The organism is Aquimarina amphilecti (assembly GCF_900109375.1).
Lineage (GTDB): Bacteria > Bacteroidota > Bacteroidia > Flavobacteriales > Flavobacteriaceae > Aquimarina > Aquimarina amphilecti.
In genome coordinates, this window is record NZ_FOAB01000002.1 from 1 (window position 1) to 115,343 (window position 115,343).

Here is a 115,343-nt window from a genome sequence, read left to right on the forward strand (position 1 = left end):
CTAGTACAACAGGATTAGTAATTGATCCATCTTCAGGAATAATAAATATCGCTGATAGCGATGCAGGAGATTATGTAGTAACATATACTACCAATGGAACTTGTCCGAACTCTAGCCAAGTAAATGTAAATATAACTGAACTTGATGATCCTAGTTTCAACTATGATCAAGCAATCTATTGCGCCAATCAACCAAATACAACTCCAGCAATAACAGGTCTAGCAGGTGGAGTATTTGCTAGTACAACAGGATTAGTAATTGATCCATCTTCAGGAATAATAAATATCGCTGATAGTGATGCAGGAGATTATATAGTAACTTATACTACCAATGGAACTTGTCCAAACTCATCTAATTTTGATATCACTATTAATGATCTAGATAACGCGTCATTTTTATATACAAAATCTTCTTATTCTACTACCGAATCAGATCCAGCACCAACAGTGACTGGCATAACCGGTGGTGTTTTCACATCTACACCAATAGGGTTGGTTATTAATAGTAATACCGGAGAAATCGATATATCTAATTCAATACCAAATACATATACTATTACATATACTATAGCGAGAACTTGTGTTAATTCATCTAGTGTAAATATATCACTTACAGATATTACACCTCCAACGGCAAACATAACCACTTCGGAATCTAATCCAACAGGTAACTCTTCATTTGAAATTAATATTACGTTTAATGAGGATATCACTGGTTTCGATTTAAATGATATCATTGTAGAAAATGGAGTTGTAAATAATCTTTCTGGTGGAGGATTATCTTATCGTGCTACAGTCACTACAACTTTGCCAGGAACAGTTACTATTGACATTTATGGCGGTAGTTTTACAGATCTATACGGGAATGGAAATATCGCTGCAACTCAATTTAGGATTGATTTTGACAACACTTTAGGAATTGACGATGAAAATCTCTTAAATGATATTATCATCTATCCAATACCTTCAAAGAATACAATTAATATTTCAGGAGAAATTAATTTAAATTTAGAGCGTGCAGAATTTTTTGATATTCAAGGTAAATTAATACTTTCTACAGAACTAGATCGAAATAGCGTCATTAATAGTATCGATATATCCTCAATTCATTCTGGATTATATCTAATGAAAGTATATTCTGAAAAAGAATCTTTAACTAAAAAAATACTGAAAGAATAAAGTTGTTTTTTAGGTGTAATTTTATCAAATAAATAGAAGAATTAAAATACAAGAGACTTCTCTCCGGATAACATCCAAATAGCGAAAAAGAATGTATTTCGTATACCTTCAACTTAGATTATGTTTTATTCTTAAATTTTCTAATTCCCCACGCCACTTTATAGGTTCTATACAACAGATCATAAAGAACCATTTCATGTAAACGATTTTTAGATCTAAATAATCTATTCATAAGCATATGGATATAACTACTCATCATATCATCCAAAACAGTTTTATCTACTACAGACTGTATCTCTTTAACTAATGACTTGCTGTTTTTACTTTTCTCTTCTAAAACATCAATAATTGGAGCGTAATCAGGATCTGTATCTCTTTCAAAACTTAAGAAATTTTTAATTTTATCATGTTCATTTCGGAATTTTTTGTCCATCTGCTTTTTAAGCCCTTTATTCATTCCAAATTCAGAACCAAACCCTATCTTTAATCGTTCTAATAAAATTAACTTATCATCTTCAGTATAACCAAAATCCTGAAGTAGTTGATCAATAGCTCTAACTCCAAACAACCATCTCAACTCTTCTCCTTCATCTCCATCGATCATATCCAAAAAATCTACAATCATTTTACTATCCAAAAAGAACAATTTTTCTGACAAATCCATTGTTTTTACGCCATAGCGCTCTACTTCTCTTTGATACGTATCTAATTGTATTTTCCAAACCAGATCTTCATCAGAATACTCTTTAAGCAAACTATATAACGAATTGATAACCTCAGCAATATTTTCAGGTTTATTATAATGAAATCTTACCCTAATATGATGTTTTGGATCATTATATCTTATAAAAAACCATTTATCTATAATTCCTTTTTCTAAAAGGTGCGTAGCTATTGGTTTAATAATATCTGTGAGAATAAGGTCAGAGGTTTTAGGTCCTGTATATATTTTATAATACAACCATTCACTACCTATAATAAAGGATCTTTGTACATCACCCATTACTTCTGTATATTTTTCAGCTTCTTTTCATTGTAAAAAGACACTACAATTTGATTTGTAAACGCATTTTCTCCTTCTTTTACTACACTATCTTCTGAATGCAAAAACTCCTTTAGTTTAAATGTGCTTCTTTTCTTTACCGTATTAAGCAACATTTTCATTGATGTTGTATTCCTCGTATTGATTAACAGTTCATTATCCCCATCTGCAAGAAGCACAAATCGAGATAATTTTTTAGTCTCAATAAGTTTATTTAGTTCTTGGATGAACTTATCACCATCTTTCTGAACATTTAACAAAGGTTTGATTTCAGATAATGAAACATTCCAAGTTGCACTAGAAAGTATAACATCTTTATACTCAACTCTTGGCAAAAAATCATATTCTTCTGAAAATGGACCCCAATCAAAACCAATTCCACTTCGTACATTTTGAGTTTGCATGTTTGCTAAAAACTGATAAATAGGCAACGCATTACTAGAAAAATTATGCGCATTGGTTAAATGAGGCACTACTTCTTTATCAAATTTTTTAGACCGTAATTTCACCTTGCCATTTGGACTTGCAGAAATCATTAAATCATCTAACAAAAGTTGATCTTCATCAACGATAATAGATTTTGCTAAATAAGGGATTTCATACTTTCTAAAACTAGGTCTCATCAAAATATTACCAACTCTTGATTCTGGCAAATGAACTATCTCTGCTAAAATTTTGTTTGGATTTAACTTAGTTTCTAAGTCAACTATTTCTTGTGTATATTTATTTAAATCTTCATCACCGTGACAAAAACGCCCCAATAAATTAGCAGCACTAGAGCCTCCGCAACTAGACATTACTATTTTCTGTGATCCATCTATTTCTACCAATTCTATCATAGAAGAAATCGTATCTGGTAAATCTTCCCAATTCTCTTCTAAATCTTCAAAATCCTTATCAATTAACTCCAAGGAATGATTTCCTTCTTTAATACACGAAACTAGTTTTTTATGAAGAATTGATTGTATCGAAGACCATTTAACCTCTTTTACAGATACTTTTTGTTGTCTATAAGGTAGTACAAGATCATCAATGATCTGACTTACGTCTCCAGAATCTTTATCTTGTAAGAATCCAATTCCAAGCTCCACATCAAGAGCTTTTGATAAAGAAACTTCCCTACTTTCATATCGCTCGTAAAAAGCTGATTTAAATCTAGAAACAAACGTTTCTTTTGGGGGTAATGTTAATTTATTAAGCAACGATAACCCTTTCCTTATTTTCTTAACTGTATCATAACTAAGTGTGTTCTTCTCCACGGACAAATTCATATCCGTTTGGAACATATATTTTAATTCAAAACCTGTTTCTAATTTCTTAAGAGATTCACTAAGATTGATATACTCCTCTGCAGAATTTCCTATGTTTTCATCAATTTGTCTTAATGTTTGTTGAACACTTTCTAATTCAGAAATGATATGATCCGTCCCAGATAACTTTTTGAGAACCGGCATTATTTGCTCTAAAAACTCCGGTCCAGAAACCGATGGTTCTAATTCACTTATTAACAATTGACTTTCTACTAATTGATCAATAAACCCAGATGCATCTTCATAGCCTATTTCATCATCTACTAATACCTCGGTTAAATCATTAAGTAATGCTCCTTTTTTTACTTTAGCAAGTACTTTTTGTAGATATTCTGAATCCTCTACAGCAACAATATGATGTACTCTTCTACTATTTACATAAGAATATTCTACATATCTAAGTTGACTACCTGCTTTATATATACTCGTATTAGAATAAAATAGAAGTTGATTACGGATTTTCTTATCCTTTACAATATCCTGAGATAATGCCACAAGATAATTCATGTCCAATCTTGTATGACGATTATTCTTTGATTTACCAGAAAGTTCTATTGATGTTGTTGCTGAAAAATCTCCTACCGCAGTTCCTGCAAAAAGACCAAATGGAGTACATCTAGAAGACATCCTACTAAGATATTTTAAAACAGAGTACATCATCCGTTCCGATGCAGATTTCTCCTTTATTTCTCCATTTAACCACTTTTCAAACTCTTGATATAATGAAGGAGACGCAAGAAAAATTGCTTCTTTAACAATTTTATCACCACATACTTTCTTTAATTCTTCTTGGTCTAGTATTTCATTTTTAGTTAACTCCTTATAAAACGAAAAAGAAAACAATGGTGTTCTTAAAACGTATTTAGGAAAGTTTTTATAGCTCATAATGTTGCTATTTCAAATTAGCTGATTAATAAACATTCATCCCATTTTGTTTCAAATGGTGCTAAATAAGAGATGATACTCAGTCCTATTCCTGCCACACCTTCTAATAAATTCATTTCTTTTCTCCACCCTTCATCTGTGCCCCCAGACCACTGTTTATATCCCACATACCCATCTTCATGTATAGCCATATTAAGCCCCTGTTCCATCCAATAATCGGCTGTTTCTTTGAATATTGCTTTTTGTGTTTCGTTATACATATGATTATAAATCTGTACCATACCAAAGGTACCATGGCATAAACCATTATCCTTTACTTTAGTCTCTATAAGGTCTCTTCTTTTGCAAGAGTTTTCTACAGTGATTAGTCCTTTTTGAGCAATCATATCATTTCCTAAAACGTTTCCGACTCTCCATAAAGTCAAGCCTATTCCCAAATCTCCATAACACCAAGCCAATCGTTCATTATTCTTTTCCTTACCTTCATAAATCCAACTCGGAAAAAACGAAGAACAAGATACATCTTTGTTCTCATTACTTAGAATAAACTGTGTAGCTTTCTCTAGGATTGGCAATACTACATCGCGAAAATCATCATAGACAGTTAAACGAGATAAAAAGTTTATAATACTTGCCATTCCATGAGATAGGCTTAGATTAAACCCTTTAATTTCATCTTCTTCACTAAGGTAACTTTCCCATTTCATCATACCATTTTCCTCAATGGAAGCTCTTTTAAGAGAAGCAACAATTTCTAGAAGTTTTACTTTATAGGATTTTTTTAAATCTAAAGACTTTGTACTTTGATATCTCTTAAAAAAATAGAACCCAATCCCTATTGCTCCGTGAAGAAAATCATAAAATTTATCTTTCTCGCCCATCTGTACAATTGCCCTACTTAAGTAATCGTCTAAATCTGAGAGAAGGTCATCACTATCTATATCAATAAAGCCTTCTTCATCTAACAGTTCTATAGCCCAACCTGCTCCGGCAATTCCGGTACAAAAAGTAGGGAAACTATATCCTTCATTAATTCTTTCAATCACAGAAGATATAATCTCTACACCAACATCTGCATGTGATTCTTTTTCGGTAAACTTAGAATAATAAAACTGAAACAATGCGATTCCAGAAATACCTGATAAAACACCGACGTGCTCATTATTCTTATAATTCTCGGAAAGGATAGTACTTATACTTTCTAACTTATCTAACAAAATAGGTTTGAGATTATTCATTTTTTCTTCTTAAATAACACTATAAAAAAACTGCCTAAAATTAAGGCAGTTTTCGTCTTCAAAATATTAAAAAAACTTGTATTAAGATGTATACTATGGCATCATTTTTTAAAAATGTTTCAAAGTATGTCTCTTCAGTTTTTTTAGAAACAATATCTTCCAGGAGGAGGACAGCTATTAAGAGCATCTAGAGTAGGACAACAATGTGTTGGATCAATACCACCCTTTATTTTATTAAGGTTTAAGTCACTAATCGTTTGTTTTTTAAGCTCCAATTTTTTCAATGATTTTTTCATGATATTGTATAATATTTAAAATTACCTACTCTGTTTATGGTTTTCGGCTTCCCCATTTTTTTAAAATTACCTTTAACTCAATACGCAGTTTGGCAATTCTAATCAAGAATTTTTCTACTTTAAAATTATTGACAAAATAGGGGCATATAAAATTTAACATACGTATTTTGAACAAAATAAGGCATAAAAAAAACTCCATCACTGAAGTTTTTTTTATGTTCTTTTTTTATGGGATCTTAAAAACGATGTTGAGTTGGTTCACAATCAACATGAGAATTGCCTTCGTGTTCTGTAGGTAGGCAATCCCCTCCTTTTACTTTCCTCATAGTATTCAAGTTGATCCTAGCTACAGTAAGCTTTTTTAACGTAATTGCGTTTCTTTGTTTATTCTTCATGAGTATATGTTTTGTGCTTTATTTATTCCTTTAAAAAGATTACTAATAAATAAAAGTTAAGATATAAGAAATATACTTTTTATAACAATTAAATCATAATTAACAAACCGCATTTTGAACAAAATGCGGCGCTTACAATCGCATTTTAAATGTCTTTAATTTCATAAGGTAGTTTATCTATATTCTTTATATAATAAGACGGATTAAGTCCTGTTTTGGCTTTAAAATGTTTCGTAAAAGAGTTATCACTCTTGTACCCTATTTCTGAGGCTATTGAACTAATAGAAAATGATCTAAATTTTTTATCATTCTTTAATCTTTTTAGAGCATAGTCAATTCTTAAATCATTGATGTAATCATTGAAACTCTTTCCTTTATAAGTATTAATAATTTTAGAAAGATAAGTAGCGTTTGTTTTTACCTTTTTTGCAATTGATCTCAAGTTACAATCTAAACTTAAGAAATACTCTTGCTGTTCAATTTTATGCAATCCTTTGAGAACTTCACTGATTTTTCCATCATCAATTACAACCTCTTTCGTTACATCTTTTGTTACAGATGATTCTATTTTCTCTCTAGTTTCTAAATCTGATATTTTTTTAACAAGCTCATTAAATACAATTTTATTTGACTTTTGTTTTCTGAAATACGTAATTAATACTGCAATCATTATCAAAAAAACCAATACTAAACTCCCTAAAATATACTTCTTATATTTTTGTTCTTTTACTTGTTTACTTTCTAATGTTTTGATTTTATCCCCTAATTGTTGGGTATTTTGATCATATAATTTATTCACAGTCTTATCTTTATTTTTCTGGAACTGATCTTGTAATTCCTGATGCCTTGTAAACCAATGAATAGATGCATCTCCGTCTCCCATTTCTTTATAACTTTTAGCGAGAAGTACATGAGCATCAATAACTCTATTTTTTCTTAAATCACCATCCTTTAAAGCATTGATTGTTTCTAACAAATAATTAATTGCTTTGTCATAGGATTTAATCTCATAAAAATAACTAGCCAAAAAATAATTAACGTTGATTGATTGATTTGATCTTTTGCTAATTTTCAGATTCTCTAAAATATCCTCTGCCTTATACAAAAAATCTAACGCTTGGTCGAAATCCTTACTTTGATAAAAAACAATCCCTTTTTTAATATATAAATCGGCAATAGCTATTTGATAATCCAAAAGTTTACTCATTTTTATACCCTTGTCAGCATACTTTATAACAGAGTCGAACTTCTCTAAATCCAGATAAACTTCACTAATAATAGTTAATACGTTTACGTGGTTTCTACCATTTTTAAAAGATGTTTCATCAATAAAACTGAGCAATTCATTACACTCACGTAATGCCCTGTCTAACTGATTCATTCGTCTTAGAACAATTACTATATTGGATTTAGCCACAATCTCATTTTTAAGATCTGCTTTTTCATGCGACATTTCCAAAACCTTCTGATAAGCATCCAGTGCTTCTTGATTTTTCCAATCTTGTAAATAAGAATTCCCTTGTTTTTTATAAGCCTCACAAAGAATCTCATTATCGCCATTTGTAGATGCTATTTTTATAGCTTTATCTAGGTATGAAACACTTCTCTCGGAGTTTTCCTCCTTATAAAAATAATATCCAATTTCAGAATATATACGAGCTAGGTTTGTATTTGGAGTCTTATATTCATTTAGTGCTACTTCGTATATAAGACTTTTATCGGTTGAAGAATTTTTAATTAGATTTATTAATTCTGGAATAGTTTTATCTTTTAAACTATCTACCACAATTACACGGTGCTCTTGGGCGTTCATTTTTATCGCCAAAACACTGAATATAAAGATGCAATAAAGTAAATACTTTGAGGTATATCTATTAATCAAAAAAAACATTTAGAGTGATATTGTGTGATCATCCAAATGTAATGATTCTATTTAATCTAGAATTTAAGAGGATATTAGACGAATAAAATTTATCTAAAATTAATAGTACAACTCTGTGATTGTCCAAACCATTTTACTCTATTGCGAGATGCAAGTTTATAAATACTATCACGTAACATTCTTGGGATAAAGGCCAATAATGCAGCCACTCGTTTCCATTTTGGAATTTTAGAAATGATTCTTAAAAAACCGTCGGAATGCGTATGAGACCCGTTCTCATCGATAAGAATTACAGTATCCAATTGTTCCGTTGGATATCCATGCTTTTTTAGTAAATCTTGACCTTTTGGAGATTGGAATGGAGTAAAATGAAAAAGATCTTCTGGAGCAAACTGCATTAACCAACCGACAACACCATTACATAAATTACATTCTCCATCGAATATAATAACACTTTTGTTTAAAGAAGTTTCCATTTTATTGATTTTTAAGTTTTTACACGGTTATAGTCGTATAGAACCATCAATCATTTCAATACTACGGTTAGAATTATGATAAATTTTAGGATTATGTGTTGCAATTACCACTGCTTTATTTCTAGATCCAGTAATTTCCTTTAATAGTTCGAATATTAATTCAGAATTTTTTTGATCCAAATTTCCTGTTGGTTCATCAGCTACTATCAAGGAAGGATCATTAATTAATGCTCTAGCAATAGCTACTCGTTGTTGTTGACCACCAGAAAGTTGATATGACGGACGCTTTGCAAAACCTTTCATACCAACTTCACTCAATAGATTCAGTGCATCTTTTCTAATGTCATCTTTATTTTTTTTCGATAATTTCATTGCAGGCAGCATAACGTTCTGCAACACATTAAACTCTGGAAGCAAATAATGAAATTGATATACAAATCCTATATGTTTATTCCTGAAATCTGTGAGCGAACTAGCATTAAGGTCTTTAACTTCTTGATTATGTATTTTCAAGTTTCCTTCAAAATCCATATCGAGTGTTGATAAAATATAAAGTAAGGTAGATTTTCCGCTTCCAGATTCTCCATATACTGAAACGAGTTCTCCCTCAGGAACTGATAAAGAAACCTCTTTTAACACCTGATGTTTTTCGGGATCAAGAAAATATTTATTAATACATTGTGCTTCTAGAATCATATTCCTCTAATTATTGTTACAGGATCTACTTTACTTGCTTTTCTGGAAGGAAAATATCCAGCAATAATAGTTGTCAAAATACCAAATAGAAGCCCTAGAACATAATATGATATTTTAAAGTTTATTGGATATGTATCCACAATAATGAAATCCGAAGTATCCAAAGGCGTTGTCGAGATCATATAACTAATTATATACCCAAAAAATGCTCCGAAAAATGCTCCTAGAATTCCAATAATCAATGATTGTACGAGAAAAATAAAAACAATGTCTTTACTAGAGTATCCGATAGTTTTTAATACTGCAATATCTTTTCTCTTTTGAATAACAGTAATATTCAGAATATTATAAATCCCAAATCCTGCCACTAAAAGTAATGCGAAAGATACCGACCAAGTAAGAATATCCCGAACCTTATTCCCTATTACAATGGTCTTATTACTATCTTTCCAATCTTCTGTTGTAATATCATTGATATTCTGGATCAGATAATCTTTTAATCGAACGTTATCTCTGTTCCTTAGTTTTATATGGATATTAGAAATACTATTTTGGCCCAACAAATTCTGCAAAGTAGCTGCTGAAACATACGTTCTTACATTATCAATCGTAGTAATTCCAAAACTAAATATGCCAGAAACTTTTAGAACTATATTCTTCCCATTAGGAAGTATCATCTTAATTTGATCTCCAGCAGAAACTTGTAATCGTTTGGCAAGACTAATACCTAACAAAATAGTGTTCTCAGATGATAAACTTTGGAAACCTTCTCCTTCTATCAATCGTCTTTCCAGATCTACCATTTCATCTTCTTGATCAGGAAAAATCCCATTAATACTACCAGGGAATTGTTTAGCATCACTAATTAAAATCGCAGGTGAAATTATTTGGTGGGCAAATGATTCTACATTTTGATCTTTTTCCAAAAACTCATCAACCTTGTCACTGTTCTCTATATAATTTGTAGTAATGCCAGGTTTTTTTTTAGAATTCCTTTTTGTAGTGGCACTTATAATAATATCAGGACTACCATTAAAAACTGCATCATCCAAAAAATCATTAACACCTGTCATAAAATTAATCATAACAATAAATGTAGTTACGCCAAGCAATACACCTATTGTTGCTAAAAAACTTTGCTTTTTTCTAGCTGCTAAGTATTGTAACGCAATGAATATGTTGGTTTTATTAAAGACTTGTTCGGACATAGTTTATAGGTCGATAAAGCAAGATAAGCATTACAATGACAAAATAAGTCCAATAAAAATCCCTTTTTTATTAGACTTATTTTCTTTTTTTACTGCTTTTGGCCATTGGATTAAAATCTAAACATAACTGTATCCAATACTCTAAATCCTCATCAAAGTCAAATCCATCCGCTGTAACAAAAACATATCCTTTCATAGCTCTTCCTGTAAAATCCATAGGGTAACAGCCTTCTTTATGAATTGCTTTTTCATATGCCAATTCTCCTATGCGCGCCATCAAAAGATCAGTTTCCCGTTTTTTATCGTAATGAATACCACAACACATCTTATCATCGACCATAAAACATAGACCTCCCATCATTTTTTTTGCATAAAAGTTCACTCTTTTCTCATGGAAAATCTGATGAATTCGATCAGCTATATATTCACTGTATGCCATTATTGAATAGCTTCGATTAAATACTCATTTACTGGACGCATCACTTTCCAATAATTCATAAGTTCATTAATAAGAGAATCACTGGTTATAATAGATGGGGACACTTCTCCGACAAAATAAAATTGTTTATTCGCAATCAAAGGTTCTTTCTCATAAGCTTCCTTCCATTCTTTAGGTATTCGCTTTAACGCTCTTCCTTTAATCTCTCCAAATTTTTGAACAAAATCCTTATTTTCTATCAATTTTCTAAATTGTGAAGAATCTTGATCAATTTTAGTTCTTATACTATGTAATTGTTCCTTAGAAATCCCAAAACATCCACCCATAACTCCCACCATTTCGGGAGAAAAACGCAAAAACATACCAGGAACACTTTTGTCTTTTCGTCCACCTCCAGATACGAATGCAGTATAATATAGATTATATGGTGATTTATCTTTAGAAAAACGAATATCCTTATTGATACGAAGTATACAATCCTTAGGCTCAATATCTAACATGGGATCATATTTTTGTATCTCTTGAATCAATTTACCTAAAAAGATCTCAAAAGGCTTTTTTACACTCTCTTCATATCTTTTTTTATTCGCATGAAACCATTCTCTATGATTATTCGTGGATAGTTCTTCAAAAAAACCAACAAAATCATTTGTAAAATATTGCATAAATGAAATTAGTAACATTAAATATAATAAAACTATCTATTAGAGTGAAATCAAAACTTATACTCTACTGTATATATCTGATTATAAAAAATCATAAACCTTTAACCTCACTCTAGACAACAGAAAACAACATCTTAGGACATAGAATGAAATGCAACTCTATTTCCTTCAGTATCCAAAAATATTGCCATAAAACCATTTTCTCCAATAGAAGTTTTTGGCATAAGAATTTTACCTCCTGCCTTTTCCACACGTGCTAAAGGCACCGACAAATCTTCTCCTCCATTTAAGTAAGCGAATGTCCCTTGCTGAGAAGGCGTATTTCCATTACCGTGTGTTACACAACCTCCTACTCCTCCATCCATGTATGGGAAAAAAGCCATTTTAAACTCCAGTTCCATAGGCTGTAATTCCGCATTTAAAAGTTCATTGTAAAACTTTACTGCTCTTTCAAAATTCGTGCTTGGTATTTCAAACCAACTAATTGCATTTGACATAGTACTATATTGTATTAATTAAGAATAGATCAAAGGTATATGATCAAGGTCATTTAGAAAAACCTTATTTTTGAATAAACATAGGTTTCTAAAATGAAAAAAAACGAAGAGCTATTTTATTTGATTAAGTCATTAAGCAAAAGTGAAAAGCGTTACTTTAGACTAAGCTCAAAAGGAGGAGAAGATTCAGAATATCTACTACTTTTCAATGCAATAGAAGAACAAAAAAAATACAACGAAGCATTAATCAAAGCAACTTTTACCAACAAACCTTTTACAAACCAATTAACCACCATAAAAAACTATTTAAAACAACGTATTTTACAGTCTTTACGTAATTATCACTCTCGGATTTCCATACAAGCAGAGCTAACTGATATCATGCGAAATGTAGAAATTTTATTCCACAAAGGTTTATATACTATTTGTAATAGTGAACTGAATCGTGCAGAAAAAAAAGCAATCAACTTTCAACAAAATATATTATTATTTCAAATTAAAGATTGGAAGAGAAAAGTACACCAAGCTACACACCCTCAAGATTTTGACACCTTAAAAAACATTATTACCGAACAAAAGAACTCGCTAAATGCAACTACAGATTATATTCATCTTTTATTAGCCAACATCGACCCTATTAGCTCTTCATTATCACATAAAAAAACGAATCATTTACACAATAAAACACTAAAAACCCTTCATTTATACAGAAAACAACTTGCAGCAAAGAACTACAATAAAGCAAAATCTACCATAGAAAAAATACTAAAAGAATGGGAACAAAAGCCAGAATTACTTAAGGAATATTTTACAACTTATTTTTCTGTATACAACAACTACCTGGGATATCTTGTGTTTGAAAAACTATACAAAGAAGCTTTTGTAAGAATCCTCGTTCTAAAACAAAAGACACAAGAAATTAGCATCAATTCTGCTTCATTAATAAAAGAAACATTACGTCTATATAATATTGAACTCGAAATTCACAGGTATTTAAAGGATCTCCATAATACACAAGAAGTTATCGAAAACATTCAAGAGTTCATCACGAAGAATAAAAAAGTTATTCCTAGTAATTACTGGTTGTCTTTCCGTTTTCAGTTTGCTAATATTTATTTTCAAAAAAAAGATTATAACAACGCATTATTTTGGATTAACGACATACTTAATAATCAAACAAAAAAGGATCGAAAAGACTTAATTACATATATTTATTGGCTTAATCTCTTAACTCATTACGAGCTCAGAAATGGTTTTTCATTGCGATACTTAATTAATGCTATCAAAAAGCATATAAAAAAGCAAAAAAACATAGATTCCTATGAAAAAATATTATTGAAATTTTTGACCAAAACAGTTGAGTATTCTGAGAAAGACAAAAAAAATGCTTTTAAGCAATTATCAATTGAGTTGAAAAAAGATCCTATCCCAAAATTTACAAATGGATATATCGATTTTAATGAATGGATCGAACACAGATGTTAATCACCCTAATCATCTGAATAAAATTTTTAGATAATACTTTAAAAAAAATCCATGACAGATCATCTTAAACATAACTGTTCAGAATTAAAAAATATAAAAGCCCATAGTTTAACTACAAGCTTACTAAATTAATCATATCTAGATTTTATTAATCAGAATAATCTGGTTTAGAATTACCATATAGCGGTAATCCTTCTATAGGATACAATTTATCTTTATTAAATCCATCAAACTTATAATTATCTAGAGTAAAATAATAAACATAGCTGCCCTCTTTTTTCGGTGAAAGTAATTGTATACTTATCTTACTTGGTAAATGCGCACCAATACTGGTCTCCTTTCTATCAAATCTAACTGTACCATGCTGTAATCCTTTTGGCATTGTAATAAAAAAGTCATTAATTGTAACTTCTGTAAGATCTATAAAACCAGTTTCTTTGTTGATATAAATTAACCAACGATCATATTTATTATTTGGCTCTTCGGATCCCCAAGTGGCATACACCAAATCATATTGTTTATTTTCAAATTCCTTTTCTCCAGCGTATCTTATAATTGTAGCATCCAACATTCTAAATGGAGATTCTAATATATAATGATATGTAGCTAACCCCCAGATATATCGATCATGTTCATGTTTTTTTATTTTGCTATTTTCATATTTAATTTTATATCCTTGCCAAGATTGTAATCCCTGTATAGTTCCTTTTTTTCTACCTTCAAGGTATTGTAATTGTCCATCAAAAGTATTGGTAGCAAACCGAAATTGAAGATCATTTTTATTATTTCCTGGAAAAGCATTCATAGGCATAACTAGCCAACCTTTCTTCCAGTTAAATTGTGCCGTTACTTCATATACATCCGTTTTGGAAAGTTGATTGTACCCCATTTTTTCCATAGAGGTTTGTAAAAGTTCTCTTCCCTTTGTTTCTGTTTGATCGGGGTTACTTATTAAATAGTCACTTCGTAAATCAACCGATGAGCAGGACTGAATGATCAAAACAACAGTGATAATAGTTATCAATTTGATTAATGATTTCATGATTCTTTAGATTAAAATTAAACGCTGGTTTTCTTTTGTAAATTTTTTAAAGCTTTCTTCATTACTGATGGTAACATGACATTTTTAGCCATCCATTTCTTTATAATATTTCCATTAGGGTCATAGTACTGAGTCCAAACAACTTCTGTTCCTTCCATTTTTTCAATAAGCTTAAAATATCCCAAATGATTCTTAACAATGTGCATATCCGAAATCATATATGCATATCCATATGGTGGATCCCAATGCACTATTTTTTCTTCCAATAAATCAGGACCAAATTGACAATTACGCTCACACCCCTCTTCCCAGGTACCTTTTGAATCTGCTTTGATAAGATCCACATCTTTAATCATTGGCATCCAAGATGTCATTGCCTTGTGATCAGAAATTACATCCCAAACTCTATCAATTGGTGCATTTATAAATCTCCGTATTTCAAGTTGCTTAGGAGCATTGGTAAATTGATTTACATTTAATATTATCATATTATATATTTTAATTAGACCATTCTACTTTTTTTATTTTAAAAAAATATTAAGCTTTTATAAACTTAAAAGTCATTTCTAACCAAGTATCCATATCCTTTCTAGATCTTTCCACTTTCATCTTGAAAAATGTTCCATAAAATCCAGAATGTAAATAATTAGCTATTTCTTTAGGAGTAAAACTACTTGTAATTTCTTTTACTTCTTGACCTTTCCTTGCTACCTCAGCTATTATATCTAGCCATTGATCAAATTGTTCTTTTGTTTCCTCTGCTAACGAATCATACAGCCTTCCTGTCTCATTCCCCAAATTATTGATCAGACATCCACTGCAGAAATTATCTTCTTCATTATATCCAATTAATAACTTATAAAATGACTTTAAAGTATTAATTGGTGTTTCTTCTGATTTCTGGAATATATCCTGAAGCCATTTTCTATTTCCTTCTCCATAATATTGAATTACCTGTCTGGCAAAATCTTCTTTCGATTCAAAAAAATTATAAAAAGAACCTTTAGGAATACCTGCCTCTTTAAGGATCTGATTAATACCAACGTGATGATACCCATTCTTACGGATCACTTGATAACCAACCTCTAAAATATCTTCTTTATTATGTTTATATCCCATTCTGCGGTAAATATATAAAAATTATTCTAAACTAGACCAATTGGTTTATTTTTCTAAAATTTAACTAAAAGGTTTAAGCAACCTTAAACCTTTTAGCTCTTACCATAACCGAACCACCTTATCCTTTTACCACTTTTACATTAGGGTATCTCTTCTTAATTTCTTTATACTTACCATTAACTGCATTTACCTTTTCACCTGTTTCTACATAATGCTTTAATCCTATTAAAGTCCCTTTTAATGTATTCTTAAAATTTCCTTTAGCAATCGCTCCAATAAATGCAGGTTTAGTTCTAAATTGAAACTCATATGAAGCTGTAGAGGTTCCATTTCCATTATCTTTTACTCGGTAATAAGCTTGTGAGTTGTCTAAATCTAACGGGAACTTTTCTGCATCTATTACAATATTACGCATTATCATATTTTGCATATCAATTTCTTCAATACGCTCATGAGTCCAACGTGTCCCTTTTTCATTAAAGCTACATTTCCGTTTAGCTCCTTGTTCTCCTTTTAGGGATCCGCTTATATAATTAGAACTATATATATATGGTGAGAAATTAGAAATTTCACCATAATCAAGTACCATAGCTTCCCAAACTCTATCAGCTGACGCATTAATTTCGACCTCTACTTTTATTGTTCGGTATTTTTTTGACATGCTTTGCGCAAACGACACAGTAGAGTTTATTATAAATACTACTGTTAATGCTAACATGGATCTAGTTGTAATTTTCATATTGTTTTTTAAGGTTATGCTGCTTTTATTGGATTTTTTTTAAAATACTTTTGGTCTGATTTGATTTTTGCATCAGTCTGTTTACCCGTCTCAATAAAATACCTAAGATCTTCCAAAGTCTGAATTATATCTTTTTTCATTTTAGGTATAATCATCCAGCCCATAATAATCCTGGGTATAGTAGCAAATTCAATTTCCAAATCAATTGAAACTTCAGATGTATTAATACTTTTAGAAGTTACTTTCCAAGTATTAACAGCACTTTTCATCATAGATGGTAATCCATCAGCATAGTAGCGATACATCATATTTTTTTCATCTACTTCTTCTACAATTTCACTTATCTCACCCCAAGTAGACACACAAGTTCGTCCACCATCTGGACTTCCAGGTACTTTTCTAGTTTCTGATGTATTTACGGTACTGGCCCATTGACAGACTTCTCCATAATCATCCCATAATACTTCCCAAACCTTACTTGCCGGGGCAGCAACCTGAATTGTTTTTTGAAATTTCATAATGTTCTATTTTTCGTTTCTACTTAGATGCACCTCATTAGTTTGTGTGACAAATTTGTATAATAAAGCCCGAACAAAATGTTCGGGCTTTATTTACTAATTAATGAGTGGTTTTTAATTAAGGTTCATTAATTTTTTTACATGTTCATCGTTTACAACATCTTCCAAAAATGTTCTTTTATCAAAATCTTTCTTATAAGGAAGTTCCTGATACAATTGAGCATATTTATCATCCACGTAGTCCAACATTGTATCTGCTTTTGGCTTTACTAGGTTTCTAAACGCTGAATACTCTGACCGATTGAATAATAAATTTTTACTATCTATCGCTTTCCCTTTAATTGCATAGGTAACTTTTTTATGACAACGACAAGGATTACTTTTATTAACTAATCCACATTTATTATTCATAAAATTAAAGAGATCTGCTCTAGCTCTTGATAATCGTTTTCTAAAATTATCTTTTGATATTCCTAAAATCTCAGAACCTACTGTATGATCTGCATTAAACATCTCTCCGAGTATAAAAGTTATACGTTGCTCTTTTGTTAAACATAATAACATCCCACTCATACACATATAATTCATTTCACGAATCACTTTTTTATTTTCTTCTCGCTCTAAAGTAGTAAGTGGAACATCTGGTGTATTATCAAGCGCCAGCTCCATTGCATCAAAACTATCTAAAACAGTCTCGGTAGTCTTTCGTTTAGACATCAAGAAATGATTTGCCACAATTCTATAGAGCCAAGTTCTAAAAGAACTCTCTCCCTTAAATTGAGAGAGTTTGGTAATTACTTTGATATTTACTTCTTGGGTTAAATCCTCTGCATCCATTGGGTTTCTTACCATTTTCCAAGCAATGTTATATATGTATGGTTGATGCTTCAGAATTAATACCTCTAGAGATTTTTTATTCCCTGATCTAGCCTCATTGACTAATTGAATATCTGCGGTGTCTCCAATATATTCTTTCAAAAATGGATTATTCATGGGTTCTTTTTCTTAGTTAGATGCACAAATCCTAAATGTGTGACAACTAATAAAGATACTAATTTGAATAACCTATTTATAAAGAGTTTATCATTCGATTAACAGTATTTACATAGTCTATATAGTATCTTTAATTACATAATAGCAAACCACTTAAAACCAAAACCATGAAAACTATTCAATTTATCAAGTTTGGAATCCTAAGTCTTCTATTAATATTCTTAAGTTGTGATCAAAAAAAGGAGAAAGATAGTTCGGAAAACACAGTTGCTGAAGTTGCAAAAAAAGAAACACCTAAAAAGAAAGAGATTACTTATAATGTGAACGCTCCAGAGACGATTATTAGAGCAATTGCTGAGGCATCAGGAGGATGGAATAACTTATGGAACTTAAAAGATGTAGAATACACATATACATATGAGCAAGCAGATGGTAAAAAAGACGTATCTATAGAACGTTATCTTTTTGATGGTGAGTATTCTTGGGGTAAATACTCTACTCATCAGGTTAATGTACTTCCTGAAGGAACAAAGCCCATTGTACAAAGCTTTGTTAAAGGAAAATCTTCTGTGAGTATGGATGGCAAAAAAATGACGGACGAAAAAATGATTGCAACTACGGATTTTCTCCGTCAGGTAAACTATTACTGGTTTATGATGAACTTTAAAATTGGTGATCCAGGTACTACCTACCAATATATTGGACAAGATACTGTAGATGAAAAGGTATATGATAAAGTATCTATAGCTTATGATCCTCAAAAAACAGGTAAGGAAGCTAATGACGCTTATATTTTATATGTTAATCCCGAAACCAAGTTAATTGATCAATTTTATTTTTCATTACCTGCTTGGGGAATTAATGATACCGTGTTGTTAATGAAAGTTAAGTATACTAAAATTGACGGTATACAGGTATCTACACATCGACACGTCTATATTCCAAATGAAAAAGGAGAATATCCAGAAGAGCCTTCTTTATCAGAGGTTTCTACAGATATAAAATTCAATAACGGATTCACTGTTGAAGATTTTAAGATTTAAAAACCTTCTAAATATTTTTAAAAGTTGTCACAGGTTCATATTTAATGAATCTAAAAAATGTAATAACTTTTAAAAATAATACGATGAAACTTACAAGAATTTTATGCTTAGTAATGCTTGCAGGATTGGGGTCAATACAACTTAATGCTCAAAAATCAAATGCTAATGTTACACTAACAAAATTAGTAGACACTTCTGCTGATAATGTTTGGAATAAACTAAGACAACTAGATGATATTGATAAATACTCTTCTGTAATCGCAAAAGTGAAATGGACCGGTGAAAAAGGAATTGGTGGCCAAAGAATATGTACATCTGCTGATGGACAAGGATATTTTAAAGAAAGTATCATTGGATTTGATGATCAAAATCGTACCTATACGTATGCATTGATCGAAGGCGTTCCTGCAAAAGGAATGGTCAATAATTTTAAGGTAATAGATTTAGGGTATCAAAAATCAATGATTGTTTGGACCAGTAGTTATGAGAAGTTCATGAAAAATCCACAAATGAACGAAGAACAATTCTTAGGTTTTTTAAACCAATCAGCTGGAGAAATGATCAACAATGTAGCAATTGCTGCAGCAAAATAATCAGAAAAATATATCGTAGGGATGTTTGGAGTGTATTATTTCAAACATCTCTACTAAAATCATTTGCTGATGGAATCGAAATCCTTCCTTATTTATACCATATGTCTATTTATTTACAGTGTAACAATTGGTCAGGAACAAACCATTATAATAAGCAGTAAACACCTCTCTAAAAAAGTGAAAATTACTACCTATAATACTTATAAAAAAAATAAAATAAAGCATTTAATATATGTTACAGATGGTCAAAAACTCATAAATCACGGTGGACTCCAAAAAATCAAATCTTTGACTAAAAATGAAAAAATTCCCTATGCTTATTATGTTTTTATAAGTACTATAAATCCCGAAACTAATCAAGATCTCAGGAACTTCTATTTCTTTAACAATTCAAAATATCTCGACTTCTTTGAGTCCGAGTTAATTCCTAAAATTGAAACATCACTTACAAATAGCCGTTTTCAACCTGAAGATCGTTCTTTAATTGGAATATCTTTTGGGGGATTAAATGCAGCATATTTTTCTTCAAAATCTGAAAAGTTCAAAAACTTTGGATTACTATCTCCGGTAACGTATCCCAAAAAAGAAGAACTAATTCAAAACATTATTTTTTCAAAAAACAAAAACCTTAAGATCTTCCTTTCTACAGGAACCAATGACGCAGAAAGTTATGTGAAAGACCTGAAAGCAATATATACTTCAAAAGGTTATAAAATCAAGACATTAAAAACCGCTGGAAATCATGATTTCAAAAACTGGAACAAGCAATTAGAAACAATAATTAAGTATTTACTAATCAAATAGTTATTTCGGTTAAACAAAATTTTAACACAATAAAATTTTGTTTAATAGACGAGTGGTCATACTTTTGCTTACTTAAAATTGAAGATAATGCCAAAGACCTTAAGACATGAAATCAAAGCAGACCAACTTTTAGAAAAAGGGTTGGAAATCATTTGGTCTAAAGGATATAATGGTACCAGTGTTAATGATATCGTTAAAGCAGCAGATGTTCCCAAAGGTTCTTTTTATTTTTATTTTGATAGTAAAGAAGACTTTGCCATCAAAGCATTAGATAAATATTTTACAATGCAATTTACTCCGGCTTTAGAGGTTTTAAAGAATAGTCTAGGATCTCCTAAGCAACGCTTATTGAATTTCTATGAGTTTCGTGTTAAGGTGTTAAAAGAGCAATTAAATTGTAAAATGGGTTGCTTGGGATGTAACTTAAGCAATGAAATGTCTGAGCATAATGAAAAAATTAGAAATGCAGTTTTAGACAGACATAATCTAATTAAAAAAGAAATTATTACCGTAGCTAAAGAAGCACAAGAATTGGGCGAAATAAACGCTTCTATTGACATAGAAGATCTGATAGGCTTTATTGAAGATGCCGGAAAAGGGGCAATGACTACGATGAAAGAAATGAAAGATGCATATCCTGTAGATAATCACATGAACATCGTAAAAAGTGTATTACTTAAGTAGTATTTTTTTGATTTACATATAGACGACTGGTCAATTATTATAATAATTAATAAAACTTGTCCTAAAAAATTAAATAGAAACGTTATAGCACATACAAATTAACAACAAGCACTAAGTCAATCATATATTACATATAATCGACTGGTCAACTAACAACTCAAAACATGAATGCAATTAAAAAACCAAGGAAGATAACCAACACATTTGCAAAACGATGGGCAGAATTCGTTATAAAATTTAAATGGCCCGTTTTAATTACTACTTTGGCACTAGCGATAGGGCTAGGATCGAATGGTAACATGGAATTTGATGGTGATTATCACGTGTTTTTCAGCAAATCCAATCCAGAATTGGAAGCATTTGACGCCTTACAAGAAAAATACACTAAAGATGATAATGTAGTAATAGTATTAACCCCTTCTAATGGAGACATTTTCACCAAAGAGAACCTATCTGCTATCGAAGAACTCACAGCAGAAGCTTGGAACACTCCATACTCCTCTCGCGTCGATGCTCTAACGAATTTTCAGCATACCAGCGCACAAGGAGACGATCTATACGTAGATGACTTATCTTATGAATCTTCTACTAAAACTGACGCTGAGATCGCCATAATTAAACAGAAAGCGCTAAAAGAACCTCTTTTAGTGGATAGAATTCTTAATAAAAGCGGAACGGTTACAGCAATAAATGTTACCGTCAGACTGCCGGGAAAGGATAGCGCTAAGGAAATTCCAGAAGTTACCGCCTTTATACGAAACGCAATTTCAGATTTCAAAACAAAGTACCCTAACTTCGAAATACATTCATCAGGATTAGTACCATTAAACACAGCATTTTTCGAATCATCCATGAATGATTTGATGTTAACGATGATTATGTTAATCATTGTAATCATCACCACATTTATTCTTACTAGAAACATATATAGTACCGTTGCCACATTTATAGTAGTGATGTTTTCCATTATGAGTGCAGTAGGTTTTGTTGGATTAATGGGCATAAAACTTACTCCACCATCTTCAGTATTTCCTACAATGATACTAACACTCGCAGTAGCAGATAGTATTCATATTTTGATAACAATGCTTCAAAAAATGAGAAAAGATGGATACAATAAAAAAGAAGCATTAGTGGAATCCATAAGGCTTAATTTTATGCCTGTTTTTATTACTAGTTTGACAACAGTTATTGGGTTTTTAACAATGAATTTTGGCGATGTTCCCCCATTCTGGGATTTAGGTAATATTACCGCTTTTGGTATGACGATGGCATTTTTATATTCTACTACTGCCTTACCAGCTCTTATGGCAATTCTTCCGGTAAAAGTAAAAGTTAAAAAAGAAACCTCTGGACCAGAAAAAATAAGCTGGTATAAATCTTTAGGACATATGGTTGTCAAACAACCTGTACGACTGACAATTATATCTATTATAGTTATTGGGCTTTTAACTTTTTTAGCTACTAAAAACAGATTTAATGATGAGTTTATCAATTACTTCGACGAAACCGTAACTTTTAGAACCGACACGGATTATATAAGTGAAAATCTAACGGGTATTTATAATGTTGAATTTTCAATAGGTAGTGGAGAAAGTGGAGGAATTAACAACCCAGAATATCTAAGAAAACTGAATGCTTTTGAAGACTGGTTGAACCAGCAACCAGAAGTAGTACACGTAAACGCCTTTAGTGAAGTAGCAAGACGAGTGAATCGCTCTATGCACGGAGATGATGAGAATTATTATAAAGTTCCTGATAGTCGAGAAGAAGCTGCTCAGTACTTATTACTCTACGAACTCTCGCTTCCTTTTGGATTAGATTTAAACAATCAAATTAACGTAGATAAATCCGAAACACGTGTCACCGTAACCATAGAAAACATCAAAAGTGCTGACATGATTGCCTTTTCTGATCGAGCAGAAGCGTGGCTACAAAACAACACTCCTAAGCCCATGCACTCTATTGGTGTAAGTCCAACACTCATGTTTTCCACCTTAGGTTTTAGACAAGCTGACAGCATGTTCACCGGAAACATTATCGCCTTGATTCTAATTTCTATAGTACTCATGTTTGCGCTTAGAAACTTTAAACTTGGACTGCTAAGTATCATTCCTAATGTTACACCAGTATTAGTTGGATTTGGATTCTGGGCATTGTATAAAGCACAGATCAACACAGGAATGGTAATCGTATTCGGAATGACATTAGGAATCATAGTAGATGATACGGTCCATTTTATGAGTAAGTTTTTACGAGCACGTAGAGAATTGGGTTATGATGCTAAAGAAGCAGTCATTTACGCCTTCGAAACAGTAGGTAAAGCATTAGTTACGACAACGATTGTTTTACTAGCTGGATTTGCAGTCCTATCAACTTCTTCATTTGCATTGAACAGTTATATGGCTAGAATCACACTGATCATTATTTTTTCAGCCTTAGTAATTGATTTTATACTACTTCCGTCATTACTGATCTTAACGAGTAAGAAGAATACATCAAAAGAAACCATAAAAGAGTTAAATCCACAAGTACAACTAGATAAATAATTTTAAAACATACTATAATGAAAAAACTAATTTTAATAGGAATTGCATTATTAAGCATTACTGCAATAACTGCGCAAAGTGCAGAAGAACGCGGACTACAAATCGCTAATGAAGCCGACAAAGCAGATCAAGGATTCAAAAGCTCTATAGTAAACCTAAAAATGACCTTAAAAAACAAAAATGGTCAAACTAGTGAACGTTTATTAATTACAAGAACACTAGAACAGTCTGATGATGGTGATAAGTCTATGATTGTATTTAATAGCCCTAAAGATGTAAAAGGGACTTCGACATTAACTTTTACCCATAAAATTGGATCCGATGATCAGTGGCTATTTTTACCTTCCATAAAACGGGTAAAAAGAATTTCTTCTAATAATAAATCTGGTCCTTTTGTAGGTAGCGAATTCGCTTATGAAGATCTTTCTTCTCAGGAAGTAGAAAAATACGGATATAAATTCCTAAAAGAAAATGGAAACCTTCTTATAGTAGAACAAGATCCTGTCGATCCAAAATCTGGTTACACAAGACGTTTGGTAACCTACAATAAAGAAAAAGCATATCGATTAGAAAAAATAGAGTTTTATGATCGTAAAAATTCTTTATTAAAAACCCTTACATACAGTGATTATAAATTATATAAAGGAAAATTCTGGAGAGCGTTAACTATGAATATGATAAATCACCAAAGTAATAAAGAAACACAACTAAAATTTAGTGATTATAACTTCGAATCTGAATTATCGGAAGATGATTTTACACAAGTAGCTCTTAAGAGAGCTGGAAAATAATCTCTAAATCTAAAGCACATAAAAGGTAGGTTTTTAATTATTGATCTTGCTCTTTACAAAATGTCCTTTCTTCTAATAATAGAAATCACCTTTTTGTGCTTAATAATACATACAATCAAAAAATGAAATTTAAATTCAGTTTGCTTCTTGCCATTTTGTTATCTATTCTAAATATCACAGCCCAAAAAGAAGAAAAAAAAGTAACTCATGATTTTGAATTAGAATTAGAAGCAGAATACCGTTATTTTTATAATAGCGCTCTTTTTGAAGGCCAAAAAGATCATTTTCCTTCATTAGGTATCTCACCAGAATATTCTTTAGCATGGAATAAAGGATATGAAAGTATTAACTTCAAAGGCTTTTTTAGACTTGATGTTGATGATGAAAGAACACATTGGGATATTCGAGAATTATATTACCAAAAGGCTAATAACAATTGGGAATTAAGCTTAGGACTAAAAAAAGTGTATTGGGGTGTTACAGAAAGTAACCATCTGGTTGATATAATAAATCAAACAGACGCTGTAGAAACTTTTGATGGCGAAGAAAAACTGGGACAACCAATGGCTCAATTTACCTGGACTACAGATAAATATGGCTCTTTTGATTTTTTCTATCTCCCATATCATCGAAAACGAACTTTTTCAGGGAAAAAAGGAAGGCTTCGTTTTCCTGTGGTTATTGACAAAGATGATTTAAATTATGAAAGTGGTGCAGAAGAATGGCGACAAGATTTTGCATTTCGTTGGAAGCATTACTTCAGTATTTTTGATATTGGTCTCTCTCACTTTTATGGAACAGGAAGAGAACCTCTATTTACATTTGATGATATTGGAAATATCAACGCCTTTTATCCCGTAATAAATCAAACAGGTTTGGATTTACAAATAACTCACGACGCTTTTTTATGGAAATTAGAATCCATATATCGCAATGCAGAAGCACAAGATTTTTTTGCTTTAGTAGCTGGTTTAGAATATACATTTTCTAACATCGATGGAAATGGCTTAGACATAGGAATTCTAGTCGAATACTTATACGACGAGCGTGATGAACTTGCATTAAATGCTTTACAAAACGATGTTTTCTTCGGAAGTCGTATTGCATTTAATGACACACAGGATACCTCTATATTAATTGGTGGAATCGTTGATCTAGAATCCAGTAGTAGAATTTTCAGTTTAGAAGCTTCTCGTCGTTTTGGAAATACATGGACTGCAGCAATAGAGGCTAGAATATTTAACAACATAGACACTAACGAGTTTATATTATCGAACTTTAGAGAAGATAGTTTTTTCAAAGTTTCAATAGCGAAATACTTCTAAGCTGGATTCCAATAAATTCAATTTAACACTTCTTTGGTTTTCCACTGCTTAAACGTTAATTTCTCGTAAAAAAGTAATATTTAATGTTCATTTGGGTTTAAAATACTGTTAATAATTTAAACACAAACTCAAATGAGAATCAACAAATCAATTTTATTGATGAGTATGGCGTTGGCTATACTCTCATGTTCGGAAAATGAACCGATCTCGGAACTAGAAAATTTAGAGCCCGACAATCAAGTCTTTGATGGAGCAGAAAGAGCCAACTTTTCTAAAACTGGAACTACCGAAGATGGGTTTTATGCAGGATTACCAATCAGTTACGAATTAGTAGATGGAAAACGAATTTTTGAAGGTGACATTATTCTTCCAAAAGACGAAATCTATACGGAGGATTCTAATTTTGTATTAGAAAACGGACAAGATCCTTCTCTAAGCAGAAGTGTCGGACGAACTTCTGGTAGATGGCCTAATAATACAGTTTATTATACCATAGCAAATGATCTTCCTAATCAATCAAGAGTTACCAATGCGATCGCAAGTTGGGAAAATAACACCAACCTTACTTTTATAGAAAGAACTAGCGAATCCAACTATATATATTTTAGACCTGGTAGTGGATGTTCATCTAGTGTAGGAATGGTTGGCGGAAGACAAAACATCAACCTTGCCAGCGGATGTAGTACAGGAAATACAATTCACGAAATTGGTCATGCTGTTGGCTTATGGCACGAACAAAGTAGAGCTGATAGAGATCAATATGTTACCATCAATTTTCAGAATATACAATCTGGTAGAGATTTCAACTTTAAAACATATGTAGAACAAGGATATGATGGAGATGAATATACCAGTTCTTTAGATTTTGGATCCATAATGATGTATGGAGCATATTCTTTTTCTAAAAATGGACAACCAACAATTACCAAAAAAGATGGAAGCACATACTCTGTTCAGAGAAACGCATTATCGTCAGAAGACTTAGAAGGAATAGATAAAATGTATCCTGATGGTGGTGATGGTGGTGGCGAACCGACTTATGAAAACGGGCAATACTATACAGTTTATGGACTAAGAGTATACAGATACAATGATAAATGGTACTACTACAGTTCTCAAGGATGGAGAGAAGTAGTTTATGTCAATGGCGCTTGGTACTATGCGTAATATATAATAGATATAATTGATTAATTGTTTTAAGCCTTAGGTTCATAATACCTAAGGCTTTTAATTTTTAGTTGCAACGATATTCCCTATTTTTGGTCTGTTATTGAAAATTTAATGATGAGATCATTTTTATATACAGTACTTACTCTTACAATCATCGTTGTTGGTTGTAAAAACGAAAATACCTCTACTATACAAGAAGAAGATGAAATTGTTAAACTCGATAGTTTATCTAAAGAAAAAGCTGAAATAGATGTATTAAAACTATCTCCACAAGCTTCAAAAGACATGGAAAGTTTTGAAGACTTTCAAAATCTCAAGAATTTGATTGTGTCGATGAGCAAATCAAATCCTTTTCATGTCAAAAAATATGCGGATAGCATTAACACATTAGTACAAAGTTTTGAAGAAAATTTATCAGAAGATTTAAAGATTAATACTATAAGTTCTAGAATTGCAGTAATAGCTACAGAGTCTGGATTATTATTGCAACTTACGGAAACCAGAAATCAAGATTCACAGAGACTTATGGATGCGAACATAAGATTGCTGACTGCATATAACAGCCTTATTATTCAGCTAAATGAACTATCATTAGCAATTCCCGAAAATATTGAAAAAGAACTACTTAGAGAACGGGATATTCTAAGAGATTCTATTTTAGATCCAAAGAAAAAGAATATTAAAATTGAAGAATAGCATATTATGAGAAATATAGTTGTTTTTATATATCTAGCAATTACAATCACTTGCTCTGCTCAAACAAAGAAAATTTCCATTGATAAAACAAAAACTGAAATCAATACGGTTTTAGAACAATGGCACAAAGCTGCAGCCGATGCTTCATTTGACTCTTATTTTGGGTTAATGACCAACGATGCCGTATTTATAGGAACTGATGCTACAGAAAATTGGGATTTAGCCTCTTTTAAGGCATTCTCTAAACCTTATTTTGACAAAGGAAAAGCTTGGAGTTTTAGCACGCTAGAAAGAAATATATTTACACCAAATGATAGTAAATTAGCCTGGTTCGATGAATTACTGGATACACAAATGGGAATTTGTAGAGGAAGTGGTGTACTAGAAAAAACAACTGAAGGTTGGAAAATAAAACATTATGTGCTGTCAATTGCTATACCCAATCAAAATGTAAAAGAGATTACTGCTCTTAAAAATAACTTTGACAGTGATTTAATGAAGAAATTAAGAAGTAAACAAGATTAGAATATAGTTTTACTAAATTCTTCGATATTTGAATAACATTTGGTCGCACCGCTTTGTATTAGCTTTTCTTTATTCTTATCCCCTATTCCAACAAAATCTAAGGATAAGTTCTGAGCTGTTTTCAGATCCCAAAGTCCATCTCCTATTGAGACAATATTGGTAAACTCTGGTTTATTATAAAAAGCTTTTGCTCTTTCTAAAGCATCCATTACGAATCCTTCTCGAGATTCGTGAGTCATAGAAGTAGCTAATAATAACTTATCATACCATATATTACATTGCTCTAATTTTAGCATTGCGGGCTTGGGCAAAGCTCCCGTGGCAAAACAAAATGGAATTGAATTATCTCTAAAAAGTTGTATTAAAGATTGGGCCCCTTTGATCTCTTTAACAGGATCAAATTCTAACATTTGTGTTACTAGATTATTTTCGAAATCTTCTAACAAATTATCTGAAAAATCCTTCTTAAAATTACGCTCATAATTATATCTCAAGGCGTAACTATCTGTATGATGTTTATAATTATTATAATCTGTATCGATATCCTTAATTCCCAAACTCATCATAGCTTTGGTAACTGAAATTAAGTACATAGGAACACTATCTGTTAATGTCCCATCAATATCAAATATGTATAGTGTGTCTTTCAGAGGTGTCATTTTTGTTTTACAAAGAATACTTTAAGGAAAGAATGAAATTTCTTCCTGCTCCAGCAATACCCGAAGAATATGGCCTATAACGTTGATCAGTAATGTTCTCAACAGTTAAAGTAGCCTGTAAGCTTTTAGTAAATTGATATCTTGATCTAACATTAAGCGTATACCAAGAAGGAGAATATGGATTTCCATTTTCATCCAACGCGTATAAAAAATCGTTGTTTTGTTGAGAAGGAGCTAATTCTTCAAAATCAAATTGTCCATTATAAATTGCCGAAAAATCAATCATCCATTTATTATTGGTATAATTAAGATTTGTGCTACCAAACTGAGGAGCCACATGTCTAGATGGCGAAACCGATCCATCATCAAGCTCTTCCTCTCCACCAGTAAACGTATATTTTGAAGAGAGATTAAAGTTTTTAGCAAAATCATATCTAAATCCAGCTTCGAAACCATAAATCTGAGCATTAGCGGCATTCTGAATAGCTTGTACATTACTTAACTCTCCCCCAAAAAGAATCTCAGTTTCTCCATTAAGAGAAAAATCTCTTCGAACTAAAGCGTTATCTAATTGTGTATAATATGTTGCTAAATCAATCTTAAAATTCTTCCCTACATTAGCAGTCAAGCCAATTTCACCATTATAAGCATATTCTGGTTCTAAATCTGGATTTGGAACAACTACCGATCCCGGTTCAGAATCAAAAATTTTACCAACATCATCAATATTTGGTGCTCTAAATGCCGTAGAAAAATTTAATTTCCATTGTAAAATATCATTCGGCAACCAGCTAATTCCTGCGGTACCTGTAAAAGCCTCCGTATCGATATTTGCTTCTGTAAACGGAAAATCAAAAAACACATCATCAAATTCAGAATACAAAATAATTCTATTGTATCGCAAACCTCCTTGAAATCTTAATTTTTCGCTCAACTTACTTTTTAAACTAACGTATGCGGCAATAGATTGCCAAGTAGAGCCATCTGGGTATCGTGATGGAGCCGCTGTAACCTCACTATTAGAAACATTAAACTCTGAACCTTCTGACGATACTTGATTCAGAATATATTCTAACCCATAATACACTGTAGTTTTATCATCAAATTTCTTCTCAAAATCAAGGTTAGCAGAATATGCATCAACATCTTCTTTCGTTCTTGTTAATATATCATCTCCAAAATCACGATCATTTCTGCTTTCTTGAAAATTTTGATACGCGGCTGTAAATTTTACTTTATCATACAATCGGTTTTTCCATTTATTGGTTAATTGAATATTCCCCATTAACCATTTTTGAGGTCCATAGTACCATTCAGCAGATCTCAAATTTCCATCTCTACGACGAATCAAACGATCGTATCTAGGATAATCAGAAGTTTTTGTGTAAATAAATCCAGCATTAATATCCCATCGTTCATTAGGAATAAAATGTATTTTTTGTAAAAAATTGAATTGATCATAACCAGTAAAAACTTGGCTTTCTGGATCATCATTTTCAATTACAGTATCTACACCGTCAATTATCTCTACATATTCATTTCGCAAATAATCATCAGGACCATGACTTCCCATAGTAAGGTCATCAAAATCTGTATAACTAACACTAGTTAGAAACGCCCATTTTTCTAAACCTATATTAAAATCAATATGACCTGTTTTCTCATTACTTGCACTAGCATATCTAGCAATTGCATTTCCACTAAATTTATTTTTACCTCGTATAGCAATCTTAGGCTGCGCCGTATAAAAATTCATCACACCTCCTACCGCATCACTTCCATATACTACAGAACCAGGCCCTAATATTACTTCTGTTCTATCAATAGTAAATGGATCTACAGATATCACATTTTGTACATTTCCGCCTCTAAAAATTGCATTATTCATTCGAACTCCATCTACAGTAAGTAATAATCGGTTAGTCGAAAAACCTCTAATTATTGGACTACCACCTCCTAATTGACTCTTCTGTATAAACACTTGTCCACTACTTTGCAAAAGATCGGCAGAAGTTTGTGGTGTAGAAAAGGAAATTTCATCAGATGTAATACTTACAATCTTTTGGGTAACATCTTTTTTATCCTGTTCCCATTTAGAAACTGAAATTACCACTTCCGACAATTGATTTTCATCTACCTCCAGATATACTTTATTTGCAGAAGTTAGAACTTCAGATTTAGTAGATGTTAATGTTATATGAGAAATATGAACAAAATATAGTTTTTCTGTTTCCGAAAAATCGGAAATATCCGCTACACCATCAAAATCCGTTATTGTGGTTTTTGATTTAGTTTTATTATGAATTGTAACACTAGGAATGGGCTGATTATTCGACCTACTTAGTACGGTGATACTTTGGGCAGCATTATCTGTTACAAAAAATAAAGTGAATACAACAATTAAAAATAAGCGCATTACTTAACTAAAAATTTCATTCAAAATTGAAAGTGACTTTGGTTTTTTAAAACCGTGCAAATGTAGCTCAAAATATACTAATAACGTATTAAGAATCTCATTTCTTACTATTCTGGACATTTTAATATTCATACTTTCCTCAAATGTCGTGCCCAAAAACTTCTTGAGTACAAAAACGTTATTCCCTTCGATACAATTGATATTCGAAGCGTCCTCCTGAAAACAACCATCTTGCATATTAAAAACTGACGAAGAAATATTAGAGGTATCTGGATAAAAGCCCAAATATTGCGTGAGTTTTATTAAAAATGCAATATGGAAGTTACCAATATTATCATGAGAATCTAACCATAATAATGTAGTTTCTAAATAGTGAAAAAGCTCCTCATTTATTTCCTGTTCCTGTATTGTACTTTTTAAAATTTCTGAGAGAAAAAACACTAATGAACTTTTAACAAAATCAGTGTGTAATGATTGATACGGAACTAAAACTTTTGCTTCTTTAATTCTTTCTAAAGTACCTTTGTCTTTATGATTGGCTTCAACCTCCAATAAAGTCAACGGTTGGAATAAAGAAGATCTTAATTTTCCTCTTTTAGATTTTAATATTCCTTTTAGTAGATAAGAACGTAGACCGCTAGTTTTTGTTAATAAGGAAACAATTAAATCACTTTCTCCATAACGCAAAGAATGAATTACTATGGCTGGAGTATGTACAATCATTATCTAACTATCAAAAGCTTAGAAACTGTTGTTTCCGCTTGATCCTCTCCCGTCACCAAAATAAGATAAACTCCCGAAGCAACTCGATGTCTTCCAAAAGCAGTAGTATCCCATTGAATACTTCCTCCTTCACTAATTTCTTCATATACTAGATTACCTTCAATATCAGTAATTTTTACATTCGATCTACTTGTCAAACCCTTTATTGTAACACGCCCACTAAATCCCGGTCTTACTGGATTAGGAAACGCAACTACATTATCCAAATTATCTTCAGGTCCAGTAGCAGTTCCTTTAAACTCCAATAAACCTTTCTCGGTTGCAAAATAGACAGAACCTGTCGAATCATCTATGGAAATATCCAAAACATTATTTGTTGGCAACGGAGAATTATCTACTGTAAAATGAGCTAATGTTTCTTGTCCATCAGAAGAGAAATAAAACACTCCAGATGATGCAGTTGCCACCCACTTATTATTAGATCCATCGGCTTCAATATCAGTAATCGTCTGATCGAACAATAATTCTTGAGGAACACCTTCTTCATCTAAAATAATAATCTGACTTGCTTTAGGATTACTCTGCTGAAATACACCAGAAGTATTAAATAAAACTCTTATTCCTCTAAAAGTTCCAATCCATAGTTGATTGTTTCTATCAATCTCTAAAGCTAATACATAATCACTAGGAAGGTTAGATCCTTCTGTTTCACCAGATAATTGGATCTGATTTTCTGTACTCACATTATAACCAACTACACCAGAATTAAAGCCACCGACAAATAGATTCCCTTCGCGATCAATTACTGTATCAGTAAAACCCAAATTACCAATAGCATTAGGTATCGATTCACTTAAGTTAACATTAAATGTTTGCGTTGCTCCTGGAGAAAATCTTTTCAAACCGTTATTAACTCTAGCGTTATTAACCCATAGGTTCCCATCATTATCAAAAACGGAACCATTAAGAAACACAAAAATTGGATCGTTAGTTACAAATGTTTCAAAACCACTATTAAGATTATTATACAAATTCGTTACCACATTATCATTGATCTCTAACAAACCACTACTTAAACTACTAATAAAAACTTGATCCTCATTATTAGGGTTAATAGAAATATGAGATAAGGACGTAGCACCTAAAACTTCATCTTTAGAAATATTCAACCATCCATCAGATGTAAGCTTACTTACACCTCTTTGTTGTAAAGGAAATGGGTTGAAATTCACATCATATTGTCCAAATACTACCCATAGTGTATTGTTTAAAGCTTCTATTCCAAAAGTAAAATTACTTAATGGTCCTGCTGGAGAGATCGAAGTTTTGGTATTAAGATTATTAAAATCAATCTCTAACAATCCTCTACTATCGGTCCCTAGATATAGCGTATTATTAAAAGACAACGCTGTGTTTAGCAAAAAAGAATCTCCCGTAGTACTAATTGCCGATATAACTTCGTCAAAATTTGTATCAAATACTGAAGCCCTATCACTATTAATAACTGTTAAATTATTGGAATCTATAGACACATCTATCACATCACTAGTAGCGGTTATTACTGTTGTTAACACCGTTCCTTCAAGACGCCTTACCAAGTTGTTATTTTCCCAAACCAAAATCTGATCATTAAACAATGTAATTCCTCTATATTGACCTGGAACTAATGTTGCCCATTGATTAAAATCAACCAAGTTAGGGTTGGTAACATTTGCATTCAAAACACCATTACCAGAAGTAGTAGCATATATTACATTGTCTGAAACTGTAGTTCCTGTTATATTTATTTGTGATCCAGCTGGACCAACGAAAAACGTATCACCAAACTCAATTCTTTCTAAATTAAATTCTACGATTCCAAACTCAGTAGAAATATATAATGTGTTATCATTTTCAAAAAAGTGGTTAATCCTTTTTTGAGTTGGAGGAATCGTTGGTTTTTCTAAAATGTCTATAAATGTTATTACTTCATCATCGACTATAAGCTCTAATAATCCATTATCATAACCTATAACAGTAATATCAAATATGGAACTATGATAGATCGTAGATACTGTTTCTCCGGACAAACCATTAACCGTAGAAAAAGTTTCTGAAGTTCGTGTATCAGTATCGTATATAAAAACTGCATTCTCAGAAGCAACGTAAATTTTATTTTCTGCTGCATACGAGTCGTTAATCTGAAAGTATGAATAATGCCCCGTCCATTGATTACTAAAATCCTGGGAAAAAAGAAATACTGGGAAAATTAGAAGTATTAACTGTCTGAAGTATCGCATAATTATGGAGTGATATTAACGCTGCCTTGATAACACGCTAAAATACTAATTATTGCTTTCAAATAATGAAAAAAGCCGTTCTTTATAGCAAGAACGGCTTTCATTATAAATACTTATTATTATTTATATAACTCCCTGAGCTAACATAGCATCAGCAACTTTTACAAAACCTGCAATATTGGCTCCTTTCACATAATCAATATAACCATCCTCATCAGTTCCGTATTGAACACATTTTTCATGAATATCATTCATAATCTGTTTTAGCTTCTCATCAACTTCTTTTCTGGTCCACTTAAAACGTAAAGAGTTTTGGGTCATCTCTAATCCTGAGGTAGCAACACCACCTGCATTAGAAGCTTTACCTGGTGCAAAGAATATCTTTGCTTTATGAAAAGCTAAAACTGCATCAGAATCACAAGGCATATTAGCTCCTTCACTAACACACATACATCCGTTATCAATTAATTTTTGAGCATCATCGCCATTCAATTCATTCTGTGTTGCACAAGGCAACGCGATATCACATTTCTCTTCCCAAGGTGTTTTTCCTTTATGAAACTTTGCAGAGCTATATTTATCAGCATACTCACTTATACGCCCTCTTTTCTCGTTTTTAAGTTCCATAACAAACTTAAGCTTATCATTATCTATTCCTTCTTCGTCATAAATATATCCAGAAGAATCTGATAATGTAACCACTTTAGCACCTAATTGAATTGCTTTTTCTGTAGCATATTGCGCTACGTTTCCTGAACCAGATACTAAAACTGTTTTTCCTTCAAAAGAATTGTCTTTGGTCTTTAGCATATTTTCAGCAAAATATACAGTTCCATAACCTGTTGCTTCCGGTCGAATCTCGGATCCTCCCCAGGTTAATCCCTTTCCTGTTAAAACTCCGGTAAATTCATTACGCATTTTACGATACATCCCAAACAAGAAACCTATTTCACGTGCACCTACTCCAATATCTCCTGCCGGCACATCTGTATTAGGGCCAATATGTCTAAAAAGTTCACTCATAAAACTATGACAAAAACGCATAATTTCATCATCTGATTTTCCTTTTGGATCGAAATCAGAGCCTCCTTTACCACCACCCATGGGAAGTGTTGTTAAACTATTTTTAAACACTTGCTCAAACGCAAGAAATTTAAGAATACTTAAGTTTACAGATGGATGAAAACGCAACCCTCCTTTATATGGACCTATCGCAGAATTCATCTGAATTCTATATCCTCGATTTACATGTATTTCTCCTTTATCATCTACCCACGGCACTCGAAACATTATGGCCCTCTCTGGCTCTACCATTCTTAATAGAATGTTTTTTCCATTATATATTTCTTGTGTAGCGATATACGGTATTACAGTTTCTGCAACTTCTTGTACCGCTTGTAAGAACTCTGGCTCATGTGAATTACGAGCTCTTACTTCTTCCATAAATGCATCTATTTTTGCTTGCATATGTTAATAGGATTAAAAGATTCTTATTTAATGGTTAATTTATTTGGTCAAATATATGATATTATCAAAAAAATATATCTAATTTTTTGAATTTAATAACACTCTATTCTATAGCTTGTTCTAAATCTAATATTAAGTCATCAACATCCTCAATTCCTACACTTAATCTAATTAAAGAATCAACAACACCTGTTTTTTCTCGTTCTTCTTTTGGAATCGATGCATGGGTCATACTTGCTGGATGTCCTGCTAAACTTTCTACTCCACCGAGTGATTCTGCCAATGTAAAAATTTTCAGGTTTTCAACAATTTTTATTGCCTCTTTATAGTCACTATTTTTTGCAACAAATGATAGCATTCCACCAAAACCATTCATTTGCTCTTTAGCAACTTCATAACCTGGATGATCCTCAAACCCTGGCCAGTATACTTTCTCTATTCTAGGGTGTTTTTTTAAATAGTTCGCGATAGCTTCCCCATTTTCGCAATGACGTTGCATCCGAACGTGTAGTGTTTTAATTCCTCTAAGCGCTAAAAAACTATCCTGAGGGCCACATACTGCACCACTTGCATTTTGAATAAAATAAAGTCGATCTGCTATCTCATCATCCTTAACCACCAAAGCGCCCATTATTAAATCACTATGACCTCCAATATATTTAGTAACACTATGCATTACTATATCTGCTCCAAGATCCAATGGCTGTTGTAAATAAGGAGTCGCAAACGTATTATCCACAGCCAATAAAAGATTGTGTTTATTAGAAATCTGAGCAATTGCCTTGATATCAATGATATTCATCATTGGGTTTGTTGGAGTTTCTACCCAAATTAACTTTGTATTGTCAGTAATAAATCTTTCTACATTATCAGCATTATTCATCCCAACAAAACGAAACTTTATTCCAAACCTTTCAAAAATTTTGGTGAATATTCTATACGTACCTCCATAAAGGTCATTTGTCGAAATAACTTCATCCCCGGGTTTTAATAATTTGATTACAGCATCAATTGCCGCCAATCCAGACCCAAAAGCTAAACCATATTTTCCGTTTTCTATACTCGCTAAAGCATTCTCCAAAGCTTTTCTAGTTGGATTATGTGTTCTACTATATTCAAATCCCTTATGCCCTCCTGGTGTCGTCTGAGCATACGTGGAAGTTTGATATATTGGAGGCATTACCGCTCCATAAGCTGGATCAAGTTTTTGCCCTCCATGTATTGTTTTTGTATTAAACTTCACTATTTTTCGATTTTAATCGTAGATTTTAATTTTTTAAATGTTCTTTCCGTCAATTCTTATATTTTACAACTGACAAAAAACAATTTATAAATTATTATGTTAAAAAACTGAACAAATTTATAATTTAATTCGTTCTAATCATATTTCAATGAATACCTTTAGTAGATGATTAACACAAAAACTAACACCAATCTTAAAGCACTTTTTTTAACGGTAATCATTATATGTTTTTATAGTTGTCAGAAGAGTGAATCTTTAGATTTTTATAAGCGAACTATTGTCATTGATGATTATTTTGATTGTCAAAACTCAGATTGCGCTATTACAGAAATATTTCTTTTAGAATCTATCAATGAAAATGAAATTGCTAGAAAAATCAATTCCCAAATCGAAAAAGCCGCCTGTACTAGTTTAAACATAGAAGATGACACCAAAATAAACAACATAGAGAAAGCTCTTAAAAGTTTTAATACTTCTTATCAAGAAATAAAAAAAGAATTCCCTGAAGAAATTATTCCCTACGAGGCAAGTATAAACTGTGACATCAGTTACCGAAATGCATCTATTCTATCAGTGGTAATAGACTCTTATATTTTTACTGGAGGAGCTCATGGAAGTGGCAACACCAACTATTTAAATATCAACCCCAATACAGGCTCCATTATAGATCACAAAAAACTGCTAGAAAATCTTACCGATTTTTCGAAATATGCTGAAAAGATATTTAGAGAAAATCACGCAATTCCTGAAAATCAATCTATAAATAGCACCGGATTCTTCTTTGAGAATAACATGTTCAATCTTTCTGAAAATATTGGGTTTACCGACACCCATGTTATCCTATTTTATAATCAATATGAAATTAGTTCATACGCAGAAGGGCCAATACAATTAAAATTCAAAAAAGAAGAGGTCGCTGATTATTTTTCTATAAATATCTTATAAGGATTTTTTAAGAGCTAAAACGTATCCAAGATGGATTCCTTCATGGAAATTATTAAAACTAATAGCATCTTTTACCGATCTTAATACGAAACCCGTACTTGTTGGATACTCTTGATATTCTTCAAAAACACTACTATCTATATCTTTTTCGGCTTGATCAATGGTTGTAAACAGAAGTTCTTTCACCTGTTCTACATCTTCTTTACTAGCAAATCCTTCCGCCTTAGTTCCTTTTCGATACTTAACAACCATATCATCACCTATCATCATTGGCAATCCACTTAATTTATAAACGAGCAACTGTTGTGTAACCACTACATGGGCAATATTCCAGATCAAATTATTATTAAACCCTTCAGGAACTTTATTAAGATCTTCTAATGAAAAGCTATCCATAATTTTAGCAAGTAATCTTCTATTAGTTCTTGTAATTTCTAATTGATCTTTCATATTTAAGTTGTAAACGTTCTTAATTTTTAGCCAAAAATATGAGTTTTAAAAGAGAAATGAATTTCCTTTGTGTTGATTTTGACATTTTAAATAAAGATCTGTGAAAAAAATATATCACCTATCCACCTGCGATACTTGTAAAAGAATTTTAAACGAGTTAAATCCTTCTTCAGATTTTGTCTTGCAAGACATTAAAGCAGAAGCTATTAAACCTGACCAACTAGAAGAAATGAAATCTTTAGCAGGTTCTTATGAATCTCTCTTTAGTAAAAGAGCAAGACTTTATAAAGAAAGAGATTTAAAAAACAGAAATCTTATAGAAGATGATTACAAAAATTTAATTCTAGAACATTATACATTCTTAAAACGTCCCGTAATGCTATTAGATGACCAAATATTTATTGGTAATAGCAAAAAAGTAGTGGAAGCTGCAAAAACAGCCATTAATGGATAAAAGAACCGTAGCATTACTAGCTGCTTTTGGAGCAAGTCTAATTTATGCCATCAATCACACCTTAGCAAAAGGTGTAATGCCGACCTATATCAAACCTTTTGGTTTTATACTCCTCAGGGTAATTGGTGCTGCAGCTCTTTTTTGGATAGCTTCTATTTGGGCTCCAAAACAAAAAATTGATCGCAGTGATTGGTTACGTATCTTTGGCTGTGCTATTTTTGGTATGGTTATTAATATGTTGATGTTTTTTAAAGGGCTACAGCTATCAACTCCAATCAATAGCTCTGTAATGATTACCATATCCCCTATCTTGGTTTTTGTTTTATCCGCTATTTTTTTAAGTGAGAAAATTACCTGGTTACGAACTGTTGGGATTTTACTTGGTTTCTCTGGAGCGTTAGGGCTTATTCTTTTCGGTGCAGAAACTAGACAAGATGCACCCAATATTCCTTTAGGAAATATTCTTTTTATCATCAATGCTGCTTCTTATGCTATATATCTGGTGTTAGTTAAACCATTAACAGCAAAATATCATTCTTTTACATTAATGAAATGGTTTTTCCTTATTGGTGTTATTATTAATTTTCCAATTACCATTTCAGAATTTAGAGAAGTACAATGGACAACACTTCCTTATGATGTGATATGGAAAATGCTTTTTGTAGTCATTGGCACTACTTTCTTCACCTATTTATTAAATGTATTTGCATTAAAAACCTTAAAAGCTTCAACTATTGGAGCATTTATCTACCTACAGCCACTATTGGCTATTAGTTTTGCCATGGCAATGGGTGCAGACGCTCTAAATCTGGTAAAGATTATATCTGCTTTACTTGTGTTTTTAGGTGTATATTTGGTGACTAAAAAATCAAAAAAACTAGCTTAAATCTACAGGTATTTTTGCAAACTTTCTAGTATCTTCTTTCGTAAGAATCCTAAAGTTATCTGGGCGTTCTACTTTATCCATAAATTGACGCATTTCTTCTGGAAGAGGAATCAATTTTCGAGTATTTAGATCTAGCCAAGCTCCCATCATTTCGCATCTGGCAAAATTTCTTCCTTTGTAATCGTAGAAATTATGCAAAAATTCAAAAAACTTTCCATCTTCACTCATTCCTGATAATTCTAAAGAAACTTTAACTGGTCTTCCATAGAAAACCTCCTTAAAATAGTAAACATGCTCATAAAAAACTACTGGACCGATATTAAATTTACCTAACGATCTTTGATCAAACCCTAACTCAGACAAAAATGTCATTCTAGTATGCGCAGCATATTCTATATACGCTTTGTTTGCCAAATGACGATTTGCGTCAATATCATTCCATCTAATTTCGAATTCTTTTAAGTACATATCTACTAAATTTTAAACAACAAAAATACAAAAGACTTATTATGCCTGCATAATAAACTCCTATTAAAAATTGTACCTCTATTCAACACCTCAAATATTTTGGAGCATAAAAACCTTTAGTAAATCAATATTTCTGAAATCAATAACTTCAAAATAAGACTCTTTAGGTTTTGAAAAACTTTAGGGTCTTCTTATTTTAGAAAAAAAATAACGAATGTACATCAAACGCAATATTGGGTGGGGTCTTATACTTCGCTTTGCATGGAAAAACTTAGTTTTCTTCACAATTTATACGGCAAGTATTTTTTCCTTATATCATTTTTTTGAATTACAATTTATCGACATTCCTTTTCAACCACTTACCGTTATTGGTATTGCGGTAGCATTTTATATTGGGTTTAAAAACAGTCAAAGTTATGATCGCTTTTGGGAAGGAAGGAAAATTTGGGGAGGGATTGTTAATTATAGTAGAACTTGGGCAAATCAAGTTTTATCTCTTGTAAATGATGAACAGGAAACAAAAAAAATACTTATTTATCGCCATATAGCTTGGATAAATGCATTACGTATTCAGCTTAGACAACCTAGTTCTTTTTCTTTAAAAGAAAATGCCTCTGTTGAACGTCTGGTTAAAAAACATGGTGAGCAAAAACCAGCTTGTGATGCTACAAAACAATTTGTTTCTATAGAAGAATATAACGATTTACTAAAAAGAAAAAATGCCGCAACTCATTTGGTGAAAAATCAAGGTATCCATATTAAGGAACTATTAGATACTGGAAAGATTACAGAATTTGACAAACAACTCTTTCACGGAGTACTAGAAGAATTCTACAATCTACAAGGAAAATGCGAACGTATCAAAAACACTCCTTTTCCACGTCAATATGCTTATTTTAGTACTGTTTTTACGTGGATTTTTGTATTACTATTGCCTTTTGGACTGCTTAATGTTTTCGAAAATGAACTTATTGATATGAGTCACGATCTAAAACCTTGGTTCATCTTTTTAATGATACCTTTATCTGTATTAGTATCTTGGATTTTTACAACCATGGAAAAAGTTGGAAGTAATAGCGAAGATCCTTTTGAAGGAAGAATTAATGATGTTCCAATGACCGCATTATGCAAGACCATTGAGATCGATCTAAGAGATATGTTAGATGAAAAAGATCTTCCTGAAAAAGAAAAACCAAAAGATAATATCTTATACTAATGCCATTAGCTAAATCAACGTACATTCCTCCATATTTTTTTAAAAATGGTCACTTCTCCACCATATATCCCAATTTACTTAGGAAAGTGAATGGAATTCAGCAAACAAGAGAACGAGTAGAATTACCCGATGGCGATTTTATTGATATAGATTGGAGTTATCCATCAAATACAGAAGCTACTAAAAAAGTTGCTATTCTGATTCATGGATTAGAAGGTAATGCCCAACGCCAATATATAGCTGGACTTGCTAGACACTTAAACAATAACAGTTGGGATGTAGCTGCAGTCAATCTTAGAAATTGTAGCGGAGAAGTAAATCGATTATATAGGTCCTATAATGCTGGAGTTACCGATGATTTAAACTTAATAGTCAAACATGTAATTGAAAAAAATTATGATTCTATTTCTTTGTGCGGATTCAGTTTAGGCGGTAATATTACCCTTAAATACCTTGGAGAAAAAAAACCTCCTAAACAAATTATATCGGCTGTAGTAGTATCTGTACCTTGCGACCTGTATGATTCTTTAAAAGAAATCAATAAACCTAAAAACTTTATTTATCAGCAACGATTTATTAAAAGTCTAAAAATAAAACTACACGAAAGACAAAAAGTTTTCCCCAATCAAATTAGCAAATCGGATATTAATGATTGTAAATCTCTAATTGATATTGATAATTTATATACCAGCAAAGCACACGGCTATGTTGACGCAATTGACTACTATACAAAATGTAGTAGTAAACAGTTTTTAAAAGACATTCAAGTTCCTACGCTTATTATTAATGCCAAAAATGACAGCTTTCTTGGAAATGCTTGTTATCCTATTGAGGAGGCTAAAGAAAACATTAATTTGTTTTTAGAAACTCCTCGTTTTGGTGGTCACGTAGGATTTTATCTTCGTGGACAAATTTATTATAACGAGCATAAAACCGTAGAATTTCTGAATAAATGGTGATCTAGCCTGACGTTTTTACCGTAAAATGTAATACTTTACCTACACTAATTAATTACTAAAACAAACGTTAACCCAATGTTAAGGTTTTGTGTGGCAATTTTTAATCCCTTCATCGAAAATCTTTTTTTAATTAGGAATATTTTAAGAGTTTTGGTCGTTTCCCTGCAGAATCATCAGGGAAATCAAATTATCGCTAACTCAAACTCAATAAAAATGAAAAAAAGTTACAAAAACCTTACTGGGGAAAGGTTTGGAAAACTACACATGTTAGTTTTCTCTACAATGCTACTTCTTTCGGCTGGAATGTTCGCCCAGAACCCTGCTCAAAGATCCAAAATAATGGGGAATAGCAACCTTTCTAAACTTAATCAATTACAAGTACAGAATGCCGAAAAGGCAGCTATTCAGAAAAAAGAAGCTATACAAGCTGCTAAACAAAATGGATGGCCTATCACAACTAGACTTAAAGATGGAACTTTTTCTGAATTACAGAGAGTTTCTGCAGATGGAAAACCAATTTACTATACCACTTACAATGTTGCTGCTGCTAGATCTACTAGAGCGAATCATTTAAATATTGGTGGATCTCTTGGTCTTAACTTAGACGGTCAAAATATGACTGCTTATGTATGGGATGGTGGTCACGCAAGAGCGTCTCATCAAGAATATGACGGTGCTGGAGGAAACAATCGTGTAACTATTCAAGATACTTCAACAGAAGGTGGTCTACAGCTAAATTTTCACGCAGCTCACGTAACAGGAACTATTATGGCTTCTGGAGTACAAGCTAACGCTAAAGGGATGGCGCCACAAGCTAAAGTAAATGGATATATGTGGAACAATGATGTTGCGGAAGCTACTACAGCAGCTTCAAATGGAATGCTTCTTTCTAACCATTCTTATGGTTTTAGAAGTGACTTAGTTCCTGATCAATATTTTGGAGCTTACATTGATGAATCAGAAGCTTGGGATGAAGTAATGTTTAATGCACCTTACTATCTTATGGTAGTTGCTGCTGGTAATGATGGTAACCAAAATAGTTACAATGGCCAACCTCTTGACGGTAACTCTTCTTACGATAAACTAACAGGGCATTCTACTTCTAAAAATAATATGGTTGTTGCTAATGCACAAGATGCAAGTATCAATGCAGATGGATCATTAAGTAGTGTATCAATTAACTCTTCGAGTAGTGAAGGACCAACTGATGATTTTAGAATCAAACCAGATATTACTGGAAATGGTACAAGTGTTTATTCTACTTATGAAAATAGTGACACGGCATATGCTAGTATAACTGGAACATCAATGGCTTCTCCTAATGTTACAGGATCACTATTGTTATTACAACAACATTACGATAACTTAAACGGAAGTTTTATGAGAGCCGCTACCCTAAAAGGATTAGCGTTACATACTGCTGATGATGCGGGACCTTCTGGACCTGACGCTGTTTACGGATGGGGATTAATGAATGCAAAAGCTGCTGCGGAAGCTATTTCTGCAAATGGAAATGAATCTAAAATCGAAGAACTCACTCTAAATAGTGGTCAAACATATTCAATCACTGTAGATGCTGATGGAGTTAATCCTTTACTAGCTTCTATTTCTTGGACGGATCGCGCAGGAACTGCTACTACTGCTACAAACTCTTCAAATGCAGTTTTAGTTAATGATTTAGACATTAGAGTAACTCAAAACTCTACAACATACAGCCCATACCGATTAACTGGTGTTACTACCAATGGGACTGGAGATAATACAGTAGATCCATACGAAAGAGTGGATATTGCTAATGCTTCTGGAACATATACTATTACAGTTACTAATAAAGGATCTCTAGTAGGAGGAAGTCAAAACTTCTCTCTTGTCGTTACAGGATTAACAGGAACACCTGTTGTTTGTAATGCTACGGTTCCAGCTGGAGTAGGATCTTCTAATATAGGTTCTGATACTGCAACTATTAATTGGACAGCAATTCCTGGAGCATCTTTTGACGTAAGATACCGTCAAACAGGAACTTCGACTTGGACAACACAAACAGCAAACGGAACTTCATCCGTTATTTCTGGTTTAACTGAAACTACTTCATATGAAGTACAAGTAAGAAGTAACTGTTCTGATGGATCAACATCTTCATATAGTGCATCAACTACTTTTACTACTACAGAAATTCAATTAAACTATTGTGCATCTAATGGTAATAGTGTAGCTGATGAATATATTGGTAATGTTCAACTAGGAACGATTAACAATGCTTCTGGAGCTGGAGCTGGAGGTTATTCTGATTTCACTTCTATTTCTACATCTATTTCAAAAGGAAGTGATTATACAATAACAGTAACTCCAACTTGGACAGGAACTACATACAGTGAAGGATATAGTGTGTGGATTGATTATAATCAAAATGGAATATTTACCGATTCTGGTGAGCAAGTGTGGACTCAATCTGCTACGCAAACTACACCAGTAAGCGGAAGCTTTACAGTACCATCGAGCGCTTTAAATGGAGATACAAGAATGCGTGTTTCTATGAAATATAATGGAGTACCTACTTCTTGTGAATCATTTCAATACGGAGAAGTGGAAGATTATACAGTTACAATTGGAGCATCTACTGGTGATACGCAAGCGCCAACTGCACCAACTAATTTAGCTGCATCTGACATTACTGAAGCTACTTTAACATTATCTTGGAGTGCCGCTACTGATAATGTAGGAGTTACTGCTTATGATGTATATCAAGGAAGTACAATTCTAGGTGAAGTTACTGGAACTACTGCAAATGTAACTGGATTAACTGCAAGTACTGCGTATCAATTTAATGTAAAAGCAAAAGATGCCGCTGGAAATGAATCAGGATTTAGTAATACGGTTGACGTTACAACTGCTGCTGCTCCCGATACACAAGCTCCAACTGCACCAAGTGGATTAACTGCTTCGAACGTTGCTGAAACAACCTTAACTCTTTCTTGGAATGCTGCTACTGATAACGTAGGAGTTACTGCATATGATGTATATCAAGGAAGTACCGTTTTAGGTGAAGTTACTGGTACGTCTACAAATGTAACCGGATTAACTGCAGATACTGCATACCAGTTTAGTGTAAAAGCAAAAGATGCTGCTGGAAATGAGTCAGCTTTCAGTAACACAGTAAATGTATCCACTACCGGTGGATCTACAGGAGGCGGTTGTACATCGGGTATTTCTTCTTTCCCATATGATGAAGGATTTGAGAATACTCTTGGAGCATGGACGCAGTCTACTGCAGATGATATTAACTGGACTGTCGATGCTAGTGGAACACCTTCTGGTAGCACAGGACCATCAAGCGCAACACAAGGTAGCTACTACATTTTTGTTGAAGCTTCTGGTAATGGAACTGGATACCCTAATAAACAAGCAATATTAAATTCTCCTTGTTTTGATCTTTCTGGTCTTTCAGAAGCAAGCTTCTCATTTAACTATCACATGTATGGTGCAACAGATATGGGTAGTATAGCAGTAGATGCAAGTACAGATAATGGAACTACTTGGACTAATTTATGGAGTGAAACTGGAAACAAAGGAAATTCTTGGTTAAATGCTAGTATTGATCTTTCTGCTTATGTTGGTGGAGGAGTTCAATTAAGATTTAACAGAATCACAGGGTCTACTTGGCAAGCAGATATCGCAATCGATAATGTATCATTAACCAATACTTCTGGTGGTGGTGGATCTACAGATATTTGTGAAGGAGTTTCTGAATGGAGTAGCTCTCAATCATATCAAACAGGAGATCAAGTTACCTACCAAGGTAACCTATTCGAAAGAACTGCTACTGGATGGACTAATCTTGGAGCTTGTGGAACAACAGCATCATTTGTTACTACTTCTGATGATTTACAAGGACCTCCAACAGAATTATTATCAGTATATCCTAACCCACTAAAAGGATCAATTCTTAATGTGCGTACAGGAAATTCTGGAACACAGAACTATTCAATTTATAATATGTTAGGACAAACAGTTCTTAAAGGAACTTTTTCTAACACTATAAACGTTGAAGGATTAGAAGCTGGAGTATATATGTTGAAGATGGATGTAAGAACGGTTCGTTTTGTGAAAGAATAAAAATTTAAGACAGATAACCTTAATTTTTTTAAATAAAGCCCTGAAACAAAATTGTTTCAGGGCTTTTTGTATACTTGTAATTCATAATTAGCTGATTATACTATGAAATACTATGAAACTGATAGGCTTACATTACGCCCAGCTGCTATTTTAGATGCTTCTTTTTACTTAAAGCTTCTTAATACTCCCAAATGGTTACGAAACATTGGAGACCGTAATGTAAAGTCTATTAAAGATGCTGAAGTTTATATTACAGAAAAAATGATTCCTCAATTAGAACGATTAGGATATTCTAATTATACTGTTATCAGAAAATCTGATAATATAAAAATTGGTTGTTGTGGATTATACGACCGAGAAGGTATTGAGGGCGTTGATATTGGATTTGCTTTCTTACCTGAATTTGAGAAAAAAGGGTACGCTTATGAAAGTGCTTCAAAAATGAAGGAACTTGGTATTAGTGAATTCGGAATTAAAAAAATCAGCGCTATCACAATACCAGAAAACAAATCATCTCAAAAACTATTAGAAAAGTTAGATTTTACTTTCATAAAAATGATGAAAATCCCAAATGATGATGAAGATCTCATGTTATATGAATATCAAACAAATGTTTAATCAGGTTTACTGTATCTAATTATTATGAAAAAAATAATACTTATCCTCTTTATAGTACTCAGCACTGCACTGATGGGTTATGTTACAATCCGTAAATCAAGTGACGTAAATAAATTTTTAAGTCATGAAATAGACTTAAAACATCAACATTTAAGATTTTACTGGAAAAACAAAAATGGAAAAAATTTCAGAAACTTTCAAAATCTAAAAACGGAACTAGAGAAAGAGAATAAAGAACTAGTATTTGCTATGAATGGCGGGATGTATAATAAAGATTTATCTCCTCAAGGACTGTATATTGAAAATGGAATCATAAAATCCAAAATAGATACTATTAAAAAGGGCTACGGGAACTTCTATCTACAACCTAATGGTATATTCTATATCACTAAAAACAACAAACCAATTATACAAACCACTGAACTTTTTAAATACAATAATGAGATAGCTTATGCAACTCAATCTGGTCCAATGTTACTAGTAAATGGGCAAATTCATAATAAATTTAACCAAGGCTCACCTAACATCCACATAAGAAATGGTGTTGGGGTTCTCCCTAATGGAAATTTACTTTTCGTAATGTCAAAAGAGAAAGTAAATTTTTATGACTTTGCCAGTTATTTCAAAAAGAAAGGATGTGAAAATGCTTTATATCTTGATGGTTTCGTTTCTCGAACTTATCTACCATCTGCTAAATGGAAGCAATTGGATGGAAATTTCGGAGTGATACTCGCAGAAGTAAAAAAATAAAAAACCTGTTAAACATTATAGGCTAACAGGTCATTCATCGCGACTTGGGGAGGTTGCGATTAATTAACAACAAAAAATCACATAACAAAAATTATCTTTTTCGTTAAAACAAAAATACTTTCTTTGCTAAGTACATACAGTTAGAAATCAATTCGATTGTAGGTTTAACTGACTTCTGTAAACGATTTATACGCTTTTTCATAATAGGGCAATGTGTGAGGGTTAAAACTTAATTAAAATTTCAAAAAGAGAACAATAAAAACTGTACTTCTTTATAGGGAATGCTAATATGCAAAATATATTTCAAAATAACGTTTAAATGCCATTAAAATCGACAAAAAACACAAAATTTTAACATTTTATAACATTTCTATAGAATTTACGGGTTGAAGCAAAGGTTTAGGTAAGTAAAAACAACACAGATAAAGTAAGTTAAATCTTACAAAAACATTGTTTTAGAGCCTTTATAATGATAACGTATTATTATTTGATTTATTATTCGTTTAAATTTTTATAATAAGCGTTTAACCCTATGTAGTATCTGATTGAATCAATCTAAAATCATTTCTGGTACATTTCCTTCTATTATGAGCTTTCCTTCTGTTGCTTTTTGCACTTCCTCTACACTAACACCTGGTGCTCTTTCTAACAGTTTAAAACCATTATCAGTAACTTCCAGAACAGCCATATTGGTCACAACCTTTTTAACACAATTTACTCCTGTTAATGGTAACGAACATTTACGTAATAATTTAGACTCTCCAGCTCTATTTGTATGCATCATGGCTACTATAATATTTTCTGCACTAGCAACTAAATCCATAGCCCCCCCCATACCTTTAACCATTTTACCAGGAATCTTCCAATTTGCGATATCACCATTCTCAGCAACTTCCATTGCTCCTAAAATCGTCAAATCTACATGCTGACCTCTAATCATGTTAAAACTTGTTGCAGAATCAAAAAACGAAGCACCTGGCATTGTGGTAATAGTCTGCTTACCTGCGTTTATAACGTCTGCATCTTCTTCTCCTTCAAACGGAAATGGTCCCATCCCTAATACCCCATTTTCACTCTGAAACTCAACTTCAATACCTTTAGGTATATAATTGGCTACTAACGTAGGGATTCCAATTCCAAGATTAACAAAATATCCATCTTCTAGTTCTTTAGCTATACGTTTTGCTATTCCATTTTTATCTAGCATAATATGTTCTTCTAATTTTAATTGAAATATATCTAATTTAATGAGGATAAACCTATCTCTTCCTAACGGTAAGTTGTTCTATTCGTTTTTCGTAATTTTTACCTTGGAAAATTTTCTGAACAAAAATTCCTGGAACATGAACCTGATCTGGGTCAAGACTCCCCGCAGGGACTAATTCTTCTACTTCAGCAATTGTAATTTTTGCAGCGCCACACATACACGGATTAAAATTTCTAGCAGTACCTTTAAAAACAAGATTACCCGCTTCATCTCCTTTCCAAGCTTTCACAAAAGCAAAATCCGCTTCAAAGGCCTTTTCCAATATATACATTTTGCCATTAAACTCTCTAGTCTCTTTTCCCTCTGCTACTTCTGTTCCATAACCTGCGGGTGTATAAAATGCAGGAAAACCTCCTTGGGCAGCTTTACATCTTTCTGCTAACGTACCTTGAGGTATTAGTTCCACTTCTAATTCTCCACTTAACATTTGGCGTTCGAATTCATCATTCTCTCCTACATAAGAAGAAACCATTTTTTTTATCTGTTTTTGTTGTAATAAAAGCCCCAAACCAAAATCATCAACACCAGCATTATTAGAAATACAGGTTAACCCTTTAATATTTTTCTTTACTAATTCTGCTATAGAATTTTCAGGTATTCCACAAAGACCAAAACCTCCTAACATGAAAGTCATGTTGTCTTTTACTCCTTCTGTGGCTTCAACAACCCCAGCTACTGTTTTACGAATCATAGTATTCAATTTTTAGCAGATTAAAAGTACCAAAAAAAAACAGTACTAAAACGTTTGAATACTTATACTTTTAGAAATAATTTAGATTTTCAAAAAGGAAGTTAGAATTGAAATTCATCTTGAGACTTATCTATTGTTTCATAGGTTTCGCAATCCAATTCTACTGAAAGGTTTACAGGCTTCTCAAATTCAGAATTAGATATCCGTAAACTTGTATCCGCATAACATTTTTTCATATACAATGCCCATATTGGCAATGCCATAGAAGCTCCACTTCCATAAGTTATAGATTCAAAATGTGTAGACCTATTGTCTCCGCCTACCCATACTCCTGTGCATAGATTAGGAACAATCCCCATGAACCATCCGTCACTATTGTTTTGAGTGGTACCTGTTTTTCCTGCTATCGGATTATCAAACTTATAAGGATGTCCAGTAATTACATTTTTATAAAGATATTGATCTGAAGCATCTGTTCGTAACCCTCTACCGGATCCTGTTTGGGTTACCCCTTCCATCAAATTAAGTGTTATATATGCAGATTCTTTACTAATAACATCTCTACGCTCAGGAAAATTATCATACAATATAGTTCCATTCTTATCTTTGATATGAGAAACAATAAAAGGTTTTACATATATCCCTTCATTTGCAAACGCGCTATATGCCCCTACCATTTCAGAAAGCTTTATGTTTTCTGTTCCTAGCGCAATGGAGGCAACTGGGTTAATTTCTGATTGAATGCCTAATTTATTTGTCAAATTAATCACAGTTTCCGGCCCTATTCTATCCATCAATCTTGCCGAAACAGTATTGATCGATTTTGCTAAACCATTTTTAAGCGTTACTGATCCAACATAGTTACCATCCGTATTTGTCGGTGTCCAATCCTTACCAGATACTCCATGTCTTCCGATTGGTATAGTAATTTTAGCTCTTGGTACTTTATAACAAGGTGAATATTTTAATTGATCTACAGCGGTAGCATATACAAATGGTTTAAAAGTAGAACCTACTTGTCTCGCCCCCTGATCTACATGATCATATTTAAAGTGTTTATTATCAATTCCTCCAACCCATGCTTTTACTTCTCCGGTTTGAGGGTTCATAGACATTAATCCAGTATGCAAAAATCGTTTATAATACAAAATAGAATCCCTTGGTGTCATGATGGTATCTATAACACCATTCCAAGAAAATACTTTCATCTTGGTTTTTACATCAAAAGAATCAAGAATTTCATCTTCACTTTTGCCGTTCTCCTTCATTATCTTTCTCCTGACTGAACCTCTTATAGCCTTATTTATGATTTCATTCTTTTGATCAATAGAAAGACCTCTAAATGGAGAAGTAGTATTAAATCTTTCCTGCTTATCAAATTCTTTTTGAAGATTTGTCATATGCTCTTTAACAGCTTGCTCTGCATACTTTTGCATCCTCGAATCCACAGTTACATAAATTTTAAGGCCATCCTTATATATATTATGAAATTCTAATTGCCCATCTTCATTTTTATTAATTGGGTTATCCTTTATCCACTTCTGAACAAATTGTTTTACCTCTCTTCTAAAATAAGTCGCTCTACCATCTGCATAACCTTCAGGTTTATAGTCAAGTTCTATAGATAACTTTTGCAAACTATCTTTTTCTTTATTTGTCAAATAGCCATATTTAGCCATTTGGCTTATCACAGTATTTCTTCTATTAATGGCATTTTTTAATCTTGATTTCGGATTATATAAAGTAGCGCTTTTAAGCATTCCTATTAATACTGCTGCTTCCTCTATCTTAAGGTCCTTAAGTTCTTTATTGAAATAAATCCTAGATGCTGATCCTATACCTATCGCCTGTCTTGCAAAATCGTATTTATTCAAATACATCACAACAATTTCATCCTTAGTATACTGTCTTTCTAAACGGGCTGCAATCACCCATTCCCTTATTTTTTGAGTATATTTATCTATGTTTTTTGACCTAAGTCCAATGAAAAGTAACCTAGCCAATTGTTGTGTAATTGTACTAGCTCCTCCTTTTCTACCTAGAGATGCAAAAGCTCTAAAAGTCCCTCTTGGATCAACGCCAGAATGTTCATAAAAACGAACATCTTCTGTTGCAATCAAAGCATCGACTAAATGCTTTGGTAAGTCATCATATTTTATTGGTGTTCTGTTTTCATTAGGTTGAAAGATCGTACCTAACTGAATTCCATCCGAAGAAATAATCTGAGAAGCTAAGTCATTTCTAGGATTCTCAAGATCCTCGAACGTTGGCATCTCTCCTAAAACACCCCAGCTAGCTAACAGAAATAAAAAAGGAATTATAATAACGACTATAGAAAAACTAATCCAGAAACATTTTACGTATTTCCTTTTGTTAGAATTCACTTGTCCTTTATTCATTTCTATTTTAGAGTAAGATTTCTTCTTTTTTATTTAATCGATTGTTTATCTAAAGACCAAATTCATCTTCTATTGGATCTTCTATCTTAATATTTTTCCTGAATTCTTTACAATCTACTTCTATAGTTAATTTTTCTGGCTTCTTAAACCCATCTTTGGATACTTTAAGTGTTTTATCTGCATAACATTTTCTCATATATAAGGCCCATATAGGTAGTGCCATTGTAGCTCCCTGCCCATACCTGGTAGAATTAAAATGTGTAGCACGATCATCTGCTCCAACCCAAACACCCGTACACAGATTGGGGACAATACCCATAAACCAACCATCACTCTGATTCTGCGTCGTACCGGTTTTACCAGCAATTGGATTTGTAAATTGATAAGGATATCCTGTTACCACATTTTTATAATCATACCTATTTGATGGCCCAGATCTTAGACGTGCTCCAGATCCAGATTGTGTAACTCCTTCTAATAGATTTAAAGTTACATAAGCCGCTTCTTTGCTAATTACATCTCTAGTTTCTGGTTCAAACTGATACAAAGTTGTACCATTTTTATCTTCGATACTAGTGATCATAACAGGTTTATTGTAAATGCCTTCGTTTGCAAAAGTACCATATGCTCCAACCATCTCTGATAATTTAAGGTCTACAGATCCTAATGCAATAGAAGCAACTTCTATGATCTCAGATTCAACACCCGATTTTTTGGCAAGTCTTACTATAGGTTCTGGCCCAATTCGATCCATTAAACGCGCTGAAATTGTATTTACCGACTTTGCAAGAGCTTCTTTAAGACTGAGATAACCCGTATATTTGGCGTCACTGTTTTTCGGTGTCCAATCTTCCATCACACCATGTGATCCAGCCGGAATTGTAATCTGTGACATTGGTAGTGTATCGCAGGGAGATAATTTAAGTTGATCGATCGCGGTAGCATAAACAAAAGGTTTAAAAGTAGAACCTACCTGACGTGCTCCTTGATAAACGTGATCATACTGAAAATGCTTTATATCTACACCACCAACCCAAGCCTTGACCTGGCCAGTCTGAGGCTCCATAGACATCATACCAGATCTTAAAAACCCTTTATAGTACAAAATCGAATCTCTAGGAGTCATAATAGTATCAATATACCCTTTCCAAGAAAATATTTTCATCTCTGTCTTAACATCAAAAGATTTTAAGATTTCTTCCTCACTTTTATTCTGAGATAACATTTTCTTTCTACGAGCAGAACTACGAATAGCTCTTTTTATAATTCCATTTACTTCTTGTTTAGTAAGATCTCTAAATGGTGATGTTTTATTCTTAAGTTCCTGTTTATCAAACTCTTTTTGCAGGTTAGACATATGCTCCTGAACAGCTTCTTCAGCATATTTTTGCATTCGAGAATCAATTGTTACATTAATTCTTAATCCATCTCTATATATATTATAAAAATCTGTATTACCTTCATCGTCTTCTCCTTTTGGATTCTTTTTAACCCAATTACCCATCCAGCTTCTTACATATTCTCTAAAATAAGTAGCGATTCCATCAGAATGCCCTTCTGGAGCATAATCTAAACTTAATGGTAACTGTTGTAAACTATCTTTTTCCTTGACAGTTATATAATCATATTTTGCCATTTGAGACAAAACTACATCTCTTCTATTTTTAACTAATTCAGGTCTTCTTAGCGGATTAAAAAGCGAAGAATTCTTAAGCATACCTACTAATACTGCAGCTTCTTCTTTTTTAAGTTCCTTGGGAGTTTTATTAAAATAGATACGAGAAGCAGAGCTTACTCCAATTGCTTGATTAAGAAAATCATATTTATTGAGATACATCGCCATGATCTCATCTTTAGTATACTGCCTTTCTAATCTTGTAGCAATTACCCATTCTTTAATTTTTTGTGTATAACGTTGCCAACCCTTGGATCTAGTACCAGTAAAAAGCAATTTTGCTAACTGCTGCGTAATTGTACTTGCACCTCCTTTTTTACCCAAAAAAGCAAAAGCCCTAATTGTTCCTCTAGCATCAATACCTGAATGATCGTAATACCGCACATCCTCTGTGGCTACTAAGGCATTAACTATGTTTATTGATAAATCTTCATAACTAACCGGAGTTCTATTTTCCTTAAAGAAGGTTCCTATTTGTTTTCCATCGGAAGAAATAATCTGAGTTGCTAAATCATTTTGAGGATTTTCTAAATCGTCAAAACCAGGCATTTCTCCAAAATACCCCCAACTTGCAAACAAGAATATTAGCATTACTAAAAATATTCCTGAAGCAAAAGTGATCCAGAACCACTTTATATATTTAAGTACACTAATTTCTGTAGCTTTTGACTTTTTCCTAGTCGTTTTGGGTGTTGCTTTAGCCATTTTATTTAGGATTTTGTGCAAATTCTATTCTAAAACCTATATCTGTAATTCCTTCGAGAGAATTTATACCAAATGTCTCTCCATTTTTTCTCATTGCGTGTTGCAATGTAATTTTATAAACTCCTTTTTCGACGAAATTTACATTCTCTTTATACCACAACTTATTTTCTTTAACATCTGAGAAACCTGTGCCTAACCATTCTCCATTAGACGCTGCCATATCATACTCCAATGTATCAGTAACTATTTTTCCATTAGGAAACTCCATTTCACTAATCAAAAATAAGTTACTATACCTATAGTCATTAGTGTTTCGAAGGTTTATAAACAAATTGTATTGTTCTAATGAATCTAATACTGGTAAATCAAAAGTGATTTTTTCATCTTTTTCCCAAGAACTCGATACGGTTTTATATTCATCAAAAACACGGATGTCATCACAAGAAGACAACACTACAAAAAGAAAAAGCAAAGTTAAGAATCTAAGATTTATCATTATTCTTGCGTTGCTGTGGTTTGCGTTTTTTATTATTACGCTGATTATTCTTTTTTCTATTAGAATTTTTGTTCTCAGTATTACTTGTTTTTGATTTTTGAGGAGTAGGTTTATTCTTTTCCACAGAAACTTTCTTCTTGTTTCTGTTTCGATTTTTATTTCTCCTTCTACTTCTTTTTGGTTGATCAAAACGTGTTAAACTATCTTGTCCTACAACGTTCTCAAAATCTACTTTAGTATCTTCGATTAATTCTGAAGCAAATTCTTCAAGGCTTGCAACCTTTTCTTTCTTTTTATTTGCATCAATAATCTCATTTGCATGATCAGCAGATATTTTATGCCAGTTCATCCACTCCCCCTCATAGGCATACCATAAATAACCTTTGAAAATATCAATCTTCTGGCATACTGCTGTACCTTTTTCTGTTTGCAATTTTATTTCCATTTTAGGAAATTCATTTAATGCATCAATATATGCGTCTAATTCATAATTAAGACAGCACTTTAATTTTCCGCATTGACCAGCTAATTTTTGCGGATTTAAAGATAATTGCTGATATCGCGCAGCACTCGTATTTACTGATCTAAAATCAGTAAGCCAAGTAGAGCAGCACAATTCACGTCCACAAGAACCTATACCACCCAGTCGTGCAGCTTCTTGTCTAAAACCAATTTGACGCATTTCTATTCGTGTACTAAATTCTTGTGCGAATTCTTTGATTAATTGTCTAAAATCTACACGTTCTTCTGCAGTATAATAAAAAGTACATTTAGAACCATCTCCCTGAAACTCAATATCCGAAATCTTCATTTGGAGTTTTAGCCTAATTGCTATTTCTCTTGATCTCACTTGTATAGATTGTTCACGATCTCTAGCCTTTTGCCAAATATCAATATCTTTTTGAGATGCTTTTCGATATATCTTTTTAACGTCTTCACTATCTACATCTACTTTCTTCTTCTTCATCTGAATACGAACTAACTCTCCGGTAAGAGTTACAATACCAACATCATGTCCAGGAGAAGCCTCAGTGGCTACAATATCTCCAATACTCAAAGAAAGGTTTTCTGTATTCTTGAAAAAACTTTTTCGCCCATTCTTAAAACGAACTTCTACACAATGAAAAGGTGCTACGCCACCTGGCAGTGACATATTAGATAACCAATCAAAAACAGTTAACTTATTGCAACCATCTGTACCGCACGTACCATTATTCTTACATCCTTTTGGTTGTCCGTCTTTCCCGGAGGAACAACTACTACACCCCATATACTCTAGCTATATTGAAATTTGTCTGTGATAAATCACACCAAATATGATTCTTACTCAGATCAAACGCTCTACACATCTGACATCTTAATCGATAAAGATACTATGATTTCTTTTAAAACCATAGTATCTAAATCATTTTAGCACTATTGCTTATATTTCAGTACTTCTGAACGCCCTTTTTTAAAGATCTTATTGCTATTACCTTTACCCTTTCTTAAAGCTTTCTGTTCTTCATACGGTAAACTATTTATTTCTTGACATTCTGTAGAACAACAACTATCCATTTTGGATGCACATTCCTCACACTGGATGAACAATAAATGACACGCCTCATTTTCACAATTAACGTGGTTATCACAAGGTTTTCCGCACTGATGACAGTTAGAAATAACATCCTCAGAAATTCGTTCGGATCTTCGGTGATCAAAAACAAAATTCTTGCCTAGATATTTATTTTCTAATCCTTTTTCTTCTACTTGTCTGGCATATTCTATAATTCCACCTTCTAACTGAAATACGTTTTTAAAACCCTTATGTCTATAATATGCACTGGCTTTCTCACATCGAATCCCACCAGTACAATACATTACTAATTTTTTATCTTCTTTATGCTCTTTTAAATCTTCCTCAATAATATCCAAAGAGTCTCTAAAAGTATCAACATCTGGAGTTACCGCCCCTTTAAAATGTCCTATTTCACTTTCATAATGATTTCGCATATCAACTAAAACAGTATCCGGATCATCAATCAATTCATTGAATTTCTTTGCATCTACATGTACTCCTTTATCTGTAACATCAAAAGTTTCATCATCTAACCCATCCGCAACAATCTTTTTACGAATCTTAACCTTCAGTTTAAGAAATGACTTTATGTCTTGCTCACGAGCAATATTTAGTCGTACATTTTCTAAAAAAGAAATACTATCTAAATGTGTTTTAAATGCTTCAAAATTTGGAGCAGGAACAGATAATTGCCCATTGATTCCTTCACTAGCTACATAAATTCTACCAAGAACTTCTAATTCGTCCCAATGTATAAAAAGATGGTTTCTGAAAATATCAGTATTACCAATATGTGCGTATTTATAAAAAGAGAGTGTAAGTCGATCGGTACCTGCTTCATCAATAAGAGCAGCTCTCTCTTTTGCACTTAATTTGTTGTACAGTTGCATGCTATACTAATTTTTAAGTTAAAAAGAATTTATTTTAATTTCTGCAAAAGTACAAATCATAGATTAATATACAAGAATTGTAGTATTGCGTACAAAAAAATGCCTTGAAAACCACTTCAAGGCATTTTTTGGGCTAATTCGTTATTTAATTAATTTACTTAATCTAAAACGACTAAAAATTAAATAACGAAGCTAGCCACCTTCTACTATACAATTACTAATCGAAGTAATCGTACACCCAACAAGGTTATGTCTTACGACTCTTTTAAGAAATTTCATCTACATCCTCCTTCTTCACAGTTTGTTCTAGTTTTGCTTTCTATGTAGATGCAGAAAAATAAAAAGGGTTGCGTTGGCATTCAAAAAAAATAATAAAATCTTCTTTTTCTGAATGAATAATCATTGTTAATAAATTAGTTAGATAAGTACAATTTTTAAAATGGGTATGCAAAAAACTTATAGTATTTTAGCCATTATCAATAACAAAAGAAAGTGAGCGCATGAGTACTGAAAAAGAAAAAGATGCAAAATTAAAAGCGTTAAAACTAACTTTAGACAAGCTAGACAAAGCTTACGGGAAAGGTACCGTAATGAAGATGGGAGACACTGCAGTTCAAGAAGTAGAGGTAATCTCTACAGGATCACTTGGATTGGATTTAGCTCTAGGTGTCGGAGGATATCCTAGAGGAAGAGTTATAGAAATTTTTGGCCCAGAGTCTTCTGGTAAAACAACACTTACAATTCACGCAATTGCACAAGCTCAAAAAGCTGGTGGAATAGCTGCTTTTATAGATGCTGAACACGCATTTGATCGTTTTTATGCAGAAAAATTAGGTGTTGATATAGATAACTTAATTATTTCTCAACCTGATAATGGAGAACAAGCATTAGAAATAGCTGACAATTTAATACGATCTGGAGCAATTGACATCATTGTTATTGATTCGGTGGCTGCATTAACTCCTAAAAGTGAGATTGAAGGAGAAATGGGAGATTCTAAAATGGGTCTTCATGCAAGATTAATGTCTCAAGCATTAAGAAAACTGACAAGTTCTATAAGTAAGACCAATTGTACTGTAATCTTTATCAACCAGCTTCGTGAAAAAATCGGAGTAATGTTCGGAAATCCGGAGACTACTACTGGTGGTAATGCCCTTAAGTTCTATGCTTCGGTTCGATTAGATATACGTAGATCTACCCAAATTAAGGATAGCAATAGTGCCGTACAAGGAAATAAAACTCGTGTAAAAGTCGTAAAGAATAAAGTTGCTCCACCATTTAGAACTGCTGAGTTTGATATTATGTATGGTATGGGAATTTCTAAAACTGGTGAAATTATAGACATCGGTGTTGATTATGAAATTGTTAAAAAGAGTGGTTCGTGGTTTAGTTATCAAGACACAAAACTTGGACAAGGTAGAGATGCAGTAAAAAATCTATTGAATGATAACCCAGAACTTATGGAAGAACTGGAAGAGAAAATCAAAGAAGCTATCAGTATTGTAAATGAATAAGTTACAATAGTATTCTATAAAAAAATCCCGGACATCCGGGATTTTTTTATACCTTATATCGAAGTTTCATCTAATATCAATCCGTCTAAAAATAGTATTCTCGTTAAAAAACTATCATCTAAACGCAACCATATCTATATCTAAACATCTATCTAATAGAATTTGGTATGTAAACCCCAAAATTAGTGGTATGAAAAATATAAAAATAATAGCACTATTCATTTTTACAATTTGTTTATCCAGCTGTTTGAATGATGATGATGCAGGAATCAATTTTTCTTATGAATTAGTTCCAATTGAAGAAGTAAGTATTCCCGACCAATTTGTAAGAGGAGACACCTATGAGATTACAGCATCTTATTTTAGACCTTCGGATTGTCACTCTTTTAGTGGATTTGATTATGATAGAGTTTCTAATGAGCGAACTGTATCCGTAGTAAATGTAGTAGTTAATGATCGTACTTGTGAAAATCTCGAACAAACTGATTTAGTTGATGTATCCTTCAACTTTTTAGTTGGGTTTGAAGATTCATATATTTTTAGATTCTGGCAAGGTAGAAATGACCAAGGAGAGAATCAATTTTTAGTTATGGAAATTCCCGTAGTGGAATAATGATTTCATAAATTCTGTTAATCAAAACAAAAACTGTTAGTGAGTTTAGACCAACTCATAAAAAAGTGTAAAAAACAAGATGCCAAGGCACAAGAACAACTGTATAGATTATACGGCAGTAAATTATTTTCCATCTGTCTAAAATACTCTAACAGTTATGTAAATGCCGAAGACACCTTGCAGGACGCTTTTATTACAATTTTTGACAAAATAGAGCAATATCGTGGCAAAGGTTCATTCGAAGGGTGGATAAAAAGAATCACCGTAAATACTGCTTTGCAAAAATATCGTAAACAAAAAGTTTTTGAAATTATTGGAGAAGAACAGATCGAAGAGGTCGAAGTTGAGATCGATGAAGATGATATTTCGTTAGATTATCTATTAGAAATTATCCAACAATTACCAGATAGGTATAGACTAGTTTTTAATCTATATGTATTAGATGGATATTCTCATAAAGAGATCGCAGAAATGTTAGATATTTCTACAGGTACTTCTAAATCTAATTTGGCAAGAGCCAGAAATATTTTAAAAGAAAAAATAGAAACCAATCAAGAACATCGCGTTCAATCAATTGAAGGATGAAGATGAGTGATAAAAAAAATATAGACAGATTATTTCAGGAGAAGTTCAAAGATTTTGAAGTTTCTCCTAATGATGAGGTGTGGAAAAAAATTCAAGCTCGAAAAAACAAAGATCGTAAACGAGTAATTTTTATACCATTTTGGTATCGTATTGCTGGTGTTGCAGCTATCCTAGCAGTTATTTTATCCGTGGGATCTGTATTTGTTACAGATGACTCAACAAAAGAAACTATTGTAAGTACCGAGGAAGAATTGAATGACATAAAGCCTTTGTCTTCTGAGAAGCAAAATTTAGATTCTAAAAACTCTGATGATGCACTTGTTAATACTTCAGATAATAATCAATTTGACTCCAATGAAGGAACTTCGGAAAGTAATAAAACAAACAACCAGGCCATTACTGAAAACTCTTTAACTAATGACAATAAAGAAGAAGAATCTTCAAAAAAATCAGAAGGTGAAAATACTTTTACCACTAATTCTTTTAAAAACCCTTCAGTAAATAAAAACAATACTGAAGGAATAACAAATATCAACGAAACTAAAAAAGAGATTGATAATGTTAATGATGATTACCTCAGAAAAGATCAGACTATTTCAAAACAAAAAGTAACTAACACCGGTTCAATAACAGATATACAGAAAACAAATACTCCGCAGAAAAATAAAGAAGAAAAACTTTCTGAATTTAAGAAAACAAATATTGAGAATACTATTGCAGATAATACAATATCGTCAGACAATAAAAAACAACTGGTCACTGATAATAAAGACAACACCAACTTTAAAGATTCTGAAGACTTTATAAAAAACACAGAAGAAAGTATTGCAAATAATACGGGGATCAATAAAAATAGAGAAACAGAGAAAACAGTTTCAGATGAAGTAATAGACAAACAAGACCTCGACAATGGCAAAAAATCAATCTTTGACGCTATAAAAGAAAAAGAAGAAAAAGAAGCAGCTGTAGCTAAAGCAGAGGCTAAAACAATCAAAAGATGGAATATAGCTCCTAATATAGCCCCCGTTTACTACGATTCTTTTGGAGGTTCTTCTATAGACTCCCAATTCTCTGACAATAATAAACAAGGGGAAGTAAATCTTAGTTATGGAATACAAGTTGCATATGCCATAAATGAAAAATTAATTTTACGATCAGGTGTTAGCAAGGTTGATGTTGGCTATAATACCGAAGATGTTGGTTTTGGAATTGCCTCATTAGGAAGAGAAAATGGATTAAGCAATACCCAAAGTATAGTTGTCTCTGATTATCAAAATGGATCTGTTAGTTTAGCTCCGCCTCCCGGTGATGTTAATAGTGAAATTTTAGTAAAATCTCAGAACCCAGGATTGCTTAATCACAGTATTGGATATATAGAGGTGCCTATAGAACTTAAATATGCATTAACCAACTCTAAGGTTGGAATTCATATGATAGGAGGAGTTAGTACATTATTTCTGGAAGATGATGAAGTATCTATTATCGCAGGAAGTTTTAGAAATGAAAATGTAGCAAGAGATCAAACTGTTAACGATATTAGTTTTAGCGGTAATATTGGTATAGGATTTGATTATAAGTTATCTGATAAGTTTAAAATTAATATGGAGCCTATCTTTAAATATCAATTTAATGGTTTCAAAGACAGTGCAGACAATTTTAAACCATATTATTTTGGTATTTATACAGGAGTAAGTTTTAGGTTTTAAAAACAATGAAAAAGAAAATAACTAAAATGTGTTTTAGGTTATTTTAGTTGGTTAGGTTGAATTATTGCTCTAGGGAAGCAATGATGACAAAGCTGTTTCTGGGGAGAAGCAGCTTTTGTTTTTTTTATAATTGATTGGATTTTAACTTATCCAAAATAACATTTCGTGCTATCATATTCAATTCTTTCTTACGCTCTTGAGTAAATCCTTCTGTCAAAATCTCTTTATGAACATAAGCTCTCATCTTACCAGGACTTCCGCTAAAGAAGGTGTAGGAAAATCTTCTTTTATTATCCAGAAAAGTTAAAGGAAGTATTGGAATTTGGTGATCGATCGCTAATCTAAAAGCTCCATCTTTAAACTCATCTAATAAAACCGACTCATCCTCAGGCACACCACCTTCTGGAAAAATACAGATACTTGTTCCATCTTGCAGTCTTGCTTGGGCACGATCAAAGACTTCTTTTCTACTTTTTTGACTATTTCTATCTACAAGAATACAAGTCCTCTTGTAGAAAAAACCAAATATTGGGATCTTTGCTAATTCCTTTTTTCCAACAAAAACAAAAGGATTCTTTACGCAATACAACATTAGCATAATATCCGCCATAGATGTATGATTTGCAACAAACATGTAGCTTCTTTGAGGGTTTATTTTTGCTTCTTTTTTTACTCTTGGTATAAAACCACTACCATACAAAACTATTTTAGCCCAAAACCGGGCAACCACAAAAAACTGTGCATACCATTGTTCTCTTGAAGTTAGTATTAATAGAATAGGAAACAGAATAACGATGGGAATTCCCATCATTATATAAAACCAAATACGCCAAAGAAGAATCAATATATTCCTAAGGACAACCATAAGCGCAAAAATACACAATTGGTTTGAGGTATCTGAACAAAAAAATTACCTTTGCCGGAAACTAAAAATTACCATGGCAAGAATTCTAACCGGAGTCCAGAGCACAGGAACGCCTCATTTAGGAAATTTATTAGGAGCAATCATTCCTGCAATTCATATGGGCAATCAACCAGAGAATGATTCTTTCTTATTTATCGCAGATATGCATTCTCTTACTCAGATTAAAGATGCTAAAACGCTAAGAGAAAACACCTACTCTACTGCTGCTACCTGGCTGGCATTTGGTTTAGATATAGAAAAAACTGTTTTTTATCGTCAGAGCGATATACCGCAGGTAACAGAACTATCTTGGTACTTAAGTTGTTTCTTTCCATATCAGAGATTAACCTTAGCACATTCCTTTAAGGACAAAGCGGATCGATTAGAAGATGTCAATGCTGGATTGTTCACCTATCCAATGCTTATGGCTGCGGATATTTTATTATATGATGCAGAGGTTGTGCCGGTGGGAAAAGATCAAGAACAACATATAGAAATGACCCGAAACGTTGCAGAACGCATGCATAATCAGGTTGGAGAACTTTTTGTATTACCAAAAGCACAATTTCAGGAAGAAACAATGTATGTTCCTGGAACAGATGGGTCTAAAATGAGTAAATCCAAAGGTAATACGATCAACCTGTTTTTACCTGATAAAAAGTTACGAAAGGCTATTATGAGCATTCAAACAGACAGTACTCCATTAGAAGAACCTAAAAACCCTGATACTTGTAATGCATTTGCGTTATATAAATTGGTAGCAACAGAAGAGCAATTATCAGAAATGCGTGTCAACTATTTAGGAGGAAATTACGGATACGGCCATGCAAAACAAGCTTTATACGAATTATTAATTGATAAATTCTCTGAAGAGCGTAAACGATATAATTATTATATGGAAAACCAAGAGGAAGTAGATAAAGCTTTAGCAATTGGTGCTAAAAAAGCATCAGAAGTTGCAAACAAAGTGCTTTCTAGAGTACGTGAAAAAGTTGGATATTAAATATCTTTGATTCATTTTAGAATTAATAATTTCTAAAACAAAACTTAAAAAATGCAATCTCTTTATAAGTAGATTGCATTTTCTTTTTATAGTTATTCTTTAGAGTCTCTTCTATATATCTTAATTAAGGTTTCATTTTTTCTTAATACTAGAAAGAATTTGTGTACGATTAGTTGCAGGTTAAAGAACTAACTTAGTAAATAATCCTTTGCCAAAACAATTAGCTATCGCAAAATGTTAGGCAACTTTTTCCTCGTTTTTTTCGTAAGTTCAAGTTCAGGATATTTATTACTTAATTCCAATAAATCAGAGTGTTCATCTAATAAATACAAGTCAAAAAATTGTAATACTATTTTTGTAGTTACCTCATATGTTTTCCTTGGATTTATTGTTCCTGCTTCATTTATAAATGGTAAATTAATCATTAACGGAATATCCATAAAACTAGAATGTCCAGAATTCTTGATTTTAGCATTGTAAAAATCAGAAGAACTTCCATTATGATACGCCTGTATGTTTAAATTTGGGTGTGAATCATCCCATTCAGACGAAATTAAAGCAAATGGTTTGGTCATTATTGTATCTATCATTTTTCCCCATTGCATACCATCCACGTTAATTCCTGCTTTTATTCTGTCATTATCAAGTAATGCTTGACCTGCAGCTGCACCTCCTTGAGAATGCCCAAATACGCCAATTTTTGTTGTATCAAGATGGTGTGCTAAAAAAGATGATGTGTTCCATTTTTTTAATTCATCTATAACCAAAGAAATATCGTTGCTATATCGCTCAGTTAGTTCAGCGCCGTAATAATTTAAAATAAGACTATGAACAGTACTAAATTGTTCTTCTGGTGTTGTTGCCTTATTATAGTTTTGCATGGCATTCCAAGCCATTTCAGCCATTTCTTGATTATTCTGTTTTCTGTCGTATTCAGAATTAAAAAGCTTTATTTCTCCATCAGGAAAAAGTGTTCCCGTACTTTCATATGTATGATTTATATTTAAAATAATGTACCCATGACTTACAATTTCTTCTATTAAAGCATAGTAACCCGAAGCTTGAGAATAGCTCCCATGAGAAAAAATTAATACAGGGAATTTACCTATAGCTACAGATGGCTTAATGTATGTATGCGTTTTGACAATATCTAAATAATTAAATATGGTTTTAGGTAATCCATGTTTTACTGCAAAGCTCACTCTGTCCCCTTCATTAAGATAAGGTTCTGCTTTCTCATTATCTAGGATTGCAGGATACCATGCCTTTATCATCAATTCTCTTTTATCTCCTATATCAGAAGTCATTATTTCATCTTGGGTTGATTTTAAGTGAATATATTGAGAGCCAATATTGTATTTTCCAGTAGGTTTTGGCAAGTTAAAAACAGGTAGAATATAGGGTAACACCCAACTAAATAACAATAGTAAAATTAATACTATTCCTCTTATAGTTTTTCTAATCCAACCTCCATTAAAAAATGGATATTCTTTATACAAACACCAACCTAAAATTAGAACTAATAAGTAAGTAGGAATCATTTGCCATCGGTATCCTTCAAAAACAAAATGTATAACAGTGACACCTCCAATAATCAACAAGGGGATTTTTTTGTTTAATTGATAGCCTTTTATTGAAATGTAAAAAGGAAAAATTGTGCTAATGGTAAGTAGAATGATTTCTAGAATTCTCATAAAAAAAATTAAAAGATTATTTCGCAAGATTCTTAATTTAATCTATTAGTAAAGTTAAAATAGACAGACTACTCGTTTAGGGAACCTTTCTACAGAATTAACCATTTCTAGGGTATCCTATTTGTTTTAAAAAACAAAAATTAAACTAAAATATTAGTTCAAACTAATATTTTAGTTTATATTAGCGACTTCAAACTAAACTCTTAGTTTGGATCTGTAAAAAATAGACAAATGAAACAACTAACAAAAGCTGAGGAAGATATCATGAAAATTTTATGGGATTTGGATGAAGGTAGTGTTCTATCCATACTTGATGAACTACCTGCACCTAAACCAGCCTACAACACTGTATCTACTATTGTTAGAATATTGGAAGACAAAGGTTTTGTAAACTATCGCAAAGAAGGACGAATTCATATTTACATTCCCCTAGTTAAGAAAACAGAATACAGCAATCAAAGCATTAACAAGCTAATCGATGGTTATTTTCAAGGTTCGTTTAAGAGCATGGTGTCTTTTTTTATGAAAAAAAATGATATCAGTATTTCAGAAATGGAAGCCGCTATGAGAGAAATTAATAAAGAAAAAGAATAATATGATACACTATATACTACAGATCATAGGATTTCAATTACTTTTTTTAATCACTTATGATTTATTCTTAAAAAAGGAAACATTTTTCAATTGGAATCGTGGTTATCTTTTGATAACTCCTATTCTTAGTTTTTTACTTCCACTAATTCAATTAGATGTGATAAGGCAACTTATACCTACATCATATAACATAAAGTTACCAGAGGTACTTACTACTGATTCTCCTATGCAGGTTCATCTGCTACCAGAAGTAGTAATCGGATCAGAGAATCAACTGTCCAACTATTTTTCCTTAATACCAATTATTGGGTATTTATGGTATATAGGAATTACAATTAGCGTATTTCTATTTCTTTTCAAAGTATATAAAATATCTAAACTAAAGCGTTCCGGAAACAAAGTACATACGAAAAATATTACCCTTGTTTCATTACCTGACACTGATACTGCATTTTCCTTTTTCAATACAATATACATTGGTAATAATCTTTCTGAAATCAAAAGAAGTAATGTTATCATACATGAAAAAATACATGTAAAAGAATATCATTCTGTAGATCTTATTTTCTTTGAAGTATTACGAATTATACTATGGTTTAATCCATTGGTATATATCTACCAAAATAGGATAGCAACGCTTCAGGAATACATAGCTGATTCAGAAGCAATAGCAGCAACCAGTAAAAAAGATTATTATCAAGATTTATTATCTCAGGTTTTTCAGACAGAAAAAATTTCATTTATAAATACATTTTTCAATCATTCTTTAATCAAAAAAAGACTTGTTATGTTACAAAAATCAAAATCAAAAAAAGTTTATCTATTAAAGTACTTACTTCTTATCCCAATCATCAGTTCAATGCTTATCTATAGCTCTTGTTCTGAAGATCAACGTATCATAGAAAACAAAGAGGTACCAATAACCACGCTTACACAAAGAGCCGAGTCCTTATTAAGCAAAATAAACAGCGACGGCACTTACTCAGAAGAAAGCAAAAAACTGTTTTCCATTCTTATGCAAGACATGGGAAATATCTCTGAGGATCAATTAAAATCTGAAAAGATGGAAGTTTTTCAAAACTTAATTCAGACTATTACAAAATTAACACCTGAGATTACTCAAAAAGAAGAAATAGAAGGTGTACCATTTATAAAAGCAGATGTTGTTCCTATTCATCCTGATTGTACCCACTTAACTGGAGAAGATGCTAAAAAGTGCTTTTCGCAGAAAATATCACAACATATTGGTAAAGAGTTTGACACTAAAATTGGTAATGATATTGGACTTAACGGACGATTAAGAATATATGCAAGATTTAAAATAAATAAAAACGGAGAGATCGTAGACATTCAGGCTAGAGGTCCACACAAAAGATTAGAAGAAGAAACTCTTCGCGTCATAAATACGTTGCCTAAAATGACACCTGGAATGAAAGATGGAAAACCAGTAAGTATTCTATATTCACTGCCTATAGTTTTTGAGCTAAAAGAATAATTTCTTATAAATTACCTTAGTGTAATTAAGAATATGGCTGTTTAAAACATAATTTTAAACAGCCATATTTATTAGCCAACAGTATCTATTGATATATTAGCGTTCGAAACCTTTTTCTACCGCTAAAATAACATTGTATGTTCCATTCTCTTTATTATGAATTACAGGGTATTCACCGGCTTTTACCACATTACCTTGTAATCCCAATTCTTTGGAAGTCTCTGCATCCAAGATTAATGATTCCTTTACTGTAAACACATTATCCTTAAATAAACCTTCTTCCTGATAAAATTGTAATCCTGCTATTTCTTCATTTAATGCAAATGGCATAGCAGTTTCTCTTGGATCAATATCTAATTCTAGTTTATCTCTAAAAGAAAGAAAATCTCTTGGATCTATCTTTTCATAAATTATCCATGGATCAAAAATATCTATCCAACAAGGCACAATCCAACAAGGATCTACGATGATAGGGATACATATTCTTTTTACACCACAAACTCCATTAAATTGTGAGTAACAATTGCCACGAAAATTAAGCCCTCTTTCGAAAATATAATAACATCTCCAAACAACACCCCATTTACCTTGAACATCTGTTTGATTATCAATAAGATCTACTGTTACATTTTCATTTGTTTCCTCTACGTTTCCTTTTTCGCAGGAAAAGAACATGCTCGACATTACTATTACCGCTAAAAAAAATACTTTTTTCATATTATTTGGTTTTAAGATTAGAATAAAAACCCCACGACAATTGGATGTTGGCATTCCAATTATTGTGGGGAAATATGACGCTAAAGTATTATCAATTTAGACACAACACAAAGGGTATTTAACTGTTTTTAAACAAGTTAAATACCTGATAATAGTATAAAATCTTAAGTTTATGAAACTAGCACTCCTCGTTGATCCATAACAGGAAGGTCCCGAAACGCACGTTCGTTTATAGTATTTTTTCTGAAGATGTATTTCTTATCATATAATTTTCCTTCTGAAAAGAAAGAAACAGTAAATTCATTATTCATAGAAAACAATTCTTCCTGAATCATTTCTATCTTTGCCGATGATTTAGATTCCACTGTGCCGATACCGTGTCGTAATAAAGAAGTCTTTTTTTCGTTATCATAGCCTTTTGTCACCACAAACACCATCTCAATAGGCATATCCCTATTATTAATGATATAAGAATTCCAATCATGACCACCGAACTCTTCATTCCATTCTCTAACGACGGCTATGTGAACATTTTTAACTACGGGTATTTCTATATCTTTTCTCAATCTATAATGCAGACTTAAATTGTTCTAAGAAACGTACGTCATTTTCACTTAACATACGAATATCAGATATTCCATATAATAATAATGCAATTCGATCTATTCCCATACCAAAAGCAAATCCGCTATATTCTTCAGGATCGATATTACAATTCTTTAACACATTAGGATCAACCATTCCACATCCCATAATCTCTAACCAACCTGTTCCTTTGGTCATTTTATAATCCGTTTCGGTTTCCAATCCCCAATATACATCTACCTCTGCACTCGGCTCTGTAAAAGGAAAGTATGAAGGACGCAATCTAATTTTAGACTTACCGAACATTTCAGTAGTAAAATATTGTAATGTTTGCTTAAGATCTGCAAACGAAACATCCTTATCTATGTACAATCCTTCTACCTGATGAAAGAAACAATGTGATCTAGCCGATATTGCTTCATTTCGATATACTCTTCCCGGAGAAATTGTTCTTATCGGAGGTTTATTTTCTTCCATATATCGTACCTGTACAGAAGAAGTATGTGTACGTAATAAAATATCTGGATCTGTTTGAATAAAAAAAGTATCCTGCATATCACGAGCTGGATGATATTCAGGTAAATTAAGCGCTGTAAAGTTATGCCAGTCATCTTCAATTTCTGGACCTTCACTAACATTAAAACCGATACGTGAAAATATATCGATGATTTGATTTTTCACCAAAGAAATTGGATGTCTAGATCCTAAAGTAATAGGCTCAGAAGGACGGGTTAAATCTCCATAGGTACCTTTTTCTTCCTCTTTGGACTCTAATTCATCTTTTAAGGATCTTACTTTATCTTCTGCTGCTACCTTTAATGCATTTATTGCTTGACCAAACTCTTTCTTCTGATCATTAGCGATATTCCTGAATTCCGCAAAAAAATCATTTACAAGTCCTTTTTTACCAGAAAACTTTATTCTAAACGTTTCAATTTCTTCTTTGGTCTTAGCAGAAAACTCCTCTACTTCTGAGATATATTCTTTAATCTTATCGATCATGATCTTTTTCTTATATAGGGGGCAAATTTAAACAGAAATACAATAAATAGTGTCCAAAATACAATAGAAGTTATATTTGAGAGCTTAATTTTTGTTTTTTCATTCAATTACTTATGAAACTACATCTTCTTTCAACTGATCTTTGTATATAAATCGCATTAAAAAGAAAACAGAAACTCCACCAAACAAATGCCATAACCAATGTGTCCCCATATATAAAAAATCTGTTTTCAAAAATTTATCTGCGCTTCTGAAACTAACTGCAATAGCAAAAAATATAAAAGCCAATATAATCGCCTCTTTAGTTTCCTTCTTTATCTTTATAAGGTATAATATAATCGGGAGTAACACTCTAATTGCAGTAATTATATAACCTAATGAAATTCGGACAGCTATTGGTATTGGTAGTAAACGAACAGCAAAAGAAACTCCAAAAATCATATCTTCTTTTTACTTTAAAGTTAAAAAAATGACTTCATCCATTGCACAATAAACTTGACCAATAAAAATAGAGGTCTTGCATTCATAATCATATAACTATCAATACTCTACATTTATAATGAAACAGAAATACAACATACGTTAAAGCTCGTTAAAAATCTTGATAAAACTTAGAATATTAATTATCTTTAAGTAAAGTTTTTAAACCTCATAGAAGTAAAACCTTCTCAGTTTAAACTTCCCAAAAAAACTCCTTAACCAATTAATTTTGAATGAATGGTAAATGACTAAGAGTTAGTCATGATGTAATGTTTAATTTAAAATTGCCGGATATGAAAAAATTATTTTTTGGAATTCTTATTATAGATATAAAAGGATTAAAAGAATTGATTAGCAATCTTCCTTCGGCCTCTTGGTATGCGATGAGAAGATAAATACATAATTAAAAAATTAACTATAAAAAAGGGAGCCTTATAAGGCTCCCTTTTTTATTAAATCTCATTAATAGCGGTTATTACATATTTTAAAAAGTTACATCATCAAACTAATGAATATATTGACTTACAACAAAATAATTTACAATTGCTTCTTTCATTAAAACTGATTGTTCACCAGCTTTAAGATTAGGGAGTTGTTCTTTTACCGTATAATGTGGCCATCCTTCCTCATCAAAATAATCAAACTCGTAATATCCATATGGCTCTAATAATCTACATATTGCAATATGCATCAAGTCCAATTTTTCATCTTTTTTAAATTTACGATGCACTTGACCTAATTCTTGTACTCCAATCAAATAGATTATTGCATCCAAGTCTAACACATCTCCATCTGCAAACTGATTAGATAACTTAACTACCAATTCTTCCCATCTTTCTTTTAATTTCTCATCTCTGGTCATAATCCAACTTTCCTACTTGTTTATAAATACTAATTAAAAAATTGAGCGCTACAAAAGTAATGCTTAACCAAAAAACCAGCCATCATTTTTACTAGAAATCTTAAACCTCTGATAATTCATTAATAAACATATCATTATTTAAATTTTCTAAAGTGACACTGCTTAAATAACCCGATTTTGATTTAAAACATTATATTAGTCTAAACAAAGTTATCAATGAATTACATCGACATCATTTTAGGTATATTGCTACTATGGGGATTAATCAAAGGATTTAGTAAGGGTTTATTTGTTTCTCTTGCTTCTTTAGTTGCTTTAGTAGCTGGAATTTATATATCTGTACATTTCTCTCATTTGGTAGGAGGATATCTAGAGCAGTATGTGAATTGGGGAGATGGAGCTCTTAAATTAACAGCATTTGCAATCACGTTTATTGGTGTTGTAATTTTAATATCATTAGCCGGAAAATTACTAACAAAAATCGCCGATTTTGCTTCATTAGGTATTCTGAATAAGCTTTTGGGTGCTGTATTTGGTGTACTAAAATTCGCTTTTATCGCAAGTGTAATAATTATTTTTGTAGATGCAGCAAATCGATCTTTACATCTTATCAAACAAGAAACTTTAGATACTTCCATTCTTTATACTCCTGTCAAAAAACTAGCACCCATGGTATTACCCAATATACTAAAAGATACGAACGAAAAAGAAACTGAAGAGACAGTTTAATATCTTTTATGCTATATCCTTCACATTGTTTTTAACATACTCCATACAAGAATCAAAATCTTTAAATATACAATCTTCAGGCACTAAATCAGGGATAATATCAATATGCTCCATCATATATCTAGGTTGTTTTGGTAATCCTACAAATAATACTTTAATTCCTTTTTCTTGTAATCCTAAAATGATTTCTTCCATCGTGTATAAACCCGATTGATCCATATACTGCATTTTAGCCAATCGTACGATTACAACTTTAGAGGTATCCGGGATTTGTGCTGCTAAATTTTGAAAATCACTAGTAGAACCAAAAAACAATGGACCTTTAAGATGTTTGATAAACACTTCTTCCTTAAGTTGTACAGGAAAATCTTTCTCATCACTCCAAGCCTCTTCTTTCAATGGTTTTACATCAGAACGTTCTGCAGTTAAATCTCCAATCTTTTTCATAAACATTAAACATGCGATAACCAATCCAATACCAACCGCATATACTAAATTCCAAAATGTAGACAATACTAACACTATCAACATTATCAATACTTCGGAACTTAACTTAACAGGACCCAGTTTAATATCTTTAGGCATACTTGGAACTGCTTTTAATCCTTTATAATCCATTACTCCAATACCCACTGTAATTAGAATTCCCGCGAGGACTGCTGCTGGTATTTTTGACGCAACAGGTGCTAATCCCAACATTACAACAAACAAAATCAATCCAGCAATCATACCAGACAATTTTGTTTTTCCACCAGCATTAATATTAACCACAGTTCTTATCGTTGCTCCAGCTCCAGGAATCCCTCCAAACAAAGCAGCTATACTATTTCCAATTCCTTGACCCATTAATTCTTTGTTTGGTTTATGTCTTGTTTTGGTCATGTTATCTGCTATTACACTTGTCAATAAAGAATCTATCGCACCAAGAAGCGCTAACGTAAACGCAGTAAAAATATAAGGTGTAATATTGCTTAAACTAAAGTTTGTAAATATCTCCCATCTGGGTATTGGTAAACCACTAGGAATTTCTTTAATAGGGCGATAATCCAATCCAAAACCATAGGCAATTCCTGACATCACAACCAAAGCAACTAATGTACTTGGGATGGATTTAGTAATTCTCTTAAATCCATATATTATAAAAATGGTACCTAAGGCAAGTAATAACTCTAACCAATTAATATTTTTCATAGCGCGAGGGAGTACTTTAATTGCTCCAAAGGCTCCAGATGCCTCTTTTCCAGCAAGCGTTTGAGACTCTTTTAAAACATCTTCTTCAGAAATAGTTTCTGCTTTAGAAATAGTTTCTTTAAAATCCTCTAATACCAAAACTCCTTTCCCTGACTCCTCCTTAAGAATATTTTTTAATATTAATTCTTCTGCGTTAGGTTTAAATTTTGAAACATAGTCTACATCTTCCTTAGGGTAATATCCTACAGAGGGTAATATCTGAGTAAGTAATATAATCACTCCAATCGCTGTCATAAATCCAGAAACTACTGGGTATGGGATATACTTAATGTATTTTCCTATACCAATAGCACCTAATAACACTTGAATCAACCCACATAAAAGAAAAATTGTCAAAATAGCTGGTAGCGCTTTCTCTACACTTCCATCATTAGCCGCAATAATTCCAGCAATCACAACCATACTTACAGCTGTCATTGGAGCTGTTGGTCCAGAAATTTGAGTATTCGTTCCTCCAAATAATGCTGCAAAAAAACTTATAAAAATTGCACCGTATAATCCCGCAGTTGGGCCCAATCCCGAAGATACACCAAATGCTAATGCCAATGGCAATGCAACAATACCTGATGTTAGGCCGCCAAACGCATCTCCTTTTAAATTACTAAAAAACCCTTTCATACTTTTATAATATTATTTTTCGTAGTTGATATGGAACGAACTTGTACACATTTAAGATTATGATTCAATTTCCTATAACTAAAAAAGTGGAATTGCTACTTAAATACTCTTTGTAAAGCTATCAAAAATAAAACAAAAAAACCGACACATACGTATCGGTTTCTTTGTTTTAAAATTTTAGAAGATTTTAGTTTTCATAAAAGGTTACACCTCCATTGTTAATATCATACATCCCCCCAATAATCATAATTTCTCCATTAGCTTCCATGTCTTTAAGCACTTCGCTCTGATTCTTGATGTTTTCAATCGTCATATTCACATTTTGCTCAGCAACCTTATTTACAAAATCAATGTTCTTTGATGTCCTTTCTGCAGGATCTGAAGGCTCAGAAATTGCTGCTACTGCTGGTTTTATTTTACTTAACAAAGCAGTAAGGTTACCTAATTTTGCATCATCACAAGCTCCTTTTACAGCACCACATGCAGTATGCCCTAATACCAACACCAATTTAGTCCCAGCAAGTTTACAAGCAAACTCCATACTTCCAAGAATATCTTCGTTCACAAAATTACCCGCTACTCGTGCACTAAAAATATCTCCAATTCCTTGATCAAAAATCAATTCGGAAGACACTCTAGAGTCAATACAACTTAAAATTGTAGCGAATGGAAATTGACCTGATTTAGTATCATCTACTTGATTTAACAAATCTCTCTGCGCCATGTGTTTCTGTTGAAATCTTTGATTTCCTTCTTTAAGCAACTGTAATGCTATTTGTGGTGTAATTGCTGCTTGTGTTTCTTTAGTATGTGCTTTCATAATATGTTTCTATAATATTTTTATGTAGTTTTTGGTCTCAATTTAAAAAATTGAATATAACTATCTGGATTTTCTATTTCTCCTCTTTCGGAGATTAATTTAATATCTATACTTCTATTTTTGGCCTTTTCGGAAAAATCCTCTAATATTTCGATAATATCATTATCCAAATATCTGGTTTTTCTTACATCCAATGTTAGATACGTGTCTTCTGGTAATCTATCTAATTCTTTAAGAATAGCCCCTTTGTTAAAAAAAGTTACTTCTTCTGCCAATGTCATTTTTATTCTATTCTTCCCATTACTTTTATCTTCAATATGTAAAAAGTGAGAGTTCTGATAACTCTTATAAAGGATTACAACAATTCCTACAGCTAACCCTAATCCAATTCCCATCAATAAATCAGTAAATACAATTCCTAAAACTGTAACTATAAATGGCACAAACTGTTTCCATCCAGCTACCCACATCGCTTTAAATGTAGATGGTTTTGCCAACTTATAACCCACAATAAAAAGAATAGCTGCTAGAACAGAAAGTGGAATTTTATTAAGTAATGTTGGAATAAGTATAACAGAGATCAATAAGAAAAAACCGTGGATGATTGCCGACATTTTACTTTTACCACCCGATTGAATATTAGCTGAACTTCTTACAATAACCTGTGTTATTGGTAAACCACCGATAAGACCAGAAATCATATTACCAGTTCCTTGTGCCAATAACTCTCTATTAGTGGGTGTAACTCTCTTTTCCGGATCTAATTTATCGGTTGCCTCCACACATAACAATGTTTCTAACGAAGCAACTAAGGCAATTGTAAATCCAGTGATTAATACATCACTCCTAGTTATAACTGCAAAATTAGGAAAAGCAAATTGTCCTAAAAAGCTATCAAAATTATCTGGTACTGGAACAGACACTAAATGATCAGCTGTGATACCTATTGAACTTCCATCAGTAAATACGTAATAAAGTATCCCTGCAACTACAGCCACCAAAGGTCCTTGAATTAATTGAAAAAATCTTCCTTTATTTGATAAGACGTTACTCCAAAGAATCAAAATACCTAAACCTAAAAGAGCAATGATCGTTGCTCCTACACTAAAGTTTCCACTTAATAATGCATTAAGAGTCTTTAATAATTCGGTAAATGTATTTTCTCCATCTACTTGAAGAAAAGCGAAATCTCCTTCAGGATTTTTATCAGTTCCAAAAAAGTATGGTATCTGTTTTAAGATTATAATAATACCAATTCCGGTAAGCATTCCTTTAATAACTGAAGAAGGAAAATAATACCCAATAATACCTAGTTTTAATACCCCAAAAATTATTTGGATTAAACCTCCTAAAACAACTGCAACTAGAAAGTTTTCATAACTTCCTAACGAAGAAATAGCTGCAAGAACAATAGCTGCTAGTCCAGCCGCAGGTCCACTTACTCCGATCTGAGACCCACTTATAATACCTACAATAATACCTCCTATAATACCGGCGATTAATCCAGCAAATAAAGGAGCACCACTGGCTAGCGCAATACCAAGACATAAAGGTAATGCTACAAAAAAGACGACAATACTTGCTGGTAGATCACTTTTTATATTTTTAAAAACACTCATAATTTTAATAATTAAGTTTATACCTGAGATCAGGTAATAGAAATTTACAACGATAATGAATCAAAAAACATCCTTCTTATTTACATTATTTAAAAAGAAAGAATCTCTAATCTAGAAATTATGAATTTTCAGGAGGAGGTGTTGTGTAATCCAAATAAACCGAAGAGTTTTGGTATATTAAATCCGGATAGTATTTAATACTATAATACGACAATCCCGTATGTTTATCATCAGAATATTGAGAAATCTTATCCTTTTCTTTCAGGTCTTCTTTTTCAGACCCATCTTTTTCATTGGACTCAGACTTCTCTTCTGTATCATCTATCGCGTGGGTAATAGAAGTAAGATCTCCACTATAAAAATCTAATAGACCCAATGAGTAATTCCCGATATTCAAAAGAAAACCGGAGATAATCAAAAATCTAGCAATTTTTATTTTTATGGTAGGCATAAAAGTTTTTTATGGGATGTAAAAATAATAGTATTACTTTCAAAATCTGTTAAATCAATTGTAAAATTGTTTAACCAAGTTCTTCTTTATAACCTTACAACTAATTTAACTTTTCAAGTATTGCTTAAACAGCTATAATAAGGTAACTTTAATTCATCTTGGAGAATACTACTTCTAATAGAATTATAATTATTGATGCTTTGCGTGGATTTGCACTAGCTGGTGTATGCTTAGTTCATATGAACGAACAGTATATTGCTTCACCTCCATCAGAAAGTCTTATGGAAGTAACCAATACTGTTTTTGACCAAATCTTAAATGGAATTATTGGATTCTTTATCATTGGTAAATTTTTTGCTCTATTTTCTATTCTTTTTGGTCTTAGCTTTTTTATACAAATGAATGGAGCTACTAAAAGGAATGAAAACTATGGATTACGATTTCTCTGGAGAGCATTTTTACTTTTTATTATAGGATATATCCATCAATTCTTTTATAAAGGAGATATCTTAACTATTTACGCATTACTTACTCCTTTTCTTATACCTTTTTATCGTATTAAAAATAGATGGATTCTTTTAGTTGCGGGGTTATTTTTGCTAAGTGTACCAAGATTTATTTCATTTTTCATTATAGGGAATGAAAGTATTTTTGGTTTCTCATCAATAATGGATGGAAATAGTGATATTAATACGGCGTACATAAATATTTTAAAGGAAGGTACTATTACAGAAGTATTTGCTATAAATGGTGAACAAGGAATGTTACAAAAAATGGACTTTCAAATTGGATTATTCGCTAGGTTTTATCTAACATTTGGTTATTTTTTAGTTGGTCTATGGCTTGGGAAAATAGAGCTATTTCATAATTTAAATGAAAAAATTCCTTTGGTTAAAAAATGGCTTAAAAGAAGTTCTATATTTTTTTTAATTGCTATGGCTATAACCGCAGGATTGTTTGCAATTTCTCCCCAACCTGTTGATTTTAGTAGTTGGGTACACGTATTTGGAATGAACACTTATGATTGGTCCAATATTGCTATGACAGCAATAATCTTGTGTAGTTTCATTATTTTATATCATAAAAAAAGAGGATATCGATTCTTTACTTTTTTCGAATCTTATGGTAGAATGGCATTAACTAATTACGTTTTACAATCAGTTATTGGTACATTTTTACTCTTTGGGTGGGGATTAGGATTTATTGGAAAATTACAAACAACATACCTTGTTATTATCGCTTTATCCCTTATTGCTATTCAAGCTTTTATAAGCAAAATATGGTTGCAAAAATTTAAATATGGTCCATTAGAATGGTTATGGCGTAGTGCAACTAAAGGTAAAGTTCAATCTTTTAAAAGATAAATTTTATAATTCTTTTAAATCTGTAGCTGGAATCCATCCTATTTTTCCATCAGCAAGTTTTATTTTTTTCCAATCATTTACAGTCTCGGTCACCCTAACCTTTGTTCCTTCATGAAGCTCAAACACTTCTTCACTACGCAGATTAGGTTCACTTTTTATAGTAGTTTCCTGAGCAAATACAATAGCGTATTGATTATTCTCTATAAAGTTATACTGTTTAAAAGCAAAGAAAACCGCAAACAAACTAATGACTAAAGATATCCAGGAGCCTACGAAAAATAATCTTTTTTTCGAAGAAATATGCGCGACATAATACAACATAAACAAGACTACAAAAAGGATGACACTAAATATTGAAATCCAGGCCCACGTATCAAAACCGAACATATTAGTGAATCCGTTGATAGTTCTAGCGATAACACCTTCTGGTATTACGTCAATAGCATCGATAGTGGCATTATTAGCAAAAGCAAGGTTGTTTTTAATGTCCTCATCATTAGGTGCTAATTCTAATGCCTTTTCGTAATAATAAATACTTGGACCAATATTACTTAATTTGTAATTAGCATTAGCTAAATTATAATACAATGCTGCAGACTCATGCTCACTATTTATTATAGCTGTATATGCATCAATAGCTTGCTGATATTCTTCTTGATTATAAAACGCATTGGCTTTTTCGAATAATTCATCATTCTGGGCAAAACCCATCATATTCATTAAGACAACAACTATTACTACTAAATTCTTCACTACTTTCAATATTTTATAATTGTTTATCGATTGCCGAGATTACTCTAGACGCCTTATCATAATCCTGTTGCATAGCTGTAGTAGATGAAGGAGTATATCTAGCGAACTCACAGCTTTCTAATAATGCTATAAATTCTATAGATGTAGTATCATCTACTTCTTTTTCTTTTAATAACCGCTTAATTCGATCTTTACTCATATCACTAGTCTGGATATGTAATTTTGCTTTTAAATAATTGTGCAATGCTCGTTCCATGGCAATATAAAACTCTTTCTGATTCCCTAAGTTCTTTTTGGCTTCAGATAGATACTTTCTTGCAAGTTTATCTGCCTTACGTACTCTATTACCACTAACATCACTTAATCTTTCTTCTCTCTTCTTTCCAAAAAACAAAAATAATGGAATCGCTAATAACGGCGCGGTAAGTGCTATCCAATATCCCGTGGATTTAAAGAAATGTTTCTTCTCCATTGGCTCTAGATTAGCATTCAATTTTAAAAATCGAAATTGACTTCCCGTTTGTGTAACCAGTTTTTTATTAGTTCCTGTATTTTCGGAATTAGCAACAATACTGCCGCTATCAGGACCATTTTTTACATTAATAACAATTTCTGGAGATGTGATTCTCTTATATGTTTCAGTTTTTAAATCGAAATACGAAAAAGAAACAGGAGGAATCGGATACGTTCCTTTGAACTGAGGAACTAATGTATACGAATCAGAAATATTCCCAGACATTCCTGTCATATTCGTTCTCACTCTCTCATTATGCTCTGGTTCATATTGTTCTAAACCGTTTGGAACACTTAATTTAGGTAGATCAAATAGTTTAAGGTTTCCGTTACCCGAAACCAAAATCTTAGCTTCTAATGACTCTGTTGCATCTAATTCAGTTCTATTGGGAGTTATTCTAAAATCAAAAGATCCTACAGCACCAGAAAAATCATCTGGTTTTCCTTCTATCGGAAGTGGTTTTACATTAATGGTTCTTGTACCAGCAGCTACAGTTTTATTTACTGTGGAGTACAATTTTCCTCCAAAAATATCTCGGCGATTGGTTGGAACATCCACAGCAATAGATAAAGTAAGCGGTTCTATTTCTAGTTTTCCAGTTTTTTGTGGATATAATACTGTTTTTCCACATACAACAAAATTATATGGTTCTCCTTTATACTCACCTCTTTCTACCTTTAACTGACCAATTTTAATTGCCTGACTCCAAAAATCACTATATTTTGGATTGTCTATTTCTCTTAAGTTGCTAATTTGTACTCTAGGGCTTACGTATAATTTGTATACTACTGTAATTGCCTCATTTAGATAGGGGTTAGATTTAGAAACTTCTGCGACCAAATGCAAATTTTCACTGGCTACATAATCTGCATTATTTCCATCTTTTGGTTTTTGTACCGCTGCTGTAACTTGTACTTTAACCGGTAAAGTTTTATATGTCTGCCCGTCAATTTCTATTGTTGCTTGTCCTATAGTAAAGTTTCCTCTTTTTGTAGGAGATAGAAAATAACTAAATGTCTTGGCATATGACCTCTTTCCATTGATCCAAGAATTACTAATAGATTGATTAGGTCCTCCAACAACAGTAAAGCCTTTAAAACTAGGTTGTGTGAAATTATCACCGTCTTTATTCATTTCAAAATCGACACGTAATCTTTCATTTATTCCTAATTTTTTCTTGCTCAACTTAGCCTCAAACTTTACTTGAGCAATACTAAGCTGTGTAACTGCTAAAAAAAGTGTTAGAAAAATTAATTTTATATTCATCAGCTTATATCCTTTTTGGCATCAAATAAAATCGTTAAAAACTAAAATAATTATTATAAAACTTAATTGGTTTTTAGTCGTATTGATTTCATCAACTTACCAGTCTTTTTCGGTTTTTGTTTTTGTTCCTTTAGCTTTTTTGGCGTTTATCTTATCCTGTACTTTTCTTTCTTCATTATTCATAGCTTCAAGTAGGCTTTTTACCTGCTGAGGAGATAACTGACCTTGCGCTTGCTGAGGTTGTTTCTGTTGTTCTTCAGGCTTACCTTCTCCTTCTTTCTTATCTTTGCCTTCATCCTTAGGATCTCCTTTTTCATCTTTCTTGTCATCTCCCTTTTGATCCTCTTTATCGTCTCCCTTATCTCCTTTTTTATCCTTATCGTCCTCTCCTTCTTTCTTATCCTCTTTATTTTCTCCTTCTTTCTTATCCTTATTTTCTTTATCCTTATTATCTTCTTTATTCTGATCTTTATTATCCTTGTCCCCGCCTTTATCTTCGTTTTGTTGCTTTTCTAGTAATTGTTTTGCCAAAGCTAAATTATATCGTGTCTCATCATCTTTAGGATTATTGCGCAAAGCGTTTTTATAAGCTGCTACCGCTTCCTTATATTTTTTTTGTTCCATATACGTATTCCCTTGATTATGGAATGCTTTATGTTTTTCTACTTTTGATGTAGCAGTTTTCACAGCTTCAGTATAACGTTGATGCGCTTCATCATACTTTTCAGTATTATAATAAGCATTTGCTAAGTTATATTTTGCAGTCGCATCTACTGGGTTTTTAGATATAGCTTTTCTATATTCTCCTTCTGCTTTTGGAAAATTACCATCTTTAACCAACACTTCATTACCAGTCGCTACAAATCGATCTGCCTCTGCTATAGCTTCTATTCTATCTTCCTCTTGCGAAAAGCTAATCCCGAATTGAAAACATAATACTATGATCAATAAATTTTTCATAACGTTTATATTTTTGTACTGTTTAAACACTTAAAAAACTTAGTGCAACAACATCCTATTACTCACTACTTATTCTTCGTTAAACAAGTTTAACCTTTTAACCCAAGATGTTTTTCTTTCTAATAAGAAAATATCTAAAAACAATAATAATAGACCTACACCCAGAAACCACTGGAACTGGTCCTTGAAATCGGCAAACTGCTTTGCTTCAAACTCTTTCTTATCCATACCCTGTAATAATTCTGTAACATTCTCTACTACAGCATTTGTACTAGAACCATCAATGTATGTACCATTTGCTTCATTTGCAATTTCCTGTAAAATTGTCGTATTTAATTTTGTAATAACTGTTTCTCCCTGAATATTTTTCTTGTATGATTGTACAATTCCATTACGTTTTATCGGAATTGGGCCTCCTTTAGTTGTCCCAACTCCTATCGTAAATATTTTAATTCCCTCCTTTGCTGCCTCTTCTGCTATCGATGCTACATTTCCTTCATGGTCTTCTCCATCACTTATGATAAATAACACTCTATTGGTTTGTTCTTCATCATCATAATACGTTTTTGCCAGTTCTATAGCTTCATTAATTGCTGTTCCTTGTGAAGAAAGCATATCGGTATTCATTGACTGTAAAAACATTTTAGCAGACCCATAATCCGTTGTTATAGGTAGTTGCGGAAACGCACTAGCCGCATATGCAATTATACCTACACGATCACTTGCTAAATTATTGATAATTTGAGTCACTAACTGTTTAGATTTCTCTATTCGATTTGGCGCAATATCTTCTGCCAACATACTTTTTGAAACATCTATTGCAAATACTACATCTACACCTTCTCTTTTTACTGTTTCTAATTTAGTTCCCACTTTAGGATTCACTAAAGCAATTATAAAACAGGCTAATGCCAAACAAATGACCACAATTTTAAGTACGGACTTAAAGATTGATTGATTAGGACTTAATCTTTTTAATAATTCTTTTTCAGCAAATTTTTTCTGAACTGTTTTTTTCCAAATTAAAACACCTAGAAACAAAACAACTATTATTGGTATTACCAATAACAACCAAAAATATATTTTTTCTTCTAATAGGTACATTTTTATAATTCTTAGTTTACAGTAACTACTGTAATTTTAAATCTACATCAACCGAACTTGAATTAGCTTAGTATGATATTTGTTTAATTTTTTATTTTTAAAGCAAAAGCATTTATTTTTTCTTTTACTTCTACCGAAATTTCATTGTCATTAACCCAAGTATGTATATCTCCTAAATATTGCATCCCTAAATATTCAGCGCTTCTCGAAAAAGGAAGAGGAAACTCCTCTACTCTATCATTATCATTACTACAACTAATCATAGCCATCTCTTTTCCCCTAAGCATCCTACCAAAGTCTTTTTCCTTATATAAATAATCCGAAATTCTATCCAAAAACACCTTCATAATTCCGCTCATCGTATACCAATATACTGGTGTTACCAATACTATTGTTTGATAATTCTGAACGATATTTTTAAAGATAATCTCAAAATCATCTTTATTATTGAATTCGTAATCAAAATAGTTGATATCTCTTTGATTAAGGTCTACAACTTCGAAACCAGTCATATTCTTCAAATAAGAAACTACTGTATTTGTATCTCCATTACTTCGAGAACTTCCTTGAACTATGATTCCTTTTTTCAATTAGTATCTTTTTTACTTAAATAAAACTTCTAAACACGGTGAATCTTAACAAAAATTCAACCAACAACAATAAGCCTGCTAATAACACTAATGGTCTAAATTTTTCCTCGTAATTATAAAACTTAAACTCCTCTACATCCGTTTTTTCTAACTTATCGATCTCTTCATATATCTGTTCAAGCTTCTTATTATTAGTTGCTCTAAAATATTTTCCTTTTGTCACTTTCGCAATTTCTTTCAAAAGTTCTTCATCAATTTCCACTTTTACATTTCCATATTGAAATGATCCATTAGGTCTAATTGCAACTGGTGCTAAAGCCATTCCATTAGTTCCAATACCGATTGTATATGTTTTGATACCATACTCAACGGCTAATTCAGAAGCTATTTTAGGATCTATAAAACCAGCATTATTAGAACCATCTGTTAGTAAGATAATTACCTTGCTCTTTGCTTTACTATCCTTTAATCTATTTACAGAAGTAGCAAGTCCCATACCTATTGCTGTTCCATTTTCCAAAAGATTATTATATTCTATCTCCTTCATTGCACTAAGCACGATAGCTTTATCACTGGTAATTGGTGTCTTAGTAAAACTTTCTGCAGCATACATAACTAATCCTATTCTATCATTGGGTCTACCTTGTATAAATTCTGCGGCTACATCCTTTAAAGCTTCTAGGCGATTTGGCCTTAAATCTCTAGCAAGCATACTTGCAGAAACATCAATAGCCATTACTATATCGATTCCTCGAGTAGTTTTTGTTTTCGTTGACACATCAACAGTTCGAGGTCTTGCCATAGCAGTAATAATTAATCCTAAAGCAATTAATCTTATCAACAATAACAGCGGTTTTATTTTAGACAACCAACTTCCTGATACTTTAAATCCCTTAATACTCGAAATTTTAAGTTCAGCTTGTTGTTTATTTCGCTTCCATATATACCAAGCAATTGCTAGAGGTAGTATTAAAAACAACCAAAAGAACTGCGGATTCTCAAATGTGAAATTTTCAAACATAGTTATTTGGCATTTCTAAGTTCTACAGAGTTTATAATACGTTGAGCAACTTCTTTAGCGTAACGATCTTCTTTATCATAGACCACCATTATTTGTTGAAAACCGCCATTTTCAGCAAAATTAAGCATCAAATAATCGTTTTTTTGTTCCTTTTTAGTCAACGTATTTACTACTTCTAAATTCCCAAAAACTTTTATTCCTTTTGCTCCTCCCAAGGTTTCGTACTCTTCATCTTTTACAGTAATATTTTTTGCGCCTTGAGATTCAAAATTACCAACAACACCTTCAACAATTTTATTTAAATCTACTTCTGTCTTTTCATTGTATTGTATGGTAGAAACAGAAATAAAAAAGTTCCCAACTAAACTTCCATAAACAAAGGTTTCATTTCCTTTTAAGATTTGTTTTTGTTCTTCAGTTAATTGAAAATTATTTCTAATCAATACTTTTGGAGTGGATACAGTAACTGGCGGCGCCCCGTAAGCACTGCTAACCCATTCTGTATCTGCTAATTCTTTTGTTGGATGACCTAAAATTGAATCCTTCACAATATCATAGCCCTTTACAAAAATGAATATCATTAATGTAATTGCTATCACCCCAACTCCTGCTATACTTCCGAAAATAATCCTTCTTCTTAATTTTTTCTCTGCAACAGTTTTACGATATTCTTCGTCTGCAAGTAATTCTTCTTCTGTTGGTTCAGGAATTGCTTCTTTAGTTTCATTAATTACTTTTTCAATGACATTTCTATCCGCTTTTGCTGTTCCTATATCCGGTTTGGATTTAGCAAATTTTGCCATATCCGCAGTTTTTAAAACTGATTTAAGCTCTTCAATTGTATGTTTATCTAGATTTAATGAACCCGTTTTTATTTCTTCATCAAGTCGTGCGATCAATTCATCGGTAGTACTTTCCATCGCATGATCATATACCTCTTCATCAATGTACTTACGTGCTGTCTCACTCAATTGTGAATAATACTCTTTATGAGAGTCTTGTTCTAATAATTGTGATGCATCTATTCTTTGTAATGCTAAAATTGCCCTTTCGTATGGCGGCAACTCATCTTCTTTAGCTTCTTTTCGTCTTTTCCTTCTCAAAACAAAAAATGCAATCAACACTATTAATAGTAACGGAACTAAAATCCACCATAAATACTTTTTCCAATTTAAAAAAGAAGCATCTACATCCACTAATGGTTTAATCTCAAACATTTTTTGTTTTGTAGTATCTACAACTACATCACGAACTTCTATCTCCAAGGAATCTGTTAAGAACGCAAAATCACCAACCATTACTTTTTGTCTTGGAATAGTATAATGTCCTGAATCAAATTGTGTTAAAGCATACTCTTTAATCAGATTAAATTTATTTCCATTTTTTGTAGTATCCGTCTTATAAGATTCTATAACTTCTAACGGTGAAAATGTTTGTCCCTCTGGGAAAATTACAATCTCTGTAGAATCTACTTCAACTTGCATTTTATATCTGATTTCTTCACCAATCTTTATAGATGTCGAATCAATACTCGTAGCAACCTGTGCACTTCCATGAAACCCAGCAAAAGCAAGAAAGAATATCATAAATAATATCTTTCCACTTTTTTTCAAAAGCTGAATATCATATGTTTTATTAATAATTGGTACTTTATAATTACTCATTCTTAGTTATCGCCTACCCTCTTCTTTTAAAATATCCTAATAATTTCTTTACGTAACTCTCGTCAACTCGACTGCTTATCGATCCTGCACCACTTCTGGTAAAACTATCTTTAAAATAATTTACGCGATCTTGATAATATTTCCCATAATTCATTCTCATTTTCTTAGAACCAGTATTTACCAATAGTAGTTCTCCTGTTTCTTCATCTTCCATCTGAACCATCCCTAAGTTCGGAATCTCTTCTTCGCGTTGATCATATACCCTAATACCTGTAACATCATGTTTTCCTCCAACAATTTTTAAAGTTTGCTGATAATCATCTGTAATGAAATCAGAAAGTATAAATACAATTGCTTTCTTTTTCATCACATTTGATAAAAACTTTAAGGCTTCCGTAATATTTGTTTGTTTACTCTTTGGATTATATTCTAATAATTCTCTAATTATTCGTAGTACGTGAGATCGTCCCTTTTTAGGTGGGATAAAGAGTTCTATTTCATCGGTAAACAATATCAGTCCAATCTTATCATTATTTTGTGTTGCAGAAAATGCTAATGTCGCTGCAATCTCTGTAATAATCTCTTTCTTAAATTGTTGTTTTGTTCCGAATAATTGTGACCCAGAAACATCTACCATCAACATCATTGTCAACTCTCGTTCTTCCTCAAAAACCTTAATATATGGTTCATTATAGCGAGCAGTTACATTCCAGTCAATATTACGAACATCATCTCCAAATTGATACTGTCGAACTTCGCTAAAAGTCATACCACGTCCTTTGAAAGTAGAATGATATTCTCCTCCAAATATATGGTCACTCAAGCGTCTAGTCTTGATCTCAATTTTTCGAACTTTTTTTAGTAACTCTTTGGTATCCATTATAATGATTTACGATTGATGATTAATTGATTTACGACAAACGATTCGGTTAAAACCATTCTGAAATCGCAATTCTAGAATCAAAAATCACTATGGTACTTCAATTTCATTTACAATCTTGTTAATGATATCTTCAGAGGTTACATTTTCAGCTTCAGCTTCATAAGTGATACCTATACGGTGACGCAATACATCATGTACTACCGCACGAACATCTTCTGGAATTACATATCCTCTTCTTTTTATAAAAGCAAAACATTTAGCTGCAGTCGCCAAATTAATACTTCCACGTGGAGATGCACCAAAACTGATTAGTGGCTTTAAATCTTCAAGACCATACTTCTCAGGATAACGAGTAGCAAAAATGATATCCAAAATATATTTTTCTATCTTTTCATCCATGTACACTTCTCTTACCGCTTTTTGAGCTGTAAGAATCTGTTCAATAGACACTACAGGATTTACTTTTTCAAAACTACCCTTAAGATTAGCTCTTACAATTAACTGTTCTTCTTCTAACTTAGGATAATCAATTACTGTTTTTAGCATAAAACGGTCAACCTGGGCTTCTGGTAATGGATATGTTCCTTCCTGCTCTACCGGATTCTGAGTTGCCATTACTAAAAACGGTTTATCTAATATAAACGTTTCATCTCCAATAGTTACCTGCTTTTCTTGCATAGCTTCTAATAAAGCACTCTGCACCTTAGCTGGGGCACGGTTGATCTCATCAGCCAGCACAAAATTTGCGAAAATTGGCCCTTTCTTGATTGAGAAGTCATTCTCCTTCATATTATAAATCAATGTACCTGTAACATCTGCAGGTAATAAATCCGGAGTAAACTGTATACGGCTAAAACTTCCGTGAACAGCTTTAGACAATGTATTAATTGCCAAAGTTTTTGCTAATCCTGGAACACCCTCTAACAAAATATGTCCTTGTCCCAGCAATCCAATTAGCAAACGTTCCACCATGTGTTTCTGACCTACGATTACCTTATTAATCTCTAATGCAAGTAAATCTACGAATGCAGATTCTCTCTGTATTTTCTCATTGATTGAAGCAATATCAATAGAACTATTTTCTTCCATCTATTCTTTTTTTTAAAAGCGTGAATTTAACATTCATGTTTCAGCATTGCAAATTGTTAAATTATTTTTCTTCTCCTTGTTAATTATAGGTTAAATGTGTCTTCTTAAAATACGCTTACGCCCAAATTTTACAGTATATTTAGATCTTTTTACTGAAAAAGCGGACGTAACAATTTACATCGCCCTTAGCGATGATGTTTCTAAAAGACGAAAGTCTCTATGTTATGTTGCAAAAATCTAAATGAAAAATCATCAATTTTATGAAAACAGCATTAATAACTGGAGCTACAAGTGGTATAGGAAAGTCTACGGCTTATGAATTCGCCAAAAACCATATAAATCTAATACTTTGTGGAAGACGACAAGAACGATTAGATCAAATGAAATCTGAGTTAGGTAGCAATGTAAAAGTTCATACACTATGTTTTGATGTTCGGGATAAAGAAAATGTTTTTAAAAACATAGAAAATTTGCCTCTAGAGTTTAGCAAAATAGACATATTGATTAATAATGCGGGAAATGCTCATGGTCTTGATCCAATTCAGACTGGAAATTTGGATGATTGGGATGCTATGTTGGATATTAATGTGAAAGGATTATTGTATGTTTCTAAAGCAATAATTCCAAAAATGATTTCGCAAAAATCTGGTCATATCATTAATATCGGCTCTATAGCGGGTAAAGAAGTTTATCCTAACGGAAATGTATATTGTGCCAGTAAACACGCAGTTGATGCTATCAATAAAGGAATGCAAATAGATCTTAATAAACATGGGATTAAGGTTGGCGCAATTCATCCAGGATTAGTAGAAACAGAATTCAGTAATGTCAGGTTTAAAGGAGATGATCATAAAGCCGACACTGTTTATAATGGTTTTGATCCTTTGCGACCAGAAGACATTGCCGATATTATTAATTTTGTAATTACTAGACCTTATCACGTAAATATTGCTGATCTTGTAGTTTTTCCGACTGCACAGGCAAACAGTACAATTGTAAACAAAAGTTTATAATTTCTTTATCCCCAAGGTATTGATTGCTCGATAAAAATACCTAAGTTTATATAGGGAAAAAGAATATTACGATATGTATGAGGGATGATTAATAAACGGCTTTTAATAAAAAATCTTTTAGCGCATAATGATGAGAATAGTTTTTACGACAAAAAACGCAAGCTCAATATTGGCGAAAAAGAAGGTAAAGCTAAATTTCTAAAGCATATCTGTGCTCTTTCCAATTCCAATCCTAAAAACAACTCATATATTGTTATTGGCGTTGAAGATGAAGATAATCAGATAATAGGAGTAGACTTTTTTGATGATAGTAAAATTCAAAATCTGGTGAATGCCTATCTTTCGAATCCTCCAATTGTAGCTTATGAAAACATTCCGTTCCCTCATTTACCTGGTGACAAAGTGGTAGGACTAGTATCGATTCGTTCACAAGAAGGAAAATTATGCTCTCTTCGTAAAAACATCTGGAAATATTATGGCGGAAGCGTGTTTTTTAGAGATGGAAGCATCAGTATGCCTAAAGTATTTGATATAGAAATCAAAGATGTCAATTCAGAAATTGTAGACTCTATAGAAAGCCATGCTCAAAACAATATTGAATTAACATTAGACGGAGTATTTGATTTTATGAGCTCTCGAAAAGATTACAATCCAACATATAAAGTATTTAAAGAATACTTTGTAGTATGCTGGTCTGCTAAAGAAAAAAGAGTAAATGAAGAGATATACTACTCTAGAGTTGATATTGCATTAATTAATGAACAAGTAAAATTATTTTATTCTCAATTTGATGAGGTAAGTATTTCCATTACTGATGAAGAGTTTAAAATTATAGAATATGTCCAACTCGGACTACAGGACAACTATGATTATTATCCTTTAGAGGAAGTCACTATAAAGTTTAAGAATAATGTGAGCTACGATATTGAAAGCAGACTATTATTCAAACCTCCACAATTTGATCGCAAAACTTTACATCATCTTTATAACAGTAATAACGCCTTAATAGAGAAGTTAAAAAAGAAAATGCCGCTAACAAAAAATGAACAAAAAGATATTCTAAACCTTCCTGTGACTTATTTATTATGTTATTTTAATGATTTTAGTGAAGCAAAAGATAAATTAGAAGAAGCTAAACCTTACCTAAAAAACTATCTTGATAATAAAGTATATTCACTATATAAAGAAAGTATGAGGATCTTGAGAAAAGTAAGGTACAATTAAAATATAAGTCATGCATTTTAAAATAAATAAGAGGAGATAAAATGTCTCCTCTTATTTATTTTAAAGTTTTAATTATTGTTGCAATAAGTCAAAAATTTGTTGTGGATAAGGACTATTAAACATGGCTCCGTGACCACCCGTATCAATTTCTATCACCTTAGCCATTCTATTACTAAGAAATGTTTTTTCCTCAGTCAACAATCCTCCTGTTTGAAAATCGTCCTTAGCAAACACATAAATTACATTGGACAAATTCCCTGATGTAATCTTTGAAGAAAAACGTTCACCACCGATAGCCCCTAAAAACGAAAAAATAGATGGACACGATTGTTTTATGTCGTTATATTCTTCCAAAAGATCTGTCCTATCTTCTTCTTTAGGTGTCGTTCCATTTAAAAAATAATAAGGATTCCCTTGCAAAAAATTATCAGGTACTTCTGGCTGCATTTCTAAGCGAGCTGCCATAATTACAAATTTATCCGCTGTAGTATTTCCTTTCTCCGCGATATACTTTGTTACTAAAAACCCACCAAACGAATGTCCCATTACATATACTTTCTTTCCTTTAGCTTTAAAATTCTTAATAACTCTATCTAACATCTCTATACTAACTTTGTTTTCTAAATCAGCTTGTTCCTTTTTCAATGCTTCGTTCATACATAAATCATTATTAAGTGTAAGCGCTTGATGCATATATACTCTGTAATAATTTTTAAATAAATCATTATAATCTGTATTAAAGGTTCCGTTAAGCTCAAAATATTCATCATCTAATTCCTTATCCGGCCCTCCTTGTTCGTAGATAAGAACTGTATCGGCACTCTCACTTCCTTTAGCACTAAATAATTTTGTAATATCATCTGGTATTTTGGTAAGCGCATTTTGTATGTCTGATTCTTCTAACTGCACTGCATCGTCATCGCTACTACAATTGACTAATAACAAAGCAATAGTAAACACATAAATTATTTTTTTCATTTTGGATAAATTTTTACAAAAGTCATCTTGACTTTTTTGATTTATATTATGTTCCCAAAACACATAACCTTCAAAATACCCTAAAGAAATTTTCAAATATTTTATTCTTTCTTAATTCTAATATTATTTACATCTGAACTCTTATAAATAATATTCAAAAAAAATAACATTTAACTACTCTGTAATACCTTTAAAAATGTTGTAAAATAGTATCTTCAAGTCCTCTTAAAATCAAAAATATAAAATGAGCAGAAATCTTGTTATTGGAGATATGCATGGAGCATTAAAAGCTCTAAAACAATTAATTAAAAAAGCTAGTATAGATACTGATGACACCATAATTTTTCTTGGTGATTATGTTGATGGATGGACCGATAGCGCTTCGCTAGTTTCGTTTCTTATAGAATTGCAAAAAACACATAACTGCATATTTATAAGAGGCAATCATGATGAACTCTGTTATACTTGGTTAAAGGAAAAAAAATACAATCCTGAATGGATAAAACATGGAGGTCAAGCAACCATTGATTCTTATATGGAATTGACAAAACATGAGATAGAAACCCATCTTCATTTTTATGAAAATCTCATAAATTACCATATAGATGATCATAATCGATTATACCTGCACGCAGGTTTTACCAATATTCATGGACCTCATCGAGAATATTTTAGTAAATTATTCTACTGGGATCGAACTTTATGGGAAACCGCTCTGTCTATTGACCCAAAACTTACAAAAACAGATCTCACTTACCCAAAAAGACTTTTACTTTTTGAAGAAATTTATATTGGCCACACACCTGTAACCAGAATAAACAAAACAACGCCTGTAAATGCAACCTGTATTTGGAATATGGATACCGGAGCAGCTTTTAAAGGTCCCCTTACCGTGATGGATATAGATACTAAAGAATTTTGGCAAAGCGACCCTGTTTATAATCTTTATCCTGATGAAAGTGGAAGGAATTAAAAATCGTACTTTATAAAAAAGTCAACTTTAAATCGCTTTAACGAGCGATTTTTTTATGCATTATGTTTACCTAATCAAGTGTTATAACACTAAATAGAAAAACTATCAAAAATGAAAATGCATATACCAAATCTCTTTATTTACGTGATTCCGTGTATACTGCTTAATTCCTGCACATCTGCATATGTCCCTAACACTATAAATACACCTCTATTTAATGAAAAAGGAGAAATTCAAGTAGCAATTCATTCAGGTACTTCTGGACTTGATCCTCAATTATCGTATGCAATTACAAATCACATTGGATTACAGTTGAATGGAAATTATTTTATGAATGCTTCTAATGTTAGCGGTAAAATATTTGATCATTATTATGCAGAAATCGCACCTGGATATTACTCAAAAATAAACAGCATTTTTAGGTTTGAAACCTATGGCGGGTTTGGTTTAGGGAAAATGGAAGTAGAAAGAGAAAACGAGCTTTGGGATGTAAACACAGATATTAACCTCAATAGAATTTTTATACAATCATCAATTGGTTTAACAAATGATATTGTAGACACCAGCTTTACAACACGATTTGCTGTAGTAAATCTTAATCAAAATTCAGTTAAAAGAACTGGATTATTTATAGAACCTGTATTAACTACTAAAGTGGGATATAAATACGTAAAAGCTGTCTTTCAATTTGGTTTCTCCTTTGATTTAGATACTAATAATATCTATTTCAGAAACAGTCAACCACTTCTTTTATCAATCGGAATTCAAATAAATCCTCATAAAATTTTTAATCTTTAAATTCTCCAATATCATGAAAAATATATTTTATCTGATCGTACTAATCACAATAACTATTAATGCTCAAAATAATTGTAGCCAATTTTATCCTTCTAAAGAAGGTACTAAAATTACAATCCAACATTTCAACAAGAAAAACAAACTCACATCAGAAACAAATTATGAGGTTTTAGAAGTCAATTCCTCAGGGTCTGATTCTAAAATTAAAATGAATATGTCAGTAAATGATTCTAAAAAACAAAAAATCATTGCTGAAACACAATTTACCGCAATCTGTAATGGAGGCACCACAACATTAGACCCTGAATCTATAATTTCCCCAGGATTATTTAAACAATACAAAGACATGGAATATAGTATTGAAGGAATAGGCATTGACATCCCAAACTCAATCAGCGTGGGACAACAATTACCTGACGGACAAGTAACTATGTCGGTTGATGCCGGTATAATGAGTATTGATATGACAGTAGACTTAAAAAAACGAAAAGTCGAATCTAAAGAAAGGGTTACTACATCTGCTGGGTCATTTGATTGTTATGTAATCACTTATATTAATGAAACCAACATGAGTATGGGTATGAAACAAATTTTTCATGTAAAACAATGGGTTTCTAAAGGTGTTGGTCTAGTCCAGCAAGAAACTACGAAGGCCAATGGAAAGTTATTAAGCAAATCTGTTCTTTCTAGAATACAATAGTTTAACTTAAAATCTTGGTTTAGGAGAGCCTATAATTAGGTTCTCTTTTCTGCACATAGAACAGAAGGGTTTTATACTGATACAACCTCATCGTCATGCAATAACTCTTCTTGTCGTAAACGTAATAAAATCTGAGCAACTGCAACTGTATCTTTTTCACAATAAATTACAATTCGGTCTATATCGTTTTCTTCATAATAAACCTGTCGTACCTGACTACCATCGATATCATCTTTAGGAGAAGGAATTCCTAAAACATTGGTAAGTAATTTTAATGAAGTATAATGTTTATAATCCCCAAATTTCCATAGATCCAAGGTATCCAGATGTGGAACTTCCCAAGGTTTTTTACCAAACAGATTTAGCTTAAATGGTAAGCTGATATTATGAATAATCATTCTTCTAGCTATATATGGAAAATCAAATTCTTTACCATTATGTGCACAAAGTAAATGATGTGGATGATTAAAATGTGTTTCTAATAAATTTTTGAAATCTACCAACAGTTGTTTCTCTTCTCCGTAAAAGGAGGTTGTTCTAAAAGATCTTGTTTCTCCTTTAAAAGTAAAATACCCAACAGAAATACATACAATTTTTCCGAACTCTGCCCAAATTCCTGCTCGATCATAAAATTCTTCTGGAGAAAATTCTTCTTTACGTTGATATTTAGTTTTATCAGCCCACAGATACTTCATATCATCAGTAAGTCCTTCAAAATTCTCTTGTTCCGGAACCGTTTCTATATCTAAAAATAGAATATGTTCTAAATTAATCTTATGAAGCATTCTCTAACATTTTATAAGCTTCTTCGATATAAATGAAAAAGTCTTCGCTAAAAGATCCTTGTGGTCCTCCTCTATGATGTCCAAGGCGCACAATAATCACGTTATCCTCAGGAATAGTAATTACATATTGTCCTAAAATTCCACGCATCACAAAAATATCCTTACTTAAATGATCGGATAACCAAAATCCATATCCGTACATATCATCGTTTTCAAAACGTTTTTGGGTTGCTATTTTAGTAAACTCTTTTGGTAGTATTTGCTTTCCGTTAAACTCTCCATCATTTTTAAACAGCACTCCAAAACGAGCAAAATCCCTCGCATTACTAGCAATACAACAATAGGTTTTCTCCATACCACTATCTTCACTATCAACTTGCCATAAAGCATCTTGTTCCATACCCATAGGTTTCCAAAAACTTTCGCTTAAATATTGTGATAAAGTCTTGCCTGTTGCTTTTTCTATCACCATTCCTAGTAGTTGTGTACTCCCACTTAAATATTCAAACTCCTTACCAGGCTCGTTCACTACTTCCAACCCATTCATTACATCTCTTAATTCTGGGTCATAATATGCTCTTGCGGTTATAGAAAAAGGGCTTGTATAATGCTCTGTCCAATTTAACCCAGATGACATAGATGAAAGATCTCCTACAGTTGTTTTAGCAGCTAATCCTTCAGAGAATTTTGGCAAAAAATCTCCAATTGGTTGATCCAGATTTTTGATATAACCATCCATAATTGCTTTTCCTAGCAAGGCCGTTGTAATACTTTTTGCCATAGAAAAAGAATTTGTCTTAGACTCCGTACCATAACCTTCTGCATAATCTTCATACCATATCTCTTCATTTTTAATAATCATAAATGCTACTGTTCCCATTGCATCATTAGTGGTCTTTAATCTTTCTGTTGGAGTCATGGTATTGTAATTTGCATGTAATTTCCATGGAATTGGTTTATCTCCTTTTTCTACTACGTGATTATCAAAATATGTGTAATCATCTATATATGCTGTGGTATGCCCTGTCATATATACAACACGAACTCCTTTTAAAATATAATCATAATCAAAAATGTATAGCAAAACCACACAAAGTAGCACAATAGCCAGAAGACCTTTTAAAAGTTTTTTGATAATTTTCATCTACATTAAAAATTTTAATCCTCTAAGGTATGAAAAATTAAATCCCTGCTCAGAACAAAAAAAAATGCCCGTTAAAACGGGCATTTTAATTAAAGATAAACAATTATTATGACGATAATTTAATTCGATTAGGTTATAATAGTGTAGATATATAACTTATAAGAATGCTTGTTGAGTTTGTGTTATTTTTTTGAAATATCAGTTTAATATTTCACATCTTTTATTTATAAGCTACATCTAAAAACAGAAATCTATAATTAGGGCATATGTATTACAAAATAAAGTCTCACTAAAAGCTAATCCAAGTAAACTAAAGACTATTAATCGCTATTTCAAATTTAGGAGTTATTTGTTTCAATTCTTTTCAGGAATATTTTTTTGGTATGATTGAATGTATAAAACGCAGATTTTAATGTATGAGCAGACAATCTTTGTATCGTGCTCAAAAAATAGTATTCTAAAAAACCTAAATTACATTCAATTTCCGATATAGTTCTTTTTTAGAATCTCTTGCTATCGGCAAAGATTTCTCATTGGACATAACTACATAGCCACCTTGTTCTTTAACCAAGGTATTTACGTGATCCAAATTGATTAAATATGATCTGTGAATTCTAAAAAAACCAAAAGGTTGTAACTTAGATTCAATATATTTTAGATTCTTAGATATTACTATTTCTTTCTCATTTTTTCTGATAAAAGTAGTATAGTTACCATTGCTAATACAATAGAGTACGCTGGGTATTTTTATAACATGTGTGCCTTTAGAATCCGTTATAGAAATTTTAGGGACTTCATGGATTTTTGCATAAAGTTGATTAAAACTTGCTATGGGATCCTCTTTATCTTCATCTTTTTCTTGTAAAGGAATCGCTTTATTTATTACTTCTACTAACAACTTGGGATCAATAGGTTTTAGTAAATAACCTAATGCATTATATTTATATCCATCTACAGCATATTGATTAAAAGCTGACACAAAAATAATTTTAAAATTAATCTCTTCAAGTTCATCCAGAATATCAAAAATTGTAATGGATCCTAATTGTACATCTAAAAAAACTACATCGGGGTTTAGGTTAGATAAACCTTCTAGTATAGTTTTCTTATCACCTGCTTCACCTATGATTTCAACCTGAGGACAGTATGTATTTAGTAAAAGACTAATGTTCTCTCTAGCCTTTTTTTCATCATCAATGATAAAACATTTTAATATTTGATCCATTATTTCTTGATCTCTTTAACTATCGGCAATGTAATAATTACTTCTGTTCCTAGTGATTTATGATTGGTATCATATAAATCATTAATAACAATATTTGATTGCCCTTTGACTATTTTATTCAAAATATCTAATCTTTCATTCGTGTTTTCTGTTGCGATAGACAAATGGGATACATCTGTAGCTTTCTTCTTGAGCTGCTCCGATGCTTCTCTACCTATTCCATTATCTACAACTTTACAAATAACCATGTCCTGTTCTTTGTGCAATGTTATATTTAATTGCCCTTTAATAGAGGAATGCGAAAAACCGTGAATTATTGCATTTTCAATAAAAGGCTGTAAAATCATTGAAGGTATTCTAGGGTTGCTAGCTAAAAGAACAGGATCTACATCAAAACTAGCCTCAAATTCCTCCTGAAACCTTCCTTTTTGCAGATTTACATATGATCGAATAATCTCTAACTCTTTTTTAAAACTAATATATACACTATCCGAACTATTCAGTACATTTCTGATTAATCCAGAAAGCTCTGTCATATATTCGTTGGCTTTAATATTATCATTTTTTAAAATATAATTCTGTAAAGTATTAAAGCTATTAAATAGGAAATGTGGATTCATTGAAGATCTTAATGAAGTTAACCGCGTATGAGTCAATTTCTCATTTATTTTATAATATTTAATTCGATTTATATATCCTCTATACACCAATACCGATACAGTAACCACTAATAACAGTCCCAAAAAATAACTTTGCCATTTCGTCTTACTAACTTCTTTTTCTATTTTTAGGTTTTTCTCTTCTAGTCCAGAAATAACCTCTTCCTTTGCTAATAATAAGTTTTTACTTTCGCTTTTTGCTAACTCCTTACTCACCTTAACCTTAAGCTGTCTAGACTCTAACACCCTTATATCACGCAAAGCTTTAACACTTGCCTTTAAATCTCCTCTTGTCTCATACAACCTTGACAAATCTTCTTTTACTGTAATTAAATCAGAAATATCATTTTTCTTTTCGAAATTATTTTTAGAAATTAAAAAATACTCAAGTGCTTTATCATAATCACCCAACTCATATTGTATAGCCCCCATTGTATGCATTAATCCTGGATACAAATCATCTCCATCTTTATAAGTCAAATTATCGTTATCCCATTCTATGTTAGTTCGTATTACCTCTAATGCCTCTTTGGGCATTTTTTTTAAATAATATGACCAAGCAATATTATTATATACCATAATACAATGTCTTGTAGACAAGGAGTTCTTTTCGCAACCTACAGAAGCTAATCGAGAATAGTACAATATAGAATCAGCTTGTTTATCATTAAAGGAAGCCGAAAGATTTAAGTAAGTAGCCCCTTTTCTTTTCTTGGTATCTTCAGAATCAATATGGGTTAAAGCTTTTTTGAAATCAATTTTAGCCTGATCCTGATCACCTATATCCAAGAACAATACACCTCTATTTAATAAAATCTCCCATTGATAATCAAAATTATTATCCTTAGCAGCCAGATCTAATGCATCTCCATAATACTCCATGGCTTTTATATATTCCCCTATTCTATTATGTAATAACCCTAATCTGTTTTTTACATACATCAAACATTTCTTATCACCTTGATCAGCACAATATTCACTTAAAAAATTAAGAACATTCATTGCTCTAAGATATTCTCTTGTAGAATCCGTAAAAAAGCGTTCAATTTTATAAACTACCGTTTTTACACTGTCAATATTTGAACTATTCTGAATAAGATTGAAAGCATTATCATACTCTTTTTTTGCGTTTGTAATATCTTTAGCCTTAAACAAACTATCTCCTCTGCGCAATAATTTATGCAGAGACTCTTTTTGTAAGGTTATTGGTTTGTTTAATTCTTTATCAAGTGCTTCTTGAGATACCACACTTGATGACCCCAAAAAAAGAATGCTAATACAAATTATAAAAAATCTAAAAAAAGTCATTAAAAAAGGGATTGTTGCTTAACAGGGTTTTCGTGCTCTAATAGCCATTTTTTGCGCCATAATCCACCTGCATAACCTGTGAGAGAACCATCACTACCTATAACGCGATGACAAGGAACAACCACCCAAAGTGGATTTTTTCCATTTGCTGTTGCAGCAGCTCTAATACATTTTGGATCACCCAGTCGTTTTGCTATATCTAAATAACTTACGGTTTTTCCAAAAGGAATCTTAGACAGTTCTTTCCAAACTTTTTTCTGAAAATCTGTTCCAGATGGATTTAAATCAATGTTGAAATCGGTTCGATTCCCTTCGAAATAATCTTCTAGTTGAGTAACTACATTTTTTAGTTCGTCTGGAATTTTATCGGAAGGTACCTGTTCTTTATCTGCTATTATAGAAATCTTAGAAACACCATTTTCATCACCTGTAATAGAAGCAATACCTATAGGAGTTTCTATGAAAACAGTAGAAATCACTCTTCTTTTTTATCATTCAGAATACCTAAACGTCTTGCTCTTGCTTCCCAATTTTTTCGGGCAAGAATTTGCATATCTGTTTCCGTATCACTTTCATCCACAATCTCTAGACCAAGTAGCGTTTCTATCAAATCTTCCATAGTTACTAATCCACTAACGGAACCATACTCGTCTACCACTAATGCAATGTGATTCTTAGTCTGAATCAAATCATTAAGTAAATCTGGAATAGGTAAATTTCTATTGGTAAATATGATTGGTCTTTTTATTTCTCCAAGAAGTTTATGACCGTTCTGGTTGGCCATTTCTTTAAAAATTTCATCTTTTAATACTTGTCCCGTTATATTATCCGCTTTATCTTTATAAACAGGTACTCTAGAAAATCTAAGATTTTGATTCTCTTTAAAAAACTCTTCTACTGTTGTATCTTCTGATGCAGTTTTAATAACGGTTCTCGGTGTCATTACATCTTTAGTGAAAATCGTTTTAAAATTTAAGAGATTTCTAATCACTGTAGACTCCGATTCTTCAAAAACACCTTCTTCCTCCGCAATGTCTGCCATGGCTGTAAAATCTTCTCTACTCAATACCGATCCATGATGTCCTTTTCCTCCTATCAGTTTTGTCGTTAACTGTAATAACCATAAAATACCTGTCCATTTAAGTGGCCAGATCAATACGTTTAATGCTTTGGAAGTGAAATTAGAAAGCTGTTTCCAATATGTCGCTCCAATAGTTTTTGGTATAATTTCTGAAGCAACTAATATAAATATCGTCATAATAGAAGAAACTACTCCTACCATCAAGTCTTCTGTCATTTCTATTCCAAAAATCTTTTGAATTTCGGATCCATACATTTCGGCATATGCTACTTTTGCTTGCACACCGACCAAAATAGCACCTACTGTATGCGCAATTGTATTTAATGTTAAAATAGCAATCAGTGGTCGATCAACATCTTTCTTTAGTTTTTCTAATGCTGTTGCATATGCTTTTCCTTCTTTTTTCTTAACATTAATAAAAGTGGGAGTGATACTCAATAACACTGCTTCTAATATTGAACATAAAAAAGAAAAGAAAATAGATACGACTCCGTATACAAGTAATAATGCCATAATAATTAATTAGTTGGTTTTGCTAAAGTACGGATTTGGTATCCATTTGTAAAAATAAAAATTCAGAATACTTATCACCAACCCACATACTTTGGTGGTTTTATCTCGTTGAGATTGAGATATACAATTAATTGACCTCTATGATGTGTTACATGATCCTGTAATAAGTTTAAAATCTGAAGTTTAGATTTTGGCCCAGCGAAAAAGTCTACTTTAGTGATCAATGATTCCTCTGATGTTTCAGTCACCCGCTTATATACTTCATCAAATGATTTTTTCAAGAATTTAATGATTTCACTTTTAGAATCCGGAGCATTATCAGCAAGTTTCTTCCTATCGAATTCTTCTTCAGAAAAATATGTCGTGCTTAACCACAACATATTACCACAAATGTGTAATAATTGATTCTTAAAATCCATTTCTCTTTCTGTGGGTGCAAACGTATATTTTTCTTCTGGCATAACTTCCGCCATCTCTAATAAATATGCTTCAGAGTTTTTCCATTTTTCTAAAAATGCAGACTTAGGTGTTATTTCTTGAGACATTGCTGTATATGATATAAGAAAAAGAAGTAAATATATATTTTTCATTACTTGGTTACTTCGTTCATATACAACTCTATCGCCTTTAACTCATCATCACTGAATTTTTCTAAACGCACAAAGTTTGTTTTCATAACTGCATAGTTATCCGGATCTACAATTGGATCTTTTTTCTGTCTAAGAAAACCTATAATATCACCATTCTGTTCTTTGTATATTTTCATGATATCGTTAACACTCGGACCAACAGATTTTTTATCCAATCTATGACAAGAATAACAATTACCTTTTCCTTTAAATAGTTTTTCGCCCAATACAAACTCTGGAGATTTTTCTTTTTTCTTTCCTCCAATAACTATTTTTTCTTTTTCAGGTTTTTTTTCTGATTGACAGCTAGTTGCTAAAAATGCAATGCTTAAGAACGCAATAAAAATGTTTTTCATATGTGTGATCTTATGAATTAAATAAATTATCAATATCCTTCTTAAATCTTTCTAATAGGTCTTTAGAAAAACTATTAATTACTTTTTCTTCTTTGGATCCAATACCATCCTTTGCTTCTGCAATTTTAGTCAAAGCATATATCATAAAGTCATACTCTTCATCAGGACCATTATCGGAAAATACCTCAATTACTCTTTTATAAAGTGTTTCGATATCACTATCATTAGCATTTTCATAATCAAAAGACCATTTAATCTCTTGTCCTTTTGGATGTGCCTTCAATATTTCTTCCAGCGTATGAACTTCTTCTTTTTCAATCACACCATCACTCGTTGCAATTACATACAATAATTCTCCAAATGTTTGATATAATCGATCCCTGCTTACCATACCTTTCTCTATTTAAATTTATCCCAAAAGTTTAACTACATCTTTTGCAAAATAACTTGCAATGATATTTGCTCCAGCTCTTTTAAAAGCAATTAATTGTTCCATCATAATTGCATTATGATCTAGCCAACCTTTTTCTGCTGCTGCTTTTAACATTGCATATTCCCCACTTACCTGATATACTGCTACAGGCACATCTACAGCATCACTAACATCTCTTAAAATATCCAAATACGCCAATCCAGGTTTTACCATCACAATATCAGCTCCTTCATCAATATCCGCTAGGGTCTCTTTAATAGCTTCATCTCTATTAGAGAAATCCATTTGATATGTTTTTTTATCTCCAAAACCAGGCGCAGAATCTAATGCGTCTCTAAAAGGTCCGTAAAACGCTGATGCATATTTTGCACTATAACTCATAATGCCTGTGTTCTTATAATTCTCAGTTTCTAGCAATTCTCTTATTGCCAAAATCCTACCATCCATCATATCACTTGGTGCCACAAAATCTGCTCCCGCTTGCGCATGAGACAACGACATTTTAGCTAACACCTCACAAGTTGGGTCATTTACTATGTATCCTTCTTCTACAATACCATCATGTCCGTACGAAGAATATGGATCAAGCGCTACATCCGTCATTACTAACATCTCAGGAGCCACATCTTTTATGATTTTAATTGCTCGTTGCATTAATCCATCCGGATTCAACGCTTCAGTACCTTTATTATCTTTAAGATTATCAGGAACTTTAACAAAAAGCAATACCGCTTTCAATCCCATAGCCCATAATTCCTTGACTTCATCCTTTAATAAATCAAGACTGTACCTATAATATCCGGGCATAGAAGCTATTTCCTGCTTTACATTATTGCCTTCTACCACAAAAAGTGGAACTAAAAAATCATTAGGAGTTATTAAATGTTCTCTAACCAAAGATCTAATAGATTCTGTGGTTCGTAATCTTCTATTTCTACGTAATTGATGCATTAATTTTGATAGTAATTTGTAAGAATTGTAAATATACCAACTTATAACGTAATTTCTACTCGATCATTTTCACAAAATTAAACCAATTGTGTAACAAACTCTTAACAACACCTACTAACTATTTAATAGATAAAAATTGCTAAAACATATTTCGTATGCTCACAATAAAAAATTTAAACAAAACATATCCCAATGGAACCAAGGCTCTAAATAATGTTAATCTAACATTAGAAAAAGGGATGTTTGGTTTATTAGGTCCTAACGGTGCTGGAAAATCTACATTAATGAGAACGATTGCTACACTGCAGTTGGCTGATACTGGATCTATTGATTTTGATGGCATTGACGTTTTTAAACAACCAGAAGAGTTACGAAAAGTATTAGGATATTTACCACAAGACTTTGGAGTTTATCCTAAGGTTTCTGCAGAGATGATGCTTAATCACATTGCTAAAGTAAAAGGAATTACCAATAGCACAGAACGAAAAGGATATGTTGCTGATTTATTAAACAAAGTAAACTTATATAAATTTAGAGATCGTAATCTTGGTGACTACTCTGGAGGGATGCGACAACGTTTTGGAATCGCACAAGCATTATTAGGGAATCCAAAATTAATTATTGTTGATGAGCCTACTGCTGGTTTAGATCCATTAGAACGTAATCGTTTCCATAATCTACTGAGCGAATTGGGAGAAAATGCAGTTGTCATACTATCTACGCATATTGTTGATGATGTTACAAATCTATGTGAGCATATGGCAGTATTTAATGAAGGAACCATATTAGCACAAGGAAACCCACAAGAACTTTCTGCCACTTTAGATGGCAAAATATTTAAGAAGCAAATAGAAAAATCACAATTAGAACAGTATCAAAATGAATATACTGTACTCTCCAATTATCTTCGGGGAGGTCAGTTTTTTGTTAACATATATAGCGAAAACACTCCTGAAGAAGGTTTCGAAAAAATGAATAATGGTTTAGAAGAATTCTATTTCTATAGTATCAACCAAAATCAAGAACAGGAGGCATAATTATGAAAGAAATATTCTTATTCGAACTACAATATCGGTTTCGCCGACCTGCTACCTGGATTTATGCTGGATTAGGCCTTTTGATGGCCGGTCTATGGGCTTATTTCCAAGAATCCTCTAATGCTCAGTTTGTAAATAGTCCTAATAATATTGCTGAAATTATAGGCCCTATTTCTGTTATTTCTATTTTCTTTTATGCGGCTATTATGGGTGTCCCTATATTTAGAGATCAAGATCATAAAACAGCACAAACGTATTTCACTTTTCCAATTACTCAAAAATCTTATGTTTTAGGAAGATTTTTTGGAAGTTTTACTATTGTTTCGTTACTAAATATCTTTATTGTTCTTGGTACCATAATAGGATTTACTATGGGACTTTTTGCAGAAAGACCTGATTATGGAGAGTATGATGTTTTTAATATGTCGTCTTACCTTCTGCCGTTTCTATTTATTTTAGAAATTAATGCGTTTCTGATTGGTTCCCTCTTCTTTTGCTTAATGGCCTTTTTCAAAAAAATGCCTATTATATATTTAGGAGGAATATTTCTGTTTTTATTATATAGTATTTCAGGAAATTTTCTGTCCAGTCTGGATAATCAATGGTTGACAATATATCTTGATCCATTTGGTGGTCGAGCTTTTTCTTTTGTGAAAAAATACTGGTCTATAAATGAACTAAACACCAATCAATTACCTATTTATGGTAAATTTCTACTAAATAGAATGATATGGCTAGTTTTAGGATTTGTGTTATTTCTGATAACTTTATTCAAATTTGACTACAAAAAGTTTTTGGTTTCAGGAAAAAAGGAAGGAAAAGTTAAAAATGACAAATTCATACCTTCTATAATAAATCCGATTAATCAAATTTTCAATAAAAAAACAGAAAGAGCTAATCTATTCTCTCTTAGTAAAATTGAATTTCTATCAATCGTAAAGGATCCTGTTTTTATAGTGTTAATTATTATTGGAGTTATTTTATCCTTGATTACTATTTTCAATGCTAATGAGATCTACGGAACTCCAAATTTACCACTTACACGATTCGTAACGACTTATATATCTGGAGGTATTTCTCTATTATCAATTGTTATTCTAATCATTTATTCTGGGGAAGCGGTCCATAGAACTCGTAAAAACAAAACTTTTGTTTTTTATGATGCTTTACCAATTAACAACACAAGTCTCTATTTTTCTAAAGTAATATCTTTAATTGGAGTAGCTATTATTTTAGCATTCGTAAATATTATAATTGGTATATTATTTCAAACATTCAATGGATATTTTGGATACGAATTAGGCATGTCAGTGATTTATAATTTCGCATTAATAATACCCAGTTTTATAACGACAATTTTCTTGTGCTTCTTCATTCACGTATTACTTAACAATAAGTTTTTAGGGCATTTTATAATTATACTAATATATATTGGGCTCCCATTACTAGTTACACTAGGTTTTAAAAGTAGTAATCCTCTTTTGATTTTTACAGGTAGTACTCCTATTTTCCTAAGTGACCTTAATGGTTTTGGACATTATATGTTTGGTAACTTTATGCTAAGTTTATATTGGGCTTTGATGATGGCAATATTATTAGTAATTGGAACCCTATTATGGAATCGCGGATTCTTTTCTTCTGCCAAGGAAAGGTTAACTCTTGCTAAAAGAAGATTAAACTTTAAGATGGTTGGAGCACTAATGATGGTTATTATTGCCTTTATATCAGTAGCTGGTTACAGTTATTACAACTTAAAAGTGTTAAACACTATTGAAGATGGTGATTTCTTTAATGAAATAGCAGCAAATGCCGAAAAGAAATACGCTAGATTAATCAATCAAGCACATCCACAGGTTACTGATCTCAAAGCTTATATTGATGTGTTTCCCGAAACAAGAGGATTAAAAGCTAAAGGGGAATTTAAAATTATTAATAATTATAATAATCCTATTGACACTTTATTATTAAATGTTCAATATCCTTCGGAACACGCAAAGTTAGGAGAGATTACTTATAATGGCGTTACACTAAAAGCTGTTGTTTCTGACACTGTTAATAGAATGTATTTCTATAAGCTGCCGCAAACACTACAACCAGAAGGTACTGCATCATTATCAATTTCTATGTCTTCGGAGACAAAAGGATTTGCGAATAGTATGGAAACACAAGTTTTAAACAATGGTACATTTTTAAACAGTTCTATTTTTCCAAGTTTCCATTATGACCGAAGTCTAAGTGACAATGGAATTAGAAAGAAGTACGGATTAGAGAAATTAGATTATTTATTTCCTCCGAGAACAGATTCTACTGCATTAAAGAAAAATTTATTCAATGAGGATGCAAACTATATTAATTTTGAAGCTGTGGTCAGTACCTCATCAGATCAGATTGCTATTGCACCTGGTAAATTAGTAAAAGAATGGAAGGAAAATGACAGATCATATTTTCATTATGACTTAGAGTCTCAGACTGATTTATTCTTTAATGTTGTCTCTGCCAGATATGATATAGAACGATCCAGTTGGACAGCTCCTAGTGGCAAAAAAGTGGATATAGAAATCTACCATTCTCCTAAACATAAAAGGAATTTAGAACATTTTATCAATGGAGTAAAAGTCGCTTTAGAATATTGTTCTAAGAATTTCTATGAATATCCCAATTCCGTAATAAGAGTAGTAGAATTTCCTGCGCACTCAACATTTGCACAATCATTTGTTACCACGATTCCTTACTCAGAAGATTTTGGGTTTGCTGCAGATTTTGATAAAGCAGAAGATTTTAACTATGCTTTTCGTGTAACCGCTCACGAAGTAGCACATCAATGGTGGGGGCATATCGTAACTCCTAGTAAAACATCTGGAGCCAATATTATTTCTGAAACTCTAGCCGAATACTCCTCGTTAATGACTATGAAAAAACAGTATGGAGAAAATGGTATCAAAAATTTCCTTAAATATTCCTTGGACACCTATTTACGAGGTCGTGCCTTTAGTTTTAAACCCGAACGTTCTTTAATAAATGTAGAAACAGGTGGTTACATATGGTATCGAAAAGGATCTATGATTATGTACGAATTACAAGATATTATTGGCGAAGAAAAAATCAATACTGCTTTAAAAGGATTCTTAGATGAGTACAAAAATTTCGAAAAGGGAGTCTATCCTACTTCAGAAAATTTATATGATGCAATTTATCGTGTAACCCCAGATTCTCTTAAGTATGCTGTAGAAGATGGTTTTAAGGAGATTGTTCTTTATGAAAATAGAATCAGAAAGGCCAAAACCAAGAAATTAGATAATGGCACATACGAAACTACATTTACTGTAGATTCTAAAAAAATCTATTATGATGATGAAGGGAAAGAAGAACGCACGGACGATAAAACAAATTATATAGAAATTGGACTATTTGGTGAAGACATTGTAGACGATCAAGAAGTGCCTCTTAAAAATCCTTATTATCTAGAGCGAAAATGGTTACAACCAGGTGAGAATACATTTACCATTATAACGGATAAAAAACCTGAAAAGGCAGGAATTGACCCGTACAACAAATTAATAGATAGAAATTCTAATGATAACTTAGGAGGAATTGAAGAATAAGACATTCTAATATCTTATTCTTCAAAATAATTAGGATATTTCTAGCAAAAATTTAGTTAGTTAAATGCCGAAAATCACGATATGAAACACTAGTTTCGATCGTGATTTTCTTTTTTTAGCACTTTGTAACAATTTATTCTACCATCCGTCTTCTTGGTATATTTATTGATCAGGCAACCATTATAGATTTATTTGCGTCTATATAAATACATACATCAAAAAACGAAATCATCAAATCATGAATATCAAAAAACTTACAGTAGTATCAACAATTCTTTTATCAAGCTTAGCTTTATCAGCACAAACTATTAGCTCTACGATAATTGACAAAAAAACCAACGAACCAATTCCTTATGCTACCATACAACTATCAGAGCATAAAGGAATCATTACTAATGAAGAAGGAAAATTTAGCATAGCTCTGGATGAGCAACTAAAACAAATAGATTCTATTTATATTTCTTCTATGGGATATCAAAAAATTGGTATTGCATTAAACACTATTACAGATAGCATCATCTATATTGAACCCAAAGCCATAGAATTAAGTGGTGTTTTTATTTCCAATAAGAACCTAAGCATTGATGAGATTATAGACAATGTAAAAGAGAGTGTAAATCAAAATTACAGTAAAGATTTATCTCATAAAAAACTTTTTTACCGACAGTCTGATTTTAGTGATCTTAATAGAATGAATATCAAATTCAAGAAATCAACTATAAAAGAATTTAACAAGAAGTTTATAGATAGTGTAATTTCTATAATTCCAAGAAAATCGGCTTATTACACAGAAGCATTATGTGATCTATACGGTAATTTTGACAAACAAAAGCTTAACATAATAAAAGGTGCAGAATTATATGACAAAAGCAATGATGGATCTATGGAAGCATTATCTGAAAAATTAGAAGATATTTTAAAGAAGAATGTAAAACCAAATTCTTATTTAAAAATTAAATCTGGATGGATATTAGGCACTAAAGTACAAATGGATTCTATTTTTGATGCTAACGAAGAAGCCGCCGAAGTAAAAAGTGAGGTAGAAAAACCTAATAAAAATCAAGAAAACTATTTTCTTAACTATAGAAAATCATCTCTAAAGGACCTTTTATCAAGCATGTTCTTCCAAGAAGACTCTAAATTAAACTTTATTGATAAATCCGGGCGATATAAATTTGAATTAATAGATTATACTACTATAGATGACAGCAGTGTATACATTATTAATTTTGAACCTAAGAGAGGTGCTGATTTTAAAGGAACTATCTATGTAAACACTCAAGATTTTGCAATTATGAGAGTTGATTATGAAAATGTAAAAAACCTAAAGAACTTCGGTTTACTTGGGATTAGCTTTCACGATACAATGTATAAAGGAAAAACAATCTTTACGAAAGGTGCTGATGGAAAATATAGCGTTCGATACATCGAAAAAACAAGAGGAAATGTTTTTGGTATTGACAGACCTCTTAAAATCATTGAAAAAAACAAATTCGTAAAAGGTAGACGAAAACAAAATGAACTATCTCTAGGGTTGGATATTGGCGCTGGTGAAATCAGCAAATATGAAGTAGTAATTTTTGATTCTCAACCAATTACTGAAGGTGAGTATCAAAGCAGTAAAGAAAACAAAAGTATCAAACCACAATACCTGTCCAAATACGATCCAGAATTTTGGAAAGGACATAACATTATTGAACCAAATACTGCTATTAAGCAATTCACTGCAATAGAAGGGGAATCATAGAGCAATTGGGACTAGATCGCGATTAAGAGTTCTAGTTAGTATTATTATAAATAAAAAGATTCTTATTAATTTTAAGTAATTCATCTCTTTTGTTGTTATAAATCAGTAAGTATATCGTCTTATTTTAAGAATATATTACCATAATAGTATAGTTTTTCGTCGTAACTATGTAATACATATGATGAAAACTATACTATTATCGTGTAATTTTACCAATCTACTGATCCTATGAAAATGAATAAGATTGTATTATTAACCCTTGGTATATGGATGATTGCCGTCTCGATAAAAGCTCAAACTATAAGCTCTAAGGTATTTGATAAGAAAACGAATCAGCCAATTCCCTATGCTACCATTCAGATTGGAGAAAATCAAGGCGTAGTTACAAATGAAGAAGGAAGTTTTAATATTACCTTAGACGAAATTCAATCAAAAATTGACTCTATCTATATTTCTTCAATGGGATATTCTACAGTAGGAGTTGCAGTACAAAATATTACCGATAGTATTATCTACATTGAACCAAAAGCAATAGAATTAAAAAGCGTTTTTATCTCCAATAAGGATCTGGACATTGATGATATTATTGATAATGTAGACGATAATATGGAAGATAATTATAGATCAGATCTTTCCAAAAACAGATTGTTTTTTAGAGAAACCAATACCAATTATATAAAAAAAATGGATATTGAGTTTAAAAAATCTACCATAGAAGAGATTGATGAAAAACTTGTCGATAGCATATCCAGAGTGATTCCTAGAAATTCCGTTTTTTATGCTGAAGCATTATGTGACTTTTATGGTAATACAGATAAACAAAAACTTAATGTAATTAAAGGAGCTAGATTATACGACAAAAACAACAACGGATCTATAGAAGGAGTCTTTAAGAAGATGGAGAAAATCTTTAAGGACAATGTAAAGCCTAATTCTTACATAAAGATAAGATCAGGACTCTTTAGCCAAAAAGTACAGGTAGACTCTATCCTAAAGGCTAATCAGGATGCCAAAGATATAGCAGATGGAATCGAAAACCCTAAGGAAAATTTCTTCTTCAAATCCAGAAAAATGAACCTTAAGAACCTCTTTAACGAAACATTTTATCAATCAGATACTAAATTGAATGTGATTAAAAATTCGGGTAGATATATTTTTGAACGAGTAGATTATACCATTTTAGGTGATGTTGGAGTATATGTGATCAAATTCACCCCTAAACGAAGAGGAGATTTTAAAGGAACCATCTATGTAAATACCGAAGATTTTGCAATTGTAAGAATCGATTATAAAAATGTTAAACGATTACGCAGTTTTAATTTATTAGGTGTTAGTTTTGAAGAAAATGGATATAGTGGTACCACTATTTTCAAGAAAGGTTCTGATGGCAAATATGGTGTAAAGTTTATCGAAAAAGTTACTGAAAACAAATTTGGAGTTGATAGGCCATTAAGCATCATTGAAAAAAACAAATATGTTAAAGGAAGGAACAAGCAAAATCAACTTTCGCTAAATCTCGATGTGATTAGTTATGCTAAAAATAAGTATGAAATAATTGTTTTTGATTCTAAAAGTATTACCGAAACTGAATATAGGAATAGTAAGGAAAATAAGAATGTACAATCTACTTATTTGTCTAAATATGATCCAAATTTCTGGAAAGGATATAACATTATAGAACCTAATACTGCAATCAAGCAATTTAAGGCGATAGAAGAAGCAATAGAAGATGAGTAAAATGTTATTCTATTAATTTTAATGTCTTTAACAGTGCTTCAAAATAAAAGTCTTCTTGTTCTGAAATAATCACAGTCTTATAAGCAGTATTTTTAAGAACATAATAAGATGAGGATTCTATATCCAGACCCTTTTGATGTGAATCTACAATTTCTTGAATGAAATCATTGATTAACAATACCTCATCATACGTAATCTCTCGTCTCAATGTTGGTTGATCACTTTTATACACTAAATAATCATCTCTAAAGCTAATAGATTTCTTTATACTACCGAATTCGTTAAACTCGAAAGTAAAATCCTGAGAAGCAAATATCTTATTAACATTTTCCACGCTAGGTTCTACATTACGAGCACATCCAATACTAATCAGATAACATATTATCAATAAAGCTTTTTTCATAAATCTATATTGTAATTCTAAAATACAAAAGAGTTTACTGTAAGACAATAAAAAAGGTATTGATCAGAACATCAATACCTTTATAGTTTTATATAAAACCAATTAACATTATTGGAATTATTATGTTATTTCGAAGCTAATCTTTTAATAGAATTTTCGAAATCTACATTTTCAAGATTACTTATCAGTAGTCCTATACCTCCAGATCTAGAAGCGACAATATATTCCGCTTGATATTTCTTTTCTAGTTTATATCCTTTTAGATATTTTAACTTTACAATTTTTGAGGTTGGAGTAAAGAAAAATCTTCCGTGGATTCTTTTATAACGAACTTCTTGGCTAAGTGCTTCGTCCTTTAGTTGTCTACTTAAAGCCTCTACCACTGTAGCAGCTCTATGCTCATCTAATTGAAAATAATCGCAAGCATAAATAAACACATAATTCTCCACATTTTTCTCATCAACAAAAAGTTGGAAATCAACATTTTTGTCCTCAATTTTTTTCAATTCCTCTAATGCAATCTTTTTAAATTTAGGGCTATCCTTAAGAGAATCCAGTCTAGTTTTAAATTGACCTGGACTTGTTTTTTCATACCCCTTCGTAAGCATTATTGTATTCTTACGAAATTCGATTGTGTTTTTTGAGAAACTTGAAAATTTGGTTTTCTGCTTACCTCCCTCGAAATATTGACATCCGGTCAGAAGGATTACAGTTAATAATAGTAGAATTTTTTTCATAGGGTTCTGGGTGTTAATTGGTTAAAAATTTATTACTAAGCCCCATAAGTGCGTGCAATATAATAAAAAAAACCTTATTATCAACACTTTATCCTAATTTTTATGCATTTTAACGAACTAAAATTTCAAAAATACCGGTTTTTAACTTCTTTTTCGTAGGATTACACCCACTCTATTGGATTCTTTAAAATTTCTAGTAACCGTGATTCTTCGGTACCTGATTCTGGTTGATGGTCATATTTCCATTGAACCTGCGGAGGTAAACTCATCAATATACTTTCAATTCTACCATTTGTTTTTAATCCAAAAAGTGTACCCTTATCGTGTACCAAATTAAACTCTACATATCGTCCACGTCGAATTTCTTGCCAATCTTTTTGAAGATCTGAATAGTCCATTTCTTTTCTTCTTTCCACAATAGGAATGTAGGCTTCCAAAAAGCTATTGCCTACTTCAGTAACAAAATTATACCAATTTTGCATAGTCATTTTCTCTGTTTTTTTACAATAATCAAAAAACAGACCTCCTACTCCACGACCTTCGTTTCTATGTGCATTATAAAAATACTCATCACATTTTTTCTTATACAAAGGATAAAATTCAGGATTGTGTTTATCACACGCTATTTTAGATACTTGATGAAAATGTTTCGCATCCTCATCAAACAAATAATAAGGAGTAAGATCTTGACCACCACCAAACCAACTATCTACAATAGGGCCATCAGAATCATACATTTCGAAATATCGCCAATTAGCGTGCACTGTTGGTACCATAGGGTTTTTCGGATGTAAAACTAAAGATAGTCCACAAGCAAAAAAATCTACATCACCGACATTAAAATAACTTTGCATCGCTTTAGGCAATTTCCCATGAACTCCAGAAATATTAACTCCTCCTTTTTCAAAAACTTCCCCATTTTCTATCACTCGTGTTCGACCTCCTCCTCCTTCTGGTCGTTTCCAAATATCCTCCTTAAATTGAGCATGGCCATCTATGTTTTCTATACCTGCAGTAATAGTATCTTGTAATTCTTGTATATATTGATAAAATTTTTCTTTCATCTCTTATGCTTCAATTTTAGAAACTTTTTGTTTAGTATCTACCCTGATAAGACCCTCTCTATCTAATATTTTAACTGTTTCTGAAGATGCAGCAACTACAGAGATTGGTAACGTTATTATAAATCCTATTATAGGTATAAATAGCATTAACATAAATACGATACCATTACCAATAGCCATCCCTCTATTCTTTCTAACAAATTCAATACTATCCTTATACTTAAAATGACGTTCCATAGTGTAATCTATATTACCAAAACCAACATAGTAAGCCTGTACCGCAAAGATTAATATAGTAGCCAATATTCCTATCACAGGAATAATACTCAGAATAAGTAATGGAATAATAAACAGTAATTCTCTAAATAAATTTCTAACATTGATACGAATACCTCTCATCAATTGCTGTCTAAACGAAGTATTTCTATGTTCATGATTAGCGTGTTTATCTCCTAAAAGATGTGCCTCTACTTTTTCTGAAACTGGGCTCATAAAAGGAGCGGATAACGCCATAACTATATGCTTATACAATACCAATCCTAACGCCAATATTAATAAAATACTAAAATATTTACTGATCACCGCAAATGTCTCTGAGCCCCAATCCCAAACCCAGGCTTTTGCTATCACACTTCCTAAAGGATCAGATAAAAACCAAGCTAAAGTCATAAATAGAATTCCCGTTAAAACACTAATAAGGATGGGAATAGCGAAGTATTTCCATAAACCTAATTTTGATATTAATGCAAAACCTCCAAAATACGCTTTGATACCGCTAATTATATTTTTGATCATAATATGATAATTTGATTAACTCCTAATAAGTAGTAGTTTTAACAGTTTTGTTTCAAAATTCTTGTATATTTTCTAATGTTATTACTCTAAGAGATATACTAAATCATTAGAAAAACGGACTGTATCTTCAATTTTTATTACCAATTTGGCTTGCGTTACTTTGTCTTCTATAAAAGCAATTACTTCGGGTTCTATAACATCTTTAAGTTCTTTAAAATATTCTCTCCCTAATTGATTGTTATGTAAATCCATTGCTTTAGGAATATCTTCATTAGGCGCTAATTTCTCATGTAATGTAGTCACCTTATCCGACCATGTAATAGCCTTAATTTCATCTTTAGAAATATCAAATACTTTCTGACAAATCAACACATTCCATATTGCATGTCTAAATGCATTTGCTTTTCCATTTTTATGATGGCTTTTTCCATATAAAGAATCGCATATAACTAATGTTCTTTTAGTAGCTCTCAATGTCGGGAATATATACCGTGGCTTTTTAAACATCAAGCCCGCAATCTTAAATAATTGCCAGAAATTAAACTTCCTAATCAGGCTTCTAATTTTCATTTTTTACCTGATACTCTTTTACCGCATCTACAAAAGCTCTGGCATTTTCTACAGGAATATTAGGCAAAATCCCATGCCCTAAATTTGCTATATATCGATCTTTACCAAATTCGTCAATCATTTGTTTTACCATCTTTTTTATGTCTGATGGAGGAGACAATAATCGAGACGGATCAAAATTTCCTTGTAATGTTATATTTCCTCCGGTGAGGTATCTAGCATTTCTTGCCGAACAAGTCCAATCTACTCCAAGTGCTGCAGCTCCAGAATTTGCCATTTCGTTTAATGCGAACCAACAACCTTTACCAAATACAATTACTTCTGTTTCATCTTTTAGCGCATCTACAATCTGCTGAATATATTTCCAAGAAAACTCTTGATAATCTACAGGAGAGAGCATTCCTCCCCAACTATCAAATACCTGAACAGCATTTACTCCAGTCGCTACTTTTTTCTTTAAATATGCAATTGTAGTATCTGTAATCTTTTGTAACAACTGATGTGCAGCTTTTGGTTGTGTAAAACAAAAAGCTTTTGCTTTATCAAAATTCTTAGAACCTTGTCCTTGCACCGCATAACACAATATAGTCCAGGGTGATCCTGCAAAGCCAATAAGAGGGACTCTATTATCGAGTTTTTCTTTTGTCAAAGAGATCGCATCCATAACATATCCAAGTTCTTCATCAATGTTAGGAACGATCACCTGATCTACATCTGCTTGAGATCGAATTGGATTTGGCAACCAAGGACCTATACCATCTTTCATCTCCACCTCGATATTCATAGCCTGTGGAATTACAAGAATGTCACTAAATAAAATT

Annotated in this window: 108 protein-coding genes (1 of these 108 running past the window's edge); 38 read left to right on the plus strand and 70 right to left on the minus strand. The window is 32.0% G+C overall.

From position 1 onward, the window contains the following. A partial coding sequence (locus tag BMY33_RS04375) for an Ig-like domain-containing protein (protein ID WP_139195585.1) occupies positions 1-1,178 on the plus strand: 1,178 nt, incomplete at its 5' end. A 118-nt stretch (positions 1,179-1,296) separates the two neighbouring features. On the opposite strand, the gene BMY33_RS04380 is transcribed toward BMY33_RS04375, so the two are convergent. From BMY33_RS04380 to BMY33_RS04425, 12 genes are all read right to left on the minus strand, one after another. After that, a complete protein-coding gene (locus BMY33_RS04380; protein ID WP_091406101.1) occupies positions 1,297-2,181 on the minus strand; it encodes a thiopeptide-type bacteriocin biosynthesis protein in 885 nt (294 codons plus the stop codon). Next, positions 2,181-4,415, minus strand: coding sequence for a lantibiotic dehydratase family protein (locus BMY33_RS04385; RefSeq protein WP_091406103.1), 2,235 nt, complete (start codon positions 4,413-4,415; stop codon positions 2,181-2,183). The genes BMY33_RS04380 and BMY33_RS04385 overlap by 1 nt, the downstream gene beginning before the upstream one ends. A gap of 17 nt (positions 4,416-4,432) precedes the next feature. Further along, positions 4,433-5,653, minus strand: a complete 1,221-nt coding sequence (locus BMY33_RS04390; RefSeq protein WP_091406105.1) for a lanthionine synthetase C family protein — start codon at positions 5,651-5,653, stop codon at positions 4,433-4,435. Positions 5,654-5,796: 143 nt separating this feature from the next. After that, complete coding sequence (locus BMY33_RS23370) at positions 5,797-5,949, minus strand: hypothetical protein (RefSeq protein ID WP_170837002.1); 153 nt, start codon at positions 5,947-5,949, stop codon at positions 5,797-5,799. 236 nt (positions 5,950-6,185) lie between these two features. Next, on the minus strand, positions 6,186-6,344 hold the full coding sequence (locus tag BMY33_RS23375) for a hypothetical protein (protein ID WP_170837003.1): 159 nt from the start codon (positions 6,342-6,344) through the stop codon (positions 6,186-6,188). A gap of 145 nt (positions 6,345-6,489) precedes the next feature. Beyond that, entirely contained in the window at positions 6,490-8,157 is a 1,668-nt protein-coding gene (locus BMY33_RS04395; protein ID WP_170837004.1) for a helix-turn-helix domain-containing protein, read from the minus strand. A 158-nt stretch (positions 8,158-8,315) separates the two neighbouring features. Then, on the minus strand, positions 8,316-8,702 hold the full coding sequence (locus BMY33_RS04400) for a thiol-disulfide oxidoreductase DCC family protein (RefSeq protein WP_091406109.1): 387 nt from the start codon (positions 8,700-8,702) through the stop codon (positions 8,316-8,318). Between the two features lie 27 nt (positions 8,703-8,729). After that, positions 8,730-9,398, minus strand: a complete 669-nt coding sequence (locus BMY33_RS04405; RefSeq protein WP_091406111.1) for an ABC transporter ATP-binding protein — start codon at positions 9,396-9,398, stop codon at positions 8,730-8,732. Next, positions 9,395-10,606, minus strand: a complete 1,212-nt coding sequence (locus tag BMY33_RS04410) for an ABC transporter permease (protein ID WP_091406113.1) — start codon at positions 10,604-10,606, stop codon at positions 9,395-9,397. The genes BMY33_RS04405 and BMY33_RS04410 overlap by 4 nt, the downstream gene beginning before the upstream one ends. Positions 10,607-10,682: 76 nt before the next feature. Beyond that, a complete protein-coding gene (locus tag BMY33_RS04415; RefSeq protein ID WP_091406115.1) occupies positions 10,683-11,045 on the minus strand; it encodes a TfoX/Sxy family protein in 363 nt (120 codons plus the stop codon). Further along, positions 11,045-11,710: a DUF2461 domain-containing protein gene (locus BMY33_RS04420; protein WP_170837005.1), complete on the minus strand. Its 666-nt coding sequence runs from the start codon at positions 11,708-11,710 to the stop codon at positions 11,045-11,047. The genes BMY33_RS04415 and BMY33_RS04420 overlap by 1 nt, the downstream gene beginning before the upstream one ends. Before the next feature lie 134 nt (positions 11,711-11,844). Then, positions 11,845-12,207, minus strand: coding sequence for a VOC family protein (locus tag BMY33_RS04425; RefSeq protein ID WP_091406118.1), 363 nt, complete (start codon positions 12,205-12,207; stop codon positions 11,845-11,847). A 93-nt stretch (positions 12,208-12,300) separates the two neighbouring features. On the opposite strand from BMY33_RS04425, the gene BMY33_RS04430 reads away from it, so the two are divergent. Beyond that, positions 12,301-13,692 (plus strand): hypothetical protein, encoded by a 1,392-nt coding sequence (locus tag BMY33_RS04430; protein WP_091406119.1) that lies wholly within the window; start codon positions 12,301-12,303, stop codon positions 13,690-13,692. 148 nt (positions 13,693-13,840) lie between these two features. Here BMY33_RS04430 and BMY33_RS04435 read toward each other — a convergent pair whose 3' ends face one another. The 6 genes from BMY33_RS04435 to BMY33_RS04460 form a co-directional block, all read right to left on the minus strand. Then, entirely contained in the window at positions 13,841-14,734 is an 894-nt protein-coding gene (locus BMY33_RS04435; protein ID WP_091406121.1) for a hypothetical protein, read from the minus strand. 17 nt (positions 14,735-14,751) lie between these two features. Continuing rightward, the gene (locus BMY33_RS04440) at positions 14,752-15,222 is read right to left on the minus strand and encodes an SRPBCC family protein (RefSeq protein WP_091406123.1); all 471 of its coding nucleotides are present in this window, start codon (positions 15,220-15,222) and stop codon (positions 14,752-14,754) included. 49 nt (positions 15,223-15,271) lie between these two features. Next, the gene (locus tag BMY33_RS04445; RefSeq protein ID WP_091406125.1) at positions 15,272-15,853 is read right to left on the minus strand and encodes a TetR/AcrR family transcriptional regulator; all 582 of its coding nucleotides are present in this window, start codon (positions 15,851-15,853) and stop codon (positions 15,272-15,274) included. 118 nt (positions 15,854-15,971) lie between these two features. Continuing rightward, positions 15,972-16,592: an SRPBCC family protein gene (locus BMY33_RS04450; RefSeq protein WP_091406127.1), complete on the minus strand. Its 621-nt coding sequence runs from the start codon at positions 16,590-16,592 to the stop codon at positions 15,972-15,974. Positions 16,593-16,606: 14 nt separating this feature from the next. Then, positions 16,607-17,110 carry an SRPBCC family protein gene (locus BMY33_RS04455; protein ID WP_091406130.1) on the minus strand — a complete coding sequence of 168 codons (504 nt, stop codon included), beginning with the start codon at positions 17,108-17,110 and terminating at the stop codon, positions 16,607-16,609. A gap of 114 nt (positions 17,111-17,224) precedes the next feature. Continuing rightward, positions 17,225-18,103, minus strand: a complete 879-nt coding sequence (locus BMY33_RS04460; protein WP_091406132.1) for an RNA polymerase sigma factor — start codon at positions 18,101-18,103, stop codon at positions 17,225-17,227. A gap of 167 nt (positions 18,104-18,270) precedes the next feature. Between BMY33_RS04460 and BMY33_RS04465 the strand changes: the two genes are divergently transcribed. From BMY33_RS04465 to BMY33_RS04510, 10 genes are all read left to right on the plus strand, one after another. Further along, positions 18,271-19,146, plus strand: coding sequence for a DUF6503 family protein (locus tag BMY33_RS04465; RefSeq protein WP_091406134.1), 876 nt, complete (start codon positions 18,271-18,273; stop codon positions 19,144-19,146). 83 nt (positions 19,147-19,229) lie between these two features. Then, on the plus strand, positions 19,230-19,739 hold the full coding sequence (locus BMY33_RS04470; RefSeq protein WP_211482374.1) for an SRPBCC family protein: 510 nt from the start codon (positions 19,230-19,232) through the stop codon (positions 19,737-19,739). 69 nt (positions 19,740-19,808) lie between these two features. Beyond that, entirely contained in the window at positions 19,809-20,543 is a 735-nt protein-coding gene (locus BMY33_RS04475; protein ID WP_091406136.1) for an alpha/beta hydrolase, read from the plus strand. 87 nt (positions 20,544-20,630) lie between these two features. Continuing rightward, positions 20,631-21,227 carry a TetR/AcrR family transcriptional regulator gene (locus BMY33_RS04480; RefSeq protein ID WP_091406138.1) on the plus strand — a complete coding sequence of 199 codons (597 nt, stop codon included), beginning with the start codon at positions 20,631-20,633 and terminating at the stop codon, positions 21,225-21,227. 164 nt (positions 21,228-21,391) lie between these two features. Next, entirely contained in the window at positions 21,392-23,776 is a 2,385-nt protein-coding gene (locus BMY33_RS04485) for an efflux RND transporter permease subunit (RefSeq protein ID WP_091406141.1), read from the plus strand. A gap of 17 nt (positions 23,777-23,793) precedes the next feature. Then, positions 23,794-24,567 carry an outer membrane lipoprotein-sorting protein gene (locus BMY33_RS04490; protein ID WP_091406143.1) on the plus strand — a complete coding sequence of 258 codons (774 nt, stop codon included), beginning with the start codon at positions 23,794-23,796 and terminating at the stop codon, positions 24,565-24,567. A 122-nt stretch (positions 24,568-24,689) separates the two neighbouring features. Beyond that, positions 24,690-25,892: a hypothetical protein gene (locus tag BMY33_RS04495; protein ID WP_091406145.1), complete on the plus strand. Its 1,203-nt coding sequence runs from the start codon at positions 24,690-24,692 to the stop codon at positions 25,890-25,892. Between the two features lie 132 nt (positions 25,893-26,024). Continuing rightward, a complete protein-coding gene (locus BMY33_RS04500) occupies positions 26,025-27,059 on the plus strand; it encodes a M12 family metallopeptidase (RefSeq protein ID WP_091406148.1) in 1,035 nt (344 codons plus the stop codon). 117 nt (positions 27,060-27,176) lie between these two features. Further along, complete coding sequence (locus BMY33_RS04505; RefSeq protein WP_091406150.1) at positions 27,177-27,758, plus strand: hypothetical protein; 582 nt, start codon at positions 27,177-27,179, stop codon at positions 27,756-27,758. 6 nt (positions 27,759-27,764) lie between these two features. Continuing rightward, positions 27,765-28,283, plus strand: a complete 519-nt coding sequence (locus BMY33_RS04510; RefSeq protein ID WP_091406151.1) for a nuclear transport factor 2 family protein — start codon at positions 27,765-27,767, stop codon at positions 28,281-28,283. Here the strand turns inward: BMY33_RS04510 and BMY33_RS04515 are convergent. From BMY33_RS04515 to BMY33_RS04540, 6 genes are all read right to left on the minus strand, one after another. Further along, positions 28,280-28,942, minus strand: a complete 663-nt coding sequence (locus BMY33_RS04515) for an HAD family hydrolase (protein WP_091406153.1) — start codon at positions 28,940-28,942, stop codon at positions 28,280-28,282. The genes BMY33_RS04510 and BMY33_RS04515 overlap by 4 nt on opposite strands. Positions 28,943-28,949: 7 nt before the next feature. Further along, on the minus strand, positions 28,950-31,358 hold the full coding sequence (locus tag BMY33_RS04520; RefSeq protein WP_091406155.1) for a TonB-dependent receptor: 2,409 nt from the start codon (positions 31,356-31,358) through the stop codon (positions 28,950-28,952). Positions 31,359-31,361: 3 nt separating this feature from the next. Beyond that, the gene (gene recO / locus BMY33_RS04525; RefSeq protein ID WP_091406157.1) at positions 31,362-32,081 is read right to left on the minus strand and encodes a DNA repair protein RecO; all 720 of its coding nucleotides are present in this window, start codon (positions 32,079-32,081) and stop codon (positions 31,362-31,364) included. Then, the gene (gene porZ / locus BMY33_RS04530) at positions 32,081-34,360 is read right to left on the minus strand and encodes a type IX secretion system anionic LPS delivery protein PorZ (RefSeq protein WP_091406159.1); all 2,280 of its coding nucleotides are present in this window, start codon (positions 34,358-34,360) and stop codon (positions 32,081-32,083) included. The genes recO and porZ overlap by 1 nt, the downstream gene beginning before the upstream one ends. A 123-nt stretch (positions 34,361-34,483) precedes the next feature. Then, the gene (gdhA, locus tag BMY33_RS04535) at positions 34,484-35,827 is read right to left on the minus strand and encodes an NADP-specific glutamate dehydrogenase (protein ID WP_091406161.1); all 1,344 of its coding nucleotides are present in this window, start codon (positions 35,825-35,827) and stop codon (positions 34,484-34,486) included. A 103-nt stretch (positions 35,828-35,930) separates the two neighbouring features. Continuing rightward, positions 35,931-37,070 (minus strand): cystathionine gamma-synthase, encoded by a 1,140-nt coding sequence (locus BMY33_RS04540; protein WP_091406163.1) that lies wholly within the window; start codon positions 37,068-37,070, stop codon positions 35,931-35,933. A gap of 165 nt (positions 37,071-37,235) precedes the next feature. Here BMY33_RS04540 and BMY33_RS04545 point away from each other — a divergent pair, with 165 nt between their 5' ends. Next, on the plus strand, positions 37,236-38,015 hold the full coding sequence (locus BMY33_RS04545; protein ID WP_091406164.1) for a DUF3298 and DUF4163 domain-containing protein: 780 nt from the start codon (positions 37,236-37,238) through the stop codon (positions 38,013-38,015). On the opposite strand, the gene BMY33_RS04550 is transcribed toward BMY33_RS04545, so the two are convergent. Continuing rightward, entirely contained in the window at positions 38,010-38,465 is a 456-nt protein-coding gene (locus tag BMY33_RS04550) for a DinB family protein (RefSeq protein ID WP_091406166.1), read from the minus strand. The two genes, BMY33_RS04545 and BMY33_RS04550, sit on opposite strands and share 6 nt — an antisense overlap. Positions 38,466-38,565: 100 nt before the next feature. Between BMY33_RS04550 and BMY33_RS04555 the strand changes: the two genes are divergently transcribed. Together BMY33_RS04555 and BMY33_RS04560 are read left to right on the plus strand one after the other, a co-directional pair. After that, positions 38,566-38,919, plus strand: a complete 354-nt coding sequence (locus BMY33_RS04555; protein ID WP_091406167.1) for an arsenate reductase family protein — start codon at positions 38,566-38,568, stop codon at positions 38,917-38,919. Beyond that, positions 38,912-39,805 (plus strand): DMT family transporter, encoded by an 894-nt coding sequence (locus BMY33_RS04560; RefSeq protein ID WP_091406169.1) that lies wholly within the window; start codon positions 38,912-38,914, stop codon positions 39,803-39,805. The genes BMY33_RS04555 and BMY33_RS04560 overlap by 8 nt, the downstream gene beginning before the upstream one ends. Here the strand turns inward: BMY33_RS04560 and BMY33_RS04565 are convergent. After that, positions 39,797-40,273, minus strand: coding sequence for an acyl-CoA thioesterase (locus BMY33_RS04565; RefSeq protein ID WP_091406171.1), 477 nt, complete (start codon positions 40,271-40,273; stop codon positions 39,797-39,799). The two genes, BMY33_RS04560 and BMY33_RS04565, sit on opposite strands and share 9 nt — an antisense overlap. Before the next feature lie 214 nt (positions 40,274-40,487). Here BMY33_RS04565 and BMY33_RS04570 point away from each other — a divergent pair, with 214 nt between their 5' ends. The 5 genes from BMY33_RS04570 to BMY33_RS04590 all read left to right on the plus strand — a co-directional run bounded on the left by BMY33_RS04570 (position 40,488) and on the right by BMY33_RS04590 (position 47,929). After that, positions 40,488-41,489 (plus strand): bestrophin family protein, encoded by a 1,002-nt coding sequence (locus BMY33_RS04570; RefSeq protein WP_091406174.1) that lies wholly within the window; start codon positions 40,488-40,490, stop codon positions 41,487-41,489. Further along, complete coding sequence (locus tag BMY33_RS04575; RefSeq protein WP_091406176.1) at positions 41,489-42,448, plus strand: YheT family hydrolase; 960 nt, start codon at positions 41,489-41,491, stop codon at positions 42,446-42,448. Before BMY33_RS04570 ends, BMY33_RS04575 begins: the two co-directional genes overlap by 1 nt. A gap of 213 nt (positions 42,449-42,661) precedes the next feature. Beyond that, entirely contained in the window at positions 42,662-46,561 is a 3,900-nt protein-coding gene (locus BMY33_RS04580) for a S8 family serine peptidase (RefSeq protein WP_244542979.1), read from the plus strand. Between the two features lie 102 nt (positions 46,562-46,663). Then, positions 46,664-47,179, plus strand: a complete 516-nt coding sequence (locus tag BMY33_RS04585) for a GNAT family N-acetyltransferase (RefSeq protein WP_091406177.1) — start codon at positions 46,664-46,666, stop codon at positions 47,177-47,179. 24 nt (positions 47,180-47,203) lie between these two features. After that, on the plus strand, positions 47,204-47,929 hold the full coding sequence (locus BMY33_RS04590) for a phosphodiester glycosidase family protein (protein WP_091406180.1): 726 nt from the start codon (positions 47,204-47,206) through the stop codon (positions 47,927-47,929). Positions 47,930-48,479: 550 nt separating this feature from the next. On the opposite strand, the gene BMY33_RS04595 is transcribed toward BMY33_RS04590, so the two are convergent. The 7 genes from BMY33_RS04595 to trhO form a co-directional block, all read right to left on the minus strand. Further along, entirely contained in the window at positions 48,480-49,136 is a 657-nt protein-coding gene (locus tag BMY33_RS04595; protein ID WP_091406182.1) for a CoA transferase subunit B, read from the minus strand. A 52-nt stretch (positions 49,137-49,188) separates the two neighbouring features. Next, complete coding sequence (locus tag BMY33_RS04600) at positions 49,189-49,887, minus strand: CoA transferase subunit A (RefSeq protein WP_091406184.1); 699 nt, start codon at positions 49,885-49,887, stop codon at positions 49,189-49,191. 101 nt (positions 49,888-49,988) lie between these two features. After that, positions 49,989-52,286 (minus strand): transglycosylase domain-containing protein, encoded by a 2,298-nt coding sequence (locus BMY33_RS04605; RefSeq protein ID WP_091406186.1) that lies wholly within the window; start codon positions 52,284-52,286, stop codon positions 49,989-49,991. Positions 52,287-52,335: 49 nt separating this feature from the next. Next, on the minus strand, positions 52,336-54,666 hold the full coding sequence (locus BMY33_RS04610) for a penicillin-binding protein 1A (protein ID WP_091406188.1): 2,331 nt from the start codon (positions 54,664-54,666) through the stop codon (positions 52,336-52,338). A 1-nt stretch (position 54,667) separates the two neighbouring features. After that, complete coding sequence (locus BMY33_RS04615; protein ID WP_091406190.1) at positions 54,668-55,162, minus strand: gliding motility lipoprotein GldH; 495 nt, start codon at positions 55,160-55,162, stop codon at positions 54,668-54,670. After that, a complete protein-coding gene (locus tag BMY33_RS04620; RefSeq protein WP_091406192.1) occupies positions 55,149-56,432 on the minus strand; it encodes a PSP1 domain-containing protein in 1,284 nt (427 codons plus the stop codon). Before BMY33_RS04620 ends, BMY33_RS04615 begins: the two co-directional genes overlap by 14 nt. A 146-nt stretch (positions 56,433-56,578) precedes the next feature. After that, positions 56,579-57,610 (minus strand): oxygen-dependent tRNA uridine(34) hydroxylase TrhO, encoded by a 1,032-nt coding sequence (trhO, locus tag BMY33_RS04625; protein ID WP_091406195.1) that lies wholly within the window; start codon positions 57,608-57,610, stop codon positions 56,579-56,581. Positions 57,611-58,110: 500 nt separating this feature from the next. Here trhO and recA point away from each other — a divergent pair, with 500 nt between their 5' ends. From recA to BMY33_RS04645, 4 genes are all read left to right on the plus strand, one after another. Continuing rightward, a complete protein-coding gene (recA, locus tag BMY33_RS04630) occupies positions 58,111-59,124 on the plus strand; it encodes a recombinase RecA (RefSeq protein ID WP_091406197.1) in 1,014 nt (337 codons plus the stop codon). 190 nt (positions 59,125-59,314) lie between these two features. Beyond that, the gene (locus tag BMY33_RS04635) at positions 59,315-59,737 is read left to right on the plus strand and encodes a hypothetical protein (protein WP_091406198.1); all 423 of its coding nucleotides are present in this window, start codon (positions 59,315-59,317) and stop codon (positions 59,735-59,737) included. Between the two features lie 39 nt (positions 59,738-59,776). Continuing rightward, positions 59,777-60,322, plus strand: a complete 546-nt coding sequence (locus BMY33_RS04640) for an RNA polymerase sigma factor (RefSeq protein WP_091406200.1) — start codon at positions 59,777-59,779, stop codon at positions 60,320-60,322. Positions 60,323-60,324: 2 nt separating this feature from the next. Next, positions 60,325-62,028, plus strand: a complete 1,704-nt coding sequence (locus BMY33_RS04645; protein WP_139195586.1) for a hypothetical protein — start codon at positions 60,325-60,327, stop codon at positions 62,026-62,028. Positions 62,029-62,152: 124 nt separating this feature from the next. Here BMY33_RS04645 and BMY33_RS04650 read toward each other — a convergent pair whose 3' ends face one another. Further along, positions 62,153-62,893, minus strand: coding sequence for a lysophospholipid acyltransferase family protein (locus tag BMY33_RS04650; RefSeq protein ID WP_091406203.1), 741 nt, complete (start codon positions 62,891-62,893; stop codon positions 62,153-62,155). 73 nt (positions 62,894-62,966) lie between these two features. Here BMY33_RS04650 and trpS point away from each other — a divergent pair, with 73 nt between their 5' ends. After that, positions 62,967-63,935 carry a tryptophan--tRNA ligase gene (gene trpS / locus BMY33_RS04655; protein WP_091406205.1) on the plus strand — a complete coding sequence of 323 codons (969 nt, stop codon included), beginning with the start codon at positions 62,967-62,969 and terminating at the stop codon, positions 63,933-63,935. 224 nt (positions 63,936-64,159) lie between these two features. On the opposite strand, the gene BMY33_RS04660 is transcribed toward trpS, so the two are convergent. Further along, positions 64,160-65,629: an alpha/beta hydrolase family protein gene (locus BMY33_RS04660; RefSeq protein WP_091406208.1), complete on the minus strand. Its 1,470-nt coding sequence runs from the start codon at positions 65,627-65,629 to the stop codon at positions 64,160-64,162. A 231-nt stretch (positions 65,630-65,860) separates the two neighbouring features. On the opposite strand from BMY33_RS04660, the gene BMY33_RS04665 reads away from it, so the two are divergent. Together BMY33_RS04665 and BMY33_RS04670 are read left to right on the plus strand one after the other, a co-directional pair. Further along, entirely contained in the window at positions 65,861-66,223 is a 363-nt protein-coding gene (locus BMY33_RS04665) for a BlaI/MecI/CopY family transcriptional regulator (protein ID WP_091406210.1), read from the plus strand. 1 nt (position 66,224) lies between these two features. Further along, a complete protein-coding gene (locus BMY33_RS04670) occupies positions 66,225-67,718 on the plus strand; it encodes a M56 family metallopeptidase (protein ID WP_091406212.1) in 1,494 nt (497 codons plus the stop codon). 96 nt (positions 67,719-67,814) lie between these two features. On the opposite strand, the gene BMY33_RS04675 is transcribed toward BMY33_RS04670, so the two are convergent. From BMY33_RS04675 to BMY33_RS04695, 5 genes are all read right to left on the minus strand, one after another. Further along, positions 67,815-68,435 carry a hypothetical protein gene (locus BMY33_RS04675; RefSeq protein ID WP_139195587.1) on the minus strand — a complete coding sequence of 207 codons (621 nt, stop codon included), beginning with the start codon at positions 68,433-68,435 and terminating at the stop codon, positions 67,815-67,817. A 170-nt stretch (positions 68,436-68,605) separates the two neighbouring features. Continuing rightward, a complete protein-coding gene (locus BMY33_RS04680; RefSeq protein WP_091406215.1) occupies positions 68,606-69,001 on the minus strand; it encodes a hypothetical protein in 396 nt (131 codons plus the stop codon). Between the two features lies 1 nt (position 69,002). Beyond that, positions 69,003-70,022, minus strand: a complete 1,020-nt coding sequence (pheS, locus tag BMY33_RS04685; protein ID WP_091406217.1) for a phenylalanine--tRNA ligase subunit alpha — start codon at positions 70,020-70,022, stop codon at positions 69,003-69,005. A 111-nt stretch (positions 70,023-70,133) separates the two neighbouring features. Next, complete coding sequence (locus BMY33_RS04690; protein ID WP_091406219.1) at positions 70,134-70,463, minus strand: hypothetical protein; 330 nt, start codon at positions 70,461-70,463, stop codon at positions 70,134-70,136. A gap of 544 nt (positions 70,464-71,007) precedes the next feature. Further along, the gene (locus BMY33_RS04695) at positions 71,008-71,364 is read right to left on the minus strand and encodes a hypothetical protein (protein WP_091406221.1); all 357 of its coding nucleotides are present in this window, start codon (positions 71,362-71,364) and stop codon (positions 71,008-71,010) included. Between the two features lie 216 nt (positions 71,365-71,580). Here BMY33_RS04695 and BMY33_RS04700 point away from each other — a divergent pair, with 216 nt between their 5' ends. Beyond that, the gene (locus tag BMY33_RS04700) at positions 71,581-72,093 is read left to right on the plus strand and encodes a CvpA family protein (RefSeq protein WP_091406223.1); all 513 of its coding nucleotides are present in this window, start codon (positions 71,581-71,583) and stop codon (positions 72,091-72,093) included. 6 nt (positions 72,094-72,099) lie between these two features. Here BMY33_RS04700 and BMY33_RS04705 read toward each other — a convergent pair whose 3' ends face one another. The 4 genes from BMY33_RS04705 to BMY33_RS04720 form a co-directional block, all read right to left on the minus strand. Further along, the gene (locus BMY33_RS04705; RefSeq protein ID WP_091406225.1) at positions 72,100-73,962 is read right to left on the minus strand and encodes a SulP family inorganic anion transporter; all 1,863 of its coding nucleotides are present in this window, start codon (positions 73,960-73,962) and stop codon (positions 72,100-72,102) included. Between the two features lie 187 nt (positions 73,963-74,149). Continuing rightward, positions 74,150-74,782 carry a carbonic anhydrase family protein gene (locus BMY33_RS04710; protein ID WP_091406227.1) on the minus strand — a complete coding sequence of 211 codons (633 nt, stop codon included), beginning with the start codon at positions 74,780-74,782 and terminating at the stop codon, positions 74,150-74,152. 20 nt (positions 74,783-74,802) lie between these two features. Then, complete coding sequence (locus BMY33_RS04715) at positions 74,803-76,401, minus strand: SulP family inorganic anion transporter (protein ID WP_091406228.1); 1,599 nt, start codon at positions 76,399-76,401, stop codon at positions 74,803-74,805. A 118-nt stretch (positions 76,402-76,519) separates the two neighbouring features. After that, on the minus strand, positions 76,520-76,852 hold the full coding sequence (locus tag BMY33_RS04720; protein WP_091406230.1) for a hypothetical protein: 333 nt from the start codon (positions 76,850-76,852) through the stop codon (positions 76,520-76,522). A gap of 158 nt (positions 76,853-77,010) precedes the next feature. On the opposite strand from BMY33_RS04720, the gene BMY33_RS04725 reads away from it, so the two are divergent. Further along, the gene (locus tag BMY33_RS04725; RefSeq protein WP_091406232.1) at positions 77,011-78,216 is read left to right on the plus strand and encodes a DUF418 domain-containing protein; all 1,206 of its coding nucleotides are present in this window, start codon (positions 77,011-77,013) and stop codon (positions 78,214-78,216) included. 3 nt (positions 78,217-78,219) lie between these two features. Here the strand turns inward: BMY33_RS04725 and BMY33_RS04730 are convergent, their stop codons facing one another. The 9 genes from BMY33_RS04730 to BMY33_RS04770 form a co-directional block, all read right to left on the minus strand. Further along, positions 78,220-78,969, minus strand: coding sequence for an SH3 domain-containing protein (locus BMY33_RS04730; RefSeq protein ID WP_091407182.1), 750 nt, complete (start codon positions 78,967-78,969; stop codon positions 78,220-78,222). 13 nt (positions 78,970-78,982) lie between these two features. Continuing rightward, a complete protein-coding gene (locus BMY33_RS04735; protein ID WP_091406233.1) occupies positions 78,983-80,749 on the minus strand; it encodes a BatD family protein in 1,767 nt (588 codons plus the stop codon). 96 nt (positions 80,750-80,845) lie between these two features. Further along, positions 80,846-81,709, minus strand: coding sequence for a tetratricopeptide repeat protein (locus BMY33_RS04740; RefSeq protein ID WP_091406235.1), 864 nt, complete (start codon positions 81,707-81,709; stop codon positions 80,846-80,848). Positions 81,710-81,778: 69 nt separating this feature from the next. Next, positions 81,779-82,813 (minus strand): vWA domain-containing protein, encoded by a 1,035-nt coding sequence (locus BMY33_RS04745; RefSeq protein ID WP_091406237.1) that lies wholly within the window; start codon positions 82,811-82,813, stop codon positions 81,779-81,781. Positions 82,814-82,896: 83 nt separating this feature from the next. Beyond that, a complete protein-coding gene (locus BMY33_RS04750; RefSeq protein WP_091406238.1) occupies positions 82,897-83,403 on the minus strand; it encodes a flavodoxin family protein in 507 nt (168 codons plus the stop codon). A gap of 16 nt (positions 83,404-83,419) precedes the next feature. Then, positions 83,420-84,424: a vWA domain-containing protein gene (locus BMY33_RS04755; protein ID WP_091406240.1), complete on the minus strand. Its 1,005-nt coding sequence runs from the start codon at positions 84,422-84,424 to the stop codon at positions 83,420-83,422. Between the two features lie 2 nt (positions 84,425-84,426). Next, the gene (locus BMY33_RS04760; protein WP_091406242.1) at positions 84,427-86,088 is read right to left on the minus strand and encodes a DUF4381 domain-containing protein; all 1,662 of its coding nucleotides are present in this window, start codon (positions 86,086-86,088) and stop codon (positions 84,427-84,429) included. Positions 86,089-86,101: 13 nt separating this feature from the next. Beyond that, on the minus strand, positions 86,102-86,968 hold the full coding sequence (locus BMY33_RS04765; RefSeq protein ID WP_091406243.1) for a DUF58 domain-containing protein: 867 nt from the start codon (positions 86,966-86,968) through the stop codon (positions 86,102-86,104). A 90-nt stretch (positions 86,969-87,058) separates the two neighbouring features. After that, positions 87,059-88,060 (minus strand): AAA family ATPase, encoded by a 1,002-nt coding sequence (locus BMY33_RS04770; RefSeq protein ID WP_091406245.1) that lies wholly within the window; start codon positions 88,058-88,060, stop codon positions 87,059-87,061. Positions 88,061-88,320: 260 nt separating this feature from the next. Between BMY33_RS04770 and BMY33_RS04775 the strand changes: the two genes are divergently transcribed. Next, on the plus strand, positions 88,321-89,073 hold the full coding sequence (locus tag BMY33_RS04775) for an SDR family NAD(P)-dependent oxidoreductase (protein ID WP_091406247.1): 753 nt from the start codon (positions 88,321-88,323) through the stop codon (positions 89,071-89,073). A gap of 84 nt (positions 89,074-89,157) precedes the next feature. Beyond that, positions 89,158-90,297, plus strand: a complete 1,140-nt coding sequence (locus tag BMY33_RS04780) for an ATP-binding protein (RefSeq protein ID WP_091406248.1) — start codon at positions 89,158-89,160, stop codon at positions 90,295-90,297. A 72-nt stretch (positions 90,298-90,369) separates the two neighbouring features. Here the strand turns inward: BMY33_RS04780 and BMY33_RS04785 are convergent, their stop codons facing one another. Continuing rightward, positions 90,370-91,275, minus strand: a complete 906-nt coding sequence (locus BMY33_RS04785; protein WP_139195588.1) for an alpha/beta fold hydrolase — start codon at positions 91,273-91,275, stop codon at positions 90,370-90,372. Between the two features lie 244 nt (positions 91,276-91,519). Between BMY33_RS04785 and BMY33_RS04790 the strand changes: the two genes are divergently transcribed. The 3 genes from BMY33_RS04790 (at position 91,520) to BMY33_RS04800 (ending at position 93,746) form a co-directional block, all read left to right on the plus strand. Then, a complete protein-coding gene (locus tag BMY33_RS04790; protein WP_091406253.1) occupies positions 91,520-92,248 on the plus strand; it encodes a metallophosphoesterase in 729 nt (242 codons plus the stop codon). Between the two features lie 111 nt (positions 92,249-92,359). Then, positions 92,360-93,046, plus strand: coding sequence for a hypothetical protein (locus tag BMY33_RS04795; RefSeq protein ID WP_091406255.1), 687 nt, complete (start codon positions 92,360-92,362; stop codon positions 93,044-93,046). 13 nt (positions 93,047-93,059) lie between these two features. Then, positions 93,060-93,746 carry a TapB family protein gene (locus BMY33_RS04800; protein WP_091406257.1) on the plus strand — a complete coding sequence of 229 codons (687 nt, stop codon included), beginning with the start codon at positions 93,060-93,062 and terminating at the stop codon, positions 93,744-93,746. A gap of 71 nt (positions 93,747-93,817) precedes the next feature. Here BMY33_RS04800 and BMY33_RS04805 read toward each other — a convergent pair whose 3' ends face one another. The 10 genes from BMY33_RS04805 to hemB form a co-directional block, all read right to left on the minus strand. Then, positions 93,818-94,531 carry a 3'-5' exonuclease gene (locus BMY33_RS04805; RefSeq protein WP_091406259.1) on the minus strand — a complete coding sequence of 238 codons (714 nt, stop codon included), beginning with the start codon at positions 94,529-94,531 and terminating at the stop codon, positions 93,818-93,820. Beyond that, a complete protein-coding gene (locus BMY33_RS04810) occupies positions 94,521-95,675 on the minus strand; it encodes a serine hydrolase domain-containing protein (protein ID WP_091406260.1) in 1,155 nt (384 codons plus the stop codon). Before BMY33_RS04810 ends, BMY33_RS04805 begins: the two co-directional genes overlap by 11 nt. Positions 95,676-96,141: 466 nt before the next feature. Beyond that, on the minus strand, positions 96,142-96,900 hold the full coding sequence (locus BMY33_RS04815; RefSeq protein ID WP_091406262.1) for a LytR/AlgR family response regulator transcription factor: 759 nt from the start codon (positions 96,898-96,900) through the stop codon (positions 96,142-96,144). Then, on the minus strand, positions 96,900-98,822 hold the full coding sequence (locus BMY33_RS04820; protein WP_170837006.1) for a histidine kinase: 1,923 nt from the start codon (positions 98,820-98,822) through the stop codon (positions 96,900-96,902). Before BMY33_RS04820 ends, BMY33_RS04815 begins: the two co-directional genes overlap by 1 nt. 44 nt (positions 98,823-98,866) lie before the next feature. After that, complete coding sequence (locus tag BMY33_RS04825) at positions 98,867-99,343, minus strand: methylated-DNA--[protein]-cysteine S-methyltransferase (protein WP_091407184.1); 477 nt, start codon at positions 99,341-99,343, stop codon at positions 98,867-98,869. Next, positions 99,343-100,461: a CNNM domain-containing protein gene (locus BMY33_RS04830; RefSeq protein ID WP_091406266.1), complete on the minus strand. Its 1,119-nt coding sequence runs from the start codon at positions 100,459-100,461 to the stop codon at positions 99,343-99,345. Before BMY33_RS04830 ends, BMY33_RS04825 begins: the two co-directional genes overlap by 1 nt. A gap of 74 nt (positions 100,462-100,535) precedes the next feature. Beyond that, positions 100,536-101,051 (minus strand): DinB family protein, encoded by a 516-nt coding sequence (locus BMY33_RS04835; RefSeq protein WP_091406268.1) that lies wholly within the window; start codon positions 101,049-101,051, stop codon positions 100,536-100,538. Beyond that, a complete protein-coding gene (locus BMY33_RS04840) occupies positions 101,051-101,446 on the minus strand; it encodes a c-type cytochrome (RefSeq protein ID WP_091406270.1) in 396 nt (131 codons plus the stop codon). The genes BMY33_RS04835 and BMY33_RS04840 overlap by 1 nt, the downstream gene beginning before the upstream one ends. 10 nt (positions 101,447-101,456) lie before the next feature. Further along, positions 101,457-101,837 carry a tellurite resistance TerB family protein gene (locus tag BMY33_RS04845; RefSeq protein ID WP_091406271.1) on the minus strand — a complete coding sequence of 127 codons (381 nt, stop codon included), beginning with the start codon at positions 101,835-101,837 and terminating at the stop codon, positions 101,457-101,459. An 18-nt stretch (positions 101,838-101,855) separates the two neighbouring features. Then, entirely contained in the window at positions 101,856-102,830 is a 975-nt protein-coding gene (gene hemB, locus BMY33_RS04850; protein WP_091406273.1) for a porphobilinogen synthase, read from the minus strand. Positions 102,831-102,985: 155 nt separating this feature from the next. Here hemB and BMY33_RS04855 point away from each other — a divergent pair, with 155 nt between their 5' ends. The 4 genes from BMY33_RS04855 to BMY33_RS04870 all read left to right on the plus strand — a co-directional run bounded on the left by BMY33_RS04855 (position 102,986) and on the right by BMY33_RS04870 (position 110,953). Next, positions 102,986-103,867 carry an ABC transporter ATP-binding protein gene (locus BMY33_RS04855; RefSeq protein WP_091406275.1) on the plus strand — a complete coding sequence of 294 codons (882 nt, stop codon included), beginning with the start codon at positions 102,986-102,988 and terminating at the stop codon, positions 103,865-103,867. Between the two features lie 2 nt (positions 103,868-103,869). Then, on the plus strand, positions 103,870-107,469 hold the full coding sequence (locus BMY33_RS04860; RefSeq protein WP_091406277.1) for an ABC transporter permease/M1 family aminopeptidase: 3,600 nt from the start codon (positions 103,870-103,872) through the stop codon (positions 107,467-107,469). A 238-nt stretch (positions 107,470-107,707) separates the two neighbouring features. Continuing rightward, a complete protein-coding gene (locus BMY33_RS04865) occupies positions 107,708-109,216 on the plus strand; it encodes a carboxypeptidase-like regulatory domain-containing protein (RefSeq protein ID WP_091406278.1) in 1,509 nt (502 codons plus the stop codon). A 234-nt stretch (positions 109,217-109,450) separates the two neighbouring features. Beyond that, complete coding sequence (locus BMY33_RS04870) at positions 109,451-110,953, plus strand: carboxypeptidase-like regulatory domain-containing protein (protein ID WP_244542980.1); 1,503 nt, start codon at positions 109,451-109,453, stop codon at positions 110,951-110,953. A gap of 4 nt (positions 110,954-110,957) precedes the next feature. Here BMY33_RS04870 and BMY33_RS04875 read toward each other — a convergent pair whose 3' ends face one another. The 6 genes from BMY33_RS04875 to hemE all read right to left on the minus strand — a co-directional run. Further along, a complete protein-coding gene (locus tag BMY33_RS04875; protein WP_091406281.1) occupies positions 110,958-111,356 on the minus strand; it encodes a hypothetical protein in 399 nt (132 codons plus the stop codon). Positions 111,357-111,481: 125 nt separating this feature from the next. Beyond that, positions 111,482-112,093, minus strand: coding sequence for a hypothetical protein (locus BMY33_RS04880; RefSeq protein WP_091406283.1), 612 nt, complete (start codon positions 112,091-112,093; stop codon positions 111,482-111,484). A 161-nt stretch (positions 112,094-112,254) separates the two neighbouring features. Further along, a complete protein-coding gene (gene hemF / locus BMY33_RS04885) occupies positions 112,255-113,157 on the minus strand; it encodes an oxygen-dependent coproporphyrinogen oxidase (RefSeq protein WP_091406284.1) in 903 nt (300 codons plus the stop codon). A 3-nt stretch (positions 113,158-113,160) separates the two neighbouring features. Next, positions 113,161-113,952 carry an EI24 domain-containing protein gene (locus BMY33_RS04890; protein WP_091406286.1) on the minus strand — a complete coding sequence of 264 codons (792 nt, stop codon included), beginning with the start codon at positions 113,950-113,952 and terminating at the stop codon, positions 113,161-113,163. Positions 113,953-114,033: 81 nt separating this feature from the next. Beyond that, positions 114,034-114,522, minus strand: a complete 489-nt coding sequence (locus BMY33_RS04895; RefSeq protein ID WP_091406288.1) for a DUF6973 domain-containing protein — start codon at positions 114,520-114,522, stop codon at positions 114,034-114,036. Continuing rightward, positions 114,512-115,343, minus strand: the 3' portion of a protein-coding gene (gene hemE / locus BMY33_RS04900; protein ID WP_091406290.1) for a uroporphyrinogen decarboxylase. Its footprint extends 206 nt past the window's final position; 832 of the gene's 1,038 nt are visible here — the last part of the coding sequence; its start codon lies off the right edge, out of view; it ends in the stop codon at positions 114,512-114,514. The genes BMY33_RS04895 and hemE overlap by 11 nt, the downstream gene beginning before the upstream one ends.

Bases quoted from the DNA above. Each gene is read 5' to 3' on its own strand.
- BMY33_RS04380 (WP_091406101.1), bottom strand. From the start codon at position 2,181: ATGGGTGATGTACAAAGATCCTTTATTATAGGTAGTGAATGGTTGTAT.
- BMY33_RS04385 (WP_091406103.1), bottom strand. From the start codon at position 4,415: ATGAGCTATAAAAACTTTCCTAAATACGTTTTAAGAACACCATTGTTT.
- BMY33_RS04390 (WP_091406105.1), bottom strand. From the start codon at position 5,653: ATGAATAATCTCAAACCTATTTTGTTAGATAAGTTAGAAAGTATAAGT.
- BMY33_RS23370 (WP_170837002.1), bottom strand. From the start codon at position 5,949: ATGAAAAAATCATTGAAAAAATTGGAGCTTAAAAAACAAACGATTAGT.
- BMY33_RS23375 (WP_170837003.1), bottom strand. From the start codon at position 6,344: ATGAAGAATAAACAAAGAAACGCAATTACGTTAAAAAAGCTTACTGTA.
- BMY33_RS04395 (WP_170837004.1), bottom strand. From the start codon at position 8,157: ATGAACGCCCAAGAGCACCGTGTAATTGTGGTAGATAGTTTAAAAGAT.
- BMY33_RS04400 (WP_091406109.1), bottom strand. From the start codon at position 8,702: ATGGAAACTTCTTTAAACAAAAGTGTTATTATATTCGATGGAGAATGT.
- BMY33_RS04405 (WP_091406111.1), bottom strand. From the start codon at position 9,398: ATGATTCTAGAAGCACAATGTATTAATAAATATTTTCTTGATCCCGAA.
- BMY33_RS04410 (WP_091406113.1), bottom strand. From the start codon at position 10,606: ATGTCCGAACAAGTCTTTAATAAAACCAACATATTCATTGCGTTACAA.
- BMY33_RS04415 (WP_091406115.1), bottom strand. From the start codon at position 11,045: ATGGCATACAGTGAATATATAGCTGATCGAATTCATCAGATTTTCCAT.
- BMY33_RS04420 (WP_170837005.1), bottom strand. From the start codon at position 11,710: ATGCAATATTTTACAAATGATTTTGTTGGTTTTTTTGAAGAACTATCC.
- BMY33_RS04425 (WP_091406118.1), bottom strand. From the start codon at position 12,207: ATGTCAAATGCAATTAGTTGGTTTGAAATACCAAGCACGAATTTTGAA.
- BMY33_RS04430 (WP_091406119.1), top strand. From the start codon at position 12,301: ATGAAAAAAAACGAAGAGCTATTTTATTTGATTAAGTCATTAAGCAAA.
- BMY33_RS04435 (WP_091406121.1), bottom strand. From the start codon at position 14,734: ATGAAATCATTAATCAAATTGATAACTATTATCACTGTTGTTTTGATC.
- BMY33_RS04440 (WP_091406123.1), bottom strand. From the start codon at position 15,222: ATGATAATATTAAATGTAAATCAATTTACCAATGCTCCTAAGCAACTT.
- BMY33_RS04445 (WP_091406125.1), bottom strand. From the start codon at position 15,853: ATGGGATATAAACATAATAAAGAAGATATTTTAGAGGTTGGTTATCAA.
- BMY33_RS04450 (WP_091406127.1), bottom strand. From the start codon at position 16,592: ATGAAAATTACAACTAGATCCATGTTAGCATTAACAGTAGTATTTATA.
- BMY33_RS04455 (WP_091406130.1), bottom strand. From the start codon at position 17,110: ATGAAATTTCAAAAAACAATTCAGGTTGCTGCCCCGGCAAGTAAGGTT.
- BMY33_RS04460 (WP_091406132.1), bottom strand. From the start codon at position 18,103: ATGAATAATCCATTTTTGAAAGAATATATTGGAGACACCGCAGATATT.
- BMY33_RS04465 (WP_091406134.1), top strand. From the start codon at position 18,271: ATGAAAACTATTCAATTTATCAAGTTTGGAATCCTAAGTCTTCTATTA.
- BMY33_RS04470 (WP_211482374.1), top strand. From the start codon at position 19,230: ATGAAACTTACAAGAATTTTATGCTTAGTAATGCTTGCAGGATTGGGG.
- BMY33_RS04475 (WP_091406136.1), top strand. From the start codon at position 19,809: ATGGAATCGAAATCCTTCCTTATTTATACCATATGTCTATTTATTTAC.
- BMY33_RS04480 (WP_091406138.1), top strand. From the start codon at position 20,631: ATGCCAAAGACCTTAAGACATGAAATCAAAGCAGACCAACTTTTAGAA.
- BMY33_RS04485 (WP_091406141.1), top strand. From the start codon at position 21,392: ATGAATGCAATTAAAAAACCAAGGAAGATAACCAACACATTTGCAAAA.
- BMY33_RS04490 (WP_091406143.1), top strand. From the start codon at position 23,794: ATGAAAAAACTAATTTTAATAGGAATTGCATTATTAAGCATTACTGCA.
- BMY33_RS04495 (WP_091406145.1), top strand. From the start codon at position 24,690: ATGAAATTTAAATTCAGTTTGCTTCTTGCCATTTTGTTATCTATTCTA.
- BMY33_RS04500 (WP_091406148.1), top strand. From the start codon at position 26,025: ATGAGAATCAACAAATCAATTTTATTGATGAGTATGGCGTTGGCTATA.
- BMY33_RS04505 (WP_091406150.1), top strand. From the start codon at position 27,177: ATGAGATCATTTTTATATACAGTACTTACTCTTACAATCATCGTTGTT.
- BMY33_RS04510 (WP_091406151.1), top strand. From the start codon at position 27,765: ATGAGAAATATAGTTGTTTTTATATATCTAGCAATTACAATCACTTGC.
- BMY33_RS04515 (WP_091406153.1), bottom strand. From the start codon at position 28,942: ATGACACCTCTGAAAGACACACTATACATATTTGATATTGATGGGACA.
- BMY33_RS04520 (WP_091406155.1), bottom strand. From the start codon at position 31,358: ATGCGCTTATTTTTAATTGTTGTATTCACTTTATTTTTTGTAACAGAT.
- recO (WP_091406157.1), bottom strand. From the start codon at position 32,081: ATGATTGTACATACTCCAGCCATAGTAATTCATTCTTTGCGTTATGGA.
- porZ (WP_091406159.1), bottom strand. From the start codon at position 34,360: ATGCGATACTTCAGACAGTTAATACTTCTAATTTTCCCAGTATTTCTT.
- gdhA (WP_091406161.1), bottom strand. From the start codon at position 35,827: ATGCAAGCAAAAATAGATGCATTTATGGAAGAAGTAAGAGCTCGTAAT.
- BMY33_RS04545 (WP_091406164.1), top strand. From the start codon at position 37,236: ATGATTAACACAAAAACTAACACCAATCTTAAAGCACTTTTTTTAACG.
- BMY33_RS04550 (WP_091406166.1), bottom strand. From the start codon at position 38,465: ATGAAAGATCAATTAGAAATTACAAGAACTAATAGAAGATTACTTGCT.
- BMY33_RS04560 (WP_091406169.1), top strand. From the start codon at position 38,912: ATGGATAAAAGAACCGTAGCATTACTAGCTGCTTTTGGAGCAAGTCTA.
- BMY33_RS04565 (WP_091406171.1), bottom strand. From the start codon at position 40,273: ATGTACTTAAAAGAATTCGAAATTAGATGGAATGATATTGACGCAAAT.
- BMY33_RS04570 (WP_091406174.1), top strand. From the start codon at position 40,488: ATGTACATCAAACGCAATATTGGGTGGGGTCTTATACTTCGCTTTGCA.
- BMY33_RS04575 (WP_091406176.1), top strand. From the start codon at position 41,489: ATGCCATTAGCTAAATCAACGTACATTCCTCCATATTTTTTTAAAAAT.
- BMY33_RS04580 (WP_244542979.1), top strand. From the start codon at position 42,662: ATGAAAAAAAGTTACAAAAACCTTACTGGGGAAAGGTTTGGAAAACTA.
- BMY33_RS04585 (WP_091406177.1), top strand. From the start codon at position 46,664: ATGAAATACTATGAAACTGATAGGCTTACATTACGCCCAGCTGCTATT.
- BMY33_RS04590 (WP_091406180.1), top strand. From the start codon at position 47,204: ATGAAAAAAATAATACTTATCCTCTTTATAGTACTCAGCACTGCACTG.
- BMY33_RS04595 (WP_091406182.1), bottom strand. From the start codon at position 49,136: ATGCTAGATAAAAATGGAATAGCAAAACGTATAGCTAAAGAACTAGAA.
- BMY33_RS04600 (WP_091406184.1), bottom strand. From the start codon at position 49,887: ATGATTCGTAAAACAGTAGCTGGGGTTGTTGAAGCCACAGAAGGAGTA.
- BMY33_RS04605 (WP_091406186.1), bottom strand. From the start codon at position 52,286: ATGAATAAAGGACAAGTGAATTCTAACAAAAGGAAATACGTAAAATGT.
- BMY33_RS04610 (WP_091406188.1), bottom strand. From the start codon at position 54,666: ATGGCTAAAGCAACACCCAAAACGACTAGGAAAAAGTCAAAAGCTACA.
- BMY33_RS04615 (WP_091406190.1), bottom strand. From the start codon at position 55,162: ATGATAAATCTTAGATTCTTAACTTTGCTTTTTCTTTTTGTAGTGTTG.
- BMY33_RS04620 (WP_091406192.1), bottom strand. From the start codon at position 56,432: ATGGGGTGTAGTAGTTGTTCCTCCGGGAAAGACGGACAACCAAAAGGA.
- trhO (WP_091406195.1), bottom strand. From the start codon at position 57,610: ATGCAACTGTACAACAAATTAAGTGCAAAAGAGAGAGCTGCTCTTATT.
- recA (WP_091406197.1), top strand. From the start codon at position 58,111: ATGAGTACTGAAAAAGAAAAAGATGCAAAATTAAAAGCGTTAAAACTA.
- BMY33_RS04635 (WP_091406198.1), top strand. From the start codon at position 59,315: ATGAAAAATATAAAAATAATAGCACTATTCATTTTTACAATTTGTTTA.
- BMY33_RS04645 (WP_139195586.1), top strand. From the start codon at position 60,325: ATGAGTGATAAAAAAAATATAGACAGATTATTTCAGGAGAAGTTCAAA.
- BMY33_RS04650 (WP_091406203.1), bottom strand. From the start codon at position 62,893: ATGGTTGTCCTTAGGAATATATTGATTCTTCTTTGGCGTATTTGGTTT.
- trpS (WP_091406205.1), top strand. From the start codon at position 62,967: ATGGCAAGAATTCTAACCGGAGTCCAGAGCACAGGAACGCCTCATTTA.
- BMY33_RS04660 (WP_091406208.1), bottom strand. From the start codon at position 65,629: ATGAGAATTCTAGAAATCATTCTACTTACCATTAGCACAATTTTTCCT.
- BMY33_RS04665 (WP_091406210.1), top strand. From the start codon at position 65,861: ATGAAACAACTAACAAAAGCTGAGGAAGATATCATGAAAATTTTATGG.
- BMY33_RS04670 (WP_091406212.1), top strand. From the start codon at position 66,225: ATGATACACTATATACTACAGATCATAGGATTTCAATTACTTTTTTTA.
- BMY33_RS04675 (WP_139195587.1), bottom strand. From the start codon at position 68,435: ATGAAAAAAGTATTTTTTTTAGCGGTAATAGTAATGTCGAGCATGTTC.
- pheS (WP_091406217.1), bottom strand. From the start codon at position 70,022: ATGATCGATAAGATTAAAGAATATATCTCAGAAGTAGAGGAGTTTTCT.
- BMY33_RS04690 (WP_091406219.1), bottom strand. From the start codon at position 70,463: ATGATTTTTGGAGTTTCTTTTGCTGTTCGTTTACTACCAATACCAATA.
- BMY33_RS04695 (WP_091406221.1), bottom strand. From the start codon at position 71,364: ATGACCAGAGATGAGAAATTAAAAGAAAGATGGGAAGAATTGGTAGTT.
- BMY33_RS04700 (WP_091406223.1), top strand. From the start codon at position 71,581: ATGAATTACATCGACATCATTTTAGGTATATTGCTACTATGGGGATTA.
- BMY33_RS04705 (WP_091406225.1), bottom strand. From the start codon at position 73,962: ATGAAAGGGTTTTTTAGTAATTTAAAAGGAGATGCGTTTGGCGGCCTA.
- BMY33_RS04710 (WP_091406227.1), bottom strand. From the start codon at position 74,782: ATGAAAGCACATACTAAAGAAACACAAGCAGCAATTACACCACAAATA.
- BMY33_RS04715 (WP_091406228.1), bottom strand. From the start codon at position 76,401: ATGAGTGTTTTTAAAAATATAAAAAGTGATCTACCAGCAAGTATTGTC.
- BMY33_RS04720 (WP_091406230.1), bottom strand. From the start codon at position 76,852: ATGCCTACCATAAAAATAAAAATTGCTAGATTTTTGATTATCTCCGGT.
- BMY33_RS04735 (WP_091406233.1), bottom strand. From the start codon at position 80,749: ATGAATATAAAATTAATTTTTCTAACACTTTTTTTAGCAGTTACACAG.
- BMY33_RS04740 (WP_091406235.1), bottom strand. From the start codon at position 81,709: ATGAAAAATTTATTGATCATAGTATTATGTTTTCAATTCGGGATTAGC.
- BMY33_RS04745 (WP_091406237.1), bottom strand. From the start codon at position 82,813: ATGTACCTATTAGAAGAAAAAATATATTTTTGGTTGTTATTGGTAATA.
- BMY33_RS04755 (WP_091406240.1), bottom strand. From the start codon at position 84,424: ATGTTTGAAAATTTCACATTTGAGAATCCGCAGTTCTTTTGGTTGTTT.
- BMY33_RS04760 (WP_091406242.1), bottom strand. From the start codon at position 86,088: ATGAGTAATTATAAAGTACCAATTATTAATAAAACATATGATATTCAG.
- BMY33_RS04765 (WP_091406243.1), bottom strand. From the start codon at position 86,968: ATGGATACCAAAGAGTTACTAAAAAAAGTTCGAAAAATTGAGATCAAG.
- BMY33_RS04770 (WP_091406245.1), bottom strand. From the start codon at position 88,060: ATGGAAGAAAATAGTTCTATTGATATTGCTTCAATCAATGAGAAAATA.
- BMY33_RS04775 (WP_091406247.1), top strand. From the start codon at position 88,321: ATGAAAACAGCATTAATAACTGGAGCTACAAGTGGTATAGGAAAGTCT.
- BMY33_RS04780 (WP_091406248.1), top strand. From the start codon at position 89,158: ATGATTAATAAACGGCTTTTAATAAAAAATCTTTTAGCGCATAATGAT.
- BMY33_RS04785 (WP_139195588.1), bottom strand. From the start codon at position 91,275: ATGAAAAAAATAATTTATGTGTTTACTATTGCTTTGTTATTAGTCAAT.
- BMY33_RS04790 (WP_091406253.1), top strand. From the start codon at position 91,520: ATGAGCAGAAATCTTGTTATTGGAGATATGCATGGAGCATTAAAAGCT.
- BMY33_RS04795 (WP_091406255.1), top strand. From the start codon at position 92,360: ATGAAAATGCATATACCAAATCTCTTTATTTACGTGATTCCGTGTATA.
- BMY33_RS04800 (WP_091406257.1), top strand. From the start codon at position 93,060: ATGAAAAATATATTTTATCTGATCGTACTAATCACAATAACTATTAAT.
- BMY33_RS04805 (WP_091406259.1), bottom strand. From the start codon at position 94,531: ATGCTTCATAAGATTAATTTAGAACATATTCTATTTTTAGATATAGAA.
- BMY33_RS04810 (WP_091406260.1), bottom strand. From the start codon at position 95,675: ATGAAAATTATCAAAAAACTTTTAAAAGGTCTTCTGGCTATTGTGCTA.
- BMY33_RS04815 (WP_091406262.1), bottom strand. From the start codon at position 96,900: ATGGATCAAATATTAAAATGTTTTATCATTGATGATGAAAAAAAGGCT.
- BMY33_RS04830 (WP_091406266.1), bottom strand. From the start codon at position 100,461: ATGGCATTATTACTTGTATACGGAGTCGTATCTATTTTCTTTTCTTTT.
- BMY33_RS04835 (WP_091406268.1), bottom strand. From the start codon at position 101,051: ATGAAAAATATATATTTACTTCTTTTTCTTATATCATATACAGCAATG.
- BMY33_RS04840 (WP_091406270.1), bottom strand. From the start codon at position 101,446: ATGAAAAACATTTTTATTGCGTTCTTAAGCATTGCATTTTTAGCAACT.
- BMY33_RS04845 (WP_091406271.1), bottom strand. From the start codon at position 101,837: ATGGTAAGCAGGGATCGATTATATCAAACATTTGGAGAATTATTGTAT.
- hemB (WP_091406273.1), bottom strand. From the start codon at position 102,830: ATGCATCAATTACGTAGAAATAGAAGATTACGAACCACAGAATCTATT.
- BMY33_RS04855 (WP_091406275.1), top strand. From the start codon at position 102,986: ATGCTCACAATAAAAAATTTAAACAAAACATATCCCAATGGAACCAAG.
- BMY33_RS04860 (WP_091406277.1), top strand. From the start codon at position 103,870: ATGAAAGAAATATTCTTATTCGAACTACAATATCGGTTTCGCCGACCT.
- BMY33_RS04865 (WP_091406278.1), top strand. From the start codon at position 107,708: ATGAATATCAAAAAACTTACAGTAGTATCAACAATTCTTTTATCAAGC.
- BMY33_RS04870 (WP_244542980.1), top strand. From the start codon at position 109,451: ATGAATAAGATTGTATTATTAACCCTTGGTATATGGATGATTGCCGTC.
- BMY33_RS04875 (WP_091406281.1), bottom strand. From the start codon at position 111,356: ATGAAAAAAGCTTTATTGATAATATGTTATCTGATTAGTATTGGATGT.
- BMY33_RS04880 (WP_091406283.1), bottom strand. From the start codon at position 112,093: ATGAAAAAAATTCTACTATTATTAACTGTAATCCTTCTGACCGGATGT.
- hemF (WP_091406284.1), bottom strand. From the start codon at position 113,157: ATGAAAGAAAAATTTTATCAATATATACAAGAATTACAAGATACTATT.
- BMY33_RS04890 (WP_091406286.1), bottom strand. From the start codon at position 113,952: ATGATCAAAAATATAATTAGCGGTATCAAAGCGTATTTTGGAGGTTTT.
- BMY33_RS04895 (WP_091406288.1), bottom strand. From the start codon at position 114,522: ATGAAAATTAGAAGCCTGATTAGGAAGTTTAATTTCTGGCAATTATTT.